This window comes from Caulobacter hibisci (assembly GCF_016135805.1).
GTDB lineage: Bacteria > Pseudomonadota > Alphaproteobacteria > Caulobacterales > Caulobacteraceae > Caulobacter > Caulobacter hibisci.
In genome coordinates, this window is sequence record NZ_JADWOX010000019.1 from 1 (window position 1) to 108,248 (window position 108,248).

Sequence of the window (108,248 nt, forward strand, 5' to 3'; positions counted from 1 at the left end):
GGCTATTGTGGATGCTACCCACGCGATGACCGCTTGCGCTGCCGAAGCGATTTTTTGAGCAATGACTTCCCACTTTGCGAGACTGACCGTGGATAGACCTATCAGCGCCACGGCAGCAGCTTTTCCGACCGTCTTCGATGCTTCATCGGCCGCTAGGTTCACCTTCTTGCCTAGCCAGTTGCTTGCGATATGTAGTTTTTGACCGGCCTTTGCGATTGTGATCGTGTCCGGGGTGGGCATGGAGAGTTCATTTTTGATGGAAGATACGGCGATCTGACTTTGTCTAATTTGCTTTACGAATTCGCTATATTCTTCTTCTACTGAATCTGGTGGGTGGTTGTGGCCCAAAGGCGGAGGGCTTATATCTGCCAGCAATTTCTCAAGTTCTAGGATATTACTTTCAAGTTCGTCCTTCAGATTTTTTGATCCGACTGACGTCTCGGCATTCTTGTTCTCTATATTTTTAATAATTTTATTTAATGTGTCGCTGTCGAGCGCGAAGTGTGAGGAGTTTATTTCCTCTTCCTGCTTAAGGGCTTGCATGACATTTGGATTTTTCTTCGCGAGATCGATAATTAATCCTATGAGATTTTCTCGAGATTCGAGCGATAGGCTGTCGCGAATTTGATTTATGCGAGATTGTAGCTCTCGAAATGCTGTGGCATCGAGATTGTTAACGGCGGCGACTACTGCCGCCTGATGCTTGCAAGCGCCGAACTTCTCGAAGCCGGGGCATGTGCAACTTCCCTCGCCGGCCGGGGCGCGCAGCTCGACGACATAGAGGTCGCCGGCGCTGCCGGTGACGTGGGCGGTCACCGCCTCGTCCTCGATCGAAACCAGATCGACGTCGCCCTTGTCGGCGATGGCCACGCCGCTTTCGAACCAGCGCTCGTCCATGCGCTCGCGCCAAATGTCGGCGTCGAAAAGGCTCATGCTTCGTCCTCGATGCGGTGGATGTCGTCGTCCGACAGCCCGAAATGGTGGCCGATCTCGTGGACCAGCACGTGCTCGACCAGCTCGCCCAGGGTCACGTCGCCGCGTTCGCACCATTCGTCCAGGATCGGTCGGCGATAGAGGAAGACCATCGAGGGCTGGGTCCCGCCGACGTCCAGCACCGAGCGGCGCGACAGGTCCACGCCCTGGTAGAGGCCGGTCAGCTCGAACGGATCCTCGATGCCCAGGCTACCCAGCACCTCGTCGGTAGCGAAGTCGTCGATGCGGAAGACGACGTCGCCGGTCAGGCGGCGGAAGTCCTCGGGCAGGGCGTCGAAGGCGGCCTTGGCCAGGGCGGCGAAGTCGTCCAGCGATGGGGCCAGCGAGGGCGCGAGGCGATCGGTCCAGGTCATCTTTCCCAAATAGCGTCATTCGCCTCGCGGGGAAGGGGCTGATCGCGCTTGTGACGCCGCCGGTCTAAGCTGCCAAATCTGATTCGACCTTTCCGCCTTGTTGGGGCCTAGCGACACGCCGGATGACATCGCTTGATCTGATCCTGGCCGCGACGGCCGGCGCGGTCTGCCTGGCGATCTGCGCCACCCTGTGGGCCCTGGCCCAGCGCCGCGCCTTCGACGCGCGGATCGCGGCCGTGCTGGCCCGACTGCACGAACTCGAGAATGGCTCCCTGGCGACCCAGGCCTCGTCGGAAGCCTTCGACAACGCCCTGGTCGCGGTCGAGGACGGCGCCGCGCGCCTGGTCTCCGGCGAGGACGCCCTGGCCGCCTGCGCCCAGGTGCTGGGCGTCGCCGCCAGCCCCGACGCGGTGGTGACGGCCCTGGTCGCTGGCGATCCCGACCACGCCGCCCGCCTGAAGGACCTGTTCGAGCGCGGCGAGGCCTGCGCCTTCGAGGCCGGCGGTCCCGGCGGCCGGGTCATCGTCGAGGGCCGCGCGGCCGGCGCCCTGGCCTGGCTGCGCCTGGCCGCCCAGACCGGCGACGCGGGCCTGCCCAGCGCCGCCCGCTTCGCCGCCTTCGTCGACGGCCTGTCCGAACCGGCCTGGATCGCCGCCGCCGACGGCGTGCCGACCTGGGCCAATTCCGCCTATCTGCGCGCCGTCGGCGTCGAGACCGCGCTTCAGGCCGGCGGCAAGACCTTCGACCGCGCCGTCGACGCCCTGGCGATCGAGACCGCCGCCAAGGGCGAGCGTCGCGAGACCGTGCGCTGGACGCCGATCGACGGCCGCCGCCGGGCCTTCCGCTTCACCGTCAAGCCGCTGGAAGGCGGCGGGGCGGGCGTGTTCAGCGCCGACGTCACCGAGGTGGAAGACGTTCGCGAGACGCTGAAGAACCACGTCGCCGCCCACGACGAGACCCTGAACCACATCGCCGACGGCGTGGCGATCTTCAGCGCCAGCCGCCGCCTGTCGTTCCACAACACCGCCTTCGCCGACCTCTGGGGCCTGGAGCCGGCCTGGCTGGCCGAACGCCCGACCCACGGCGAGGTGCTCGACCGCCTGCGCCAGCGTCGCCGCCTGCCCGAGACGGTGGACTACGCCAAGTGGAAGGCCGCGGAACTGGCCCGCTACGAGGACCTGGGTCCGCAGGCCGACGAGCTGTGGGACCTGCCCGACGGGCGGACTCTCAAAGTCGTGCGCCAGCCCCACCCGCTGGGCGGCATGCTGCTGCTCTATTCCGACATCACCGGCGAGCTGCGCCTGAAGGCCCAGTACAACGCCCTGATCCAGGTGCAGCAGGCCACCCTCGACAAGCTCAACGACGCCGTCGCCGTGTTCGGTTCTGACGGTCGCCTGCGGCTGCACAACGAGGCCTTCGAGACCTTCTGGAACGTCACGCCCCTGGCCCTTCAGGCGGCCGGCGACTTCGAGGGCGTGGTCGAGCTGTGCGTGCGCCGCCTGCATGACCTTTCGTTCTGGCGTGAGCTGAAGGGCCGGGTCGCCGATCCGGATCCGCAGATGCGCGCGCCGACCTCGGGCGAGGTGCGCACCTCCGACAACCGCATCGTGGTCTATCAGAGCCGGCCGCTGCCCGACGGCGCGACCCTGATCGCCTTCGCCGACGTCACCGACACCCGCCACCTGGAAAGCGCCCTGGCCGACCGTTCGGCGGCCCTGGCCGAGGCCGAGCGGCTGAAGCGCGACTTCGTCGGCAACGTCTCCTACGAGCTACGCACGCCGCTGACGACGATCATCGGCTATTCGGAACTGCTGGAACGGGCCGAGGGTCTGCACGAGCGCGGCAAGGGTCACGTGGCCGCCGTGCGCGCCGCCGCCACCCAGCTGGCCCGCTCGATCGACGACGTGCTCGACATGGCCCAGATCGACGCCGGCGAGATGGCGCTGGAGATCGAGGACATCCGCGTCGGCGACCTGTTGCAGGGCGCGTATCAGCGCGGCGGCAAGGACGCCGAGATCGGCGGCGTCACCCTGGAAGTGATCTGCGAGGAAGAGGTCGGCCTGATCCGCGGCGACGCCAAGCGCCTCAACCAGACCGTCGACCACCTGGTCGAGAACGCCCTGCGCCAGACCCCGCCGGGCGGCAAGGTGACGATCTCGGCGACGCGGGCGCTGGGCGAGGTCAAGCTGCACGTCACCGATACCGGCCGGGGCGTGCCCTTCCACGTCCAGGCCCACATCTTCGACCGCTTCGTCGGCCGCGATCGCGGTGGTCCCGGCCTGGGCCTGGCCCTGGTCAAGGCGCTGGTCGAACTGCACGGCGGCTGGGTGGCCCTGGAAAGCGAGCCGGGCGCCGGCTCGACCTTCACCTGCCACCTGCCCGAAACCCAGCACCCGGGCGCGGCCCAGCCGGAATTCGGGTTCTAGTCGGGCGCTGAAGGACAGCTCCAACTCATCGTCATCCCGGCCGCACGCCCGCGAAGGCGGGCGGAAGAGCAGGGACCCGGGGGGCTGGACGCCGCGATCAGGTTCGCCGCCCGTAAGGCCGCCGACGCTTTACGGCGGCCCCGGGATGACGATTTGGGGGGCGCCCCTAGCCCGGAACCGTCCAGCGCATCGGCAACACCAGCTCCGGATCGGGATCCTCATCGACGAAGCCGGCCTTGCGGTAGAGCGCCCGGGCCGGCGTATTGTCGATCGCCACGTCCAAGGTGATCGAGGCGGCGTTCTCGGCGATGGCCATCCGCTGGATCCAGCCGAGCAGCGCCCCGCCCAGTCCGGAGCCTCGCGCGTCGGGGGCCACCAGCAGGTCGACCAGCCGCCAGTCGGGCTGGGTACGGTCGATGTGGATCTGCCCGATCGGCGTTTCGGCCTGCGCCGCCAGCCAGTGATCGGCGTCGGGATAGACCCGGGCGTAGTGCAACTGCTGCAGGCGGAACTGGTCGGCCAGCATTGGGGCCAGCTGCGCCTCGTTCCATCCCGGGAAGCTCGCCGCCCGAAAGGCCGCGTGCCATCGCGCCAGCAGCGGCGCGTCGTCGTCTGTGATCGGACGGAGGGCGACGCCCTGAGCCAGAAGCGTTTCCGGCAGGACGGGGATGGCGTCCGAGCTTGGCGATTTCATCGCGACGACTCGCGGGTAAATGCTCTAGATCGACCCATAGGTTGCGCTCTCCGGCTTGCAAGTTCGCCGACGCGCGGCACGATAAGAGACGACAGAGGAGGGGCCATGCTGCTGCTGAAGCCGGAAGATTTCGAAGCCTGGGTGGGGCGCGACGTGCGCGTGTCGACCGTGCCGCACCCGATCGAGGTCACCCTGGCGGCCGTCCAGCGCTCGCCCTTTCCCAACGACATCCGCGAACCCTTCTCGCTGATCTTCGAGTCCAGGCTGGACATCAGCCTGATCGACGGCGTCTACGAGTTCGATTGCGGCAAGGGCGGCCCGCACGCCATTTTCGTCACCCAGCTGAAGCCGCAGCCGGACCGCAGGCTCTACCAGGCCGTCTTCAACTGACGGATCCAGGGGGAAGGCCTTCCCCACAACGGAAAACGCCGGCTCGCGCGGGGGCGCGGACCGGCGTCGTCGTGTCCGCCGACTAGTTGCGCGACGGGAAGATGCCCGCGGTGCAGATCAGCGATTGCAGGCCGAGATACGGCTGCATGTTGTCGAACGGCTGGGTGTTGCCGGCGAAGCCGACGGTCACGGTGCCGGAGACGCCCGAGACCGCGCCGCCCGCCAGGTTCACCGCCGTGCCGGCGGTGCCCGTCGGGGCGTAGATGCCCGGCGACGAAAGGCTCTCGGTGTCGTGGGTGTTGCACAGCTGCGCGCCGGCGGTCGGCGCGCCCGACTGCTGGCCGTTGGCGACGCCGCTGAGGGCGGTCAGGCTGACGCTGGGCGAGCCCGACGGCGCGAACACTGCGGTGTGGTTGTGCTGGGGCATGTTGAGGATGCTCAGGGTCGTGGTCGGCGCGCCGGCCACCTCGCCCTGGACGTAGGTCGGCAGGCCCGGGCCCTGGCCGGGACCGATCGCCGCGCGGCCCCGCAGGTCCGGCAGGCAGAAGGTCGTCTGGCCGTTGCCGCCGAAGGTCGTTCCCAGCAGTGAGAACAGGGCGGTGTTCTGCGTGATCCCGATTATCTGGCCGTTGCAGTACGCGAAGTTGCGCGGGGCGAAGTTCCCCCCGAACTGCACGATCATCGCCATATAGAAATCCATGGTGTCAGGCCCTCCCTCAATGTTGGGTTGTTAGCTATACATTGACGCCTTATGCGCGCAAGACGGCAGTTTCTCGCGCATGAACCGGGGCTCGAAACGCCCCTGCCTCCCCAATGCTGACCACTTTAATCTCGCGTGTAGCGAGCGATGTGACAATCCACACGGGAAACACCTTTGGATTGTGCGCAATTTAAGGTTACATCTATTGGTAGGATAATGCGCGCGTAGAGTGAGCCTGGGGGCTGGTCTCGCGTCGATAAGTGCTGTGGGGGAAGTAATGCTTCAGGGTTGGCTGGCCCGGGTCCTGCGGGATTCCACGCGTACCGGTTTCGTGCGTAGGGGAATGAGCGTCGCGACCCGCCTGCGGGCGCTGGCCGTCGTCGTCATGGTCGCGCTCGCGGCCCTGGCGCCCGCCGCGGCCCTGGCCTCCGACATGTGCGACCTGGTCAACGCGGGCGTACTCGACCAGACCTCGGTCTTTTCCGGCGGCGCGATCATCAGCTCCGACGCCCGCCAATCTTCGAGCGGCGTCAACTCTTACCAAGGTATCGGTCTGACGACTTCCGCGGCGACCTTCACCGACGCGCGTTTCTATAACGGCGGCGCGAAATACGCCCATGATGGCACTGAGGTGTTCAGGGTCACCGCCACGATCAACCTCACGTCCGGCACGCTGCGGGCCGCCTTGCAACGCGCGTCAAACAACAACTCGCCCAACCCGTCTGCACTGGCGGGCAGCACGACCAGCAGCGGAACTTTCACCTACGATCTGTCGGCCCTGACGCAATACGCCATGGGCACCCAATTGGGCTCGCCTGACAATCTCGGCACCGGCACCGTTTCGGTCGCCGTCGCCTGCTATCTCCCGCCGACGATCACTTCGGTGTCGCCCACCAGCGGTCCTCAGGCCGGCACGAACTCGGTCACCATCAACGGCACGTACCTGTCGGGCGCGACGCTGACGGTCGACGGCGCCAGCGTGACGCCGACCTCGACCACCGCCGGCACGGTGGTCTTCACCGCCCCCGCGCACGCGCCGGGCCTTGTGTCGCTGGTCGTCACCACCCCCGCCGGCACGGCGTCGTCCAGCTACACCTATATCGCGGCGCCGACGATCTCGTCGCTGTCGCCCAGCTCCGGCCCGACGGCCGGCACGAACTCGGTCACGATCAACGGCACGAACCTGGCGGGCGCGACCCTCACGGTCGCCGGCGGCGCCGTGACTCCGACCTCGACGAACGCCACTTCCGTCGTCTTCACCGCCCCCGCCCACGCGGCCGGACCGGTGACCGTGGCCGTGACCACCAGCGGCGGTACGGCTTCGAGCACCTACACCTATGTCGCCGCGCCGACGATCTCGTCGGTGTCGCCCAGTTCGGGGCCGCTGGCCGGCACGAACTCGGTCACGATCAACGGCTCCAATCTTTCGGGCGCGACGCTCACGGTCGACGGCGGCAGCGTGACGCCCACCTCGACGAGCGCCAGCACCGTCGTCTTCACCGCCCCCGCCAACGCGGCCGGTTCGGTCGCCTTGGTCGTGACCACCGGCGGCGGTTCGGCGTCGTCCAGCTATGAGTATGTCACCGCGCCGACGATCTCGTCGCTGTCGCCGAGTTCCGGGCCCACAGGGGGCGGGGACGTCGTGACGATCAGCGGCTCGAACCTGTCGAACGCGACGCTGACGGTGGACGGCGTCGGCGTGACGCCGACCTCGGCGAGCGCCAGCTCGATCGTCTTCAACACGCCCGCCCACGTGGCCGGTTCGATCGCCGTGGTCGTGACGACCGCCGGCGGCTCGGCCTCGTCCGGCTACACCTTTCTCGCCGCGCCGACGATTTCGTCGGTGTCGCCGTCGTCCGGCTCGACGGCGGGCGGGACGACCGTGACGATCAACGGCTCCAACCTGTCGGGCGCGACGCTCACGGTCGATGGCGGCGGCGTGACGCCGACCTCGACGACCGCAACCACGGTCGTCTTCACCTCGCCCGCCCATGCGGCCGGCGCGATCGCCCTGGTGGTGACGACCGGCGGCGGTTCGGCCTCGACGACCTACACATATGTCGCGCCGCCGACGGCCAGCAGCTTCACCTACGGCTCGATCATTGCCTACAACACCGGCGCCAACGCGACGACCAGCATCGACGTCGCCACCGGCGGCAGCGTCACCAACAGCCCCACCGGCTATGCGGTCGGTTCGGCGACGACGGCCCAGGGCGGCAGCGTCAGCATCGACAGCAGCGGGAGCGCGACCTACACGCCGCCCGTCGGCTATCGCAACGCCAATGACAGCTTCACCTATACGGCGACCAACGGGGCTGGAACGTCGTCGCCCGCGACCGTCACCGTCACGATCGGCAATCCCACCCTCACGGTGACCCTGCCGGCGAGCACGGCCACGGTAGGCACGGTCTACAACGCCGGCGCCGCGTTGGTGACGCCCGCGGGCGGCCGGTCGACCTACACCATCAACAGCATCAGCCTGCCTTCGGGCCTGACCGACGCCGGCGGCGGCGTCATCAGCGGAACGCCCACGGCCGACGGGGTCTTCACCGTCACCGTCAACATCACCGACAGCTCGACGGGCGCGGGGCCCTACACCGCCAACGCCACGGCGACCCTGACGGTGTCGCTGCCGCCGGCGCCGACGGCCTCGTCGTTCACGGCCTCGGCGGTCGCCTACAACAGCGGTTCGGCCTCGGCCGCGACCTTCAGCGTGACCGGCCATGTCGCCAACAGCCCGACCAGCTATGCGGTCGGCTCAGCCACGACCACGGGCGGAGGCTCGGTCAGCATCGACAGCGCGGGCCTGGTTTCCTACACGCCGGCCGTCGGTTTCCGCGGCAATGACAGCTTCACCTACACCGCGACCAACGCCGGAGGAACGTCGAGCCTGGCCACGGTCACCGTTCCGGTGAGCAACCCGGTGCTGTCGGTCACTCTGCCTGCGGCGACCGGCACGGTGGGCGCGGCCTACAACAGCGGCGGCGCGCCCGTGATCCTCAGCGGCGGCGTCGCCCCTTATTCGAACATCTCGGCCACGGGCCTTCCGACCGGCCTGACGATCAGCAGCTCGGGTGTCATCAGCGGCACGCCGACCACGGCGACCACCGCCACGGTGATCGTCACCGCCACCGACAGTTCGACGGGCGCCGGCGCCTACACCAGCACCGCCTCGGCCACCCTGAACATCGCCGCGCCGACCATCACCCTGTCGCCCGCAGCCGGCGCCCTGCCGGGCGTCGACGCGGGAACCGCATACAACCAGACCTTCACCAGCACCGGCGGCGTGGCGCCCCGCACCTATGGCTGGACAGGGACCCTGCCTCCGGGGCTGACACTCTCGACGAGCGGCGGGCTGTCCGGCACGCCGACCACCACCGGGAGCTTCAGCTTCACGGTCACGGTCACCGACAGCAGCGGCAACAGCTACAACGCCTCCAACGCCTACAGCATCACCGTGAGCGCTCCGAGCCTGGTGGTCTCGACCTCCAGCCTGCCGGGGGCGACCGAGAACGCGGCCTACAGCCAGACCATCTCCGTCAGCGGAGGCATCGCGCCCTACAGCTTCAACCTGGCCACGGGCTCGGGTCCCCTGCCTCCGGGATTGACCCTGAATCCGACGACGGGCGCGATCTCTGGCACGCCGACCACCATCGGCAGCTACAGCTTCATCATCCGCATCCAGGACTCGACCAGCGGTTCGGCCGGCCAGGTCGATCAGAGCTACACCCTGACGGTCAGCCCGGACGTTCCGCCGACAGCGGGGGCGGTCACGACGACCGTCGCGGCCAACAGCAGCGCCAACACGGTGGCGCCCGCGCTTAGCGGCGCGCCCGCCGCCAGCGTCGCCGTCGCCACGCCTCCGACCCACGGCACGGCGACTGTCAGCGGCCTCAACTTCCTCTATACCCCGACCGCCGGCTATTCGGGCGCCGACAGCTTCACCTACACCGCCAGCAACAACGGCGGCAGCTCCGGCACGGCGACCGTCACCATCACCGTCACCGCTCCGACCCTCGTGGTCACCGGAACGCCTCCGGGCGGCACGGTGGCGATCGCCTACGCCGGGGCGACCTTCACCGCCTCCACCGGCACGGCGCCCTATGCCTTCACGGGCGCGTCGCTGCCGACCGGCCTGACGCTGAGCACGGCCGGCCTTCTCTCCGGCGCGCCGACGGCGGCGGGAACCTTCAACGCGGTGATCACGGCCACCGACGCCCATGGCGCGACTGGTTCGACCACCTTCCCGATCGTGATCGCCGCGCCGGCGGTGACGATCACCAGCCCGACGGCCGGCGCCTTGCCGACCGCCACGGCCTTCGTCGCCTACAACCAGGCCTTCACGGCTTCGGGCGGCGCGGCGCCCCGCACCTTTGGGGTCACCGCCGGCGCCCTGCCGGCCGGCCTGACCCTGAGCCCGGCGGGCGTGCTCTCCGGCTCGGCCACGGTCACCGGAACCTTCAACTTCACCATCACGCCCAGCGACGGTTCGGCCGCGCCGGGTCCCTATGTCGGCACGCCATCGGCCTACAGCCTGGTGGTCGGCGCGCCGTCCATGACCCTGTCGCCGGCCACTGTGCCGAACGGCACGGCCACGGTGCCCTACACCGCCACCTTCACGGCGGCGGGCGGCGCCTCGCCCTACAGCTACGCGGTCACCGGCGGCGCCCTGCCGAGCGGCCTGACCCTCAGCACGGCCGGGGTGATCTCCGGCTCAGCCGCCCAGTCGGCCACCGGAAACTTCAACTTCACGGTGACGGCCACCGACGCCAACGGCTTCACGGTCGCCGGCGCCTACGGCCTGTCGATCGCCCAGGTCACCCTGGTCACCAGCTCGCCGCCCAGCGGTGTCGCCGGCCAGGCCTACAGCCAGGTGCTGTCGACCAGCGGCGGCACGGGTCCCTACACCTACGCCCTGACCACCGGCGCGCTGCCGGCCGGTCTGACCCTCGGCGGCTCGGGCGCGATCTCGGGCACGCCGACGGCCGCGGGGACCTTCGGCTTCACCGTCACCACCACCGACAGCTTCGGCGCGGTGGGAACCGACACCCTGTCGCTGACCATCGCCGCCCCGACCCTGACCCTGACGCCGGCCTCCGCGCCGGCGGCGGACTGGGGCGTGGCCTACAGCCTGAGCTTCCAGACCAGCGGCGGCGTGGCTCCGTACCACTACGTCCTGAGCGGCAGCCTGCCGACCGGCCTGTCCTTCAACAGCTCGACCGGCGTGCTCTCCGGGACGCCGACCGACGAAGGCGCGTTCCCGCTCAACGTGACCGTCACCGACTCCGCCACGGGTTCGGGACCGTTCACGGCCAGCGTCAGCCCGACCCTGACGGTGAACGCCGCGCCGCCGCCGGTGGTGGAGCCGACCAACACCACGACGCCGGCCGGTTCGCCGACGGTCATCGACGTCTCCAACCTGATCGACGGCTTCTACGACAGCGTCGTCATTGTCGACCCGCCGCAACACGGCACGGCGGTGGTGACCGGCGGCGCCTCGCGGATGCGTTCGCAAGGCGGCTCGGGCTCGGTGCAGATCCTCTACACCCCCAACCCCGGCTACTACGGTTCCGACAGCTTCACCTACGCCGCCACCGGTCCGGGGGGCACCTCGGCGCCCGCCGCGATCGGCGTGGCCGTCGCCGCTCCGGCCCCGGTGGTGGTCGACGACGCCGCCTCGGTGGCCGCCAACGGCACGGTCGCCATCGCGGTGACCGCCAACGACACCGGCCCGATCGCCACCATCGCCATCGCCTCGGCCCCGAGCCACGGTACGGCGACGGTGTCGGGCCTCAGCGTCAACTACGTCCCGGCCGCCAACTTCTTCGGCACGGACACCTTCACCTACACGGCCACGGGCGAAGGCGGCACGGGCGGTCCGGCGACGGTCACCGTCACGGTCTCCCCGCTGTCGGTCCCGACCCAGACGGCCCAGGTACTTACCGTCCTGGCCGGCCAGGCGGCCACCCTGGCGGCGACCCAAGGCGCGACGGGCAGCCCGTTCACCAGCGTGACCATCGCCACCGCCCCCACCAAGGGCACGGCGACTATCAACGGCCTGTCGGTGGTCTACACGCCGGCTGCGGGCTTCTCGGGCGCCGACGCCTTCACCTACCGGATCAACAACCCCTTCGGGGCGTCGAACCCGGTGCCGGTGACGGTGACGGTCAATCCCGCGCCGCTCACCGCGCCGCCGATCACCGTCGAGATCCTCGCCGGCCAGAAGGCGGTGGTGAACCTCGTGGCCGGCGCCAGCGGCGGACCGTTCACCGGCGCTGCGGTGGCGACGATCACCCCGACCAACTCGGGGACGGCGGCGGTCACCAATCCGTCGGCCGGCGCCTACACCCTGACCTTCACCCCCGACAACGCCTTCGCGGGCACGGCGGTGGTGACCTACACCCTGAGCAACGCCTTCGCGACCTCGGCCCCCGGCCGGATCAACGTGATCGTGACCGCCCGTCCCGATCCGTCCCAGGATCCGGAAGTGAAGGGCCTGGTCGCGGCGCAGGACGCGGCGGCCGTCCGCTTCGCCGACGCCCAGATCAGCAACTTCAACCGTCGCCTCGAGCAACTGCACAACGGCGGCGGCGCGGGTCGCGGGTTCGGGGTCAGCGTTCGCGGCGGCAAGACCGAGCGGGAGGACGGCCTGGAAGCGCGCGAGCGGTTCCGCAAGTACGCCAGCCTCGGCATGAACGACGCCGCCGATCCGTCTTCGCCGCTGCTGCCGGCCGCCTCGGCCTCCGATGCGGCGGACTACGCGGCCCGCAAGGACGACGATGAAGGCCAGGCCGGTCCCAAGCGCTGGGGCGTCTGGGCGGCCGGCTCGGCGGACTTCGGGATGCGCGACACGGTCGGCTCGCAAAGCGGCTTCCGCTTCACGACCGACGGCCTGACCGGCGGTGTCGACTACCGGGTCAACGACCGGTTCGCCTTCGGCCTGGGTCTCGGCTACGGCCGCGACTCCAGCAAGATCGGCAAGAACGGCACCAAGAGCCGGGCCGAAAGCTACAGCGCCGGCCTCTACGCCAGCCTGCAGCCGGGCGAGAAGACCTTCATCGACGGGGTCATCGGCCTGGGCTCGCTCGACTTCGACACCCGCCGCTACGTCACCACGACGGGCGAGCTGGTGAACGGCGAGCGTGACGGCGACCAGCTGTTCGCGGCCCTGACCTTCGGGGTGGAACGCCGGACCCAGACCAGCCTGCTGTCGCCCTACGGACGGGTGGCCTACAGCCGGTCGGTGCTCGACGCCTTCTCGGAAAACGGCGGCGGGCCCTATGGCCTGACCTACCACGAGCAGACCGTGCGCAGCCTGACCGGCACGCTGGGCCTGCGCGGGGCGTTCGCCCGCAAGACCGCCGCCGGCCTGCTGTCGCCGCGCTTCCGGGTCGAGTACTCGCACGACTTCGAGAAGGCCAACGACGCCCTGCTCAGCTACACCGACTGGGTGGGCGGGCCGACCTACCGCCTGGCGGTGGACCCGATCGACCGAGACCAGCTGCGGCTGGAACTCGGCGCCGATCTCACCGTCAAGAGCGGTTGGACGATCGGGCTGGACTTCGACAACATGGTCTCGAAGGACAGCGACAGCCAGGGCCTGAGGCTGACCGTCCAGTCGCCCTTCTGATCCGAAACCCTGATCCCTCTCCCCTTGCGGGAGAGGGTGGCCCCCGCGAAGGCGGGGGTCGGGGTCTCTCATACGCCGAACGCCGCGACAGCTGATCAGCCGTCGCGGCGTTTTTCGTTGGTGCGACCCTCATCCGTCGACTATCGCCGACACCTTCTCCCGCAAGGGGAGAAGGAACACGAAAACGCCCGGCGGAGTGACCCGCCGGGCGTTTCTGTCTTCAGCGAACCGCCGAAATCAGCGGTCGAAATTGCGGGCCAGCAGGAAGCCGAACACCGCGCCGGCGACGAAGGTCCCCAGGGCCAGGGCCAGGGGATGATCCTCGGCGGCCTTGTGGGCGGCTTCGGCCTTGGGCTTGGACCAGGCGACGGCGGCGTCAGTCTTGTCGTGCACGTAGTCGCGAGCGACCTGGGTCTTCTCGACGGCGGTCTCGGCGACGGTGGTGGCGGCCTTCTTCACTGCCGCGGTCGCCTTGGCGGCGGTCTTCCGGGCGGTGGTCTTGGCCTTGGCCGGCGTGGCGGCGGCGGTTCCGTAATCGGTCTTGATGGTGGCGTCGGTCATCGGCGTCTCCCGGTGTTGGACGTGTCGGAGGAGCGGGGCGCACGGCGCGCCGCCAAGCATCTGGAGACTAACACTTGGCGAGCCGGTTTGGTTCGGACAAGGGCGGTGAAACCGTCAGTTGTCCGCCCTTTGTCGCCGGCTCACCTTTGTCGTCGGCTCAGTTGTCCCGGACCACCTTCAGCACCGCCTCGCCGTAGCGGTCGAGCTTGCCCTGGCCAACGCCGCCGGACTTGCCCAGGGCGGGCAGGGTCGTGGGGCGGGCGGCAGCGATCTCGGCCAGGGTGGCGTCGTGGAAGATGACGTAGGGCGGCACATGCTGCAGCTGGGCCTGGTCCTTGCGCCAGGCGCGCAGGGCCTCGAACAGCGCCTGGTCGCCCGGCGGCACGGTCAGGGCCTGGCGTCGGCGCAGGCTCTTGCCGGCCCCGCCACCGCTCTTGCCGCCGGCGTCGCCGCCTGGGGCCTGGCGCAGGGCCACCTGCCGCTCGCCGCGATAGACCGCTCGTACGCCCTCGCCGTCGCCGAGGCCGATCAGCGGCCGGCCGTCATTGGGGTCCTCGCGCAGCAGGCCCTCGAACACCAGGGTGTCGAGCAGGTCGCGCCAGCCTTGCGGGCTGAACTCCTTGCCGATGCCGAAGGTCGACATCTGGGCCTCCTGCTGGGAGACGTCCTTGGTCTTGCCCAGCAGGTGGTCGATCAATCGGCCGCGCCCGAAACGTCCGCCCAGGCGATGGGCGGCCGACAGGGCCTTCTGGGCGGCCTGGCTGGCGTCGACGCCGCTCGGGGGCGAGACGCAGATGTCGCAGGTTCCGCAGCGCTCGACGCCCTCCTCGCCGAAATAGCGGCGGACGGCGGCGGCGCGGCAGGTCATGCCTTCCAGCATGGCGTAGAACTGCCGCAGCTTGCGGCTCTGCACCTGCTTGACCTCGTCGGGGGCCTCGCGCTGGTCGATGCGGCGGCCGGCCCAGGCGAGGTCCGCGCTGCTGTAGAGGGTGATGCCCTCGGCCGGCTGGCCGTCGCGACCGGCGCGGCCGATCTCCTGCCAATAGGCCTCGATGGCGGCCGGTGGATCGGCGTGGATCACGAAGCGGACGTCGGGCTTGTCGACGCCCATGCCGAAGGCGATGGTCGCCACCATCACCGCCTCGTCGGCCTCGAGGAACTGCTCCAGGCGCCGGGCGCGGACGTTCTTGTCGAGGCCGGCGTGATAGGCCAGGGCCGGCACGCCGTTGTCGATCAGCGCCTGGGCCAGCTTCTCGGTGGAGTCCCGGCTGCCGGCATAGACCACGCCCGCGCGGCCCGGCCGCTCTGTGACCAGCTCGATGACCCGGTCGTGGCCCTTGCCGCGCTTGCGCTCGGCGTTCAGCGCCAGTTCGGGGCGGGCGAAGCTGTCGACGAACTCGGCCGCGCCCTGCAGGCGCAGTTCGGCGCGGATGTCGTCGCGGGTGCGGGCGTCGGCGGTGGCGGTCACCGCCAGACGCGGGGCGTTGGGGAACACCTCGGCGATGCGGCCCAGCATCCGGTATTCGGGTCTGAAATCGTGGCCCCACTGGCTGACGCAGTGGGCTTCGTCGACGGCCACCAGCGACAGCGGCAGGCGCGACAGCCGCTCCAGCATCCAGCCCTGCATCAGGCCTTCGGGCGACAGATAGAGCAGGTCGAGCTGGCCGGCCTCGATGCGTCGCCAGATCTCGGCGCGCTCCTCGGGCAGGGTGTTGCTGTCCAGGCGCTCGGCGGCGACGCCGGCCTGCTGGAGGCCCGCCACCTGGTCGGCCATCAGGGCGATCAGCGGCGAGACCACCAGGCCGAGACCCGGCCGCACCAGGGCCGGGATCTGGTAGCAGAGACTTTTCCCGCCGCCGGTCGGCAGCACCGCCAGGGCGCTGCGCCCCTCCAGCAGCTCGCCGACCACCTGGGCCTGCAGCCCGCGGAAATCCTGGTGGCCGAAGGTGCGGCGCAGGACGTCGCGCGCGGTATCGAGCGTGGGCGGGGAGGCGAGGGCGGTGGACACGTGGCTCTTCTGGCAGGGGCGGCCGCCCGCGCCAAGGCCGGAAACAGCGGATTTTCAGATATCGGGTCCTTCTCCCCTTGCGGGAGAAGGTGGCGGCCGAAGGCCGTCGGATGAGGGGTCTCTCAGAACCGTCCGCCGCGCTTGGTCTATCCGCTGATCGAGGCGGACAGGTCCGTCGACCCCTCACCGACCCGCTTCGCGGGCCACCCTCTCCCGCAAGGGGAGAGGGGTTCTTGACTCTTAGCCATCTCACTAATTAGTCTCTTGCCTCATGAACGAGGTGTTCAAGGCCCTGTCGCATCCCGCCCGCCGCCGCATGGTCGCCATGCTGCGCGACGGGCCGATGGCGTCGGGCGAGATCGCCTCGCGGTTCGACATGGCCTGGCCGACGGTCACCGCCCACCTGGCGGCGCTGAAGGCGGCCGGCCTGGTCGAGGCCGAGAAGGACGGGGCCTCGGTCCGCTACCGCCTGGTGATCTCGGCGGTCGAGGAGGCGGTGGCCTTCATGATGGCGCTGATGGGCGCGGGCGAGACCGCGGACGCGCCGCTGGCGGACAAAGATTTGAGAGGGGAGAACAAGGCATGAGCAGCGAGCATCCGCGCGGGCTGACGTCGCTGGACGGCGTCTCGATCCTGGTCACGGCGGCGATCGGCGCAGCGGCCCTGGCCGTCTGGCGGCTGGGGCCGTCCGGTCCGCTGCCGATGCATTTCAACCTGGCCGGCGAGGTCGATCGCTGGGGCGACCGGGTGGAGATGGCCCTGGCCATCGGCTTCATCGCTCTGGTGGCCGGCGGCGTCGCGGTGTTCTGCGCCGTGCTGGAGCGGCAGGCCAAGGATCCGCTGGGCGAGCGCTTCACCTACCGGCTGGGCCGGATCGTCGGCCTGGCCGTGCCGGCCTTCGTCGCGGCGCTGATGACCAGCGTGGCCTTCGACCTCCTGCCCCGCGTGGGCGGCCAGGACCTGTTCCTGCGGCTGATGATGGGCGGCATGGCCACGCTGTTCCTCGGGCTCGGCGCCTTCGTGGGCCGGGTCAAGCCCAACCCCGTGGTCGGGGTGCGCACCTATTGGGCCCTGCGCAGCCGCCTGGCCTGGGACAAGTCCAACCGGCTGGCCGGCCGGCTGCTGAGCCTGACGGGCCTGCTGGGCCTGGTCGCCGCCCCGGTCGCGCCCCAGCCGATCGGTTTCCACGTCATGATGATCGGCATCGTCGCCTCGGGCCTGGCCGCCGGCTTCGAGAGCTGGAGGGTCTGGCGCACCGATCCCGACCGCGCCTGAGGACCCGGCGCGGCCTTCCGTAGCCCCCGCGTTAAACCGCGTTCATCTCTCGTCAATCTTGTCGCGTGTTTGGTCGCTGTGAGCTATGACGTCGCCCACGCGGGCGGGGTTGATCGGAACCTAGGGTTACAGATGGCAAACGGCGCCTTCGGCGGAAACAAGCCGGCGAAGACTTCTCGCACGCCGCTCCAGGCGGCGCTCTATTGGGCGACGGTGCTGGGGGTCTGGGGGCTGATCTTCGTGGTCACCTTCTTTGCGGTGTTCGCGCGCGACCTGCCCGACACCTCGAAGCTTTACGACGTCACCCGCCAGCCCTCGATCAACTATCTCGACCGCTCGGGCGCCCTGCTGGCCGTGCGCGGCAGCCAGTATGCGCCGCCGGTCGACATCGACGCCCTGCCCGAATACGTGCCGGCCGCCTTCGTCGCCATCGAGGACCGCCAGTTCTACCACCACTTCGGGTTCAACCCCTGGGGCATCGCCCGCTCGCTGATCTGGAACGTCACCCATGACGGCGGCCCCCAGCGCGGCGGCTCCACCATCACCCAGCAGCTGGCCCGCAACCTGTTCCTCAGCCCGGCCCAGAACTACAAGCGCAAGGCCCAGGAGCTGATCCTGGCCGTCTGGCTGGAGCTGAAGTTCAGCAAGAAGCAGATCCTGGCCCTCTACATGAACCGGGTCTATTTCGGCGCCGGCGCCTACGGCATCGAGGCCGCCTCGCAGCGCTATTTCAACAAGCCCGCCTCGCAGCTGACGATCGGCGAGAGCGCCCTGCTGGCCGGCATGATGAAGGGCCCGGCCCGCTATTCGCCGGTCAGCGCCAGCGAGCGCGCCGCCCGCCGCGCCACCGTCGTGCTCGACGAGATGGTGCGCATCAAGGCCATCACCGCCGAACAGCGCGACGAGGCCTTCAAGACCCCCGTGCAGGTGTCGGCCACCCTGGCCAACCAGCGCGCCCAGTATTTCACCGACTATGTCGACGCCCAGGTCCGCTCGCTGGTCGGCGAGCCCACCGAGGACCTGGTGGTCGAGACCACGCTGGACCTGCCGATCCAGGTCGCGGCCGAGCGCGCCGTGCAGCTGGGCGTCGAGGGCCACCTGAAGCAGGGCGTGCAGCAGGCCGCCCTGGTGGCCATCGACGGCGAGGGCCGCATCCGCGCCTATGTCGGCGGCGAAGACTACGGCGAAAGCCAGTTCGACCGCGCCACCAGCGCCCGCCGCCAGGCCGGCTCCGCCTTCAAGCCGTTCGTCTACCTCACCGCCATGGACCAGGGCCGCAACCCGTCGGTCATGGTGGTCGACGAGCCGGTGAAGATCGGCAACTGGGAGCCGAAGAACTACACCAACACCTTCCTGGGCCCCATGACCCTGCAGACGGCCCTGGCCCAGTCGATCAACACGGTCGCCGCGCGCCTGGCCAACGAGGTCGGCACCAGCAACGTCGCCGCCACGGCCCGGCGCCTGGGCATCACCAGCAAGATCCAGCTGGACCCGTCGATGGCCCTGGGCGCCGTCGAGGTCAGCCCGCTGGAAATGGCCCAGGCCTACGCCCCGTTCTCCAACGGCGGCTTCCTGGCCAAGGGCTACGGCATCCAGCGCATCCGCACCGCCAGCGGCCGGGTGCTCTACGACCACAATGTCGACAAGCAGCCGCGTCCGTCGGTGATCGGCTCGCCGTCGCTGCAATACATGAACCAGATGATGCGCCAGGTGGTGAACGGCGGCACGGGCGGTCGCGCCAAGGTCGCCGGCTACGACATCGCCGGCAAGACCGGCACCACCAGCGACTACAAGGACGCCTGGTTCGTCGGCTACACCGGCGGCTTCGTCGCCGCGGTGTGGACCGGCAAGGACGACAACACCGCCATGAAGCGGGTCAGCGGCGGTGGTCCCCCGGCCGAGATCTGGAAGGTGTTCATGAGCTCGGCCCTGCCGCGCCTGAAGGCCACCCCGATCCCCGGCGGCTTCGCCGAGGCTCCGGCTCCGACCGAAGACCCGATCGGCGACATCCTCGGCGGCGGCGAGACCCCGACCGCCGAGCCGGGCGCGACCCCGCCGCCGGCGGCGGGTCAGCCGGCCCAGCAGACGGCGCCGGAACTGCCCTACTAGCCGTGTACGGAACCTCGAAGCGCCCCGGGAGCTAAGCCTCCGCTGGAGCTGAGCCTCCGCTTCAGGGGAGCTTCGATGACCGGCGCAACGATCAAGCGCGACCTTCGCACGGGCCGCTCGCTGTGGGCGGACAGTCGGGGCCTCGGCGTGCCGACGCGGCCGCTGGCCAAGGCGATCAGCGTCGATGTGGCCATCGTGGGGGCCGGGATCAGCGGCGCCTTCATGGCCCATGAACTATCGCGGGATCACGCCGTGGCGGTGCTGGACCGCCGCCCCCCGCTGACCGGCTCGACCATCGCCTCGACCGCCCTGCTGCAATGGGAGATCGATCTGCCGCTGACGGCCCTGGCGGAGAAGATCGGCCAGGCCAGGGCCCGGCGGGCCTATCTGCGCTCGCGGTCCGCCGTCGACGCCCTCAAGCGGATCGTCGCCGACGAGCGGATCCCCTGCGGCCTGAAGGCCAAGTCCTCGCTCTATCTGGCGGGCGACGACTACGGCCATCGGGCTCTGGAAGCGGAAGCCGAGGCGCGGGCGGCGATCAGCCTGGACAGCCGCTATCTCGGAGCCGCCCAGCTGCGCGAGCGGTTCGGGATCGAACGCACCGGCGCCATCGTCTCCAGCGGCTCGGCCAGCGGCGACCCGGCCCGGCTGGCCGCCGGCCTGCTGCGGCGGGCGGCGGCGCGGGGCGCCAGGATCTGGTCGCCGGTCGAGGTGCTGCAAGCCGTCAGCGATCCGGACGGGGTGACCCTGCTGACCGACGCCGGCCAGGCCCTGCGGGCCAGGGCGGTGGTGTTCTGCTGCGGCTACGAATTTCCCAAGGGCGTGCCGACGCCGGGCGCGAGCGTGATCTCGACCTGGGCGATGGCCTCGAAACCGCGCAGTCGTTGCCCGGCCTGGCTGCGGGACATGCTGGTGTGGGAGGCGTCCGATCCGTACCTCTATGTCCGCATGGGCGGCGATGGCCGGCTGATCGCCGGCGGCGAGGACGAGGCCTCGCCCGACGCCCACCAGGATCCGGCCAAGCTGAAGCGCAAGTGCGAGGCCGTGGCGAGAAAGCTGAAGGCCCTGCTGCCCGAGGCGGACTTCGAGATCGACTACGGCTGGGCCGGGGCGTTCGGCTCCAGCGCCACGGGCCTGCCCAGCATCGGGCCGGTCGAGGGCATGGAACACACCTGGGCGGTGATGGGCTTCGGCGGCAACGGCATCACCTATTCGGTCATCGCCTCGCAGATCGTGGCGGCCCAGGTCCGGGGCGGCGACGATCCGGACGCGGATCTTTATCGCGCCTGACCCTCCGGTCGCGGCGGCGGGAACGGAGGGCGGAGCGCTTCGTTGCTCCGGCCGAGCGCACGAGAAGGCGGGACGAGAAGGCGGCATGGCCCACGCATCGGTCTGGAAACTCAAGCACTGGCCGCCGAAGGTCCTTCGCGGGCTCGACCTGCGCACGGCGCTCGAATGGGCCTCGCGGCTGGGCTACGCGGCGCGAGGCGCGGTCTATGTGGGTCTCGGGGGCCTCGCCCTGCTGGCGGCGACCGATCTCGCGCCCCGGGCGCGCGGGGCCAAGGCCATGCTGGCGGCCTGGGCCCAGTGGCCGCCGGGCCTGGTGCTGATCGCCCTGGTGGCGGCGGGGCTGGCGGGGTTCGCGGTCTGGCGTGGTTTGCAGGCGGGGTTCGACGCCGACCGCCACGGGACCTCGCCCAAGGCCTGGGCGGTCCGCGCCGGCCAGGCGGTCAGCGGCCTGGTCTACGGCTCGCTGGCCTGGTCGGCGCTTGAGCTGCTCGACGAGTTCGAGGATGTCGGCGAGGCCGACGAGGAGCAGACCGCCGACGCCACGGCCGCCTCGATCCTGGCCCTGCCGCACGGCGACCTCCTGCTGTTGCTGGCGGGGCTGGTCCTGCTGGGCGTTGGCATCGGCGGCGTCGTCCAGGGCCTGGCCCAGGACTTCGCCAAGCGGCTGGACTGCGGCGAGGCCGCCTGCCGCCGGCTCGTGCCCCTGGCCCGGTTCGGCTATGCGGCGCGGGGCTTGGCGACCCTGTCGGTCGGGCTGTTCGTGGTCGGCGCCGGCTGGCACGCCCGTAGCAGCGAGGCCCGCAGCTGGGCCGGCGCCTTGCAGGCCCTGGAGCGCCAGCCGTTCGGCTCGTGGCTGTTGGCCGGGGTGGCCCTGGGGCTGGTGGCGTTCGGCGTGTTCGGCTTCGGCGAGGCGGTGTGGCGCAAGATCCGGCCGCCGGCGGAGATCGGTTAGAGGCTCCTCACAAGGTTCCCCCACCAGATGTCATCGCCCGCTTCATGCGGGCGACCCAAGCTGAGCCAGCAACGTCCGGACAAGCCGCTTGGGTCGTCCGGACAAGCCGGGCGATGATTTTTGAAAATATAGAGCTAGGTCTCGAACGCCGCGATGATCGGGCAGGGGCCTTCGTCGCCGGCGCTGCAGGTATGCAGCAGCTTCGACAGCCCCGTCCGCGCGGCCTTCAGCTCCGCGATCTTGCGATCGAGGTCAGCGATGCGCTCGCGGGCCAGTTCGCGGGCCCGAGGGCGGTCCTGGCCGGCGTCGAGGGCCAGCAGCTCGCCGATCTGCTCCAGGGTGAAGCCGGCGCCCTGGGCCGAGCGGATGAACCGCAGCCGCCGCACGGCCTCGTCGCCATAGCGCCGCATCCCTTCGCCCCGCTCGGGCGTCTCCAGCAGGCCCCGGCGCTGGTAGTAGCGGACCGTTTCCACGCCCACCCCGCCGGCCCGCGCCAGTCCCGCGATCGAATTGGCCGCCATGCCTTGACTCCGTACCCTGGTACGGAACCCATATGAGGCGGGTCCCGTACGCGTACAAGGAGACCCGCCGTGAGTTCAGCCGCCCAAACTGGTCCCAAGACCGCCGTCCTCTACCGCATGGTGATGGACAGGCACGTCTGCCCCTACGGCCTGAAGGCGCGCCACCTGCTGCGTTCCAAGGGCTATGCGGTCGAGGACCATCCCCTGACGACGCGGGAGGAAACCGACGCCTTCAAGGCGCAGCATGGCGTCAAGACCACGCCGCAGGTGTTCATCGGCGGCGAGCGGATCGGCGGCTTCGACGACCTGCGGCGCTGGTTCGGGATCAAGCCCCGCGATCCCAAGGCCAAGACCTATCGGCCGGTGATCACTCTCTTCGCCATGACCGCTCTCTTGGCCCTGGCGGCGACCTATGTCGTCGACGGCGCGTTGCTCACCCTGCGGGCGGCCGAGTGGTTCATCAGCTTTTCCATGGTCGTGCTGGCCATCCAGAAGCTACGCGACGTCGAGAGCTTCTCGTCGATGTTCCTGGGCTACGACCTGCTGGCCAAGCGCTGGGTTCCGTACGGCTACATCTATCCGTTCGCGGAGGGTCTGGCCGGTGTGCTGATGACGGCCGGCGTGCTGACCTGGTTCTCCGCGCCGCTCGCTTTGGTGATCGGCGGGATCGGCGCGGTCTCGGTGTTCAAGGCCGTCTATCTCGACAAGCGCGACCTGAAATGCGCCTGCGTCGGCGGCGACAGCAACGTGCCGCTGGGCGGGGTGTCGCTGCTGGAGAACGTGATGATGGTGGCGATGGCGGTGTGGATGTTGGTTCGCGGCCACTGACGGGAAGGCCAACCACCAACAAAAAAGAAGTCATCGCCCGGCTTGTCCGGGCGACCCAAGCGGCCTGTCAGGATCGGCGAGTTCAGCTTGGGTCGCCCGCATGAAGCGGGCGATGACTTCCTATTTTTGGGACCTGCTTTTCTGGGTCCTAGTGAACCCCCAGGGCCTCCGGCGTCACCGCCACCAGGTCCGCGTCGCCCAGGGTGACGGCGGCCAGTTGGCCCGGCACTTGCGCCAGCACGCTCTCGGCATAAATCCGCAGCAGTTGGCCGCGCAGGGCTTCGGCCCCCGGGGCCAGGGCGCCCTTGGCGAGCATCCAGCCGCCGACCGTGTCGCCCAGCAGCTTGAGGTAGGCCGTCGCGCCGCTGAGGGCGTCGGGCATGGCGCGGGCGCGGCGGTCGACCAGCCAGGCGGTGGCCGAGGCGGCCGCGTCGAGGGCGGCTTCCAGGCGGCCGGCGACCGGCGTCAGCGAGGCGTCGGCGGCCTTGAGCGCTTCGATGGTGTCGCGGATGTCGTCCATCAGGTCGGCCACGGCCTGACCGTCGGCCAGACCCAGTTTGCGGCCGATCAGGTCGATGGCCTGGATGCCGTTGGTGCCCTCGTAGATCGGGGTGATGCGGGCGTCGCGATAGTGCTGGGCAGCGCCCGTTTCCTCGATGAAACCCATGCCGCCGTGGATCTGCACGCCCAGCGAGGCGACCTCGACGCCGACGTCGGTCGACCAGGCCTTGGCGATCGGGGTCAGCAGCTCCTCGCGCAGCTTGGCGGTGGCGCGCACGGCCGGGTCGCTGGCGGCGTGGGCCAGGTCGGCGGCGACGGCGGTCGACAGGCAGATGCCGCGCGCGGCCTCGATCTTGGCCTTCATCAGCAGCAGGGTGCGGCGCACGTCCGGGTGATCGAACAGGCGGGTCGGATAGGCGCCGGTCCAGGCCGAACGGCCCTGCACGCGCTCCAGGCTGAAGTTCAGGGCCTGCTGGTAGGCGCGCTCGGCGATGGCGGTGCCTTGCGCTCCGACCTGAAGGCGGGCGGCGTTCATCATCGTGAACATGTGGGCCACGCCCTGGTGCAGCGTGCCGACCAGCTCGGCCTTGGCGCCCTCGAACAGCATGACGCAGGTGGGCGAGCCGTGGATGCCCAGCTTGTGCTCCAGCCCGCCGACGCGCACGTCGTTGACCACGCCCGGCTTGCCGCTCTCGTCGATCAGCACCTTGGAGGCCAGGAACAGCGACACGCCCTTCACGCCGGCCGGGGCGTCGGGGGTGCGGGCCAGCACCAGGTGGACGATGTTGTCGGTGGCGTCGTGGTCGCCCCAGGTGATGAAGATCTTCTGGCCGCTGATCGTCCAGCCGCCCTGGCCGTCCGGCGTGGCCATGGTGGTGATGGCGGCCAGGTCCGAGCCGGCCTGGGGCTCGGTCAGGTTCATGGTGCCGGTCCATTCGCCGGAGACCAGCTTGGGCAGGAACAGGGCCTTGTGGCGCTCGGTGCCGTGCAGGGCCAGGGCCTCGATGGCCCCCAGGCTCAGCATCGGGCACAGGCCGAAGGCCATGTTGGCCGCCTGCACCATCTCCAACGTGGCGATCTCCAGCGCCTTGGGCAGGCCCTGGCCGCCGTGCTCGGGCGCGGCCGCCAGGCTGGTCCAGCCGGCCTCGGCGAAGGCCTTGTAGGCCTCGGCGAAGCCGGGGGCGCTGCGCACCACGCCGTTCTCCAGCTTGGCGCCGACCAGGTCGCCGGCCCGGTTGATCGGGGCCAGCACCTCGGCGGCGAACACGCCGGCGGCCTCCAGCACGGCGTCGACGGTGTCGGAATCGGCCTCGGGATAGGCGTCGGCGAGCTGGTCGAAGCCGGCCACGTGGCGCAGCGAGAAGGCAAGGTCGCGGACGGGGGCGCGGAAGGTCATGCAGGGGCCGTTCTGTTCAAGCGTCGGGGCGCAGTTATGTGATCCCTGTTTAGATCGCTCGACCCGCCACGCCAAGGACCGCCAGGCGATCACGGCTTCGTGAGAAGACGCCCCTTCAACTGAGCGGCGAAGTTCTTAAGTCGGGGAAATCGTAACCGTCACTATGACAGTTTGGAGAATTCGAACCATGGCTCGCCCCTTCGCCTACGCCATCCTGGCCGGCGCCCTTCTCGCCGCTCCCTTCGCGGCCCCGGCCGTCGCCCTGGCGCAACCGGCGACGGATCCCGCCGCCGCCCCCAAGGGCGACTGGGCCCTGGACAAGCGCCACGCCAGCCTGACCCTGCGCGTCAAGCACTTCGGCACCTCGAACTACACCTTCCGCCTGTCGGGCCTCGATGGCGCCTACAGCTTCGATCCGGCCAAGCCGCTCGACACCAAGGTCAGCATCGCCGTCGACCCGAAGTCGGTCGACACCGGCCTGCCGAACTTCAACAAGGAAATCTCGGACGATCCGAAGTTCTTCGACTCGACCAAGTATCCGACCATCACCTTCGTCTCGACCAAGCTGGACCAGACCGCGCCCGGCAAGGGCAAGCTGACCGGCGACCTGACCTTCCGCGGCGTGACCAAGCCGGTGACCCTGGACGTCACCTACAACGGTTTCGCCAAGACCCCGTTCGGCAGCCAGATCATGGGCTTCTCGGCCACCGGCAAGATCAAGCGCTCGGAGTTCGGCTTCACCCACCTGGTGCCGCTGGTCTCGGACGACGTCGACCTGGCGATCGAAGCCGAATTCAATCCGAAGAAGTAAGATCCTGAACTAAGGGACGGCCCAATGACCGCCGAGACGCACGCAAACCCCGCCTCGGCGGCGGGTCCTGTCCGCTACACGACGGTGGCGATCATCCTGCACTGGCTGATCGCCGCCGCTCTGATCTTCCAGGTGATCCTGGGCTGGCGGGCCGACGACGGCCCCAAGGGGGCGGAGACCTTCGCCCTCTTCCAGCTGCACAAGTCGATCGGCATCACCATCCTGGTGCTGAGCCTGGCGCGCCTGGCCTGGAAGCTGACCCACAAGTCGCCGCCGGCCCCGGCCGGCCAGCCGACCTGGGAAAAGCTCGCCGCCCACGCCGTGCATGTCGGTTTCTACGTGATCATGATCGGCCTGCCGCTGACCGGCTGGATCATCGTCTCGACCAGCCGCATCAACATCCCGACGATCCTGTTCGGCGCCATCCCCTGGCCGCACCTGCCGGGCCTGGGCCATCTGGCCGACGGCGCCAAGGAGGCCTGGAACAACATCGGCCACCTGGGCCACGGCCTGCTGGTCAAGTTCACCTACCTGCTGCTGGCCCTGCACCTGGGCGCGGTGGCCAAGCACCAGATCCTCGATCGCGACGAGGTGTTCGGCCACATGGCCGCCGGCGCCAAGCCGGGGATCAAGGAGCCGCGCCTGTGGCTGGCCGCCGCCGGCTTCGCCGCGGTGGTCGCCGCCGCCTATCTCTACACGCCGGCCAAGGCCAAGGCGCCCGCGCCGGCCCCGGCCGAAAGCGCCGCCGACGAGCTGGCCCTGCCGGAAGAGACGCCTGCGCCGGTCGCCGCGCCCGCCGCCGGCGCTGCGCCTGCCGCTCCGGCGGAGGCCGCCGAAGCCGCCCCGCCAGCCGACAGCGCCCTGAAGGATCCCGTCGCCTGGACGGTGCAGAAGGGCTCGCACCTCGACTTCAACCTCGCCTGGGCCGACACCCCCATCCAGGGCCGGTTCAGCCGCTGGACCGCCGACATCCTGTTCTCGCCGGAAGCGCTGGATCGCTCCAAGCTGACCGTCAGCATCGACCTGGCCTCGGCCGCCTCGGGCGACAGCCAGCGCGACGAGAGCCTGCAAGGCCCCGACTTCTTCAACACCTCGGCCAATCCCAAGGCGACCTTCACGGCGACCAAGTTCCGCAAGACCGCCGAGGGCCGCTTCGTGGCCGACGGCACGCTGGACCTGCGCGGGACCAAAAAGCCGCTCAGCCTGCCGTTCAGCCTGAAGATCGACGGCGACACGGCCACGGCGCGCGGTGTAACCAGCCTCGACCGGACCGCGTTCGGGGTTGGACAGGGCGAATGGGCGTCGACGGATCAGATACCGGCCAAGATCAAGGTGAGCTTCGCCCTGACCGCCAAGAAGAAGTAGGTCGCGCAGCGGACGCGCTCGCCGCTGGCGGGCTCGTCCTGCTGCCCACCGAAACCGTCTACGGCCTGGGGGCGGACGCCGCCGACCCCGCGGCCGTGGCGGCGATCTTCGAGGCCAAGGGCCGTCCGCGCTTCAACCCGCTGATCGCCCACGTCGCCGACGCCGCCATCGCCGCCCGCATCGCCGCCTTCGACGACCGGGCGAGCGCCCTGGCCGCAGCCTTCTGGCCCGGCCCCCTGACCATCGTCGCCCCGATCGCCGACCCTTCCGCCGTCTGCGATCTGGCTCGCGCGGGGCTGGAGACCGTGGCCATCCGCGTGCCCGGCCACCCGCTGGCCCGGGCCGTGCTGGCGGCCTTCGGCGGCGCGGTGGTGGCGCCCTCGGCCAACCGCTCGGGCCGGCCCAGCCCGACCACCTATGCAGACGCCTTCGCCGAGACCGGTGACAAGTGCGCCGCCGCCCTCGACGGCGGCCCCTGCGCCGTGGGCCTGGAATCCACCGTCGTCGCCGTGCTCGACGGCCCCGTGCGCCTGCTGCGCCCCGGCGCCGTCACCCGCGCCCAGCTGGAAGCGGTGGTCGGGCCGCTGGCCGAAGCCGACGACGACGCCAGGCGCTCCCCGGGTCGCCTGGCCCTGCACTACGCCCCCGACGCTCCGGTGCGCATCGACGCCGCGGGTCCGAAGGACGGCGAGGCGTTTCTGGCCTTCGGCGCCTGGCCGGAAGGGGAGGGGGTGCTGAACCTCAGCCCCTCGGGCGACCTGGCTGAAGCCGCCGCCAATCTCTTCGCCTACCTGCGCGCCGCCGACCGCCTGAAGCCGACGGCCATCGCCGTGGCGAAGATCCCCGACGAGGGCCTGGGCGAGGCGATCAACGACCGCCTGCGCCGCGCGGCGGGGTTCGTGGGGTAGGCAGGCCCACGCCGAAAGCGCTAGGGTCGCGGCCAGTCTAGCGTGAAGGTTGATCGGGGCGCGCATGGGGGCGAACAAGCTGGCCGTCGAGGTCGTGGAGGCCGTGGAGCGAGCGGCCGCGCCGGAGCCGGCGTTCTGGGGCCTGTGGCGGCGCCTGAAGGACGACTTCCCGGCCTGGAGCCTGCTGCCGTCCAGCCTCTATACGCCCGGCGCCTGGGGCTATCTGGGCGTCGATTTCGTCAGCGGCTTTCGCCAGAACCCTTCGACCCGCCGGTCCTTCGCGCTGCTGGACGGCGTCGACGAGGCGACCTTCGACGCCGTGGCCGCCCTGGCCGCGCTCAACGCCCGCCGGCAGGAGCAGATGCTGCGGGCGGTGATCATCACCTACCTGACCGTGCCGATCTCGGTGACCGCCCTGGTGGCCGAGGTCATGGGCGACAGCATCGGCGCCCTGGTGCGCCAGAACGCCTCCCTGGTGGCCGGCATCGCCGTGACCCTGGCGGTCGGCCCGATCTCCTACCTGCTGAGCAACTGGCGCGCCCGCCAGATCGTCGGGGTGCTGGACCTGATCAGGATCGAGCGCGGCGTGCGGGGCTGATCGCGAGGATCTCGTCCTCCGCCGCATAGTCGAACAGGTCGTACGGATAGCCGGCGAGGATCGGGAAGGCCTCGCGCCAGTCCCGCCCGGCCGCCCTTTGGGCGAGGTCGTCGCAGATCTCGCCTGTGGTCGCGCCGTAGTCGGCGACGGGCGCATAGCCCAGGGCTTCGGCGGCGCGGGTGTCCAGCACGAAGGGGCGCGGCACCGACCAGGGCGTGCGCCCCGCCGGGGCCGGGAAGCGATCGTCGTCCAGCCCGACGAGGGCGCCTTCGAACCGCATGCGCCGGGCGATGGTCGTGCCGATCTCGCCGACGCTCAGGGCCTGTGGATCGGCGATGTTGAGGATCCGCGTCCCGGGGCGGTCGAGACAGACGGCGACCAGCTCGGCGATGTTCAGCACCGACGAGGTGTGGAAGCGGCTGCGCCCTCGATAGGCGAGCGGGATCGCGGGACGGCCGTCCAGCATGCGCTTGACGAACCACCACTCGCGCGGATGGGTCGACCCCGGCCCGTGGATCGCCGCCGGCCGCAGCACGCTGACCGGACAGCTCGCCCCGTCGAGCACGACCCGTTCCAGGGCGACCTTGCGGGTCGAATAGGTGGCGTCGCCGGGTTCGACGACGGCCTGGCTTTCGGGGATCGGATCCGGCAGCGCGGGAAAGCCGGTCTGGCGGGCCTCGTCGAGGGTTCGCCCCTCGGCGTCGCGATAGACGCTGGACGAGGAGACCACCAGCAGGGCGCCGATGTCGCGTTGCAGCTCCAGCAACTGCCTACCGTCCTCGGCGTCATAGGCGGTGACGTCGATCAGCGCGTCGGCGCCGGCGCCGACCGCGCGCCGCAGCGCGTCCGGCGCCGTCCGATCAGCCGTCATGAAGGTCGCGCCGCGTTCGATCAGCGCGGCGGGAAGCGGGCGCCGGCCTCGGCCGACGACCTTCACCGCCCAGCCGGCGTCGAGCAGGCGGCGGGTCACCGCGCGCCCGATCTGTCCGCCGCCGCCCAGCACGATCGCCGATCGGCCCATCGCCATCTCCATGGTTCCTGATAGCGTCCGACCCGGTCTGGCCGAGACCCGGGCGGGATCATCGGACGCCCACTCTCCGTATACGCCGCAGAAAAACTCACCCCTAGCGGAGCCATTCTCTATTTCACCGATAGGAATAGGTAACTATCACCCTCCTCAATCGCCGAATGGCGTTATCCAAAAACGAGGGGGATCTCGTGACCATCGGACTTTTCGGCGGACTGTCGGCCAAGGGCCTCACGCGCGCCGCCCTGCTGAGCGCGCTTCTTTCGACCACGGCCGGCGCCGTCTACGCCGCCGACCTGGCGCCCGCCGCTGACGCCGCCGTCGCGCCCGCCGCCGATCCTGTCGCCGACGACGCCTCTCTGGTCGGCCAGGTGTTCGTCACCGCCCGCCGCCGCGAAGAAAGCGCCCAGGAGGTGCCGATCGCCCTGACCGTGACCTCGGCCGAGACCCTGACCCAGACCGGCGTCAACAGCATCGTCGCCCTGACCCAGCTGGTCCCGACGCTGCAGGTGCTGTCGCCCAACCCGCGCAACACCGCCCTGACCATCCGCGGCCTGGGCGCCTCGTACGGCCTGGCCAATGACGGCCTGGAGCAGGGCGTCGGCATCTATGTGGACCAGGTCTACAATTCGCGCCCCGGGGCGGCGACGCTCGACTTCATCGACATCCAGCAGATCGAGGTGCTGCGCGGCCCGCAGGGCACGCTGTTTGGCAAGAACACCACCGCCGGCGCCCTGAACATCACCACCCGCGACCCGGGCCAGGAATTCGAGGCCGACCTCGAGGCCAGCTACGGCAGCCTGAACTTCCGCCAGTTCAAGGCCACGGTGGCCGGTCCGCTGATCAAGGACCTGGTGTCGGGCCGCCTGTCGTTCGTCGGCACCTGGCGCGACGGCGACCTCTACAATCCCAAGAGCAACACCTGGCAGAACGCCCGCTCGAGCACGGGCTACCGCGGCCAGTTGAAGTTCACCCCGAACGACAAGCTGACGGTCAAGCTCTACGGCGACTACGCCGTCCAGCAGCCCGAGTGCTGCACCCAGGTCTATGTGACGGTCGGGACCACCAAGAAGCCGGTCGAGCAGCAGTACGCCTATCTGGCCGCCAACCGGAACTACAAGGTCGCCAGCACCAACCCCTATGACCGCATCTCCGACATCGACGATCCGATCCAGGCCGACCAGTGGGTCAACGGCCTGTCGGCGGTCGCCGACTACGACTTCGGCCCGGTCACCCTGACCTCGGTCACCGCCCACCGCGAATGGGACTGGGAGCCGCGCAACGACCGCGACTACACCGCGCTGGACGTCACCCGCCGCTCCAACAACCCCTCGCACCAGAAGCAGTTCAGCCAGGAGTTCCGCCTGTCCAACAACGGCGGCGAAGCCTTCGACTGGACCGTCGGCCTCTATTATTTCGACCAGAACGTCACGACCCACGGCGTCACCGAATACGGCTCGGACGCCTCCTACTGGCTGTTGCCGGGCACCGGCACGCCGGACGCGATCCTCGCCGGCTACACGGTTTTCAACGACAGCACGATCGACACCACCAGCTACGCCGCCTTCGGCCAGCTGACCTGGAAGGTCTCCGACCGCCTGAGCATCACGCCCGGCGTGCGCTACACCCAGGAAAAGAAGGACGGCGCCTACGTCCAGACCACGACCGGCGGCGGCGCGACCACCGACACCGCGCTGATCAACCGCCGCCTGGGCATCGCCCGTCCGCAGAGCTTCACGGCCAGCACCGACGACGGCGCCTGGTCGGGCCAGATCGCCGTGGTCTACGGCCTGACCAAGGACATCAACGCCTACGCGACGATCTCCAGCGGCAACAAGTCGGGCGGCATCAACATGACCGCCCTGCCGCTGACGACCGCGAACACGCCGTCGCTGCAGGCCGCCGTGGTCCGTCCGGAAAAGGTGACGACGATCGACATCGGCTTGAAGACCCAGTGGTTCGATCGCTTGCTGACCGCCAACGTCGCGGCCTTCGCCACCGACGTCGAGGACTTCCAGGCCAATATCGTCGATCGCGGTCCGGGCGCTCTGCGCGGCTACCTGGCCAACGTCAAGAAGGTCGAGGTGCGCGGCGTCGAGCTGGACGCCACCACCCGCTCGATCGGCGGCTTCAAGTTCTACGGCAACCTGGCCTGGACCGAGGGCAAGTACGCCGACTTCACCAACGGGCCGTGCCCGCTGGAGCTGGTCAGCGCCTCGACGGCCGCCTGCGACCTGTCGGGCCGTCCGCTGCCGGGCCTGTCGAAGTGGGCCGGTTCGGCCGGCGCCGAGTACCGCCGCGACGTGGTCCTGGGGCGCCTGGCCGGCGAGGTCTATGCCGGCGCCGACGCCAGCTTCCGCTCCAGCTACTACGCCGACAGCACGGACTCGCGGTACACGATCATCAAGAACTACGAGATCGTCAATCTGCGCGCCGGCTTCAAGTCGGAAGCGGGCTGGGAAGCGTTCGTGTCAGTGCGCAACGCCTTCGACGCCGAGTACCTGCAGAACATCACCGTGGTCTCGGGCAATTCGGGCCTCGTGGTCGGCACCCCCGGCGACGCGCGGGCCTTCGCCTTCACGCTGAAGGCCAGCTACTAAGCGCTAAAATCCTTCTCTCTGAGAGAGAGGGAGGGGCCCGCCGCGAAGCGGTGGGAGGGTGAGAGGTTTCACCGTTCGTCGGTGGATCTCGAGCCCTTCCGCTAGCCTTGGCGGCGGGCCGCGCCTTGTTCGGAGAGGGTATAACCTCTCACCCTCCCAGGCGAAGCCTGGGCCCTTCCCTCTCTCAAAGAGAGAGGGGTGAAGGGCGGCCTACTGCTTCAGCCGATACCCGGTCTTGAAGATCCAGCCCACGACCGCCAGGCACAGCACCAGCACCCCCAGCGTCGCCGCCAGGCTGATCCCGACGCCCACGTCGGACGTGCCGAAGAAGCTCCAGCGGAAGCCGCTGATCAGGTAGACGACCGGATTGAACAGCGAGGCCGTCCGGAAGGCCGGCGGCAGCATGTCGATCGAATAGAAGCTGCCGCCCAGGAAGGTCAGCGGCGTGATCACCAGCAGCGGCACGATCTGCAGCTTCTCGAAGCTGTCGGCCCAGATGCCGATGATGAAGCCGAACAGGCTGAAGGTCACCGCCGTCAGGACCAGGAAGGCGGCCATGAACAGCGGGTGCTCGATCTCGAACGGCACGAACAGCCGCGCCGTGGCCAGGATGATGACGCCCAGCATCAGCGATTTGGACGCCGCCGCGCCGACATAGCCCAGCACGATCTCGAACGGCGACACGGGGGCCGACAGCACCTCGTAGATCGTGCCCGACCACTTGGGCATGTAGATGCCGAACGAGGCGTTCGACAGGCTCTCGGTCAGGATCGACAGCATGATCAGGCCCGGCACGATGAAGGCGCCGTAGGGCACCCCGTCGACCGAGGTCATGCGCGAGCCGATAGCCGCGCCGAACACCACGAAATAGAGCGAGGTCGACAGCACCGGCGCGGCGATGCTCTGGGCCAGGGTGCGGAAGGTCCGGGCCATCTCGAAGCGATAGATGGCGGCGATGGCGTGGGGGTTCATGGCCGGTCCTTCACCAGGCTGACGAAGATCTCTTCGAGAGAGCTCTGGCGGGTGTTGAGGTCGGTGAAGTCGACGCCCTCGGCGTGCAGGCGGCGCAGCAGCGGGGCGATGCCGGTGGCCTCGGCCTGGGCGTCGAAGCTGTAGACCAGCTCGCGGCCCTCGTCGGCCAGGGCCAGGTCGTACTCGTCCAGGCCCGCCGGCACGGCGTCCAGCGGGGCCTGCAGGTGAAGGGTCAGCTGCTTCTTGCCGAGCTGGCGCATCAGCACCTTCTTGTCCTCGACCAGGATGATTTCGCCCTTGCGGATCACCCCTACCCGGTCGGCCATCTCCTCGGCCTCCTCGATATAGTGGGTGGTCAGGATGATGGTGACGCCGGTCTCGCGCAGCTTGCGGACCATCTCCCACATGTCGCGGCGCAGCTCGACGTCGACGCCGGCGCTGGGCTCGTCGAGGAACAGTATCGAGGGCTCGTGGCTCAGGGCTTTCGCGATCATCACCCGCCGCTTCATGCCCCCCGACAGGGTCATGATCTTGGCGTCCTTCTTGTCCCACAGCGACAGGTCGCGAAGGATCTTCTCGATCAGGGCCGGGTTGGCCGGCTTGCCGAACAGGCCGCGGCTGAAGGTGACGGTGGCCCAGACGGTCTCGAAGGCGTCGGTGGTCAGCTCCTGCGGCACCAGGCCGATCTTGGTGCGGGCCGGACGGTACTCGCGGGCGATGTCGTGGCCGTCGGCGACGACGGTCCCGGTCGAGGGCCGCACGATGCCGCAGATGATGCTGATCAGCGTGGTCTTGCCCGCGCCGTTGGGGCCCAGCAGGGCGAAGATCTCGCCGCGCTTGATCTCCAGGTCGACGGTCTTCAGGGCCTGATGGCCCGAGGCGTAGGTCTTGGTCAGGCCCGAGACCTTGATGATGGGGTCCACCCGGTCGTTCCCTTCGATGCGTGCGGTCCCGCGCCAGATGGGGGCGAGCGGCCGAAAGCGCCAGGGTTCTTTACGTCACCCTCGTAAAAGGGGCGAGACGCGCGGCGCGGCCCCTAGGCCGCCAATCGCGTCGCGCGGCCGTAGGCGGCGAGCGCGGCGCCCAGGCCGGCGGCGTTCGACGGCTCGGCCGCGGCGCTGGCGGCGACCGCTTTCGCGGGCGCGGTCTCCTCAACGGCCTCGGCTTGCACGCGGGCCTTCTGCAGGTCGTCAAACCAGGCGTCGGCCTTGGCGTCCCAGTCAGCAGGGAAGGTCGGTCCGCCCCAGTCGGCGATGTCCTTGGAGACGCCATGGAACCAGTTGGCGTCGATCTCCTGGCCGATCGATCGGGCGTATCGCAGGCGGATGTACAGCTCATCGATCGGACCGCGCTCGTCCTGAGGCGGCGGGTTGCCCTCGTCGTCGACGATCATGTCGCCCGTGCCGGCGACGAAGAGATTATAGCCGGTAACCTTGCGGAACATCGCCTTGTCGTCGTCGGTGATCTTGGCCAGCTCCATCGCGTTGGCGCTGTCGCTCGCGGTCCAGGCCGCCTGGGTCCCGGACATCGCCATCAGGGTGGCCATGCTTTCTTGGGTGGTGTTGACCTGCACGCCCTTCTTCATGACCGGCACGCCAAGGTCGCCGTGCATGACCTTGCCGTCGGCGTCCAGCTGGAAGAGGGTCGCCAGGGTCTGCGGCGAGGTCAGCTGCTCCGCCCCGGTGAACTTCCCGTCCTTGAAGAGGACGCCGGTCGAAATCTGCGACGGAATGCGGGCCGCCAGGTTGGAGGCCTCATTGAACTTCTGTGCGGCGAAGACAGCGTCTGACGCCGGCGCCGCGTAGGGCCTGGCTCTGCTGGTCGCGGAATTGACAAGCATTGATGGATCTCGGCTCTTCTCTGCAACCTTTTGGTGCAGTTTTCGTGCCGGGATTTTGTTCAATGAAAACAGGCGGCGAAGGCCGGGCTTCCGTCCGCGATTAACCATGGGTCGGTTCGAAACTGCCCAGGCCGTCGCACTTTGCCGGGTCTCACCGCACCGTCAGCACCGCCCCGTGCACGCCCACCACCGACACCCGCGTCCCGGTCGCCGGCACGGCGTCGCCCTCGGCCTCGTCCTCGACCCGGGCGGCCCATTCCTTGCCGTCGACGAACACCCGGCCGCGGCCGTTCTCGAAGGCGGCGACCACCTCGGCCGGGCGGCCGAGCAGGCGCAGGGTGGGGTCGTTGAGGTCGGGGTCGGGACCGGCCAGGGCCGGCCGCAGGAAGCGGCGGGCCAGGTAGGTCGAGACGATGGTCAGCACCGCGAAGAGGGCGATCTCCACCGGCAGGTCGGTGGGCGCCAGCAGGGCGACGACGCCTACGGCGGCCGCCGCGGCCGCCGGCCACAGCAGCCAGCCGGTGCCCGAACCGACCTCCACGGCCAGGAACGCGGCCGCGATCGACAGCCACAGCCAGAACGGATGGGCGACGTAGAAATCGATCAGGCCGGTCATGGCCTCAGGCTCCCTTGCGTGAGGTCGGCGGCACGGCGCTGGCCCGCGAGGGGACGGGCGCCGCCGGCGTGGGCCTGGGGGCGTCCGGACCGGCCAGCGAGCGGATCAGCTCGCTCACCCCGGCCACCGTGCCGGTCAGGCCGGCGAAGTCGGCCGGCACGATCACGGTCTTGGCGTTGGGCGAGCGGGCCAGCTCGCCGAACGCCTCGACATATTTCTGGGCGACGAAGTAGTTGATGGCGTTGACGTCGCCGCGGGCGATGGCCTCGGAGACGAAGGCGGTGGCCTTGGCTTCGGCCTCGGCTTCCCGCTCGCGGGCCTCGGCGTCGCGATAGGCCGCCTCGCGCCGGCCCTCGGCCTGCAGGATGGCCGACTGCTTGGCGCCCTCGGCGCGGGCGATCTGGGCCTGCTTCTCGCCCTCGGCCTCGGTGATCACGGCGCGGCGCTCGCGCTCGGCCTTCATCTGCCGGGCCATGGCGTTGGTGATGTCGGCCGGCGGGGTCAGGTCCTTGATCTCGATGCGGGCCATCTTGACGCCCCAGGGGCTGGTGGCCTCGTCGATCGTCGCCAGCAGGCGCGAGTTGATGTGGTCGCGCTGGCTCAGCACCTCGTCCAGCTCCATGGAGCCGACCACGGTGCGCAGGTTGGTCTGGGCCAGCTGGGTGATGGCGTAGATCAGGTTGTCGACGCGGTAGGCCGCGGCCGAGGCGTCCATCACCTGGATGAAGACGATGGCGTCGACGGTCACCGAGACGTTGTCCTTGGTGATGACCTCCTGCTTGGGAACGTCGAGCACCTGCTCCATCATGTTCACCCGCCGGCCCACCGCCTCGACGAAGGGGGTCAGGATGCTGATGCCGGGCTTGAGGGTGCGGGTGTAGCGGCCGAACCGCTCGACGGTGAACTCGCGGCCCTGCGGCACGATCTTGATGACGTTGACGACCAGCACGATCGCCAGGACCAGAAGCACCAGGGGGACCAGAAAAGCGGTCACGAACGCCTCCCGAAGCGCGGCCCGGCGACCTTGCCGCCAGTCGCCTTGCGCCCATGGGTGGAACTTAGCGCGCCCCTCGCTCGTCCGCCATGGAATCCGGCGCCGCTTGCTCGTTGATCCGCACGGTCTGGGACAGCTTGATGGCCAGGGCCCGGCCGCGCTGGGCGGCCTGGCGCTCGGCCCGGCGGCTCTCAGGGCCACATTCGGGATAGGCGGCCTGGGCCGCGGCGTAGCCGCCGTTGAAGCGGTCGCGCAACTGGCCGTCGAAGGCCTGGTCGGCCTGCTCCACCTCGGTCAGCCGCACCATGCGCGCCCGCCAGAACTGGTCGCCGATCCCTTCGCAGGCCTGGCGCAGGGCGTGGCTCTGGCCGATGGCGTAGGCCAGGTCCAGCAGTCGCTGGCGCTCGGCCGGTCCGCGGTCCTGGGCGGTCGCAAGCCCGGGCGCAAGCGATGGCGCGACCGCCAGCAGGGCGGCGAAAAGCAAGGCGGCGGGGCGGGCGGCGGGCATGACGCCACTATCGCCCGAAGCCCCGCGCCTGTCATCGCCGCGCCCGCGTCGAGCGAACACAACCCAGGGACTATCCACAGCCGCGCTTGCCTCTTTGGAGTCGAAACTTAGACTCTTCAGGGCCTTGCTATCGACAAGGATCGGGATCAGGCTTGTGGATAAGTCAGGGGCGGCGAGAAACGACCACTCCGACAGAGAAAGGGAGGACGTGTCATGGCCGAAGTGCATTACGGCGTCGTCCAGGTGGGCGACCGGTGGACCATCATCGGCGACCAGCTCCGGTTCGGGGCCTATCGCAGCCGCCGGGAAGCCGAACAGGCCGCCGTGCGCCTGGCCGAACAGGCCACAGGCGTCGGCATACCGGTGCGCATGCACCTGCAGGACGAGACGGGCCAGCTTCACAGGCCCACCCTGCTCAGTTGACGCCTATCCGGTTGAAGGCGCGCGAGGGACCGCACGCAACGAAAGGTCCTCTCCGCGCGCTTTAACGGTGAGCAAGCGCCGCCGTTGGATGCCGTCATGGCCGATTCCGCAGAACTGACCGATCGCGACCCCCGCGCCGAGCGGGTGCATCACGCCTATGCCGGCAACCGGCTGTTGCTGGCCATGCCTGAAGAGGCCCGCGCGGCGCTGAAACCGGCCATGTCGCTGACCGCCCTGTCGCGCGGCACGGTGCTGTTCGACGTCGGCGAGGACGTGCGCAGCACCTATCTGCCCTGCCGGCCGACCATGGTCTCGCTGCTGGTCGTCACGCCCGACGGCCGCGAGGTCGAGGCCGCCACCGTCGGCTGGGAGGGCGCCCTGGGCGGCGTCGTCAGCGGCGGGCTGAAGCCCGCCTACGGCCGGGCGGTGGTCCAGGCCCCCGGGCCGGCCTTCGTCGTGCCCACAGCGCGGCTGGACGAGATGCGCCAGCGCTTTCCGGCCCTGGGCGACCTCTTCACCCGCTACGCCGACTCCATGATCGCCCAGATGATGCAATCGGTGGCCTGCAACGCCCTGCACACCATCGAGCAGCGCTGCTGCCGCTGGCTGCTGGCCGCCCACGACCGGGCCGGCGAGGACATCGTGCGTCTGACCCAGGAGGCCCTGGCCGACATGATGGGCGTGCAGCGCACCACCGTCACCGCCGCGGCCAAGGTGCTGCAGGCCGACGGGATCATCCAGACCCGCCGCGGTCGAGTCGAGATCCTCGACCGCCGCAAGCTGGAGCGCCGGGCCTGCGAATGCCACGGCCAGGTCGAGGCCCATTTCAGGAAGCTGCTGCCGGAGGTGGCGGCCAGCGCCGGCTGAGGCCTCAGCTCGGGTATCCGAAGTTCGAGGCGATGATCATCTCGACGGGACTGGCCATGCCGAGCGTGGTCTGGAAACTACGCTCCTCGTAGTCGAACAGGCACCAGCCCAAGGACGACGGGCGGTTGGAGTCGATATAGGCTACCACCTTGTCCTGGATGTAGACGCCCAGCAGCGCCAGCTGGGTGGCGCTGGCGAAATCGATCAGCAGGCCGTCGGCCGGCTTGAAGGCCTGGGCCTGGACGAACAGGCCGAACTTCTCGACCTCGGCATTGCCGATCGGCAGATCCTTGTACTGGTCCTGGACGTACAGCGGGAAGGGACGCTTGGGCGGTTTGGGCGGCAGGCCGGCGCCCGGCGTGTTGTCGGGCATGGCCAGCGGGATGCCGAAGTCGTCGTTCTCGATCTGCGTGACGATGGGCTGGGCCAGCTGCGGCTGGCGCTGCGGATCGATCAGGTCGGGGATGATCCGGTCGATCAGGTAGACCTTGCCGCGCACGTTGGCCAGCGACCGCATCTGGCCGGACAAGGGCGCGATGCCGTAGCTGCCCAGCAAGCCCAGCAGCGTGTCGAGGACGCTCGGCAGGTCGGTGTCGGCGACGCCGTTCTGATCGTCGATCTTCAGCGACATGGCGACGACTTCCGACGGGTTGCGGCTCAGGAAGTCGCTGCAGGTCGCCAACAGCTCGGCCAGCGGCTCGTAGACGTGGAAGTCGAAGCCGAGCCCGTGGTCGCCGTGGCAGGTGTTGAAGCTGTAGGTGTCGCCGCCCGTCGGCGAGACCGTGGGCACGATCTGCAGTCGCACGTCCAGCAGGCGCACGCCGCCCTCCAGCTGGTCGCTGATCGTCCGGTCGTGGCAGGAATAGAAGGTGGTCCAGGTCTCGTTGATGGCGGCGCTGTCGTGGGTGCCGGGAATGTTGATGGCGCTCAGCAGCGTCTCGCCGGGAATGTGCTTCATCCAGGCGGCGGGCTCGATCAGCTCGAAGGTCAGGATGTCGGTCGCGCTGTCGTCGGCCGACCAGTAGAGGTAGCCGTCACTGTCGGGACCCCGCAGGTGGCGGTCGGGTGCGCTCTTCAGCGAGATCGACTTGTCGTCGTTGTAGAGCACCGGTGCGTACCAGGTCGAGCCCAGGCCCCAGCCGGCGTAGTTGTTGCGGCCTTCTCCCAGCCAGCGGTCGTTCTCTTCCTTGGCCAGGTAGAGGTCGTGGTCGCGATAGGTCCACTTGACGGCCGAAGCCTCGCTCGTCGACTGGAACAGGTAGAGGGTATTTTCGTAGCTGCCCAGATAGCCGGCGAAGGCGCCGGTGGCGCGGGTGTAGCACTTGACGGTGCGGTAGTTCATGGCGAGCCCCTGAGCCTGGCGCCCCATGGCCAAGCCGTCGGACCCTAGTCGCAACCCCTGCGCGCCCTGTGTGAAAATCGTCACTTCAGGCTGCATTTTGCGAAGTTCGCCTCAGGCGAGCAGCTTCGCTGTGCGCCGAATGGCGGTTTCTGCCTCCGCCACCAGGCTGGCCACGATCTCGCCGGCCGGGCGCACGTCGCTGATGCCGCCGGCGCTCTGGCCCATGGCCAGGCACGAGCGGTCGGGGTCCAGGCCCTCGGTCTGGCCGCCGATGCCGCCCAGCACCCCGGCCTGGACGCTGGCCATGGCCTGCAAGGGGAACGGCTGGATCTCGCCCGGCCGGCCTTCCCAGTCCTCGACGTATGGGTTGGCCTTCACCCGCATGGGCTTGCCGGAGTAGCAGCGGGTGCGGACGGTGTCCTCGTCGCGGGCGGCCAGGATGGCCTCCTGGTAGACCGCGCCGGCATGGGCCTCGGCGCTGGCGATGAAGCGGGTGCCCATCCACACACCTTGCGCGCCTAGGGCCAGGGCGGCCGCCAGACCGCGCCCGTCGTGCAGGCCGCCGGCGGCGATCACCGGGATGTCCACCGCCTCCACCGCCTGGGCGACCAGCGGCAGGGTTCCGACGAGGCCCGTGTGGCCGCCGCCTTCGCCGCCCTGGCAGATCACCGTGTCGCAGCCGGCGTCCCGGGCCTTCTGGGCGTGGCGCACCGTGCCGCAGACCACCATCACCTTCAGCCCCGCATCGTGCAGCCGCGCCAGGATCGGCGAGGGCACGCCCAGGCCGGCGATGAAGGCGCTGGCCCCCTCCTCGATGATCACCTCGACGCTGGCGGTCAGGGCGTCGGGCGTGGCGGCCAGCAGGTCGACGCCGAACGGCCGGTCGGTCAGGGCCTTCACCTGCCGCATCTGCGTCCGGATGAAGTCGGGCGAGGTTCCGGCCATGCCCAGCACGCCATAGCCGCCGGCGTTGGAGACGGCCGCCGCCAGCGGCGCGTAGGACACCCCGCCCATGCCGGCCAGCAGGATGGGGTGGTCGATCCCCAGCAGGTCGCAGATCGGCGTGCGCAGGGCCATGGCGGCGTCTCCCTTGGTCGGCCCTCTGGTCTGGTGGACGGGGCCCTTGGGATCAGAGTGCGCCCCTCCGCAGGGGCGGCAAGCGTGCCGCGAGGGCATGATGCAAGTGTTTACTCACTTACGTTGAGCGTGTATGGAATTCGAGTGCGCTTTTGCGGCGACTGGGAGGCCGGCATGAACGGGGCGCCTGGACGGATCGGACGAGGCGCGGCCTTGGCCGCGCTTGCCACCACCCTGCTCGCGGCGAGCGCGGCCCAGGCGCTGGCGGGGGAGGCGACGATCGGCGAGCTGGTCGGCCTGACCCCGGCCCAGGTGCGCGCCCGGCTGACCGGCGCGCCGGCCGACACGCCGATGGAGCGCGGTTTCGAGGTCGCAGAGGACGGCGGAACGACCGCCTATCTCACCCTCGACCAGCTGCTGTCCGACCCCCGGCAGGCCCGCCAGCGGGCGGTCTGGCGCACCTATGGCGAGGCCCCGCGCGATCCCGAGACCCCGGTCTGCCGTTCCCGCCTGGCCTCCGGCCCGGCGACCCTGACCGTGGGCGATCCGGTGCTGGCCTTCCGCGACGGCCGGCTGGCCGGGGCGCTGCGGCCGGCCAGGCGCGCCGCCAAGCCGCCGGCCCCGTCCCTGGACGACCGCGAAGCCTATTTCCGCTGGACCCGCCAGGCGACGCCCAGCCCGTTCGTCGCCGCCTTCGGCCAGTTGCCGCTCGAGGACGGCGAGGCCTTCCTCGGGCGCTGGTCGCGGGGCCGTCTCGACCCTGCCGAGCGGCTGTCGGTCGACTGCGCCCCGTTGCCCCGGCCGGTGATCGCCGCGCCGGCCAAGGACCGGGTGCGAGGCCTGACCCACAGCGACATGCAGGGCCTGGCCCTGCTGCCCTTCGCGGTGAAGCTGCCGGGCATGAACCGCGACCGGGCGCGGGCCCGCGAGCGCGGCGCGGCCACACTGGCCGGCCTGGCGGTCGGCATGCGCCTGCCCCAGGGTCCGGCCGCCTTCGCGCGCGGCCAGGACGGCCTGCGCTGGCAGGCCTCGGCGCGGCCGGGCTATGGCGTGCTGACCATCGACCTGGGCGGCTGGCCGACCCGCAACCTGTCCGACAAGCGCGACGCGGCCCTGGTCGGGGTGCACGATGGCGTGGTGGAGTGGATCTCGACGCCGGACAGCCCTGGCCCGCCGGCCAACCTGCTGTGCATCGACGCCCAAGGCCAGGCTGGCGAGCCGCGTCGCGGCTGCCACGGCTGGGGGATTTATCGGCCTTAGGCGGGCCTCAGCGGTCCTCGTCGAGGATCCGCTCGGGGTCCAGTTCCGGCGTCCAGAAGCAGGCGGCCATGCTGGCCAGCATGACGGCCAGCATCGCCAGGAAACCGCGCGGTGGGGCCAGGCCGACGATGTCTTGCGGGGTCATCTCTCTCGTTTCCTCGTGAGCCGATGTCCCGATCTGACGTCAGGACTGCCGGTCACGGAAGAAGCGTCTCACTGAAGCCAGGGTTCGACAAGTCCTCATTTTTCAAAGGGTTATTCTGGACTTGCGGGTCCAGGATTGGGCGCGCCGGCTTTCGCCCTGCTGCCGCTCTTGGCGCTGGGATGGTGAGCCAGCAGTCCGGCGCCGAGCGTCATGGCGACGAAGCCCAGGACGAAGGCGGCCAGCAGCGAGAGGCGCATCTGGTTGACGGACCGCGGCGTCCAGACCTGTTCCGGATCGTAGAGGGCGTCCCGCAGCAGATCGAGATTGGTGACATGTTCAGCTTCGGCCCTCAGCTCGGGTCGAAGCTCGCTGCCGACGATGGCCCGGACGACTTCACTCCGACCGCCGAGCTCGATCGAGTCCTGCACGACGAACTGGCTGTAGAGCCAGAGGTATCCGGCCACGCCGCACGAGCCGAGCACCAGCAAGGCCACGCCCGCCAAGCCGCGCCGACGGCGATCGGGCCGATCGGTCGACGCATTCGCAAAGAACGTCGTCAGGATCGCGACCGCGCAGAAGAGCGTGGCGACCTTGCCGGCCGACGTGGGCCAGGGAGGCTCGAGATCGGCCGCCCACAGACCGAGCGGGCCGGCTCCGGCCGCTATGGCGGCCGCCGCCCAGATCGATTTGAACGAGCTTAGATAGTCTGTGAGCTTCACGGGTTGGGCGCCTGCATTGGCGTCAGCCGCTTGCGGGTGGGATCCGAGATCACCAGCACGAACTCCTCGTACCCAGGCGCGCCGGCCCGTGCGGGGTTCACCCTGAACACATAGCGGCCGATGCGCATGCGCTCGCCGTCGCTGTAGGACGACCACTCCGTCGAACGCTGCCTGTGCTTCTGAGCGCTCATGTAGTGCAGCGTCGCGTCCGTCACGGAGGTCGAGATGGACGTCGTCACGGCGATGCTGCTCGGGGCCCGGGAGCTCAGCACGGTCTTGGCTGCACGGGCGTCGGCGTCCGCTCTGGCGACGGCGTCGGGGTCAAGGGCGCCTGCGGACGTCTTGCGGGCCACCGCCAGGGCCAGGTCGAGCTCGGAAAGGGCGTCGTCCCGAGCGTCGACGGCGATGCCGAGCATCTCGGCCTTCACCTCGGCCGCCGCCGGGTCGCGCTCGGCCTTCTGCTTGCGCATCTTCGCGATCTGCTGGTCGAGGGCCTGGATATCCTGGGCCAGCTGGGTCGCATGAGGGTCGGCGAACGGCCCGGTCGTGCTGATCTCGACCGTGTCTCCCGTCCCGCCCTTCAGCACGATGGTGTCGGCAGGCGGCTTGGCGCTCAGGGGCGAGGCCACGCCCAACAGTGCGCAGACGGCGATCGGGAAGACCAGGGGCTTGCCTCGCTTGGCGCCCCATCCTCGGCTGCCGATGTTCACGTTCCGGGTCCTCCAACGATGAACAAGGGCCTTGCGGCGTCCGCGTCCGTCGCCACCATGGAGACTTGTTGGGTCCGGCCAAGGCGCTGCATTTCAGGGATCTGCGACAGGTAGTCGTCGGCCATCGTCTTGGTGGCCTCGAACCAGTCCTGCACCGAAATGACCTGTCGCCCGCCGACCTGGGCCTTCAGCGCCTTCGCCCGCGCGGCCACGGCGCATTGGTTCGCAAGCGGCAGCACGCTCATGGTCGAGGCCAATTCCCGATGAATGTCGCCGCGCGCCTCGGGCGGGGGGAGGCCAAGGCCGAGCCTGGTCTCCTTTACGACCTCGACGTGCTGGTCGGCAGTCGCGCTCGCCGTCCAATGCCATGCATACTGTCCAGGCGCGGCGGACTGCACCAGGACCAGGCCGGGAGTCGCGGCGAACCTCGCCGGCGCGGATGGCGCCGCGCCGCGGGTGTTCTGGCAGGTGTCGAAGATGAGGAGCGCGCTGTGCGTCGCCTCGCCAGGCGCGTTCCCGGCCAGAAACGCCTTAACGGCGTCGACGACGTCGCCATAGGCTATCCACGTGGACGGCGCGTCGACCGAGGCGTCGCCCGGCAGGAAGCTGGGTCTCCCGTCCGCGCCAAGAAGTCCGTGCGCGGCGACGTAGATCACGAGGCGTACGCGGCCTTGGGTCTGCCGCATCTTCTCCGCGTCCGCGATCGCGGTCGCCAGCGCGCCGAGGATGGCCGCGCGCCGGATAAGGGCGTCGGAGCCGCCGCTTCCGTAGCCCATCACCCTCACGACATTGGAGGGATCGGCGCTGGTCTTCGGCAGCCGGCTGGTGGGAATGATGTCCGTGAGGCGCGCGTCGGCGTAGGCGCTTGGGCCTGTCAGTTCGCCGGCCCGCGAGAAGATGCCGGCAAAGAGGCTCGCGCCGATGAAATGGGCCGGTGTCGAGATGACCCCCGCGCCCGGCTGGTAGTTGCTGATCCCTATGAACAGGCCGACCGTGGGTTCCGCGAGCGCGACATCCTTGACCGGGCAGTCGGGGACATTGCTCCGGATATAGATCGGCGAGCCGACGGTCGTGGTCTCGCCGTAATAGGCCGTGCAGGACGAGAGCAGGGGCAGAACGCCGCCGGACGCGAGCAGGGCAAGGCATCGACGCCGCAGCACGGGGTTGCTCCCAACACCAATTGGCGAAGTCTAGCAGTCTCTGGCGCGATCCTGAACCATAAGTTGACAGGGCGGCCGGTGGCGTCTCTGGCGTGTTGCAAGCGCCTCTGTACGGCTTGGGCGCATCCGCCCCACCTATCGCCCAAACAGCGCGTAGGTCTGCTCGATGACCTGCCGCGTCAGGTCCCACTCCACCGCCGCCATCGCCTCCTCGCGGGTGAAGAACCGGGCGTCGGCGGCGTCGTCGCCGGGCACGGGCTCGCCGCCGGTCCATTCGGCGGCGTAGTCGAACATCACGAAGTGGCGGGTGGTCTCGCCGGTCTCGCGCGAGGTGAAGACGCCGTCGACGACATCAATGAGGCCCAGCAGCCGGGCCTCGACGCCCGTCTCCTCGCGCAGTTCGCGCAGGGCCGCCTGCTCCGCCGTCTCGCCGAACTCGATGCGCCCGCCCGGCAGGCTCCATTGGCCCAGGCGGGGCGGGGTGCCGCGCTTGATCAGCAGCACCTCACGCCCCCGCAGGCAGATGACGCCGGCGGTGGGAGAGGGGGTCGGGGCGGGGGTGTTCATGCGAAACCAGACTTCAGATCTACCGTCGAGCGCTCCCCGACCTGGGGGAGGCACTCGCCGAGCCAGTCTTCCGCCGCCTTGCGCCCACGGGCCTTGAGGTCGGTCAGAAAGCTCCACTCGGTATTGAACTTGGACGCCAGCGACAGGTCGGCCAGCGGCTGGTCGGCCTTGATGGCGTGCAGCAGCATCCGCCGATAGCGTCCCCGGGCGTTGTCTTTCAAGAGGCCTTCGTCGAGCAGCTTCTGCACGAAGCCGATGGCGCGCAGCTCTGAGGACAACGCGGCGTTGAAGGTGATCTCGTTCAGCCGGTCCATGATCTCGCCCGGGGTCTTGGGCGTCTCGTCGCGGACGAAGGGGTTGAGGCTGACCAGCAGGATGTCGTCGGGGGTCTTGTCGTAGAACAGCGGCCACAGCGGCGGATTGGCCAGGAAACCGCCGTCCCAATAGGGCTCGCCGTCGATCTCCACCGCCTGGAACACCTGCGGCAGGCAGGCGCTGGCCAGCACGTGGCGGGCGGTCAGCTCGGTCTCGCGAAACACCTTGGCCTTGCTGGTGCGCACGGCGGTGGCGGCGATGTACAGCTTGACCGGCGAGCGCTCGCGCAACGCCTTGAAGTCGATCGCCTCGTCGAGGATGTCGTTCAGCGGATTGAGGTTGAACGGGTTGAACTCGTAGGGGCTGAACGACAGGGCCAGGGTCTCGGCCATTCGCCAGCCCGGGGTGTTCTTGATCCAGTCGGTCGCGCCCCCGAAGGCGCCCCCGAACGCGCTCGTCCAGATGCTGGTGTCGCCGAAGACGTTGCGGCCGCCGTTGCGGTTGACCTGCTTCCAGAAGTTGTCGAGCGAGGCCTTGGCCCCCTCGCGTCCGCCGGCGATTAGGCCCGAGGTGTAGGCCACCGCGTTCATCGCCCCGGCCGAGGCGGCGGTGATGGCCTGGATCTCCAGGCCGTCTTCCTCCAGCAGCCGGTCGATGACCCCCCACTCGAAGGCCCCGTGCGAGCCTCCCCCTTGCAGCGCCAGGCTGATGGGATGGGGCCCCTTGGGCTTCTTCCTCAGCGGCGGGATGGGCATGTCGGCGACCTCGGTGCTTGGTCCTCGTCCGGAGTTTATCCTCGGGCCGACCTACGGTCGGACCCGGGGGACAAGCTCAGGATGAGGACCAGTTACAGGCCCATCCAACGGGCCGGGCGATAGAAAAACCTCATCCTGAGCCTGTCGAAGGACGAGGTTTTCGTCTCAGAAGGTCGCCCCCAATCCCTGAAGGGCGCTACTGCGCCGTCCAGCCGCCGTCGATGGCGAAGGAGGCGCCGTTGGCCGAGGCCCCCAGGTCGCTGACCAGATACAGCAGCTGGCCGGCCAGCTGTTCGAAGGTGACGAACTGCTTGGTCGGCTGGGCGGCCAGGATCACGTCCTTCATCACCGCCTCCTCGCTGATGCCGCGGGCCTTGGCCTGGTCGGCGATCTGGGCCTCGACCAGCGGGGTCTTCACGAAGCCGGGGCAGATGGCGTTGCAGGTGATGCCCTGCTGGGCCGTCTCCAGGGCGATGGTCTTGGTCAGGCCGAGAATGCCGTGCTTTGCGGCGACATAGGCCGACTTGTAGGGCGAGGCGACCAGTCCGTGCGCCGAAGCGATGTTGACGATCCGGCCGCGGCCCTGCTCGCGCATGATCGGGATCGCCGCCTTGCTGGCATGGAAGGCCGACGACAGGTTGATGGCGATGATCAGGTCCCACTTGTCGTCGGGGAATTCCTCGACGGGGGCCACGTGCTGCACGCCGGCGTTGTTCACGAGAATGTCCAGCTCGCCGAACTCGGCCTTGGCGGCCTTGACCATGTCGGCGATCTCGACCGGCTTGGTCATGTCGGCGCCGTGATACAGCACCTCGACGCCGTGCTTTTCGGCCAGTTCCGAGCGGGTGCGCTCGATGGCGTTCATCTCGCCCAGGCCGTTGAGCACGATGTTGACGCCTTGACCGGCCAGGGCGTCGGCCAGGGCGTGGCCGATGCCGCTGGTCGAGCCGGTGACGATCGCGACCTGCCCCTGCAACCCGAAATCAACCGCCATGACGCGCTCCTGCCAGGCGGCCTCGCCGCCCCTTATTTGTTGCAACGCAACATATAGCCCGCCGTTGCGAAAGAACGAGAGGCTATGAATTCATCACTAGATGAATTCAGGGGTGCGGGCGAGCGAAAACCCAGTCGGCCTCGGTCGAGAGGTCGGGCCGGAAGCGGTAGCCGTCGCGGTCGAAGCCCTTCAGGTCCTCGGCCTTGTCGATGCGGCCGTCGATGATGTGGCGGGCCATGCGGCCGCGCGCCTTCTTGGCGTAGAAGCCCAGCACCTTGTAGGCGCCGGCCGTCTCTTCCTTGAAGTGGCAGGTGACCACCGGCAGCTTCAGGGCCTTGGCGTCGACGGCCCCGAAATATTCCTGGCTGGCCAGGTTCACCAGGGTCGGATCGGTATGGCCGGCTGCGGCCTCGTTCAGGGTCTTGGCGATCGTCTCGCCCCAGAAGTCGTAGAGGTTGGCGCCGCGCTTGGTCTTCAGGCGGGTGCCCATCTCCAGGCGATAGGGCTGCAGGGCGTCCAGCGGCCGCAGCACGCCGTAGAGGCCCGACAGGATCCGCAGGTGGTCCTGGGCCCATTCCAGCGCCGGACGGTCCAGCTCGCGCGCCGCCAGGCCCGCATAGACGTCGCCGTTGAAGGCGATCACGGCCTGGAGGCCCTCTTCGACCTGCGGGTCGAAGTGCTGGAAGCGCTCGCGGTTCAGGTCGGCCAGCTTCTCGGAGATGTGCATCAGCCGGCGCAGGTCGGCGGCCGTCAGCTTGCGGGTGACCTTGGCCAGCTCGGCGATCTGGGTTTTCAGGGCCGGCGTCGTCAGCGGCAGCACCGCGCTGGGCGCGGTGAAGTCGAGCGACTTGGCGGGAGAGATGACCATCAGCATGGCCGTGCAGATAGAGCCTTTGCCGCCGCTTCGCCAGCGCTGGCGGCGCTTCTCGCGCCCGTAAGGGGCTCACACCAGCGTCAGCACCAGCGGTCCGTTCCGCGTCGCCACCAGGGTGTGCTCGTACTGCACCGTGGGCTGGCCCTTGGGCGGACGCAGGGTCCAGCCGTCGTCCAGCTCGTCGACCCAGTCGGCGCCCAGCGACAGGAACGGCTCGATGGTGAAGACCAGGCCCTCGGCGATCGTGCGGCGGTCGCGCGGCTCGTTCCAGGTGGGGATCTCGCGCGGCTCGTCGTGCAGCGAGCGGCCGACCCCGTGGCTGGCGAGGTTGCGCACCAGGCTGTAGCCGTTCTTCGCCGCGAAGGCCTCGATCGAGCGGCCGACCTCGTTCAGCCGCCCGCCGGGCTTGACCGCCCGGATGCCGGCCCACATCGCCCGCCGGCCGTCGCGGCACAGGCGCTCGATGCGCCTAGGTGTAGGCGGCACGGCAAAGCTGGCCCCGGTGTCGCCGAAATAGCCGTCCAGCTCGGCCGAGACGTCGATATTGATCAGGTCGCCGGCCTTGACCACCGTGTCGCCCGGAATGCCGTGGGCGCAGTCGGGACCCACCGAGATGCAGGTCGCGCCGGGGAAGTTGTAGGTCAGCTCCGGCGCCGAGCGCGCGCCCTCGGCCTCCAGCAGGGCGCGGCCGATGTCGTCCAGCTCCCTGGTGGTCATGCCCGGCTCCAGCGCCGCCCCCATGGCCGCCAGGGTGCGGGCCACCAGATTGCCGATGACGCGCAGCTTCTCCAGCTGGTCCTCGTGCTCGATGGTCATGGGACGGGCGCCACGAGGTCGGGCGCATCGACGCCGGCCTCCCGCAGCTCCCGCGCCACCAGCTCCTGGAAGGTCAGGCCCGGATTGAGCTCGCTGAGCATGCCGATCCTGATCCAGAACGCCGCCTGGCCGTTGATCGACCGATACGACGCCTTGCTGGCCCGCCGCAGCTGCTCGTGCAGCTCGTCCTCGATGTTGACGATGCCCATCCGGATGCCTCGATCATATACGTTTCGTATATGCCTTATGTGGTCACGGGTGGTGGGGCAAGGGAAAGCGCCGTGATCCCTCTCTCTTTGAGAGAGGGAGGGGCCCGCGCCGAAGGCGTGGGAGGGTGAGAGGTAACAAACTATCCGAGAGAAGCTCGGCGAAGGGTGTCCGACGAAGGGTGATCCCCTCGGTTCGCTCGATAAGCGCTGAAAGGATGGAGGTTTCCCCGCCGACGGTGAAACCTCTCACCCTCCCATGGCTTCGCCATGGGCCCCTCCCTCTCTCTCAGAGAGAGGGATCAGAAATCCATCACCCCTTCGACGCCTCGTAGACCACCCGGCATTCGCCATCGATCGTCGTGTAGCGGTTGTTCGCCGCGTCGACGAACGAGACGCGGCCGTCGTCATGCTCGACCTTGCCGGTCGAGCGGCCCTTGAAGGTTTCGGTTCCGTAGGACCAGCAAGTGATGTCGGCCGAGCGGTCGCTCCAGGTGGCGTCGTTGCGGGCGCGCTTGCTGTCGGTGCAGCCGGAAGCGGCCAGGGCGGCGGCCACGAGGGCGAGGGTGAGGGCGGTTTTCATGCCCTCAGCCTTCCATGCTCCGGTTGAGATCGAAAGCGCAACTTTCGCGGTCCGCGCAAAAGCCGCCTAGCTTGCCGCCGGAGCCGGGGTGGGCGGCGCCGCCGCCGCCTGTCCCTTGGCCGCCGCGGTCAGTTGCTTGGCGTGAGTCTGCACCTGGCGCAGGGTGGCGCGGGTCATGACCTGGGTGGTCTCGTTCAGGGCGGCGTCGACCCCGAAATAGGTCGGATAGGCCGCCAGGTGGTTGGCGACGATCAGGCCGAAATAGCCCTGCAGGCTCGTATAGTCGACGTCGGGCGGGCTGGCGGCGAAGGTCTGGTGGACGATCGGCTGGTAGTCGTTGAAGCCGATCAGCCCGTGCGCCAGGCCGTCGATCGCCGTCAGCAGCACGTCCATCTCCAGCTTGAAGGCCAGGTCCCCGGTGTTGGTGAAGAAGCCTTGCAGGCGAACGTCGTTCCAGGCGGTGGGCACGATGTCGTGCTGGTTGACGATGTCGGTGTTGAACGGGATCGTCGCGCCGTCGGTCGGCTGCGGGAAGAAGTGCGTGTAGAGGGCGGCGAAGTCGGGGTTGCCCGGCGTGGGGCCGGCGCTGGGCAGGGTCAGGTGGGTGATGTCGGCGAACGGGCCGCCGTTCAGGCCGATCGCCGCCGTCGCCAGGCTGGGCGACAGCGCCCCGCCCAGGCTGTGGCCGGTGAAGATGATCGTGCCGCCCGGATTGGCCTTGGCCCACGCGGTCACGAAGGCCTGGATGCCGCCGGCTTTCGGGTCGCTCATGGCCAGCAGGTCGGCGACCCCGGTGGCCGTGGCGTGCGAGATCTTCGGCGCCGCCGCCCCGTCGAAGCCGCCATTGCCGTAGGGCCAGTCGATCTGGCGGATGATCGCGAAGTCCTCGGCCAGCCAGTCATAGGCGTCGTCCTCGTTGGTGCCGGCCATGGCCACCACCAGGTGCGGCGCGCCGTCGACCGAGGCGCTGGCCGCGTAGAGCAGGTTGTCGGCGTAGTAGAGGGCGGTCGGATCGTCGCCCTCGTGGCTGGAGGCGACCGGCCCCCAGGCGATCGTCCAGTCGGCGACGCCGCCGGCGTTGTCCGAGACGAAGGTTGTCACCGACTGGGCCACATGGGCCGCCAGCCGCGCCAGGGTGTCGACCTTGTCTCCCGAGGCGTTCGACAGCCACGACAGGCAGAAGGCCTGCTGCTGCAGGGTCAGGGTCGTGGTCATCGTCGCCTCCAGGCCCGTCTGGGCGTCGATGGGACCGTATCACGGCTTCAACTTCAAGATGTGATCGCCCGCACACCCGGCAGCGTGGATTGCATCAACTTTCCAACATGGAAAGTTTTCACTTGCCGATATGGAAAGTCGAGTCTAGCTTTCCATCATGGAAAGCAAGGAACCGCCCATGAGCCCCGCCCAACCGCCCGCCGTCGATCCGGCCGAGGCCGCCCGCATGCTGGCCGAGGTCCAGGCGGCCAACGCCGACCTCGCCCGCCGCGCCAAGGCGCCGACCTGGTATCACCCGGCCCTCGGCCTGCTGATGGGCGGCCTGGTGGCGGTGCAGGGCCAGCCGATCGTGCTGATGCTCGGCTACTACCTGGTGTTCCTGGTCGGGCTGATGCTGCTGGTTGGGGTCTACAAGCGTCACACGGGCCTGTGGATCAACGGCTATCGCGCCGGCCGCACGCGCTGGGTGGCTGTCGGCCTGGCGGTGGCGGCCGGGCTGTCCCTGCTGCTGTCGGCCTGGCTGGTGCGAGACCAGGGCCTGGTCGCCGCGCCGTTCGTCATCGGCGCCGTCGTCGCGGTGGTCGTGACCATCGGCGGCTTCGTCTGGGAGGCCGCGTTCCGCCGCGACCTGCGCGACGGCGGCGACCTGTGAGCGCGAGCCTGGATCCGGTCATCCACGCCCCCAACCGCCTGCAGATCTGCTGCATGCTGGCCGGCGTCGACACCATCGACTTCGCCACCCTGCGCGAGGCGCTGGACGTCTCGGAATCGGTGCTGTCCAAGCACATCAAGACCCTGGAGGAGGCCGGCTACCTGAAGGTCAGCAAGACCCCGTCCGACGGCCGGGTGCGCACCTGGGCGGCCCTCACCGGCGCCGGCCGCAAGGCGCTGAAGGGTCACCTGGCGGCCCTGAAGGCGATGATGGCCGGCGTACCCGAGGCTTGAGCTTGCGGCGGCGGTCGCTAGAGAGGGGGTCATGAACCAGACCCTCGCCCTGATCGCCGCCCTGGCCTGGCCGCTGCCGATGCTCGTGGCGCTGTATTTCGTCGCCCGCACCAAGGCGCTGAAGCTGCGGGTGATCTGGGCGGTGCTGTGCTTCGTCGGCGTCGGGGCCTTCTGGATGCAGCCCTCGACCGGCCTGTGGGGCTTCGTGCCCTTCGCGGTCAACATCCTGGGCCCGGGCGCGGCCAACGGCTTCCTGAAGGCCACCTTCCCGGCCGGCGCGGTGCTGTCGCTGATCGCGGTCTATTTCGCCCGGCGCAAGGCCAAGGCGGCTACACCCAGTCCCACTCGAACGCCCGACGCAGCGTAGGCCGGTCCTCCGCCAGCGCCAGGGCAAGGCTGGCCAGTACGGTCTCGAGGATCTCGGCCGCCTCGCCGCGCGACCAGCACCAGACGTCGAAGCGGCCCAGCGCCCGCAGGTCGTCGTTCGGCGCGAAATGCAGCGTCGCGTGCAAGTGGCTCAGGGTCCCGTCTTCGTCGTGCGAGAACTGCCGCGTCAGGTCCAGCTCGAACGTCTCGCCCTGGCCCCAGTCGTAGCAGCCGTACTGGAACAGCAGCATGTCGCCGGGCGGATCGTCCGGCAGACCGATGGGCGAAACCTCGCGGTAGAAGGCGACCATGCCGGACAGCACCGCCCGGGGCGAGGCGGTCTGCGGATCGCCGACGCTCGCGGCGAGGAAGGCCGTCAGGGCCTCGGCGGACCGCTCCGGCGCCACCCTAGAACAGCACGCGCGGGTTCATGATCCGCTGCGGGTCGAGCGCGGCGCGGATGGCGCGCAGGGCGGCCACTTCCACCGGATCCTTGTAGGCCAGGGCCTCGGCGGTCTTCATCGCCCCCAGGCCGTGCTCGGCGCTGATCGAGCCGGTGAAGCTGGCGGCGATGTCGTGGACGATGCGGGCGCCGTCCTCGCGCAGGGCGTCATGGGCGTCGTCGTCGCCGCCAGGGGCCTTCAGCACGTCGTAGTGGACATTGCCGTCGCCCACATGGCCGAAGGCGACGATGCGGGTTCCGGGGAAGGCCTTGTCGATCGCCGCATTGGCCTGGCCGATGAACAGCGGGATCTTCGAGACAGGCACCGACACGTCGTGCTTCCAGACCGCGCCCTCCGGCTTCTGGCCGGCCGAGTGGCCCTCGCGGATATGCCAGAAGGCCTTGATCTGGGTGTCGGTCTGGGCGACCGCCGCGTCGGCGATCAGGCCGCGCTCGAAGGCCCCGGCCAGCAGGCGCTCCAGCGCCGCCTCGGCCGCGCCCGGCTCGCCGCTGGCGATCTCGATCAACACGTACCAGGGATGGATCGTGTCCAGCGGATCGCGCAGGCCCGGCACGTTGCGCACCGTCAGCTCGAAGCCGAGGCGGCCCATCAGCTCGAAGGCCTCGACCGCGCCGCCAGTCTCGTCCTTGGCGCGGGCCAGCAGCTGGATGGCGTCTTCCGGCGAGGCCAGGCCCACGATCGCCACGGCCCGCGAGGCCAGGGGCGCGTGTAGCTTCAGGGCCGCGGCGGTGACCACGCCCAGCGTGCCCTCGGCCCCGATCAGCAGCTGCTTGAGGTCGTAGCCGGTGTTGTCCTTGCGCAGCCGCTTGAGGCCCTTCCAGATCTCGCCGTTGGGCAACACCGCCTCGATCCCCAGCACCTGCTCGCGCATCATGCCGTAGCGCAGCACGGCGGTGCCGCCGGCGTTGGTCGAGATCAACCCGCCGATGGTGCACGAGCCCTCCGAGGCCACGCCCACCGTGAACCGCCGCCCGACGCCCGCCGCCTGCTGGTGGGCCTCGTACAGGGTGACGCCGGCCTCCAGCACCATGACGTCGTCCAGGGCGTCGACGTCGCGCACGGCGCGCAGCTTCTCGGTCGACAGCAGGATCTCGCCCTGCGGGATCTGGCCCGCGACCAGGCCGGTATTGCCGCCCTGAGGCGTGATCGCCACGCCCTCGGCCGCGCAGATCCCGACCACGGCGGCCACCTCTGCGGTGGTGCGTGGCGTCACCAGCAGCGGCGTCTCGCCCTTCCAGCGTCCGCGCCATTCCACCAGCTTCGGCGCCAGCCGCTCGGGATCCTGGCTCCACCCGCCCTCGCCCAGCACGGACTTCAGGCGCGAGACGACATCTGCGGGAACGGGCTTGGTCATGGGCGGGAGAATAGGGCGGAACGGGCAGGGGGTGAAGGTGAAGGACGCTTCAGGCCCATGCAGTTTTCGTGTATGTTGGACGAAATCGGAATTTGTCCAACGAGGTATTGCGATGGTGAAGAGGAAAATCGCTCAGTCGCAAGCTGCGGCTACCGGCGCATGGGCTGTTCGGGATGAGCGGTCGGGTCGCTTTATGGAAACCCGCGTCGAAGCCGTAATGACCAGCGCCAAGCGGTCTGGTCTTTTGACTGAAAAGGACGGTCGTATCGGTGGCCGTCTAAGCGCCACCATCATCGCACGGGCCAAGGCCAATACCGGCATCTCCACCGACACCGAACTGCTGGAGTTCGCCCTTGCCAGCCTGGCCCTGGAAGACGGGTTCGCCGAGGCCTTTGAGGCGGTCGGGGGCACAGTGGATCCGGACCTGAAGCTCGGCTTCTGAGGTGGCGAGCTTCGACTTCGACGCCGCCCGCCGCTGGGCGCGCTTCGATCCGGGCCGCACCCTGGCCCGCCGCGCGGACGCCGACCTGCCGTTCGCCGATCCGGGCGAATTGGCGGGTTCGCCGCTGCTGCTCGACACCTGCGTCTATATCGACCGCATGCAGGGCCGCGCGCCCGACCTCGTCCGTGCTCTGGTGACGACCCGACAGGTCAACCACTCGACCGTCGCCGTGCAGGAACTGATGCACACGGTGGGGGTTCTGCGGCCCGACGATCCGCGCACGGCCGCCGCGATCGGGGCGATCGAGCGCCAGATCAAGGCCATGCCCGACCATCGCCTGTTCGAGCCCGACGCCGAGGTGCTGGGCCGCGCCGCCCTGCTGGCCGGCATGCTGTGCCGGCTGCAAGGCTATCGCGACGACGCGCGGCTGAAGGCGCTGCAGGATTGCGTGCTGTTCCTGCAGGCCCTGAAGCTGGGCCTCACCGTGCTGACGGCCAATGTGCGGGAGTTCGACCTCCTGCTGCAGCTCGTGCCGACGGGCAGGGTGCTGTTTTACAGGAGGGCTTGAAGGGGGCGAAAAGTAGAAGGCCTGTCCAGGTCCCCTCTCCCCTTGCGGGAGAGGGTGGCCTCCGAAGGAGGTCGGGTGAGGGGTCGCACGAACGCAAAACGCCGCGACGGCCGTTCAGCTGTCGCGGCGTCTGAAGTCTGAGAGACCCCTCATCCGTCGGCTACGCCGACACCTTCTCCCGCAAGGGGAGAAGGGGCGCCCTACTTGCCGTCCCGGAACGGATCCGCCGGATACACGCCCAGGATCTCGAACTTCTCGGAGAAGAACTTCAGCTCGTCGAAGGCCAGGGCCAGGCTGCGGTCCTCGGGGCGGCCGTCGACCTCGGCGTAGAAGAAGGTGGCCGTGAAGGCGCCGTTCTCCATGTAGCTCTCGAGCTTGGTCATGTTGACGCCGTTGGTGGCGAAGCCGCCCATCGCCTTGAACAGGGCGGCCGGGAGGTTCCGCACCCGGAACACGAAGCTGGTCACGCAGCGGTGGGTGAAAGACGGGGCCGGCGGGGCCGGGTCGGCGGTCATCACCAGGAAGCGGGTGGTGTTGTGGCGCTCGTCCTCGATGTCGCGGGCCAGGATGTCGAGATCGTAGATCTCGGCGGCCAGGGCGGGGGCGACGGCGGCGCGGGTCGGGTCGGGCTTGGCGGCCAGGGCCTTGGCCGCGCCGGCGGTGTCGCCCGCGCCTTCCTTGGCCAGGCCCAGGCGCTTGAGGCTATGCCGACACTGGCTGAGCGCGATCGGCATCGAGACGGCGGTGGTCACGGTGTCCAGCGTCACGCCCTTGTTGGCCATCAGCTGGAAGCGGATCGGCTTGAAGCGCTCGCCGATGATCTTCAGGCCCGACGCGGGCAAGAGGTGGTGGACGTCGGCCACGCGGCCGGCGATCGAGTTCTCGATCGGGATCATGCCCAGCTCGGCGGCTCCCGACTTGATGGCTTCGAACGCCTCCTCGAAGGTGGCGCAGGGCAGCACCTCGTAGTCGGGGAAGTAGGTGCGGCACGCCTCGTGGCTGTTGGCGCCGGGCTCGCCCTGGAAGGCGATCTTCTTGAGGGTGCTCATCGGGCTCTTCAGTTCTTGGCGGCGTGGTCGCGCGCCGCCTGCAGGTCGGACGGATTGTCGACGGAGATCGGGGCCTCGGCGGCCACCGCCGCGCGGATGGTCAGGCCCAGCTCCATGGCCCGCAGCTGTTCCAGCTTCTCGCGCTTTTCGAGCGGGGAGGGGGCGGCGGCGTTGAAGGCCTCCAGGGCGGCGCGGCGATAGCCGTAGATGCCGATGTGGCGCCAGACGGTGGCGTCGCCATAGAGGGTCGAGCGGGTGAAATAGAGGGCGCGGCCGCTGTCGCCGCCAGCATCCATGGCCAGCACGGCCTTGACCACGTCGGGATTGGACCGGTCCTCGGCCGAGGCTTCCGGCGCGACGACGGTGGCGATGTCGGCGTCGGCATGGGCGGCCAGCTGGCCGGCGCAGGCGCTCAGCACCGCCGGATCGACGAACGGCATGTCGCCCTGCAGGTTGATGATCACGTCGTGCACGCCGTCCGGATCGAGCACCGCCAGGGCCGCCAGGATGCGGTCCGAGCCCGAGGGCAGGGCCGGGTCGGTCAGCACGGCGCGGCCGCCGGCCGCTTCCACCGCCGCCACGATCTCCGGATCGCCGGCCGCCACGGCCACCGGACCGATGTTGGCCGCTTGCGCCTGGCGCAGCACGCGCACGATCATCGGCAGGCCGCCGATCTCGGCCAGCGGCTTGTTCGGAAGGCGGGTCGCCGCCATGCGGGCGGGGATGAGGACGATCGGGTTCATGGCGTACCGGAGTTGGGCGAAACGCGGTTCGCCCGGGTTGCGCACGGGGCGGTAGCGTGTCAGAGACCGAAGCGCAACATCGCGCGTGGGAAGACCATGGGGGGACCCGCGTTCATAAATCAGCATCGCCTGTAAAAGGCGGGCTAAAAGAGGCTGACAAGGCTGAGATGAGCGACCTGACGTTCAACAAGATTTTCGGCGGCGTGCTGCTGACGGGCCTGGTCATTTTCGGCCTGCGCGAAGCCTCCGACATCGTCTTCAAGAAGCACGAAGTCGAGAAGGCCGGCTACGAGATCGCCGTCCAGGAAGACGTCGGCGGCGAAGGCGCCCCGGCCGCCGAGGTCCCGCCCGACTGGGGTTCGGTGCTGCTGCTGCCGGCCAATATCGAGGCCGGCAAGGCCGTCTCGGCCAAGTGCGCCTCGTGCCACAACTTCGATTCCGGCGGCCCGAACGGCACCGGTCCCAACCTCTACGGCACTCTGGGCAAGCACCCTGGCACGCACGCGGGCTTCGCCTATTCGTCGGCCATGACCGACTTCGGCTCGAAGAACCCGCAGTGGGACTACGATCATGTCGACCAGTTCCTGAAGGCTCCGGGCAAGTACATCTCGGGCACCAAGATGACCTTTGCGGGCCTGAAGAAGCAGGAAGACCGCATCGCCATCATCGCCTACCTGCACAGCCTGGGTTCGACCCTGCCGGTGCCGGCGGCCAAGCCGGCCGGCGCGGCTCCGGCCCCGGCCGCGGAAGGCGCCGCCGCTCCCGCCGCTGAAGGCGCGGCTGCTCCGGCCGCCGCCGGCGCCCCGGCCTCGGCCGCCGCGACCGCTCCGGCCCCGGCGACCGCCGACAAGCCCGCCGCGGCGCCGGCCAAGCCGTAAGGCTTCCGGTTTCAGGCAAGACGACAAAGGCCGCGGGGGCTCACGCTCCGCGGCCTTTTCTTCGCCCCGATGGGCTGTAGGTTTGCGGCCCTCGTCTCTGGGGGATCCACCATGCGCCGCCGACTGTTCCTGGCCTCGACCGCCGCCGTCCTCGTCGCCGGCCCGGCCCTGGCCCGCCAGCAGGAGGCCGACCGGACCGCCGACCTCGGCGTGGCCAGGCCCGCCTTCGCCCAGGGCCAGGGGCCGCGCCTGGCCATCGACGGCGGCCACAACAACTTTCATACGGTCGACGGCCGCTACGCGCCGTTCGCCGCCGTGGCCCGCGCCGACGGCTACCGGGTGGCGGGCCTGACCGCGCCATTGTCGGCGGCCAGCCTGGAGGCGGTCGACCTGCTGGTGGTGGCCAATCCGCTGGCGCCCCGCAACGTCGGTGAATGGACCCTGCCGACGCCCGGCGCCTATACGCCTGAAGAGGCGTCGGCCTTGAAGGCCTGGGTCGAGGCCGGCGGACGCCTGCTGCTGATCGCCGACCACATGCCGTTCCCGGGCGGCGCCCAGCCCCTGGCCGAGGCCTTCGGCTTTTCCTTCGACAACGGCTTCGCCAAGAAGACCGGCGGCGGGCCGGAATTCTTCCAGCGTCAGGACGGCTCGCTGCTCGACCACCCGATCACGGCGGGGATCGACCGGGTGCAGAGCTTCACCGGCTCGTCGTTCCGCGCCCCGCCGGCGGCCAAGCCCCTGCTGGTGCTGCGCGGCGGGTGGACCATCCTCATGCCGGCCAAGGCCTGGGCGTTCGACAAGGACACCCCGCGCCACGACGGCGACGGCCTGCTGCGCGGCGCGACCCTGGAGGTCGGCAAGGGCCGGGTCGTGGTGATGGGCGAGGCGGCGATGTTCACCGCCCAACTGGCCGGCGCCCAGGGGCGCAAGATGGGCTTCAACGCCCCGACCGCCCCGCAGAACAAGGCGTTCCTGCTGAACGTGCTGCGGTGGTTGTCGGCCGGGTAAGCCTGGAACCTCCCCCCGTGGGGGAGGTGATCGCGTAGCGATCGGTGGGGGGAGTGTCGCCAAAGCCGGCCGTATCAGCGGCAGCTGAAAACGTCCCCCCACCGGCCTTCGGCCGCCTCCCCCACGGGGGAGGTTTCGTCTGTTCAGACCGTTTCCACCGACAGCGCCCACAGCCGCTCGGCCGCTTCCGCGTCCAGCGCATGCGGCATGACCCCGGCCCAGGGCTTGTCCTTGGTCCACGCCACGGCCTGCTTGCAATCTTCCAGATAGAGCCCGCCGACGCCGTCGAGCTCGGGACCGACCGCCGCCCAGACGCTGGTGGCGGCGCCCTGCTCGGGGCTCTTGAAGCCGTCGCGGGGCTTGCCGTCCTCGCCGATCCAGCCCAGGGCGATCTGCTCCTCGATCGGCAGGTGGCGCTGCAGCGGGGTCATGATGCCGCCGGGCATGACGGCGTTGGCCCGCACGCCGCGATCCTTGAACCGGGCGTCGAAGCCGACCGCGAACAGGCTGTTGGCGGTCTTGGCCTGGCCGTAGGCTTCCCACTTGTCGTAGGGCCGATGGCGGAAGTGCGGGTCCTCGAAGTCCACGCCCGAGCGGCGGTGGCCGATCGACGACAGCGACACCAGCCGCGAGGGAACGCCGGCGGCCTGCGCGCCCTCGACCAGGCGTTCCGCCAGCAGCGTCGACAGCAGGAAATGGCCGAAGTGGTTGGTGCCGATCTGCATCTCCAGCCCGTCGGCCGTGTAGTCCAGCGGGCAGGCCATGACGCCGGCGTTGTTGATCAAGAGGTTCAACGGCGCGTCGCCCCAGGCGCCGGCGAACGCGCGCACCGAGGCCAGGCTGGAGAGGTCGAGCATGGCGAACCGGGCCTTGCCGGCCCCGGCCGTGCGCTCGATCTCGGCGACCGCTTGCGCGCCCAGCTCCGGCTTGCGGGCGGCGATCACCACGTCGGCGCCGGCCTCGGCCAAGGCGCGGGCGGTCTCGATGCCGATGCCGGTGGCCGCGCCGGTGACGATGGCGGCGCGCCCCGTGAGGTCATGGCCGGCGATCACCTCGCGGGCGGTGCTGCGGGCCCCGAAGGGCGAGACGATGCGGTCGGCCATGGCGAGGATCCTTGTCGGCTATGAGGAACCTCCCCCTGTGGGGGAGGCGATCGCGTAGCGATCGGTGGGGGGAGTTTTGCGAACCCGGCCTGCGCCTCGGAAGCTGAAAACGGCCCCCCTCCGTCGCCTTTGGCGACACCTCCCCCAGAGGGGGAGGATCTTCCAACCTTACCCCACCTTGCTGAAGTCGGGCGCGCGGCGTTCGGAGAAGGCCAGGAACGCCTCGCGGGCCTCGGCGGTCTGCAGGCGCTCGGCGAACAGGGCGCCTTCCTTGTCCATCAGGGCGGCGATGGCCTCGGCGTCGCGCATCAGGGTCTTGGTGACGGTCAGGGCGCCCAGCGGACGCTTGGCCAGCTGGTCGGCGGCGGCGCGGGCTTTGGCGCGAAGCTCTTCGACCGGGACCACGGCGTTGGCCAAGCCCCAGGCCGCGGCGGTGGTCCCGTCCACGGCCTCGCCCAGGGCGAACATGGCGTAGGCGCGGGCGTGGCCGATGCGGGCCGGCAGCAGCCAGCTCGAGGCGGCCTCGGGAGCCAGGGCCAGGTTGACGAACGGCACGGTCAGGCGCGCGTCCGGGGCGACGAACACCAGGTCGCAGTGCAGCAGCATGGTCGTGCCCACGCCGACGGCCTGGCCGTGGACGGCGGCGACCAGCGGCCGGGTGGCGTTGGCCAGGGCCTTCAGGAACCGCCACACGTGGCGCTCCTCGGTGAAGGCGCCGGTGGCCTGGGCCACGAAGTCGCCCAGGTCGTTGCCGGCGCTGAAGCTGTCGCCGTCGCCCTGGAACACCACGACCCGGATCTCCGGATCGGCCTCGGCGCCTTCCAGGGCGTCGGCCAGGGCGCCGTACATGGCGTTGCTCAGGGCGTTCTTCTTGTCCGGCCGGGCCAGGGTGATGGTCAGGACGCCCGCCTCGCGGTCGATCTTCACGTGCTCGGTCATTGGGAGGCGTCTCCTTTGGGGAACTTGGTCTGCAGGCTCGAAAGCCAGCGGGCGACCACGGCGATCTCGTCGTCCGTGAAGCCCTGGGTCAGGTGCTGGTTGAGGTGGGCGAGGCCGGCCTTGGCCTCCTCGCGGGCGGCGCGGCCATGGTCGGTCAGGTGCAGGCGCAGGGCGCGGCCGTCCTTGGGATCGGGCCGGCGCTCGACCAGGCCGGCGCGGGTCATGCGGTCGACGAGGCCGGTCATGGCCGAGGGGGCCAGGTCCAGGGCCTCGGCCGCCTCGCCGATCAGCGCCCCGTCGGCGCCGCCCAGATAGAATAGCACGCCCGACTGGGCGGCGGTCAGGCCGTCCATGTCGGCGGCCAGCTTGTTCTCGACCCAGCGCTGCACCCGCCGATGGCCGGCGGCGAGCAGGAAGAACAGGCGCTTGTCTGCGGGTGGGGCGGGCGAGGTGGACATGGCGGCGCGACTATATGCTTCGCGCGCGAAATATCAAACGGGTGTTTTGGCGGCGATGCGCCGGGATCCCGTATCCGATCGCCTTTGTCGCCGCGGCATGTGATCCTCGCCAGGTTGCAACGGAGAGCGATATGCGCGGCCTTATCCCGCTGGCGATGCTTCTGTCCCTCTCGCCGGTCCTGGCGCACGCGGCCGGACCGGAGGCGCTTCCCGATCGGTTCATCGCCGCCTGGAACGCTCATGACCCGAAGGCCTTCGAACAGCTCTACCAGGTGGACGCGGTCTGGGTGCCGATCGCCGAGGAGCGCACCGAGGGGCGCGAAGCCATCGTGTCCGAATTCGCCAAGGTGCATGTCGGCGGCTGGGCGGCCAAGACGACCATCACCAAGAAGGACGCGCCCGAGGTTCACCTCCTGCGCCCCGACGTGGCGACGATCTTCTTCCACATGGACTTCCTGAAGGACGGCGCGCCGGTGCCGGGCCTGCAGCGCGCCCTGATCCTGGTCGCTACCGCCAAGGACGGCGACTGGAAGATCGCCGCCGGCCAGCTGACCAAGGAATCGCCGGCGCGTTGAGGTCGCTCTAGGTCGTCCGATACCAGCCCACCCCCGCCTCATCCGTCTCCCGCACCGCCTCGCCACGCCCGATCAGGCAGTTGAGGTGGGCCAGGGCCTCGCCGGTGGCCATGCCCAAAAGGTCGGGGCCGATGGGCCGGGCGAACAGGGCGCCGAAGGTGTCCACCGCGCGGCGCGGCTCTTCCAGCTTGCCCTTCAGCCGGGCGAGCCCCCGCTCGTGGCCGTTGATCAGCTGGTCGATGCGGGCGTGCAGCCCCCGGAACGGGGCGTTGTGGGCCGGCAGCACCAGCACGCTGTCGGGCACGGCCGCCTTCACCTTGGCCAGCGACACCAGCCAGTCGGTCAGCGGGTCGGCGTCGGGTTCGGTGGGAAACACCGAGACGTTGGACGAGATCTTCGGCAGCACCTGGTCGCCCGAGATCAGCAGGTCCAGCTCGGCGCACCACAGGCAGGCGTGGTCGGGCGAGTGGCCCTGACCGGTCACCACCGTCCAGTCGTGCTCGCCGATGCGGAAGGTCTCGCCGTCCTCGATCCGCCGATAGCTGTCGGGCAGGGCGTGGATCATGCGGCCAAAGCCGCCGAAGCGGGCCTTGTAGTTGTCGATGGCCGCCTCGTCCCAGCCGGCGGCGCGGAAGAAGGCCACGCCGTCCTCTGGCGCCTCGCGGCCGGTGTCGGCGACCAGCATCCGGCACTGGAAGTATTCCAGCCGGGTCATCCACAGCCGGCAGTCGAAGCGGCGGGTCAGCCAGCCGGCCAGGCCCACATGGTCGGGATGCAGGTGGGTGACGATCACCCGGGTCACGTGCCGCCCTTCGAGGGAGCCGGCGAAGGCGGCCTTCCAGGCGGCGCTGGTCTCCTTGGTGGCCATGCCGGTGTCGATGATCGTCCAGCCCTCGCCATCGGCCAGGGCCCAGACATTGATGAAGCCCAGCGAGCCGCCCAGCGGCTGGCGCAGCCACAGCACGCCCGGCGCGACCTCGACCGCCTGGCCCGAACCGGGCTCCGGCTCGACCTCGAACGGATAGGCCAGGCGCGGCCGGCGCGGTGATTCCGCGTCGCCGGCGGCCTCCTCGAACCCGTCGCTCATCGCCGTTCCACTCCCCTGTAGCCCATTTTTTATGGCCAAGCCGCGCCATGATTGCGCCCCTGTCGGACGACATCTTGACCCTAGATGCAAGCGGGCGCTTAAGTCCGCCGCGAGGAATTCACCCCCAGGAGACTACCAACATGAGGCCATTCGCGATCGGCCTGACGGCCGCCCTCGCGGTCGCCGTGCTCGTTCCGGCCGCCGTCCTCTCGGCGCCGAAGGATGCCAAGCCCGCCGCCGCAGCAGCCGCCGTCGACGCCAAGTCGCGTGAAGCCGGAATGAAGGATGCGCCGCCGCTGGTCACCGCCGCCGGCGTGGCCTGCCAGGTGTCGGACGCCCGCCTGATCGGCGCCGACAAGAAGACCAACACCTCCTACTACGAAGTCGCCTGCCAGGAAGGCATGGGCTACGCCGTCGTGGCCAAGAAGGACGCGGCCCCGCAGGCCTACAACTGCCTGGAGACCGCCGCGGTCGGCGCCGACGGCAAGGACAGCGGCCTGAAGTGCCTGCTGCCGGCCAACGCCGATCCCAAGCAGGGCCTGAAGCCCTACCTGGCCAAGGCCGGCGCCGCCTGCGACCTGCAGAACGCTCGCGCCATCGGCACCGGCAACAACAACTCGTTCTTCGAAGTCGCCTGCAAGGGCGCGGCCGGCTACATCGTCCAGATCCCGGTGCCGATGAAGCTCGAGGGCACGCTGGCCAACAGCTGCCTGCTGTATGACGAGACCGGCAACATCTCGTGCAAGCTGACCGATCGCGCCACCCAGCTGCAGATCGCCGACACCCTGAGCGCCGCCGCCAACAACGGCTGCGCGGTGAAGGACAAGCGCTACATCCTCAGCACCAAGACCGACAACTACTTCGAGGTCTCGTGCCAGGACGGCAAGGGCTACGTGCTGCAGCAGACCGCCGCGACCGGCGCCCTGGCCCGCGCCATCGACTGCGCCAACGCCCCGGGCGGCGCCGAATGCACCCTGACCGACAGCCGCGCGGCCAAGACCGAGCAGGCCGGCCTCTACACCAGCCTGGCCAAGAAGGCCGGCTTCGACTGCAAGGTCGAGAAGTACGGCCTGCTGCCCAGCGACGACCCCAAGAAGGAAGTCGTCGAACTGAAGTGCTCGAACCGTCCGGACGGCGGCATCGGCGTGTTCGCCCCGACCGAGAACCGCGTCTATGACTGCGTCACCTCGGAGCTCAACGGCTATCGCTGCAGCTTCACCAAGCCGGACGCTTCGTTCCCGCGCCTGTGGGCCGACCTGAAGGCCTACAACAAGGCCAGCTGCGAGGTTTCGGCCGCCCGCATCATCGGCCGCACCGACACCAGCGGCTTCGTCGAAGTCGCCTGCGCCGACGGCCTGCCGGGCTGGGTGCTGTCCTACCCGCTGGGCCAGGCCTCGCCCAAGCCGAACGAACTCCTGTCCTGCCTGCAGGCCAAGGGCGTCGGCGGCGGCTGCAAGCTGCCGACCAACGTGAAGAAGTAAGGGCTTTTTAGAGCTCTGAAGAAGCCCGTCGGGAGCGATCCCGGCGGGTTTTTTCGTGGGTGAAGACCCCCTCAGTCGCTCCGCGACAGCTCCCCCAGAGGGGGAGCATCTCCTTGGCGCGGCGCCCTTAGATCCTCCCCCTTGGGGGAGGTGGCCCGGAGGGCCGGGGGGGGGGGGCGAGCGCAGCGGAACCTCCCCCTGTGGGGGAGGCGGCCGAAGGCCGGTGGGGGGCCGTTTTCAGCTTCCGCTGACTGGGCCGATTTCGCAGACACTCCCCCCACCGATCGCTTCGCGATCACCTCCCCCACGGGGGGAGGTTCCTTGTGAGGGGGCATCCCTAAAGCGCCGCCTCGATCAGCCGCGGCCCCGTCCCCGCCATCGCCCGCGCGAACGCCGCGTCGAAGGCTTCGGCCGTCTCGACCCGCTCGGCCGGCACGCCAAGCCCCTGCGAGACCGCCACCCAGTCGATGCGCGGGTCGCCGATGTCGAGCAGCTTGCTGGCCGCCGGTCCCGCCGCGCCGGCGCCCGTTCGTCCCAGCTCGATGCCGAGGATGCGATAGACGTGGTTGGCGAAGACCACGACCACGACGTCGAGCCGCTCGCGGGCGATCGTCCACAGGCCTTGCACCGTGTACATGCCCGCCCCGTCGCCGGTCAGGGCCAGGACCTTGGCGTCCGGCCGGGCCGCAGCCGCGCCGATGGCCAGCGGGATGCCTTGCCCGATCGCGCCGCCGGTCAGCGACAGCCAGTCGTGGGCGCGGGCGGCGCGGGTCTGGGTGAAGATCGGCAGGCCGGCGGTCACCGCGTCGTCGGAGATCACGGCGCCCGCTGGCATGTGGCGGGCGATGGACGCGCCGATGGCCCAGGCGTCCAGCTTGCCGGCCGGGGCGGCGGGCGGGGCGTAGGCCTCGACCGGCCCCGTCGCCGGGGCCTCCAGGGCGTCGGCCAGGGCGTGCAGGGCGGCGGCCGCGTCGGCCCCGCGCCCGCACAGGGTCTCCAGCCCGCAATGTTCGGGAACCAGCACGCTGGGCCGGTCGGGATAGGCGAAGAAGGCCACCGGCCGCTCGGTGGCGACCAGCACCATCAGGTCGGCGCCGTCGAGGTCCTTCAGGGCCTGCTCGCCGAAATAGGGCAGCTTGTCGGGGCGAAAGCGACCTTCGCCGCGCGCCTGGCGGGCGGTGAAGGTGTCGGTCAGCACCCGGATCCCCAGGGCGGCCAGGCGCCCGGCGGCGGCGAGCCCGGCCTCGCGGCAGGCCTCCGAACCCAGCAGCAGCACCGGCGCCTTGGCCGCCTTCACCGCATGGGCGAGCGCCGTCACGACCTCGGCGTCGGGGGCGGTGGGCGAGGGGATCGCCGCCACGCCGCCGTGCACCGTGGCTGCGTTCCAGGCCGCGTCGGCCGGCAGGATCAGGCAGGCGTTGCCGGCCGGGGTTCCGTAGCTGGCGGTGATCGCCTCGGCGGCCAGCGGCCCGACGCTGTCGGCGGTCTCGGCCGACTTGACCCACAGCGAGTTGGGCGCGGCCAGGGCGGCGATGTCGCTGTTGAGGGGGGCGTCGAACCCCCGGTGATAGGTGGCGTGGTCGCCCACGACGTTGACGATCGGGGTGAAGGCCCGCCGGGCGTTGTGCAGGTTGGCCGCGCCGTTGGCGTAGCCCGGCCCCAGGTGCAGCAGGGTGCAGGCCGGCTTGCCCGCGATCCGGCCGTAGCCGTCGGCCGCCCCGGTCGCCACGCCCTCGAACAGGCACAGGATCGAGCGCATCCGCGGCTCGCGGTCCAGGGCCGAGACGAACTGCATCTCGCTGGTGCCCGGATTGGCGAAGCACGCGGTGACGCCATTGTCGGCCAGGGTGGTGATCAGGGCGTCGGCGCCGTTCATTCTCGTTTCCTTCCAACCTTCAGATGCTCCACCTCTGGGGGAGCTGTCGCGGAGCGACTGTGGGGGACCGCCAACGGCGGTGCAGACCCCCTCCGGCCCTCTGGGCCACCTCCCCCAGAGGGGGAGGATCGCCTTGCCCTACCCAAACACCATCACGTCTTCATCCGGCGCCGCCGCGAACAACCGCTCGATCTCGACCGGACGCCGCTCGCGGGCCAGGGCCTGGTTGATATAGCCCTTGTCGGTCAGCTCGCCGCTGGCCGCGTCGGGGGCGCCGGGCAGGATCAGGGCGCGGGCGACCTTGCCCGTGCCGCCCTTGCCGCCGGCGTTGAAACGTTCGAGGCCCGCGCGCACGGCCGCCTTCGCCGCCGCGTCGCCGCCCAGGGCCTCGCAGGTGCGCGGCTCCAGGAACAGCATCAGCCCGACCCCGTCGCGACCCTCGCCGCAGACCACGGCGTCGCTGGCCGCCCCGCCGATCGCCGAGATCGCCGCCACCCGCAGGGCCCCGGCCGCCACGAAGGCCCCGCTGGCCAGCTTGAAGTTCTCCACCAGCCGTCCGTCGAAGACGAGACCGGCGGAAGGATCCTGCGGATCGGCTAGCCGCGCCGCGTCGCCCAGGCGGTAGAAGCCGTCCTCGTCGAAGGCCTCGAGGGTGGCTTCGGGCTGGTCGAGATAGCCGGGCGAGACCTGCGGGCCCTTGACCCGGATCTCCAGCTTTTCGCCGGCCGGCACGAGCTTCACCGCCGTGCCCGGCGTGGGCAGGCCGACCATGCCTGAGCGGGCGTTCAGCCAGTGGATGTTGCAGGCCGTCGGCCCGGTCTCGGTGGCCCCGTAGCCGGCCGCGAAGGTGATCCGCTCGCCGGTCGTCGCCAGGGCTACGGCCTGCACCCGGTCGAGGATCGACTGGGCCATGGCCGCCCCGCCGTACTGCAGCACCCGCACGCGCTTGAAGAAGGTCTCGGCCAGTTGCCGGTCGCGCTCCAGCTCGCCGACCAGCAGGCCCCAGCCGGCCGGGACCATGTTGTGATAGGTCGGCGAGACCTCGCGCAGGTTTCGCAGCGTTTCGGCGAAACGCCCCGGCACGGGCTGGCCGGTGTCGATGTACAGCGTCCCGCCCCGGTGCAGCACCATGTGCAATATGGCGTTGGCCCCCAGGCTGTGGCTCCAGGGCGCGCTGTTGACCAGCACCGGCGGGTCGGGATCGGCGTAGCAGGCCTCGATCTGGGCGGCGTTCAGGGCGATGTTGGCGTGGGTGCAGATCACCGCCTTGGGCCGGCCGGTCGAGCCAGAGGTCAGCAGCAGCTTGGCGACGTCCTCGCCCGTCGCGACGTCGGGCGCAGGCGGGCTGGCCAGCAGCGCCTCGAACGGCTGGTCGCCGGGGCGCGGATTGCGGCTGGCGATGACCGGCAGGCTGTCGATGGCGGGATGGTCCAGCGCTCCGGCGAAGGCGGCCGCGTCGTCGACATAGACCGCCGCCGGCTTGATCCGCTCCACCGCCTGGGCCAGGCGCGACAGGTCGGCGCCGAGCAGGCCGTACTGCGGCGACACCGGCGCGGCCGGGGCGCCCAGGCGCATGGCGGCATAGGCGATCAGGGCGTGGTCGATCCCGTTGCGGGCCAGGATCAGCAGCGGCTTGCCGCGCGACAGGCCCAGGGCGGAAAGCCCGCCGGCCAGGGCGGCGATACGCGGCGCGGCCTCGCCGTAGGTGATCGTCCGCCAGCCGTCCTGGCCGGGGATCCGCTCGGCCAGCCAGACGCGGTCGGGCGCCTGAGCCGCCCAGCGCGCCAGCGGGGCGGTGACGGTCTTCACCGCATCCGAATAGGGCATGGGGTTGCGCAGGATCAGCGCTTGCCCGCGATGTTCGACCTCCAGCGCGCGCGGCGCGTAGCGGGCGTCACGGAACGGGGCGCTGACGAGGGTGTCCATGCCCGCAGTTATGGAGCGCGTCGAACGGCCGTTCAACCTCGTCGAGCGGCGTTCGATGATCCTTCTCCCCTTGCGGGAGAAGGTGTCGCCGAAAGGCGACGGATGAGGGGTCTCTCAAACGGCAAACGCCGCGACTGGCCTTTCGACTATCGCGGCTTTCGAGGCGGTGCGACCCCTCACCCGACCCCACTGCGTGGGGCCACCCTCTCCCGCAAGGGGAGAGGGATGCTATTTGGCCAGGGTTTCCAGGAACCGCACCGGCTCGCCACGCCCCTCGGCGACGATCTCGTCGTCGCGCATGACCACGATCCCGCGGACGATGGTGGCCACCGGCCAGGCCTTGGCCTCGAAGCCGTCGAAGGGGGTCCAGCCGGCGCGGTTGGCCATCTGCTCGTGGGTGATGGTCTTGCGGGCCTTCATGTCGACGATGGTGAAGTCGGCGTCGAAGCCCTCGGCCAGGCGGCCCTTGTCGGCCAGGCCGAACACGCGGTTCACCCCGTGGCTGGTCAGGTCGACGAAGCGCTCGAGCGACAGCTTGCCGTCCACCACATGCGTCAGCATGACGGGAACGAGCGTCTGCACGCCCGGCATGCCCGACGGCGAGGCGGGATAGGGGCGGGCTTTTTCCTCGCGGGTGTGGGGCGCGTGGTCGGAGCCCAGCACGTCGGCGATGCCGGCCTCGATGCCGCGCCAGACGCCGGCCACGTGATAGGCGTCGCGGATCGGCGGGTTCATCTGGGCAAAGCCCTTCAGCCGCTCATAGGCCTCGGGCGCGACCAGGGTCAGGTGCTGGGGCGTGACCTCGACCGAGGCGACGTCCTTGTTCTGGGCCAGGAAGTCGATCTCTTCCTTGGTGGTGACGTGCAGCACGTGGATGCGCTTGCCCAGGCTCTTGGCGATGCGCACCAGGCGGTGGGTCGACTGCAGGGCGGCCTGGGCGTCGCGCACCTCGGGGTGGCTGGTCCAGTCGCCCGGACGGGCCAGGTGGCGACGGTCGGCCAGGCGGTATTCGTCCTCCGAGTGGAAGGCCGCGCGGCGGTTCACATGCCGCAGCACGTTCTCGACGCCCTCGTCGTCCTGCACCAGCAGGCTGCCGGTCGAGGCGCCCATGAACACCTTGATGCCGCAGCAGCCCGGCAGGCGTTCCAGCTCGCCCAGGAAGTTGGCGTTCTCGTGGGTGCCGCCGACATAGAAGGCGTGGTCGGTGTGCATCCGGTTCCTGGCGCGGGCCAGCTTGTCGGCCAGGGCGTCCGGATCGGTGGTGGTCGGCTCGGTGTTGGGCATCTCGAACACGGCGACCACGCCGCCCAGGGCCGCGCCGCGCGAGCCGCTCTCGAGATCTTCCTTCCACTCCAGGCCCGGCTCGCGGAAGTGCACCTGGCTGTCGATCACGCCCGGCAGCACGGTCAGGCCCGTGGCGTCGAACACCTCGCCGGCCGAGGCCTGGCTCAGGTCGCCGATGGCGACGATCTTGCCGCCCCGCACGCCGACGTCGGTGATCCCGCGCCCGGCATGGTTCACCACCTCGCCCCCACGGACGATCAGGTCGAAGGTCTGGGACATGGCGCGCTCCTGGAGGGTTTTCCGGGGTCTAGGTCCGCACGGAGGCCTAGGCAATACGTTTCGTGTCGCCGACCCTCGCCCCCAACCCCGAGCATCCCCGCGAAGGCGGGGATCCAAGCGGGATTGGAGGCTTCACCGGGCTTGGGGGGGGAACTGCCAGCGCGAACCTCGACGCGGCTTGGGCCCCCGCCTTCGCGGGGGTGAGCGGAGAAGGGGATGCGCAGCACTGCGGGCAGGCTGGAACCTCAGCAATTCAGCGTCTCGTACAGATCCAGCCAGCCTGGGTTCGTCGCCTCGATCAGCCGGATCTTCCAGGCGCGGTTCCATTTCTTGATCTGCCGTTCGCGGATGAGCACGCCCTCGCGGCTGTCGCCGTTTTCGTACCAGACCAGCCGATGGACGCCGTAGCGCCGGGTGAAGCCCCGGAAGTGCTCTTCCTTATGTTGCCAGATGCGACGGGCGAGATAGTCGGTATGGCCGCAGTAGAGCGTGCCGTAGGGCGCGCTGGCGAGGATGTAGACCGTGAACAAGAGGTCCATGGGCTGGCTCCCGGTTGATCCTGAAATGGAACATAAAGGGAACAATCTGGACGTGCAACAGGCTTGTTCAGCCCTCCAGCCGAGTATCCCCGCGAAGGCGGGGATCCAAGCTGAGATCAGTTTTTCGCATGGATCTGCCGGCGTGGCGCGACGGCCGACTCGGCTTGGATCCCCGCCTTCGCGGGGATGCTCGGAGTTAAATGCGGAGGGACATGGGGAGAGGGCGGGCGCCCCTAAGCCGGCGGCGCGGCTTCGCCGCTGGCGCGTTTGCGGCGGCGGGGGGAGACTTTGAGCTTGGGTTCGGCTTCGGCCGGCGGGGTCTCGATCTCGGCGGACGTTTCCACCGGCGCCTCGACAGCGGCTTCCGGCGCAGCCTCGACCGCCTCTTCCACCACCGGCTCGGCCTCGACGACCTTCCCGGCTCGCGCCTGGTCCAGCAGTTCCGTCGCCGCGCGGACCACCTTGGCCACCGGCAGGTCGCTCATGTGGCGGATGGCCTGGGACAGGTCGGGGTCGATGGCCTTGAACTGGTCGAAGTCGCGCGGGCCGCGGACGGCGCGGGTCAGCGGGCCCCAGGGGCCGTAGCGGCGCTCGTCCGAGGGGCCGAACAGGCCGACGGTCGGCGTGCCGGCGGCGGCGGCGATGTGCATCAGGCCGCTGTCGTTGCCGATGAACAGGTCGGCGCGCTTGAGGCAGGCATAGGCGGTCAGCAGGTCGACCTTGCCGGTCAGGTCGATGCATCTGCCTCTGGCGGAAGCCATGCGCAGCTCCTCGACCATGCGCCCGTCTTCCGGACCGCCGAGGATCAGCAGGCGCCCGCCCTCCAGCTTGCCGCCGGGGCCGAGCAGCTGGGCCGCCGTCTGGGTGAAGCGCTCGATCGGCCAGACCTTGCCGATCCAGTTGGCGGCCGGACCCATGGCCAGGATCGGGCCGGCCTGCTCGCTGCCGCGCGGGGCCAGCATCTGGTCGGCCAGGGCCTGGACGTCGGGGGTGATGTAGAGGTGCGGGGCGGGCGGCGCCTCGTCGATCTTCAGCACCCGGGCGGTCTCGACCACCTTGTGGGCGATCTCGCCGGGGGTCTTCTTCCAGATCGCCCGCTTCTCGCGGCGCAGGAAGAGAGCGGTGGCGCTGCCGCGCAGGTCGACCACCAGGCCCCACTTCTTGTGGCGCACCTGGTTCCACAGCTTGAACCAGTGGCCCTTGCCCTTGCCCTTCTCCATGACGATCACCCGGTCGAGGCCGGGGACGTGGGCGAACAGGGGGGCGGCCAGCGGGCCGGCGACGATGGTGAAGCGGGCGTTGGGGATCTCGTCGGCCAGCATTTTGATCAGGCCGGACGACAGCACGGCGTCGCCGATACGCGTGGCGGTGATGAAGAGAATCGGGAAGGCCCGCTGTGTCATCGGTCCATCTATAGGGTGAACCGCCTGTCAACGCATCCCGTTATGGCGCTTAAGCTTTCTTGAGGGGCAAGACTGGCGCGAGCGTCGCTCCGGCGCCACATGTTGCGCCATGACCAGCCCGCGTATCGCCAGCCTTCCGTCCCGCGCCGTCATCGCCGTCGCCGGCCCCGACTGGAGGAGCTTTCTTCAAGGCCTGCTGACCCAGGACGTCGAGACCATCGCGCCGGGCGAGCTGCGCTTTTCGGGCCTGCTGACCCCGCAGGGGCGGCTGCTCTACGACCTGTTCGTGGCCGGCCTGCCGGACGGCGCCCTGCTCGACGTCGCCGCCGCCCATCGCGACGCCATCGTCACGCGGCTGTCGATGTACCGCCTGCGGGCCAAGGTCGAGATCGGGCCGATCGACCTGGTGGTCGCCGCCGTGTTCTCGCCCGACGGCGCGCCGGTTTCGGGCGAAGGCCTTTACGCCGATCCCCGCCTGCCGGCCCTGGGCGCGCGGGTCTATGGCCCGACGGCCGAGCCCGACGCCAGCGAGGCCGACTACGACGCCCATCGCCTTTCGCTCGGGGTGCCCGGGCCCGCCGACTGGCTGTCGGACAAGGCCTATCCGATCGAGGCCGATTTCGACCTGCTCTCGGGGATCGACTTCAAGAAGGGCTGCTTCGTCGGCCAGGAGACCACCAGCCGCATGAAGCGGCGCGGCACGATCAAGAACCGCATGCTGCCGATCGTCTTCGACGGCCCGGCTCCGGCCTTCGGCGCCGAGGTGCTGGCCGGCGAGTTGCGGGCGGGCGAGGTGCTGAGCGGCGCCGACGGCCGGGCCATGGCCCTGCTGAGGCTCGACCGCATCGAGGGCGTGGAGCTCACCGTCGATGGCCGCCCGGTGCGGGTCGAGCGGCCGGACTGGGTTCCGCCGACCCCGCCCGCGCCGCCTTCAGTCTAGCCCGCCAGCCAGGGCACGCGCGGCAGGCGGTCGTCGCGGTCCAGCCGGCAGGCCGAGCGCGGCGAGGCCGGCCCCACCTCGGCCAGGATCTGTTCGATCTGCTTGCGATAGCCGCGCCGGGCGGCGCCGTTGAAGCCGTTGGTCGCCGGCAGGGCGGCGAGCGGCTGGGCCAGGTCGCGTCGCCCCATCCGCAGCAGCGCCAGCATCGACGCCTCGATGACGTCGCCGCGAGAGTCGCTACGGGGGATCGCCGCGACCCGGTCGGCGACGCCCGCCGCCGCTGGTCCCGCCCGGCACAGGCCCAGCAGGGCGTCGGTGCGGCCCGGCACGCCCCGGCCGGCCTCGACCCTGGTCGCCAGCGGCAAGGCGGCCGGCGCGCCGACATCGCCCAGGCGCACGGCCAGCCAATCGGCCCCGGCCAAAGCCTCGTCCGCGCCGCCCAGCGGCGCCAGGCGCGGGCCGATGCGGGCGAAGGCCTGCGCCGGCAGGGCCGCGGCGACCGCGCCGAAGGTGCGCTGGGCGTCGGAACGGGACGGATCGCCATGGGCGCGCCGGATCGCCGCCAGCAGGGCTTCGGCGTCGACCTGGTCGGCGTTGCTGACCACGATCCAGCGGTCGAAGGCCTCGTCCGGGGCCAGGTCCTCGCCGGCCATCAGCCGCGAGAAGCGGTCGAGGCTTCCAGCGACGGCCCGGCGTCCATAGGCGCGGGCCTCGGCCACGGCGGGCTCCGACCCCGTGGCCAGGGCGCGGGTCTGGGCCTCGTCGAGCGCCAGGATCAGCTTGCCGTCGGTCCTGATCCGGTTGACGGGGCGCGGCGCCAGGCCCAGGGCCGCGGCGATCATCGCCGGATGGCCGCCCGCGCCGCCGCCGACCACCGGCTTCAGGCGATAGAACCCGGCGGTGCACTCGTGGCGGGTCCAGGTGAAGCAGCCGACCAGCGGGAACGGGATCGGTGAGGGGACGGCGGCGATCCCGTAGGCCAGGGCGACGGTGCGGCCGTCCGGCGCGGTCAGGGTCAGCCGCCGCAATCCCGGCTCCAGATCCCCGGGCCCTTCGCCGGTGTCCACCCGCAGGGCCGGCCCCGGCGGCGCGCCGGGCAGGGTCAGCAGGCAGGCGTTGGACACAAGGGCGCGGCCGACGCTCAGCCGCTGCGTCGTCATCCGCAGGTCGGGGGACTTGGGAATGGTCTCGCAGGTCGCCCGCGGCAGCACCCGCAGCGCGGCCGGCTGGCCGCTGCCGTAGACATCGGGAGACCGGTAGACGACCGGCAGGGCGTAGCGCTCGACCAGGGTCTGGGCCAGCTGTCCGGGCGCCAGCAGCGCGGTTCGGGCCGGATCGAAGGCCAGGCGCTGGGCGGCGTTCTCGCGCCGCAGCCGGGCGTCCAGCGCGCGATAGTCCAGATAGCCGGCGGCGCTCCAGACCAGGTTGCCGCCATAGACCAGAACCGGGACGGCGACGATCCAGCGGGGCGCGGCGCCGCGCCAGGCGTCGACCACCATGGCCACCAGGGCGCCGTTGAACAGCAGGCCGATCCACAGCGGCGACAGGGCGAACAGCAGGACCAAGTCGACCAGCGGGATCTGCTGCAGCAGATAGGCCGGGATCATGGCCAGCACGAAGCGCGGCCAGGCCGGCCAGGACCGGGCGACGGGGGCGCTCAGGCGCGGGCCCGTGGGGCGCGCATCGGGTCTTCGCCGTCCGAACGTCTCGCTCATGCCGGCCGTCTCCGTCGCCAGGCGCGTATCCTCAGCTCGCCCATAAATTGATTACTGATTATTCATCGCGCGGGCGATTGCGGCGAACGGCTTTCGGGAACAACTCTTGCCGGCGAGCTTCGCCACGCGACCCGCGCTCGCCTGCGCTCTGGGGGAAAAGCCATGAACCGTCGTCAACTGCTGGGCGCGGGCGCCCTGCTGGCCGCCGTCGCCGCCTCGGGTCCGGTCCTCGCGGCCGGCGACATCGACCGCTTCTCGGTGGTGGTGCGCGGCAAGGGCCCGGACGTGATCCTGATCCCGGGCCTGTCGTCGTCGCGCGCGGTGTGGGAGCCCACCGCCAAGGCGCTGGAGGGCCGTTATCGCGTTCACCTGGTGCAGGTGGCGGGCTTCGCCGGCGATCCGGCCGGGGCCAATGCTGAGGGCAAGGTCGCGGCCCGCGTCGCCGAGGGCCTGGCCGCCTACATCCAGGCCAAGGGGCTGAAGGCGCCGGCGGTCATCGGCCACTCGATGGGCGGCACGATCGGCCTGATGCTGGCCGCCCGCCATCCAGGCCTGGTCGGCAAGCTGATGGTGGTCGACATGTTCCCCAACCTCGCGGTCGCCTATTTCGGCCCGGCCGCCACCCCCGAGGCCGTCGCCAAGAGCGCCGCCGAGTTCCGCCAGCAGATCGAGACCGCGCCCCAGGAGCAGTTCGTCGCCCGCCAGAACCAGACCGCGGCGATGATGGTGCTGACCGAGAGCGCCCGCAAGGCGGTGGTCGACGACTCCCTGGCCAGCGATCGCAAGGTCTCCGGCCGGGCGATGGAAGAGCTGCTGACCACCAACCTGACGCCCGAACTGCCGAAGATCACCGCCCCGACCACCGTGGTCTGGGCCTGGAACAAGGCCAGCTTCGCCCCGGCCGAGGCCTTCGGCGGCTGGTACAAGGCGGCCTATGCGCCGCTGGCGGGCGCGAAGATCGTCCGCATCGACGAGTCCGCCCACTTCGTGATGATCGACCAGCCGGCGGCGTTCCAGGCCGAGGTCGAGAACTTCCTGAAGGGGTAGGGCGCCTGCGCGCGCGTTCCCCAAAAGTTCTGGTTTCCGCCATCGGTTCTGCTAGCGTCGCCGCATGACTGAGATCCATCGCTGCACCTGGCGGGGCATGAACGGCGACCCGCTGTACGAGGCCTATCACGACACCGAGTGGGGCGTGCCCGAGTACGACAGCCGCGCCCTGTGGGAGAAGCTGGTGCTCGACGGCTTCCAGGCCGGCTTGTCGTGGATCACCATCCTCAAGAAGCGCGAGGCCTTCCGCGCCGCTTTCGCCGATTTCGACCCCGAGGTCGTCGCCCGCTTCGGCGCCGAGGATCGCGCCCGGCTGATGGCCGACGCCGGCATCATCCGCTCCAACGCCAAGATCGACGCGGCCATCAACGGCGCGCGGATCTATCTCGACATGCGTGATCGCGGCGAGGATTTCTCGCAGTTCCTATGGGGCGTCGTCGGCGGCGCGCCGATCCAGAACACCTGGACCGGCATGGGCGATGTCCCGGCCCAGACGCCCCTGGCCGTCGAGATGGCCAAGGCCCTGAAGGCCAAGGGCTTCAAGTTCTGCGGCCCGGTGATCGTCTACGCCTTCATGCAGGCCGTCGGCATGGTCAACGACCACTTCGTGACGTGCTTCCGGCACGACGAGTGCGGGGCGTTGGGTCGGGAGGCGCTGAGCGGGAAGGCGGGGTAGGGGCAATTACGCCGTCGTCCCGGCCGAAGGGCCGCGCAGCGGACCGCAGAGCCGGAACCCGGGAGCCGCCGCGTTGCGCTGGGTCCTGGAGTCCCGGATAGCCTGTTTGAGGCTTCCAAGATGGCGACCCAGTTGCAGGTCCAACGAAGGTCTCTGGCCTCCGTCCTGCCGCCTACCGCGCCGCCGCGACCTTGGCGGGGCCGGGCGTCGTGGCGAAGCGCGCCGGGTTGCAGTCGGCCAGCTGGGCGTCGGACAGTGTCACGCCGCGATAGCTGAAGCCCGTCACCGGCCCCAGCTCGCGCGCCAGGCGCCGGCAGCTGCGCAGGGGCGGCAGCGACTTGACCTGGATCGAGCGGCAGACCTGGCCCTCGCAGCGCCAGGCCGCGCCGTCGAAGACGACGTAGTCGCGGGGCGCGGGGGCGCTGAGTGTCAGCCAGGCGTTCTGGGCCTGGGGTTCGGCCATGGCGGGGCCGCCCGTCGCGGCCATGGCCGCGACGGCGAAAAGAAAGCTACGCATGTGAAAAGCTCCGGGGAGGAGGTTGGGGAGGGTACGCCTACTGGAGCCCGTCGGCGCCCCGCCTAGGCGGCCGCCTTGAAGAGCGTGAATTCCTCGCCCAGCGCCCGCGCCACCGAGGGGCGGACTTGCAGGCGGTCGCGATAGGCGGAGAGGGCGGGATAGGGCGCGGAGTCCATCTCCAGGTAACGAGCCCAGACCAGCATCACGAACAGATAGGCGTCGGCGACGCCGAAACGGTCCTGCAGGAATTCGCGTCCGGCCAAATGCGCCTCCAGCACCGCGAAGCGCTCGGCGACCGAGGCGCGGGCCAGGGCCTTGGCGTCCTCCGGCGCGCTCGCGGCCAGCAGCACGCCGAAGGTCCGGGCGTGCAGCTCGGAGGCGACGAAGCCCAGCCAGGCCTGGGCGCGGCGACGCTCGGGGCCGTCGGGGGCGATCAGGCTGGCGGCCGGGAACCGGTCGGCCACATATTGCAGGATGACCGGGTTCTCATAGATCAGCTCGCCGTCCTCGGCGCGCAACACGGGCACCTGGCCCATCGGATTGATCGCCAGGAACGGCGCGCCGTCCTGGGTGCGCTTGGGCCGGGCCTTGGTGTCGACCCGGATGAATGTCATCGGCGCGCCGGCCTCGTAGGCGGCGATCCGCGTCGCCATCGAGCAGGCCATCGGGGAGAAGTAGAGGTCCATCGTCGGCTCCGTTTGCACTTTCATACTGTTTCGCATAAAAATAACCGAGGTCAAGGAATAAGCTGCGAAACGGTACAAAATAGCAGCCGGCCGGAGAGAGTCAGATGTCGGAACAACCCGCCAAGCGCCGAGGCCGCCCTCGCGCCTATGATCCCCAGGTCGCTCTGGCCAAGGCCACCGAGACCTTCTGGGCCCAGGGCTATGCCGGCGCCTCGCTGGACGACCTCAGCGCCGCCACCGGCATGAACCGCCCCAGCCTGTACGGAGCGTTCGGCGACAAGCAGGCGCTCTTTTCCGCCGCCATCGACGCCTACATGGACGCCTCACGCGCGGCGATGGTTCGGGCCTTCACGGCCGGCGGCACGCTGCGCCTGGCGCTGGAGCGGGTCTATCGCGCGGCGCTGGACCTCTATCTGTCGGGCGAGGATGGCGGGCGCGGCTGCTTCATGGTCAGCGCGGGCCTGGGCCAGGCGGTGGTCGACCCCGTCGTGCGCGACAAGGTGGCGGCCGGTCTGCACGAGCTGGACCGGGGCTTCGAGCGTCTTGTGGCCCGCGCCGAAGCCGCCGGCGAACTGCCTCCCGGCGCCGATCCTGCGGTCCTGGCCCGGGTGGCCGGCGGCATGCTCAACGCCTTGTCGGTCCGCGCCCGCGCCGGCGAGACCCGCGAGCAGCTGGAAGCCACGATCCAGGCGACGGTGGATCTGGTGTGCGGGGCCGCGCGAGACCCCGCTCTCTGAGAGAGAGGCGCCCGCGCCGAAGGCGGTGACCCCTCTCCCACCGCTTCGCGGCGGCCCCCCTCTCCCTATGGAAGGGGGGCTTGGAGTTGCTTCACCGGAACCCGCGTGACCTGCACATCCTCCTTATTGGCGGCATAGCCGGCATAGAGCCAGCCGTTCCAGACCACGCTCTTGGGGTAGTGATAGCTGGGGCGCTTGTACTGGCCCTCGAACCGCAGCGGCTGCAGGTCGGCCTGGCCGCGCAGGCGCCAACTGCGGTCGAAGAGCCGGCCGTCGGGACTGGTCGTCACCGCCAGCGGCAGGCGCGGGCGGTCGGTGTTGGGGGCGTTGACCAGATAGGCCGTCCCGTCCGGCAGGTTGCCGGCGCTCTGCTTGGCGCGGGCGTCGGGCATGGCGGTCAGGGCCGGCGTGGTCCAGGTCACGCCCCGGTCGCAGCTTTGCGACGCCAGCTGGCGGAAGCTGAGATCCTCGTCGCGAAACACCATCACCGCGCAGCCGTCGGCGCGGCGGAACAGGCTGGGCTCGATCTCGCGGCTGAGGCGCTTCTCGTGCGGGGCGGCGGCGGCGGACGTGTCGCGCGGCAGGCTTTCCATCCTGCCCTGGATCCAGCCCGAGACGCCCAGCGGATCGTCGGTGAAGAACGGCTTGGCGATCATGCCCGGCCGCAGGTGGAAGGCGGTCATCACCCGGCCGTCGACAAGGTGCGGGTCCTGCTCGATCACCCCCTCGACCGGCCGTCCGTCGGTCCCCGTCACCCGGCGCGGCGGGCTCCAGGTCCGCCCGTCGCGGCTGGTGCGGTATTCAGCATGGCCGCCGGCGCCCGACTGGAAGCCCCCGGGCCAGACATTGGCGTAGGCGACCAGCGTCTTGCCGTCGGTCTGCCAGCCGCCGCTGGAGCGCATCAGCCCGCCGGTCCCGGCCGGCGCCAGCGTCCGGGGCGGGCTCCAGGTCCGGCCGTCGTCGCTGGCGCTGTAGGCGACCCAGGTGTCGGCGGAATCCTCGTCGCGGGCCGAGCTCTGCCACTGGGCATAGAGCCGGTGCTTGAAGGCGATCAGCGCCACGCCGTTGCTGAACTTGTCGCTCGCCTCGGTCGGGGCGAAGACGGTGAAGGTCTCCGCGCCGGGAGCCGGCGACAGGCCAAGATCAGGCTGGCCTGGTTGGAACAAGCCCGGCGCGACGGCGTACGGCGGGGCTTGGGCTTGGGCTTGGGCCTGGGCGGGCGGCGCGGCGGCCGCCGTCAGCAGCAGGACCGCGGCGAGGCTGGCCGGCCGGATCGCCATGCGTCTACGGCTTCCCGGCCGGCGCGCCGATGTCCAGTTCCGACAGCATCCACGACCCGCGCTCGAGCACCAGCTGGCCCGAGATCGGCGCGGTGACGGGGCCGGTCTCGCCCTCGGCGACCAGCTGGCCCCGGAACGTCAGGCCATGGGTCTCATGCGAGGCGACGCCAAAGCCGCCGGTCGGGTTGATCGTGCGGTCGTAGCCGTCGGTCTCGGCATATTCGAGGGCCTCCACCCGCACGGGACGGAAGCCCGGGCGCGGCGCCAGGCTGGTGCGTGGATCGGCGGCCCAGCGGGCGACCAGGGCGTCGGACGCGGTGCGCAGCTCGGCCCGGCCGATCTTCGCGGTGGTGGCCTGCCGGAACGCGGCGGCGAGATCGGGTCCGGCCGGATCGATCCCGGCGACCTTGGCCATGTGGCAGCCCAGGACACCGCGGATCATGGGCGGCATGCCGAACTTCACACCGCCGCCGCACTGGGCTTCGGCGACGCCGACCGGCTTGTAGACCGGCGCCGGGGCGGCTTGCGGGGCGGCCATCAGGGCCAGGGCGAGGAACAGGGCTTGGATCATGTCCTCGCTCGTATCGCGATTGTGCGGCCCCCGCTACCGCCTGCGCGCGACCAGCGCCCAGAGCGTCGCCGCCACCGCCGCGCCCAGGGCCGCGGCCCCGATCCCGTCCCAGGCGCCGTCGCCCAGCAGGGCGACGACCAGGCCGAACAGGCTGAGCACCGCGACCGCCAGCGGGATGCGGAACACCTGCCACAGCGAAAGGTGGGCGCGGCTCATGTCAGCGTCCCCCGCTTGACCAGCCACAGATAGATTCCCGAGCCCAGGATGACGATCGTGGCCAGGTCGAGCAGCGCCCACAGGATCTTCAGCGGCAGGCCGCCATAGTCGCCGAAGTGCAGCGGCTGCGACAGCGACAGGGCCGCCACGTACCATGGCGTCGGGGCCACGGCCGACAGGGCGCCGGTGCGGGCGTCGATCAGGGCCGGGGTGGTCAGGTGGGCGGTCAGCGGCGTGTCGCCGTGGAAGAAGACGGCGTAGTGGTGGTCGGTCGAATAGGCGCTGCCGGGGAAGGCCACGAACTGCAGCTGCTTGCCGGGCAGGGCCAGCCTGGCGCGCTCGACCGCCGCCTGCAACGAGCTGCGCTCTCCCATCGGCGCGGGCTTGTCATAGGCGGTGGTCAACTCCTTCAGCGCCGTGTCCTTCCAATAGGCCAGGATCGGCGTGGCCAGGGTGTTGACGACCCCGGTCAGGCCCACGACCAGCAGCCAGGCCGCCGTCACCGCGCCCAGCAGGTTGTGATAGTCGAGCCAGCGGGTGCGCGCGGCCTTGCTGGCCCGCACCGCGCCGAACGGCAGCCGGCGCATGAACGGCGCATAGAGCACCACGCCCGAGACCAGGGCGACGACCAGCAGCAGCCCCATCGCTCCCAGGAACAGCATGCCGGGCAGGCCCAGGAACATGTCGGTGTGCAGTTGCAGCAGGAACTCCATCACCGGATGGCCGGCGACGGAGGGGGCCGGATCGCCGCTGGTCTGGTCGATCGGCTGGAAGCCGTAGCCCGACTTGCCCGGGGTCACGGTGGTGACGTTCACCACCGGCCGGTCCTCGTCGAAGCTCATGAAGGCGGCGACCTCGCCCGGCTTGCGGGCCAGGGCCGTGGCCAGCACCTGGTCGAGCGACAGCCTGGGCCCGTCCGGATGGGCGGGCGTCCAGAGCTGGTGCATCGCCGCCTCCTCGATCTCGTGGGTGAAGACCAGCGGCAGGCCGGTGACGCACAGCATCAGCAGGAACAGGGTCGAGACCAGGCTCGACCACTTGTGCACCCACGACCAGGCCCGCAGCGTCGAGGCCTTCATCGGGCGAAGGACGGGCAGGCGGCAGGGGCGGGCACGGCGAGATCTCCAGCGCTGAGAACGAGTCGCGATAGAGAAAAAGCCGAGGCCTGACAATCAGATCATGGGCGGGTCGCTTCAGGAGCCCTTGGCCGGAGCTTTCTCGCGATACATCGCCAGCAGGCTGTCGGCGAATTCGGCCTGGGCGATGGCGTTGAAGTGAATGAACGCCTGGGACGCCGCCGAACGGTCGGCCAGATCGATCCCGGCGGCCTTGACCAGCGCGGCGATGACCTTGGGGTTGGGACAGGTCTGGCCCTGCAGCAGCGCTTCGGCATGCGGGCCATAGACCCGCGCGGCGTTGACGCGGAAGCACGCCCTGGCGGCCGGATCGGCTGCGGTCCATGCCGCGCGCAGGCTCTGGGCGGTGACGGCCAGGCCCTCGGCGACGATCTTCTGCAGGCTGACGTCGCGGATCATCGCCGAGGCGGCGGCGAACTGGATCCACAGGGTCGGCGCGCCGTCGCGGCCGATGCAGGCGGGGGCGGCGGCCTTGACCTCGGCGTCGTGGCGACCGAGCGCGGTGGTCGCCGCCGGCATGCCCTGACCGTAGGCGTCCCGCACCTCGGCGCGGGCGTCGGCGGGCAGGGCGCTCCACAGGCAGTCGCTGGCGGGACCCTGGACCGGGCCCGTGGCGTCCTGGGCCTGGGCGGCGCCGCAGGCCAGCAGGCTCGCGGCCGCGGCGATCATGATCGTGCGCATGTCGTTTCTTCCCCCAGGTTCCCGACGGCCAAGATAAGTCGCCTTGAGATTGCGTCCAGCAAAACACCGCCCCATGGCGAGATCGTGACAGGGCGTCCGCGACCCCGTTCCCTTCGCCGCCGAACCCGCCTAAACACCGGCCCATGCCGAGCGGTCCCGACATGATGCTGGAAGCCGCCTGCGGACCGGGACCGGTCTGCGGGGTGGACGAGGCCGGCCGCGGGCCGTGGGCCGGCCCGGTCAGCGCCGCCGCCGTGATCCTCGATCCGGCCCGCGTGCCCAAGGGCCTCAACGACTCCAAGAAGCTCACCGCCAAGGCCCGCGCGGCTCTGGAGGCCGAGATCAAGGAGATGGCGATCGCCTGGTGCGTGGGCATGGCCAGCGTCGAGGAGATCGGCGAGCTCAACATCCTGCACGCTGCGGGCCTGGCCATGAAGCGCGCCGTCGAGGGCCTGTCGGTGACGCCGGCCTTCGCCCTGGTCGACGGCAACTACCGCTTCAAGCTGCCGTGCGAGGTCAAGACCGTGGTCAAGGGCGACAGCCTGTCGTGCTCTATCGCGGCGGCCTCGATCCTGGCCAAGGAAGCCCGCGACCGGATCATGGTCGAGATGGACACGGTCTATCCCGGCTACGGCTTCGCCGGCCACAAGGGCTACCACGCCCCCATCCACCTCGAAGGCCTGCGCAAGCTCGGCCCCTCGCCGATCCACCGCCTGGGCTGGGCCCCGGTGAAGCTGGCCCTGGCGGGCGAGCTGGATCTGGGAGAGTAGGGCGTAGGAGGAGTAGGGACACGCCACCTCAACCTCAACCGATCCCCTCTCTCTAAGAGAGAGGGGTCTTTAAATCCGCCGCCACCCCGTCGGCAGCCCCACCCCCGCCGCGTCGATCCGCGCCACGGCTTCGGCCAGGGGCTCGACGGCCACGGCCATGTGGTGGGCGTTGGCGTGGACGATGGTGTCGGGGTCGAGGAGGATCGCCACGTGGCCCTTCCAGAACACCAGATCGCCGCGCCGGCGGTCGGCCTCGTCGATCGGCTGGAAGGCGTTGAACTGCATGTCGGTGTCGCGCGGGGCGGCCTTGCCGGCGGCGGCCAGAGCCTGCTGGACCAGGCCCGAGCAGTCCAGGCCCAGCGACTCCCGCCCGCCCCACTGATAGGGCGCGCCCAGGAACGACAGCGCCACGGCGGCCGGATCGACGGTCGTGGCCAGGCCGATCGGCGCGAGATGCGCCTCGACGAACCAGCCCGCCCCGGCGGCCTTGGCGAAGCGGCCGTCGCGGGCCTCCACCGTCACCAGGGCGCCCAGGGAATAGAGCCCCGTCGGCCGCGACTTGATGTCGGGCGCGCCGAAGGCGTAGGTCCGCAGCACCGCCACCTGGTGGGTGGCCAGCGCGCCCAGCGGGCCGAGATCGGCTTCGGCGACCCAGCCCACATAGCCGTCGCGCGCTGCTTGGCCCCAGGCGAAGCCGTCCTGCACGTCGAGCACGGCGAAGCGCTCGCCGAACAGCAGCTGGTTCCACTGCTCGGCGTCGGCGGCCGGGGCCTTGCGCAGGGCGGCGGCCGGCGAGATCACCTGCCGGGCCTTGGGGGCGTCGTAGCGCTCGGCGGCGACGATCCCTTCCAGGGCGAGGTCGGCGAGGTCGGGGCGGGCGAGGGTCAGGCGCGGGTCGGGCATCAGGTCGGGCATCATGCGAACCGGCTCTTCAGCATGGCGTAGAGGCCGCGAATGACCTGCGCCTCGGCGCCGCTGGGACGGCCGGGGGCGCCCTTGGGGTTCCAGGCGAAGATGTCGAAGTGGACCCACGATCCGGTGGTCGGGGCGAAGCGCTGCAGGAACAGGGCGGCGGTCACCGAGCCGGCCTGGGCCCAGCCGTCGGGATCGTTCTTCAGGTCGGCGACGTCGCTTTCCAGCGCCTCGCGATAGCCGTCCCACAGCGGCATGCGCCAGACGGGGTCGGCGGCGGCGCGGGCCCCGGCCTCGATCTGGCCGGCGAGGGCGTCGTCGGGGGTGTAGAACGGGATCACCTGCGGACCCAGGGCCACGCGCGCCGCGCCGGTCAGGGTGGCGAGATCGATGGTCAGCACCGGCGACAGCTCGGCCGCCCGGGTCAGGGCGTCGGCCAGGATCAGTCGGCCTTCGGCGTCGGTGTTGCCGACCTCCACCGTCAGGCCCGCGCGGGTGTCGAGCACGTCGCCCGGCCGCATGGCGTCGCCGGCGATGGCGTTCTCGACCACCGGCACCAGCACCGACAGCCGCACCTTCAGCCCGGCGGCCATGACCATGCGCGCCAGGGCCAGGGCGTGGGCGGCGCCGCCCATGTCCTTCTTCATCAGCCGCATGCCGGCCGAGGGCTTGATGTCCAGGCCCCCGGTGTCGAACACCACGCCCTTGCCGATCAGGGCCAGGCGCGGATGGGCCTCGTCGCCCCAGCTGATCTCCAGCATGCGTGGCGCACGCTCGAGCACGGCGGCGCGGCCCACGGCATGGACGGCGGGGTAGCCTTCGGTCAGCAGATCATCGCCCGTGACCACCGACAGCGTCCCGCCGAACTGCTCGGCGATCTCGCGGGCGATGGTCTCGATCTGGCGCGGGCCCATGGCGTTGGCCGGGCTGTTGACCATGTCGCGGGCCAGGGCGCAGGCGTGGGCGATCGCCTGCACCTCGGAAAGATCCACGCCCTCGGCCGCGACAAGGCGTCGCGCGCCCTCGGCCCCCCGGGCCTTGAAGCGGTCGAAGCGATAGGTGCCCAGGGCGAAGGCCAGGGCGATCTGGGCCGCGTCCAGCCCCTCGGGCGTGGCGTGCAGGCGATAGTCGCCGGCCGGCAGCTTGGCCGGCAGGGCGCGGAAGGCCATGGCGTCGGCCCGTCCGCCCTTCGCAACCCGTTGTCCCAGGCCGAACAGCACGCGGTCGAGAGCGCCTTCCGGGGTCGGGGCGACCACCACCTGGCCGGCCTTGCCCGAGAAGTCCGACAGCTTGGCGAAGCCGCGTACGAAGCTGGGCCGCGCCTCGAGGAACGCCGCCACCTCGTCTTCATAGAGGGCGTGCACCGGGATCACGGGGCCGTCGGCGGCGCCGCGCGAGGAGGCTGCGATCAGGGGTTCGGTCATGGGCCGGGCTTTCGCGGATTTATGCTTAACGATTCCTTGAGGGGGCCGGGCGATGCTCGCACCGACCTCTCCGGAGAACATGCCTTCCATGTGTCGCAAGCCCGCCCTGCTCGCAACCGTTCTCGCACCCGCTCTGCTGCTGGCCGCCGTTCCGGCCTTCGCCGGCGCCAAGGCCGACAAGGCCGCGACCCCGGCGACGACCGAGGCGAGCCCGGCCGCGCCCGCGCCCCGCAAGGCCAGCCCGGCCGAGCGCCTCGAGGCCCGCCGCCTGGATCCCCTGGCCCGCGCCGCCTTCTGGAACGCCGAGGTCGAGGCCGATCCGCGCGACGCCGAGGCGGGCACGGCCCTCTCCCAGGCCCTGCGCGCCCTGGGCCGCTACGACGAGGCGGCCGAGGCGTCCAGCCGCGTGCTGGTGGCCCATCCCAACGACCTCGAGGCCCTGCTGGAATCCGCCCGCGTGCAGCTGGCCCGCGGCGACGGCTTCTTCGCCATCGAGCCGGCCAGGATGGCCGCCGCCGCCGCGCCGAAGGACTGGCGTCCGCAGAGCCTGCTGGGCGTGGCCCTGGAGCAGTCCAAGCGCGACGACGAGGCCCTGGTCGCCCACCGCCAGGCCGTCGCCCTGGCTCCCAACGAAGCCGCCCCCAGCGCCAACCTGGCCATGTACCTGGCCGGCCATGGCGACCTGCCGGGCGCCGAGGTCCTGCTGCGCCGCGCCGCGACCCTGCCGTCCTCGACCATCCAGATCCGCCAGAACCTGGCCCTCGTCGTCGGTCTGCAAGGCCGCGTCGACGAGGCCGAGAAGCTGGCCCGCCAGGACCTGCCGCCGCAGGTGGTCGACAACAACCTGGCCTGGCTGCGCGCCGCGCTGGGTCGAGGGACGGGCACACGCACTTGGGACGCGGTCAAGGCCGGCGGCTAACCGAGTATTCAGTTCCTCATCCCGGGCGAAGGGCCGCGAAGCGGTCCGCAGACCCGGGACCCAGGGGCAGCCGCAACGCTATGGCCGCCGGCGGGCGCTTGATGCCGTCACTGAGCCCAGTCCCCTGGGTCCCGGCTCTCCGCTGCGCTGCGGCCAGGATGACGGCGGATTTGAGCGAATACAAAAGGGCGCCGCGCTTCGCAGCGGGCGCCCTTTCGCTTTTGAGGACCGCCGTCAGAGGTCGAGACGGTCGGCGTTCATAACCTTGGTCCAGGCCGCCACGAAGTCCGTGACGAACTTGTCCTGGGCGTCGGCGCTGCCATAGACCTCGGCATAGGCCCGAAGCTCGGCGTGGGAGCCGAAGATCAGGTCGACGCGCGTGGCTTCCCAGCGCGGCTGGCTGTCCTTGCGGCCGTGGCCGGCGAAGGCGTTGACCGCCGTCGGGCTCCAGGTCGTGCCCATGTCGAGCAGGTTGACGAAGAAGTCGTTGGTCAGGGCGCCCGGATGGTCGGTGAACACCCCGGCCTTCGAGCCGCCGCTGTTGGCGCCCAGCACCCGCAGCCCGCCGACCAGCACCGTCAGCTCCGGACCCGACAGCCGCAGCAGCTGGGCCCGGTCGACCAGCGCCTCTTCCGGGGCCATGAACTGCTCGCCGGCCTTGCGATAGTTGCGGAAGCCGTCCGACAGCGGCTCCAGCGGGGCGAAGGAGTCGGCGTCGGTCTGCTCGGCCGAGGCGTCGGCCCGGCCCGGCTTGAAGGGCACGACCACGCGGCTGCCGCCGGCCTTGGCGCCTTCCTCGACCCCCGCCGCGCCGGCCAGCACGATCAGGTCGGCCAGCGAGATCTTCTTCCCACCTTCGGCCGCGCCGTCGAACTGCGCCTTGATGCCTTCCAGCACGCCCAGCACCTTGGCCAGGGTCGGCGGGTCATTGACCTCCCAGTCCTTCTGCGGCGCCAGGCGGATGCGGGCGCCGTTGGCCCCGCCGCGCTTGTCCGAGCCCCGCCAGGTCGAGGCCGAGGCCCAGGCGGTGGAGACCAGCTCCCCCACCGACAGGCCCGAGGCCAGGATCTGGCGTTTCAGCTCGGCGATGTCGGCGCCGTCGACCAGCGGGTGGTCCACCGCCGGGATCGGGTCCTGCCAGATCAGGGTCTCTTCGGGCACCAGCGGGCCGAGATAGCGGCCCTTGGGGCCCATGTCGCGGTGGGTCAGCTTGAACCAGGCCCGGGCGAAGGCGTCGGCGAACTGGTCGGGGTTATCGAGGAACCGGCGCGAGATCTTCTCGTATTCGGGATCGAACCGCAGGGCCAGGTCCGTGGTCAGCATCCGCGGCACGTGGGTCTTGGACCCGTCATAGGCGTCGGGGATGTCGGCCGGGGCGTCCTTGGCCCGCCACTGCTTGGCGCCGGCCGGGCTTTCGTGCAGCTCCCACTCGAACTTGAAGAGGTTCTCGAAGAACAGGTTGCTCCACTTCGTGGGGGTCTGGGTCCAGATCACTTCGGGGCCGCCGGTGATGGCGTCGGCGCCGATGCCGGTGCCGTGCTTGCTGCGCCAGCCCAGGCCCTGGTCCTCGATCTCGCCGCCCTCGGGCTCGACCCCGACGAAGGACGGATCGCCCGCCCCGTGGGTCTTGCCGAAGCTGTGGCCGCCGGCGATCAGGGCGACGGTCTCCTCGTCGTTCATCGCCATGCGGGCGAAGGTGGCGCGGATGTCGTGCGCGGCCGCCTTTGGATCGGGATTGCCGTTGGGGCCTTCGGGATTGACGTAGATCAGCCCCATCTGCACCGCGCCCAGGGCCGAGTGCAGCTGGCGCTCGCCGCTGTAGCGCTCGTCGCCCAGCCACGAGCCCTCGGGACCCCAGAACAGCTCCTCGGGCTCCCACTGGTCGGCGCGGCCGCCGCCGAAGCCGAAGGTCTTGAAGCCCATCGACTCCAGCGCGACGTTGCCGACCAGCACATAGAGGTCGGCCCACGACAGGCTGGCGCCGTACTTCTGCTTGATCGGCCACAGCAGGCGCCGGGCCTTGTCGAGATTGGCGTTGTCGGGCCAGCTGTTGAGCGGCGCGAACCGCTGCTGGCCGCCGCCGGCCCCGCCACGGCCGTCGGTGACGCGATAGGTGCCGGCGCTATGCCAGGCCAGGCGGATGAACAGGCCGCCGTAGTGGCCGAAGTCGGCCGGCCACCAGTCCTGGCTGTCGGTCATCAGCGCGTGCAGGTCGGCGACGACGGCGTTGAGGTCGAGGTGGTTGAAGGCCTCGGCGTAGTTGAAGCTGTCCCCCAGGGGATTGGAACGCGGCGAATGCTGGTTCAGGCCCTCCAGCCGAAGGCTCTGGGGCCACCAGTCGCGGTTGGCGTGGCCTCGGCCGTGTCCGACGGGGCATTGGCCCTTCGCGCCGGTGTCGACATTCCCATCCATCGTCGTCTTCCTCCCTGGCTTGTGTCCGCCTGCTTGTCCCCCGACCCGCCTAGTCAACGCGCATCCGACGATAGGTAAAATTGATTGTTCCTATCATCGCGATAGACGTCGCCAACCGGCGCAAGGTCGAGTTCGGGAAGTTATTGCGAATAGATCGCAAGTGCATTTGATCGCGCGGGCGGGATTACGCCGGGGGCGGAGGGAAATGCTGTGGCGGATCTAGCCCGCCTCGGCCTCGCGGCGCGCGCGAACAGCCTCCACGCCCACGCTCACCTCGACGACGAAGCGGCTGCCCAGGCCCGGCGTGCTGACGACGTCGATCTCGCCGCCCATGGTCTCGAGGATCTGGCGGGTGATGCTGAGGCCCAGGCCCGTGCCGCCGGCGTGGCGCGAGGTCTCGCCGACCTGCTCGAACGGCCTGAACACGGCGTCCAGCTGGTCCGGCGCGATGCCGACGCCGGTGTCCTCGACCGCGAACCGCAGGCGCGCGGTCTCGCCGACCGGGGCGTCCACCAGCGTGACGGCCAGCGACACCGCGCCCCTGTCGGTGAACTTCACGGCGTTGCCCAGCAGGTTGATCAGCACCTGACGCAGGCGCTTGGGGTCGGCGACGATAGTGCGGGGGGCCTCGGCCGACAGCTCGACGGCGAAGGCCAGGCCCTTCTCCTCGGCTCGCAGGCGGAACATCTGGTCCAGCTCGGCCAGGCAGGCGGCCAGGTCGAAGGGCGTCGGCTGCAGGTCCAGCCGCCCGGCCTCGATCTTGGCGATGTCGAGGATGTCGGTGATCACCGACAGCAGGTGCTCGCCGCTGGAGCGGATGGCGTCTACGGCCGTGCGCTGCTTGGCGTCCAGGCCCGTGCGGCTGAGCCAGTAGCTGTAGCCGATCACCCCGTTCAGCGGCGTGCGCAGCTCGTGGCTCATGTGGCTGAGGAACTGCGACTTGGCGGCGTTGGCGGCCTCGGCGGCGGCGCGGGCCTCCGACAGCACCCGGGCCTCCTCGGCCTGCCGCCGCTGGCGGTCCTCGAACTCGCGGCGCATGCCCAGCAGGCGCGTCACCAGAAAGACGCCGGTCAGCACCAGCCAGGCCCCCAGGATGATCAGGTAGTACTGCTCGTTGGACAGGTAGGTCCCCTCGAAGGCGATCGAGGAGACCGAGACCGTCATCGGGCCGGGCGTGGCGTCGGCGGTGGCGATCTGCACCGCGCGCACGTCGTCGAAGGCGGGGACGACGTCCTGGGCCGACAGGCCGTGGCTGGCTACCCACCACTGCTCGGGCGCCAGCTGGGCCATGGGCAGCTGAATGAGGTTGTCGCCCTTGTGGACGGGGAACTCCACGGCCAGCGGCATGTCCTGGTCGCCCGTTCGCATGCCGATGGCGGCCGGCGGGGCGGTCTTGACCAGCAGCTTCAGCCGCTCGCCCGCGCCCTGGTAGGTCAGGCGCAGGGTCAGGGTCTGGTAGTGCGAGAAGTCCAGGCCCCGCTTCCCCTGGCCGGCGGTCATCTGCAAGCCGTAGCCGCAATAGGGATAGGCCACGCCCGGGCGGATCTCGCACGACCACGACAGCGGCCCGTTCGGGTCGGCGGCGACGCTGGAGCGGCCGCCGCTCTGGGCGTCCGAGAAGGCGTAGCTGATCAGCTGGCCCGACTGCGGTGTCAGGGTCAGGGCCTGGCGGGTGAGGGCGCTCTTGCCCAGCATGGCGGCGAAGGTCACCGCGATCAGCAGGAAGATCGCCGCCTCGACCTTGAGGTTCCGATAGCGCAGCCAGCCGCCCAGGGTCGCATTCGACACGCTAAGACGATCGGGACGCTGAGGCACTGCGCGCTCCTGCGGGGCCTGACGGGGCCGTTGAAGAAAAGGGGCGGAAAAGGGAACGGGCGGACCTTAGCGTGGCCATGTTTTCCCGCCGCTTAACGAGGCGGCGGAATTCTTCGATTTGTCGCGGTGCACGCGCGCCGCCGTGTTTCGCGGAACATTCACGCGAATGACCGGTCACGGGTATTGCGCCGCCGGTTTCAACCGTCGATGGTTGGCGCCAAGGCGGCGCTTGCGCGTGCGCGGCCGGCGTTTTTCCACGCCTTTCAGCACGAGGAAGCCCATGGTCCTTCGCCACCGGTTGGTCGTCGCCGCCACCCTCTCCGCCCTGGTCGTGGCCGGTCCGGCCGCCGCCCAGATCCCGGCCAACCTGCGCGACCTGGTCGGGGCCCGGGCGGCCGGCGGCGAAAGCGAGCTGCAGCGGCGCGGCTATGAGTTCGACCACGTGGACGAGGGCGGCTCGGCCAAGTTCGGCTACTGGCGGCGCGGCGACGACTGCGTGCAGGTCACCACCCGGGACGGCCGCTACCTGACCATCGTCGAGGCCCGCAACCTGTGCCGCAAGAAGGGCGGGGACTCGAAGGCCGCCGCGGTTGTCGCCGGCGTCGCCATCATCGGCCTCGCCGCCGCCCTGGCCGCCCACAAGGCCAAGCACGGCGACTCTGACCGCGACCACGACGACGAGTACGAGCGCGGCTACCAGGCGGCCCTCTACGGCTCCGACTACGACGACCGCCACGAGACCGAGGGCTATCACGAGGGCTTCCTGGCCGGGCAGTCCGAGCGCGACAACCGCCGCTACGCCAACACCCGCTATGTCCGCCAGGCGCCGCGCGCGGCCCAGGACGCCTGCTCGCGCCGGGCCGACGAGTTCCAGAACCGGCCCTACGGCAGCAGCGTGCCGATCAGCGTCCGCGACCTGGGCCGCGGCGACTGGGAGCTGACCATGGCCACCGGCTCCTACCGCTCGCGCTGCACGGCCTCGTCGGAGGGACGGGTCCGCTCGATCGAGCCTTACTGAGGCCCGAGGCCGAGGCTGGCGTTCAGGCCAAGGCCAGCGGAATCAAGATCAGCAGCATGTAGAGCAGGGCGCGGGCCAGGGCCGCCACGGCGGTCACGGCCGCGCGGGCCGGCGGGATCGACAGATGCCGCGACAGCCAGCGGGTCTGGGCCACGATCAGCCAGACGGTCGAAGCCAGGATCACCGCCGCGCCGCCGGCGACCAGGGCCGGGGTCCCGCGCTGCATGGCCATCAGGCCCAGCGAGACGCACAGCGCCACCGGCGAGGCCAGGTAGCACTGGGCGTAGAACGGGCGCCGCAGGGTTCGGCGCGAAATCGTCACGCCCTGCTTGCGCAGCCGGGTCAGGGTCACGACCAGCGGCATGAGGCCAAACAGCAGGCAGCGGAACATCAGCAGGTTCTGCTGGGAATCGTAGAGCGCCTTGGCCAGCGGCGGGGCGTTGACCGGCTGGGGAACGTGAACCGCCCAGCCGATGGCGTTGGCGATCACCAGGGTGATGATCAGCAGCACCGGCGGGCTCAGGGCGTCGTCGTAGCGCAGGTCCTCGGGCTGGCCTTCCTCGCGGTCGGAATAGGCCATGGCCGTCATCGGCCGGTTGACGATCCGCAGCATGGTGCGCGGGTAGAAGTAGAGCCAGGTCATGGCTTCGAAGAGCAGTTCCTCGAAGCTTCTCAGGATCTTCAGCAGGTCCACGAACCAGGCTCCCGTTACGCCGATCGGTCGGTGATAGCAGCAGCGGGCCGCAATTTCTGCCCGTCCATCGGAAGGCGAGGGGCGAGCGCTATACAGCCGTGGCGAAGCGTCGCCATAGTCGCCCGCGCAGTGGAGCTTCGATCATGGCAGGGCCAGCCCCGCGAGACTTTCCATACATCCGCGCCACGCCCGAAGGCCTGTCGACCGGGCGGTGGGCCATGGTGCTGGGAAGCTGCGTCGCCGGTTTCGCGGCGCTGATGCTGCTGGCTCGCGCGCACGGCGGTCCGATGGCGCTGGTCGGGCCGGTGCTGTTCGTCGTCATGCCGCTGCTGGCGCTGAGGGCGGCCGCGGGACGCGGATGGACGGCGCTGTTCCCGCGCCCGACGCTGGCCGACGTGCTGGCCGGCCTGCTGGCCGTTCCCCTCGCCCTGCTGCTGTCGGGCGCGGTCGCCCTGGTCTTCACCACGGCCGGCACGGTCGCCGTCAATCCGGTCGCGGGCCTGCTCGTGCGGCTGGACGGCTGGGAGCGCGTGCTCTTCATCGCCGGCACGGCGCCGCAGTTGCTGGGTGAGGAGCTGATCACCATCCTGCCGTTCCTGGCCCTGCTGGCCCTGTTCCATCGCCGGTTCGGCCTCGCGCTGCGCCCGTCTGTCGTGGCCGCCTGGATCCTGTCGGCCGCCGTCTTCGGCTTGCTGCACCTGTCGACCTACTGCTGGAACCTGGCCCAAGTGCTGCTGGTCATCGCCGTCTCGCGGCTGGCGCTGACGATTCCCTATCTGTTGACCCGAAGTGTCTGGTCCTCGTTCATCGCCCACATCACGCTGGACTGGTCGATCTTCGCCCTGGTGCTGCTGGGCGCGGCGAGAGGGTAGGGACCCAACCCCTTGCGCGGACTCAGCTTCCGCCGCTTTGCGCGGTTGACATCGACGGTCCCGTCGCTTATCCACCGCCCCTCACTCGCGGGACCGCAAGGTTTTCGCGCCCACGTTATTGTAATTCGGAGCCACGTCGTGAAGCGGACATTCCAGCCGTCGAAGCTCGTGCGAGCCCGCCGTCACGGCTACCGCACGCGTATGGCCACCAAGAACGGCCAAAAGATCGTCGCGCGTCGTCGCGCCAAGGGCCGTAAGCGCCTGACGGCCTAAGAGCGGGTCTCCCGCTCTTCTTTCCTGCTTCGGCGGGATCGTACGACATGACAAAAGCCGCCCCTTCCCAGAACCAGGCCTCAAGCCTGCGCCGGAAAGGGCGGCTTTTTTCATGACCGAATCCCAGGTGACCGCCGCCAAGGGTCCGAAGATCGAGCGCATCAAGGTGCGCGCCGACTTCCTGAAGGCCGCCAAGGCCCCCTCGCTGTCGCGCGGCGCCGTCTTCATGCAGCTGCGCCCGCGAGGCGACGACGACGCCCTGATCCGGGTCGGCTTCACCGCCTCCAAGAAGGTCGGCGGCTCGGTGGAGCGCAATCGCGCGAAAAGACGCCTGCGCGAGGCCGCGCGGCTGCTTCTCCCCCTTCATGGACGGCCCGGTTGCGACTATGTGTTCATCGCCCGCGGCGGTACGCGCTCGCGGCCCTGGGGGCGTTTGCTTGACGATGTAAAAGCCGCGCTGATAAGCCTCGCGGCCGATATAGACCGCGGGGGGAAACGTCCCGCGCCCGCCTCACCCAATTCGAACGCGCCTGCGTCCGAACCCTCCGATCCCGGTTAAGTCATCCATGCAGAACGACAACAAGAACACGCTGGTCTTCATCGTCAGCGCGTTCGCGATCCTGATCGGCTACCAGTTCTTCGTCCTGGGCCCGAACCAGAAGAAGCAGGAACAGGCCGCTCGCCAGAAGAAGGCCGCCGAGGCCCAGGTCGCCGCCGCCAACCCCGGCATGACCATTGGTCCGGACGGCAAGCCGGCGCCGATCAAGCTGTCGCGCGAGGCCGCCAAGGCCGCCAGCCCGCGGATCGCCGTCGACACCCCGGCCCTGGCCGGCTCGATCGCCCTGAAGGGCGCGCGGATCGACGACCTGTGGCTCAAGCGCTACGGCCAGACCACCAAGAAGAACGCCCCGCCCGTCGAGCTGCTGCGCCCGACCGGCGCCGAGAACGCCTTCTTCGCCGAATTCGGCTGGGCCGGCGCCAACCTGCCGGGCCTGCCCAACGCCAACACCGTCTGGACCGCCCCGGCCGGCGCGACCCTGCGCCCCGGCTCGCCGGTGGTGCTGACCTATGACAACGGCGCGGGCCTGATCTTCACCCGCACCCTGTCGGTCGACGCCGACGCGATGTTCACCATCGCCGACGCCGTCAAGAACCAGGGCGGCCAGACCCTGTCGCTGGCCCCCTACGCCTCGGTGCAGCGCTGGGGCATTCCGGCCGACCTGGGCAAGAACCACATCGTCCACGAGGGCGGCGTCGGCATCCTGGGCGACAAGGACCTGGAGCTGAAGCAGGCCAAGTACCAGAAGTGGAAGAAGGACAAGCCGATCCAGACCTTCAGCTCGAAGGGCGGCTGGACCGGCATCACCGACAAGTACTGGCTGGCGGCCCTGATCCCGAGCCAGGACGAGACCATCACCGCGCAATACAAGGTCACCCCGGTCGGCGGCGTCGACGTCTACGAGGCCAACTACCTGGCCGCGCCGCGCAACCTGGCCCCGGGCCAGACCCTGACCGAGACCACCCGCCTGTTCGCCGGCGCCAAGACCGTGCCGCTGCTGCGCAACTACGAATACAACGGCAACCCGCCCAGCGGCTGGGCCTTCTGGGACCGCCGCAAGGCCGACATCCCGCGCTTCGACGACGCCGTGGACTGGGGCATGTTCGCCCTGATCACCCGTCCGATCTTCAACGTGCTGGAGATCTTCTACAAGCTGGTCGGCAACTTCGGCATCGCCATCATGCTGCTGACCGTGACCCTGAAGCTCCTGCTCTATCCGCTGGCGGACAAGAGCTACGAGTCCATGGCCAAGATGAAGAAGATCGCCCCCGAGGTCGAGAAGCTGAAGGCCAAGAACAAGGAAGACCCTGCCAAGCTGCAGCAGGAAACCATGGCCCTGTACGCCAAGGAGAAGATCAACCCGTTCATGGGCTGCGTGCCGATGCTGATCCAGATCCCGGTGTTCTACTCGCTGTACAAGGTGCTGACGGTCACCATCGAGATGCGGCACGCGCCGTTCTTCGGCTGGATCCAGGACCTGTCGGCGCCGGATCCGACCACGATCTTCAACCTGTTCGGCCTGATCCCGTGGGATCCGGGCATGCTGCCCTTCGTCGGCGCGATGATCGCTCACCTGGGCGTCTGGCCGCTGCTCTACGGCTTCACCATGTGGCTGACCACGGCGATGAACCCGCCGGCCGGCGATCCGATGCAGCAGAAGATCTTCCAGCTGTTCCCGATCATCTTCACCTTCACCCTGTCGGGCTTCGCCGTGGGCCTGGTGATCTACTGGTGCTGGTCGAACGTCCTGACCATCATCCAGCAGTACATCATCATGCGCCGCTACAAGGTCGAGAACCCGATCGACAAGATCATCGCCCGCCTCAGCGGCAAGAAGACCGCGACGGCGACCTGATGACCGATCCCATCGACCCTATCGATCCGATCTTCAGCGAGGACGAGATCGAGGCGGCGCGCGTCCTGTTCGCCCAGCCGGTCTCGTTCATGATGGGGGCCGTCCGCATGGACGGCCTGCCGCCCTCCGACCTGCCGGAAGTGGCCTTCGCCGGCCGCTCCAACGTCGGCAAGTCGAGCCTGATCAACGGTCTGGTCGGTCAGAAGTACCTGGCCCGCGCCTCCAACGAGCCGGGCCGCACGCGGGAGATCAACTTCTTCCTGCTGGCCGAGAAGCTGCGCCTGGTCGACCTGCCCGGTTACGGCTTCGCCCGGGTCTCGCGCACGACGGCCAGCAAGTTCCAGGACCTGGGCCGCCAGTTCCTGCGCGGCCGGCCCAACCTCAAGCGCGTCTACCTGCTGATCGACGCCCGGCACGGCCTGAAGAAGGTCGACGCCGAGGCGCTCGACGCCCTCGACATCTCGGCGGTCTCCTACCAGATCGTCCTGACCAAGGCCGACAAGATCAAGCCGGCCGAGGTCGAGAAGGTCGTCGAGGAAACCAGCAAGGCCATCGCCAAGCGCCCCGCCGCCTTCCCGCGCGTGCTGGCTACCTCGTCCGAAAAGGGCCTGGGCCTGCCCGAACTGCGGGCGGAGATCCAGCGGACGTGTCTGGGCTAGCGTCCTTCTCCCCTTGCGGGAGAAGGTGTCGCCGAAAGGCGACGGATGAGGGGTCTCTCAAAAATCAGACGCCGCGACAGCTGATCGGCTGCCGCGGCGTTTCTGTTGGTGCGACCCCTCACCCGACCCCACTTCGTGCGGCCACCCTCTCCCGCAAGGGGAGAGGGATTATATGTTCCGAGCACGGATCATCCGCGCTCCTACATAAATCCGCAATAAAACTGTCGCCGAAACTTCTCTGGTCCCGGAGTTGTGGCGAAACTATGCCCAGCCCCGACAAAAACACGCGCGTCACCCGGTGTCATGCCCGGCCGCGACGTGGGGGATGTTTCGATGAAGAAGACCGCTCTGCTGGCGCTGTGCGCCCTCGCGCCCCTGGCCATGGCTGCTTCGGCGGCCGCCGCCGATCTCGCCGACGCCCCGATCGCCACCGCCGAAGAGCCGGTCACGGCCTCGGAAGTCGTCGTCCAGGCCCACATCGCCTACCGCAACCGCAGCGAGGAGACCGCGCCGGTCCTCCAGTACGACCTCGACTACTTCCAGCGCTTCGAGCCCCTGACCGCCGGCGACGCCCTCAAGCGCGTGCCCTCGGTGGCCTTCCTGTCGGACGTGCTGGAATCGGACGGCGTGCGCCTGCGCGGCCTCGATCCGGCCTACACCCAGATCCTGATCAACGGCGAGAAGGTGCCCGGCGCGGGCTCGGGCTCGGGCGCTTTCGGCGCCGGCGCCGACGGCGCGTTCTTCGTCGACCGCATCCCGGCCGAACTGATCGAGCGCATCGAGATCGTCCGCAGCGCCAGCGCCAACCGCAGCGGCGACGCGGTGGCCGGCGCCATCAACATCGTGCTGCGCGACGCCTACGCCCTGGACGGCGGCTTCATCCGCGCCGGCGCCCTGCGCTTCGACGACAGCAAGGTCCGCGGTACGCTGGGCGGCGTCTGGGGCGGCCAGGTTGGCCCCGGCCGCCTGCTGGTCGGCGCCAACGTCCAGGGCCGCCGCAATCCCAAGCAGAAGCTGTCGCTGCGCTACGACGAGCCGAACGGCGAGCTCGACAACAGCGAAGTCCAGACCGACACCCGCAACGGCACCGACTATTCGTTCAACGCCAGCTACCAGGTCCCCGTGGCCGGCGGCGACCTGGACCTGTCGGGCTTCTTCGTCCGCACCGACCGCTACCAGGACGAGGACTCTATCGAGTACGCCGAGGACATCCGCAACGCCGCCAACCTGCAGACGATCAACGACAACGACGTCAAGATCGACCAGGACAGCTGGTCGCTGGCGGGCAAGTACAAGCACGACATGTGGGGCGGCCGCACCACGGTGAAGCTGGGCTACGCCGGCTTCAAGGGCAAGGAAGCCGAATTCGAGGACGAGACCGAGTACCTGCGCGACGCCGCCCCGTATCCGGACGGCGACCGCATCACCCGCGACAAGTCCCGCTCGGAGATCGACGACACCGAGATCTCGGCCAAGCTGGCGCACGAGCGCGACCTGGGCGCGGCCAAGCTCGAGTTCGGCGTCCAGTACGAGAAGAAGGAGCGCGACGCGCTGCTGACCGAGGTCGATCGCAACCGCTACAGCCTGCCCAACGCCAGCCCGCCCGCCTTTAGCGCCTACAAGGTGATCGACGGCGGCGATACCGGCTTCGAGCAGACCCGTATCGACCCCTACGTGATGCTGTCGGGCAAGTCGGGCGCCCTGAAGTGGGAAGCCGGCCTGCGCTACGAGACCACCGACGTCAGCATCGAGGCCCGCAAGGAAGGCGAGACCTACGACAACGACTACGCCGTCCTGCTGCCCTCGGCCTCGCTGCGCTACAACCTTACCGACGACGACCAGGTTTACGGCGCGCTCTCGCGCACGGTCCGCCGCGCCGGCTTCGAGTATCTGTCGCCGGCCAAGCTGGAAGGCGAGATGGGCGACAACGACTTCCAGGGCGACCCGAACCTGAAGCCGGAAAAGGCCTGGGGCCTCGACGTGGGCTACGAGCGCCGCCTGGGCCGTTCGGGTGTGGCGGGCGTCAACGTCTTCTACCGCAAGATCTCGGACCTGATCGAACTCTACAACACCGGCGCCTATTCGCAGGCCGCGCAGGACGCCTATGAGGAGGCCATCGACGACGGCGTCACCCCGGCCGAGGCGGCCGAGGAGCTGACTTCGTTCCTGCTGGGCGCCCGCAACACCGGCGACGGCGAGGTCTGGGGGATCGAGTTCGACCTCTCGACGCCGCTGACCGTCATCGGCCTGGAAAACACCGGCGTGTTCCTGAACTACTCCTGGCTCGACAGCAGCGTCGACGACGAGTTCGGCTCGCGCAAGTTCAACAGCCAGTCGGACTACGTGCTCAACGTCGGCTTCATCCAGGACCTGCCGACCTGGGGCGCTTCGTTCGGCGTCACCTATCGCAAGCAGGGCGCGGCCTACAGCCGCGTGATCGGCGAGGAGGTGACCACCACCTACGGCGGCGACCTGGAGGCCTTCGTCGAGAAGCGCATCGGCAAGAATCTGACCATCCGCCTGACCGGTTCGAACCTGCTGGACGGCGAAAAGAAGGAAGCCTTCAACAAGTTCAACACCATCGGCGACCAGGTCGACCGCGACTTCGACGAATACGAACTCGAGCGCGAGCAGGCCGGCCCGGTGTTCCAGCTGATCGCCCGCATGGCGTTCTGATCAGGACCCTGATCCCTCTCCCCTTGCGGGAGAGGGTGGCCTGCGAAGCAGGTCGGGTGAGGGGTCGCCCATACGACAAACGCCGCGACAGCCGTTCAGCTGTCGCGGCGTTTTGCTTTTGAGAGACCCCTCATCCGTCGGCTTACGCCGACACCTTCTCCCGCAAGGGGAGAAGGGGAATTTTAAGCCGCCCGGCCGTTGCTGTCGTCGGTCATGAAGCCCATCAGCGTGTCGATGCGCTTGACAAGTTCGGCGCGCGACAGGGTTCCCGTCAGCTCGACCTGCATGCTGCTGGCCAGGGCCGCGGCGGCCTCGATCAGGCGCGGTTCCTTCACCGCTTCGCCGACGGCGCGCAGCTCGGCCGCCTGGGCGGCCAGGGCGCGGCGGGCCTGGGCCGGATCGCTGTCGAGCGCCTGGGCGGCCGACTTGACGATGCGCAGGGCCTGGGAGAGACGGGCGGCGGGCGTGCCGGCCGCGTCGGCCTTGCGCTTGCGCGGGCCCTTGTATTCGGCCGAGTTGAAGCGGCGGCGGTCGGGGCCGACATACTGGACGGCCTCCACCCAGTCGCGCGGCTTCAGGGTCACGGCCTCGAGGCGGCGTTCCAGATCCTTGATCGTGAACGGCTTGCGCATGAATTCGTGGATGCCGGCGTCGCGGGCCCCGAAGATGGCTTCGGCGGTGGCTTCGGCCGTGCACATGATGATCGGGTTCTGGCGGCAGGCCAGGTCGCTGCGGCGGATCTTGCGGGCCAGGGCCTGGCCGTCGAGGCCGGCGCTGGCGTGCTCGACGAAGATCATCTGCGGGTCGACCGTGCGCACCATGCCCCAGCCCTGCTCGATGGTCGGGGCCGCGAACACCTGCACATTGCCCACGTGCCGCAGCTGGTCGCCCAGCAGGCGGGTGGCGGCCGTACTCGGATCGACGACCAGCACGCGCTGCATTTTCGCGGCGATGCGCTGCAGGATGCGGGGGTTGTCGTCGAACACGGCGGACGGGCTCCTTGGTGCGCCAGGAAGATCGGATGCCGACTCTTAAGGGACGAGGGTAAAAATCCGCTTGACGATAAAGGTTCGCCCCTGCGTCAGATCGTCAACCCTGGATGGAGGCGCTCGCGCCTAGATCGAGAGGCTGGCCGAAAGGCCGGAGTCGAAGTCCTGCAGGATGTCGACCGCCTCTTCCACGTCGACGATGGCCGGCTGGCCGTCGGGGAAGCGATAGCGCCAGAAGCTGGCGATGTGGGCGATGACGCCGACCTTCTCGCCCAGGGACAGGAACATCTCCGGGGCGCGCAGCAGGAATTCGCGGAAGGCCTGCGGCTTGCCGTTGTCGATCAGGTCCTCGAAGGCGTCGTCATAGACCTTGATGGTGCGCAGGATCGAGGCGCGCTCGACCATCACCCCGTGCTGCAGGCGCTTGCGGGCGTCGTCGACATAGCGGGCGACGCCGGGCTCCTTGTTGCCGGTGATGACCATCTGGCCGATCTCGCTGGCCGTGGCGGTCAGCTGCGGCCACAGGCGAGTCAGGGTCCATTTGTAGTAGAGGAAGCCCTTCCAGCTGAAGACGCCTTCCTTGAAGCTCTCGCCTTCCAGCACCAGGGTCTGGCGCAGGGGCTCCAGCCGCTCGTCGACGTCGGTCGACAGCAGGGCCTCGACCAGGCGGGCGGCGGCCGCGCCGTTGACCCGGCCCTTGTCGCGGTAGGCCAGGTCGATCAGCCGCGAGATTTCGACGGTGACGAAACCCTGCATCTGCTCCAGGTCGCCGGGCGACAAGGCGAAGTAGCAGGGGGCCACGATCATGCCGTGGCGGCGCAGGTGCTCGCGCAGCAGGAACGGGTCCAGCGACGGCAGCATGTCGATCATGCGCAGCGTCGCAAGGTCGCGCGTCATGTCGGACGGGTCGTTGCAGGCCTCGCGCAGCAGGTCGATCCAGCCGCGCTGGCCGATGAAGAACGACTGGCCGCCCAGCGACAGGTCGCTGCGCTCGAACGGGATGATGATCTTGGTCGCGGTGGGGCGCGCCTCGTCGAACAGGAACAGGTCGTCGGCCCGCAGGCGGTGCTTGACGATCAGGGCGTTGTTCAGCGTGCGGTTGCGAAACAGCGGGTACTGCGAATATTCCGGCCGCTGGTGGCTGTCGGCGGCGATGGCCAGCAGGTTGAGGACGCGGCTCGTCGAGGCCGTGCGCTCCAGGGCGCGCAGGCTGCGCGTCAGGCGATCCGGCTTGCGGACCGGTGAGAGCTTTCGGCGCGCGGACAAGTTCAGGCGACCCCCTTGGTGATCCGGCGTTTGTACGACGCCCGACCTAAGCAATCGCTAACCGTCACCATAGGTAGTCCCCGGAATGGGGATTAGCGGGAGGCGGGAGTTCTTGCCGCAAAGGAACCTCCCCCTGTGGGGGAGGTGACCGCGAAGCGGTCGGTGGGGGGAGTGATTGCGATGGCGGCCAAGCGCGGTGGGGGCTGAAACCGTCCCCCCACCGGCCTTCGGCCGCCTCCCCCACGGGGGGAGGTTCATATTTCGCGACAGCTCCCCTTCAGAGGGATCAGATCGTCACCCCGCGAACGGATCGCGCATCAGGATGGTGTCGTCGCGCTCGGGGCTGGTGGACAGCAGGGCCACCGGGGCGCCGATCAGTTCCTCGACGCGGCGCACATACTTGATGGCGTTGGCGTTGAGATCCTTGAACGAGCGGGCGCCGGCGGTGCTTTCGCTCCAGCCTTCGATTTCCTCGTAGACCGGCTCGGCGGCCGCCTGGTCGCGCATGCCGGCCGGCAGGTAGTCGAGCACCCGGTCGCCGATCTTGTAGCCGACGCAGATCTTCAGGGTCTTCAGCCCGTCCAGCACGTCCAGCTTGGTCAGGGCGATGCCGTCGATGCCGTTGATGGCCACCGACTGGCGCACCAGCACCGCGTCGAACCAGCCGCAGCGGCGCGGACGGCCGGTATTGACCCCGACCTCGCGGCCGACGGTCGACAGGTGGGTCCCGACCTCGTCATTGAGCTCGCAGGCGAACGGGCCTTCGCCGACGCGGGTGGTGTAGGCCTTGACGATGCCCAGCACGTAGCCCGGACCCTTGGGGCCCATGCCCGAGCCGGCGGCGGCCTGGCCGGCGACGGTGTTGGACGAGGTGACGAACGGATAGGTGCCGTGGTCGACGTCGAGCAGCGAGCCCTGGGCGCCTTCGAACAGGATGCGCTTGCCGGCCTTGTGGGCCTGGTCCAGCACGCGCCAGGCGGGCTGGGCGTAGGCCAGGATCTTCGGCGCGATCTCCATCAGCTGGTCGAACAGCTCGGTGGCGTCGGCGTCCGGCAGGCCCAGGCCCCGGCGCAGGGCGCCGTGGTGGCTGAGCAGGCGCTCGATCTTCGGCTTCAGGGCGTCCGGATCGGCCAGGTCGGCGACGCGGATGGCGCGACGGCCGACCTTGTCCTCGTAGGCCGGGCCGATGCCGCGGCCGGTGGTGCCGATCTTCTGGCTGGAGGCGGCCTCGCGGGCCTGGTCCAGGTCGCGGTGCAGCGGCAGGATCAGGCAGGCGTTGTCGGCCAGGATCAGCACGTCCGGCGTGATGGCCACGCCCTGGTCGGCGATCTTGGCGATCTCGCCCAGCAGGTGCCACGGGTCGACGACGACGCCGTTGCCGATGACCGAGGTCTTGCCCTGCACGACGCCCGAGGGCAGCAGGGCCAGCTTGTAGACCTTGCCGTCCACCACCAGCGTATGGCCGGCGTTGTGGCCGCCCTGGAAGCGCACGACGACGTCGGCCCGGTTGGAGAGCCAGTCGACGATCTTGCCCTTGCCCTCGTCGCCCCATTGGGCGCCCACGACGGTCACGTTGGCCATGATAGAGATATGCCTTGTCACCTGCCCGGTAGCGCCCGCGGCCCTTCGACAGGACTCGGCGGCGGACGTTCTTCAGATTGTAAGGCGACAAACGGGGGCGGCCCCCCGCGAAGTCAGAAGGCGTAAAGCAGCCGCACGCCCAGATCGTCAAGCCCCTGGTTCTTGCCCTGGTGGAAGATCTGGCCGTTCGACAGGTGCACATAGGACAGCTCGGCCGCCCATTTGTCGTTGAAACGGTAGCCCAGCGACAGTTCCGGCTGGAACAGCACCTTCGAGCCGAAATCGATGCGGGTGTAGTAGAGCTTGATGCGGCGGGCGCGCTCTTCGTCGCTGATGCCGGCGGCGTTGGCCGGCGGCAGGCCGGTCTCGCCGTCGGTATAGGCCAGGCCCATGCCCGGGCGGAAATAGAAGCCGCCCTTGTCGCCCAGCTCGATCGGCCAGCTGAAGCCGGCGGCGACGAAGTTGGAGGTGTCCTCGCTGTTGAGCGACACGAAGGCGTGGACCTGCGGCTTGCCCAGCCAGGTCAGGTTTTCCAGTCGGTCGGTGCGGTAGCCGAGGTGCAGGTCGACCCCGTCCTCGCGGCCGGCCGCGCCCAGGCCGACGGCCTCGCCGATGAAGGTGACGTCGTGCTTGTAGGCGCCGACAAGCAGTTCGCCGGCGCTGGCCGAACCGGCGGCGAGCGTCAGGACGGCGCAGGCCGCGGCGGCCAGCATTGCGGATTTCATGTGTCTGACCCCTCAGCAGTCTCAAGCTCCCTTATGGCGCGAAGTTTCGGGGGGAGCTAGTAGCGGTGCGGTCGATTGTCGCGGTCCGCGGGCCGCAGCTTCAACGGATGCAGTCATGACCGTCTCGCTCGCCGACATCCAGGCCGCCGCCGATCGCCTCAAAGGCCAGGCCGTGGTCACGCCGCTGCTTGAGAGCGCGGCCCTGTCCGAGCGCCTGGGCGGGCGCATCTTCGTCAAGCCCGAGACCCTGCAACTGGCCGGGGCCTTTAAGTTCCGCGGCGCCTACAACCGCCTCTCGCAGCTGTCGGCCGAAGAGAAGGGCAGGGGCGTCGTCGCCTTCTCGTCGGGCAACCACGCCCAGGGCGTGGCGCTGGCCGCCCGCAAGCTCGGCATGCCGGCCCTGATCGTCATGCCGCTGGATGCGCCCAGCGTGAAGGTCGAGGCCACGCGGGGTTTCGGCGCCGAGATCCGCTTCTTCGACCGCTTCAAGGAAGACCGCGAGGCCATCGCCGCCGAAATCGCCGACCAGCGCGGGATGATCGTCGTGCCGTCCTACGACGACCCGCACATCATCGCCGGCCAGGGCACGGTGGGGCTGGAGATCATCGCCCAGGCCGAGGCCGCCGGCGCGACCCTCGACCGCGTGCTGTCGCCGGTCGGCGGCGGCGGCCTGATCGCCGGGACCTCGACCGCCGTCAAAGCCCTGTCGCCCTCCACCCAGGTCTGGGGCGCCGAGCCGGCCGGCTTCGACGACACCCGCCGCTCCCTGGCCAGCGGCGCCCGGGAAGTGGTCGATCCCGAGGCCCGCTCGTTCTGCGACGCCCTTCTGGCCCCCACCCCCGGCGCCCTGACCTGGCCGATCAACAGCCGCACGCTCACGGGGATAGCCGCCGTCACCGACGAGGAAGTGGCGGCCGCCATGCGCTGGGCGTTCATGAACCTGAAGCTGGTGGTCGAGCCCGGCGGCTGCGTGGCCCTGGCGGCGGCGCTGAGCGGCAAGATCGACCTGGCGGGGACGACGGCGGCGATCGTGCTGTCGGGCGGGAACGTGGATCCGGCGGTGTTTGCCTCGGTGTTGGCGGGCTGACAGGATCCTTCTCCCCTTGCGGGGGAAGGTGGCGGCCGAAGGCCGTCGGATGAGGGGTCTCTCAAAACTCAAAACCGCGAACGAGAGTCACCCCTCCCACCGCAACTTGAAATTGTTCCCTTTTCGTTCCATGTTCGCGACATGGCCGCCCTCGCCCAAGCCCGCCATATGCGCCGCGCGCCCGTCGCCACGGAACGCCTGTTGTGGACCCTCCTGCGCGACCGCCAACTCGACGGCCTGAAGTTTCGGCGACAGGTTCCGCTGGGTCGCTACATCGCTGACTTCGTCTGCTTCCGGCATCGCCTGATCATCGAAGCCGACGGGCCGCACCATGACGAGCGCGACCGGGATTTGATCCGCGATTCCTGGATGCGAGAGCAGGGTTTCCGGGTGATGCGTTTCCCCAACCACGTGGTTCACGGTGATCGGGAAGCCGTCCTCGCGGCCATATTGGCAGCCTGCGGTCGGTAGTTCGCGCCGTGCGCGGCGGCGCCGGCTTTCGACCCCTCATCCGACGTCCTTCGGACGTCACCTTCTCCCGCAAGGGGAGAAGGATCCTCTTTTTCTCAGCCCCCTAGCGGCGGGCAAAACCTCCCGCTAGGGTCCGCGACCTCGAAACGAACCGCTCGAAAAGAGTAGCGACGATGAAACGCCTTCTCCTCGCCACGGCCCTGATCGCCGCGCCCATGCTCGCCCATGCCGCCGATGCGCCCAAGATCGACCCGGCCCGCCTGTCGCAGCACATCAAGGTGCTCTCCTCCGACGAATTCGAAGGGCGCGGCCCGGCCACCGAGGGCGAGAAGAAGACCGTTGCCTACATCACCCAGCAGATGAAGGAGATCGGCCTGGAGCCGGCCGGCGACCTGCAAAAGGACGGCAAGCGCGCCTGGGCCCAGGACGTGCCGCTGGGCAAGTTCGAGATCAAGGGCCCGGTCGCGGCGGCCTTTTTCCGCAACGGCGGCCCGGCCGAGGGCGGCGAGGACACGCCGCTGACCCAGGGCGAGCAGATCGCCATCCGCGCCGCCATGACCAATGTCGACAAGGTGTCGATCAAGGGCGCCCCGGTGGTCTTCGCCGGCTATGGCGTCACCGCCCCCGAGCGCAACTGGGACGATTTCAAGGGCCTGGACGTCAAGGGCAAGATCGTCGTCGTGCTGATCAACGACCCGGACTTCGAGACCGGGAAGGGTGATTTCGGCGGCAAGGCCATGACCTATTACGGCCGCTGGACCTACAAGTACGAGGAAGCCGCCCGTCGCGGCGCCGCCGGCCTGCTGATCGTGCACGAGACCGCCCCGGCCTCCTACGGCTGGAACACAGTCAAGAACTCCAACACCAACACGATGTTCGACATCGTCCGCAAGGATCCGACCAAGTCGCACCCGGCCCTTGAGGGCTGGATCCAGCGCGACGTCGCCGTCGATCTCTTCAAGCAGGCGGGCCTCGACTTCGACGCCCTGAAGGCGCAGGCCCAGACCCGCGACTTCAAGCCGGTGGCCCTGAAGGGGATCACCTTCTCGGCCGACTACGCCGTCAAGCACGAGGTCATCGTCTCCAAGAACATCGCCGGCCGGGTGAAGGGCGTGAAGTTCCCCGACGAAAACATCATCTACAGCGGCCACTGGGACCACCTGGGCGTCGGTCTGCTGGACGCCAAGGGCGACAAGATCTACAATGGCGCGGTCGACAACGCGGATGGTATCGCGGCTTTGCTGGAACTGGCCCGGGCCTTCAAGAGCCAGCCGGCGCCGCAGCGCTCGGTGCTGTTCCTGGCCGTGACGGCGGAAGAAAAGGGCCTGCTGGGCTCGGAATACTACGCCGCCAACCCGCTGTTCCCGCTGGCCAAGACGGTCGCCGACCTCAACATCGACGCCCTGTCGGCCGCCGGCCCGGCCAAGGACGTCACCACCTCGGGCGACGGCAAGGTCGACCTGCAGGACCTGCTGGTCGCCAAGGCCAAGGAAGAGGGCCGCTACTTCACGCCCGATCCCACGCCGCAGGCCGGCCACTTCTACCGCTCGGACCACTTCCCCTTCGCCAAGCGCGGCGTGCCGGCCATCTCGGTGGGCTCGGGGAACGACCTCTACAAGGGCGGCAAGGAAGCCGGCGAGAAGGCCGAGGAAGACTACACCGCCAACCGCTACCACCAGCCGGCCGACGAATGGTCGCCCGACTGGGACCTGTCGGGCCAGGCCCTGGACATCGGCCTGTTCTACAAGGTCGGCGCTGATCTCGCCAATTCGCGCGTGTGGCCGGAGTGGCAGGCGGGGTCCGAGTTCAAGGACCTGCGCGACAAGACCAAGGCCGAACGGAAGTAAGAGCAATTAGCCCGATCACCCCCGCGAAGGCGGGGGCCCAAGCCGAGTCGACCGCGCGCCGTGGCCAGCTCAGCTTGGGTCCCCGCCTTCGCGGGGAAGAACGGTGAAGAATAAAAATGACCGCCTCCGTCTTCGACCTCTTCAAGCTGGGCGTCGGCCCTTCCAGCAGCCACACCATGGGGCCGATGACGGCGGGGGTGATGTTCGTCGAGCGGCTGCGCGCCGCCGGCAAGCTGCCCTCCACGGCCCGGGTCGAGACCCGGCTCTATGCGTCGCTCGCCCTGACCGGCAAGGGCCACGCCACCGACCGCGCCGTGATCCTGGGCCTGATGGGCTTTGCCCCCGCCGACCTCGATCCCGACGCCGGCGAGGCGGCCCTGGCCGAGACCAAGGCCAGCCAATGGCTGCTGCTCGGCGGCGAGGTCGGCATCGGCTTCGACGAGGCCCGCGACATCGTCTTCGCCGGCCACGAGCGCTTGCCCCAGCACCCCAATGCGCTGACCTTCACCGCCTATGACGCGGCCGGCGAGGTGCTGGCCGAGCGCACCTACTTCTCGATCGGCGGCGGCTTCGTGCGCGACGAGAGCGAGATGGGCCGCAACGCGCCGCCCGAGGCGGGGCCGGCCATCCCGTTCCCGTTCGAAAGCTCGGCCGACCTGCTGGAACGCGCCGACCAGGCCGGCCTGACCATCGCCGGGGTCATGGCCGCAAACGAGCTGGCCCGGATGAGCGAAGGCGAGATGAACGCCGGCCTCGACCGCATCTTCGGGGCCATGGAGGCCTGCATCGACCGGGGCATGCGCGAGGACGGCATCCTGCCCGGCGGCCTGTCGGTCAAGCGTCGCGCCCGCCAAATCCACCAGACCATCCTCGGCCGTATGGAGCGCCAGATGAGCGATCCCCTGGCGGCCATGGACTTCGTCAACCTGTGGGCCATGGCGGTCAACGAGGAGAACGCCGCCGGCGGCCGCGTCGTCACCGCCCCGACCAACGGCGCGGCCGGTCTGGTCCCGGCCGTGCTGCGGTTCTTCATGCGCTTCCACAAGGGCTCGCCGGAACAGGCGCGGGTGTTCCTGCTGACGGCGGCGGCGATCGGCGCGCTCTACAAGCGCAACGCCTCGATCTCGGGGGCCGAGGTCGGCTGCCAGGGCGAGGTGGGCGTCGCCTGCTCGATGGCGGCCGGCGGGCTGTGCGCCGCGCTGGGCGGCACCAACGCCCAGATCGAGAACGCCGCAGAGATCGGCATGGAGCACAACCTCGGCCTCACCTGCGACCCGATCGGCGGCCTCGTCCAGATCCCCTGCATCGAGCGCAACGCCATGGGCGCCATCAAGGCCATCGACGCCGCGCGTCTCGCCCTGCTGGGCGACGGCCAGCATTCGGTGTCGCTCGACAAGGTCATCGCCACGATGAAGCGCACCGGCGAGGACATGAACGAGATCTACAAGGAGACGTCCCTGGGCGGGCTGGCCGTGGGGCTGTCGGTGAACCGGGTTGAGTGCTGACGGCATCGCTGGCGACAGCTCCCGCCGATCAAGATCCTCCCCCTCTGGGGGAGGTG

The 108,248-nt window shown here is 69.8% G+C and carries 101 protein-coding genes and 1 pseudogene; 43 read left to right on the forward strand and 59 right to left on the reverse strand.

Annotated elements, in window-relative coordinates; translation table 11 throughout:
- Nucleotides 1–933: SWIM zinc finger family protein (locus I4Q42_RS26515; RefSeq protein WP_198578023.1), on the reverse strand; the 933-nt coding region annotated here is incomplete at its 3' end.
- Nucleotides 930–1,346 carry a metallopeptidase family protein gene (locus I4Q42_RS20885; protein ID WP_198578024.1) on the reverse strand — a complete coding sequence of 139 codons (417 nt, stop codon included), beginning with the start codon at nt 1,344–1,346 and terminating at the stop codon, nt 930–932. The genes I4Q42_RS26515 and I4Q42_RS20885, both read right to left, overlap by 4 nt.
- 122 nt (nt 1,347–1,468) lie before the next feature.
- On the opposite strand from I4Q42_RS20885, the gene divL reads away from it, so the two are divergent.
- Nucleotides 1,469–3,772: a cell cycle protein kinase DivL gene (divL, locus tag I4Q42_RS20890; RefSeq protein WP_198578025.1), complete on the forward strand. Its 2,304-nt coding sequence runs from the start codon at nt 1,469–1,471 to the stop codon at nt 3,770–3,772.
- A 166-nt stretch (nt 3,773–3,938) separates the two neighbouring features.
- On the opposite strand, the gene I4Q42_RS20895 is transcribed toward divL, so the two are convergent.
- Nucleotides 3,939–4,466 carry a GNAT family N-acetyltransferase gene (locus tag I4Q42_RS20895; RefSeq protein ID WP_198578026.1) on the reverse strand — a complete coding sequence of 176 codons (528 nt, stop codon included), beginning with the start codon at nt 4,464–4,466 and terminating at the stop codon, nt 3,939–3,941.
- 105 nt (nt 4,467–4,571) lie between these two features.
- Here I4Q42_RS20895 and I4Q42_RS20900 point away from each other — a divergent pair, with 105 nt between their 5' ends.
- Entirely contained in the window at nt 4,572–4,856 is a 285-nt protein-coding gene (locus I4Q42_RS20900) for a DUF6916 family protein (protein WP_198578027.1), read from the forward strand.
- An 82-nt stretch (nt 4,857–4,938) separates the two neighbouring features.
- On the opposite strand, the gene I4Q42_RS20905 is transcribed toward I4Q42_RS20900, so the two are convergent.
- Nucleotides 4,939–5,556: a phage tail protein gene (locus I4Q42_RS20905; RefSeq protein WP_198578028.1), complete on the reverse strand. Its 618-nt coding sequence runs from the start codon at nt 5,554–5,556 to the stop codon at nt 4,939–4,941.
- Between the two features lie 343 nt (nt 5,557–5,899).
- On the opposite strand from I4Q42_RS20905, the gene I4Q42_RS20910 reads away from it, so the two are divergent.
- Nucleotides 5,900–13,186: a putative Ig domain-containing protein gene (locus tag I4Q42_RS20910; RefSeq protein WP_198578029.1), complete on the forward strand. Its 7,287-nt coding sequence runs from the start codon at nt 5,900–5,902 to the stop codon at nt 13,184–13,186.
- Between the two features lie 237 nt (nt 13,187–13,423).
- Here the strand turns inward: I4Q42_RS20910 and I4Q42_RS20915 are convergent, their stop codons facing one another.
- Nucleotides 13,424–13,747, reverse strand: coding sequence for a hypothetical protein (locus tag I4Q42_RS20915; protein WP_198578030.1), 324 nt, complete (start codon nt 13,745–13,747; stop codon nt 13,424–13,426).
- Between the two features lie 157 nt (nt 13,748–13,904).
- On the reverse strand, nt 13,905–15,755 hold the full coding sequence (gene recQ / locus I4Q42_RS20920; RefSeq protein WP_198578031.1) for a DNA helicase RecQ: 1,851 nt from the start codon (nt 15,753–15,755) through the stop codon (nt 13,905–13,907).
- 271 nt (nt 15,756–16,026) lie between these two features.
- Here recQ and I4Q42_RS20925 point away from each other — a divergent pair, with 271 nt between their 5' ends.
- From I4Q42_RS20925 to I4Q42_RS20945, 5 genes are all read left to right on the forward strand, one after another.
- The gene (locus I4Q42_RS20925; protein WP_198578032.1) at nt 16,027–16,341 is read left to right on the forward strand and encodes a metalloregulator ArsR/SmtB family transcription factor; all 315 of its coding nucleotides are present in this window, start codon (nt 16,027–16,029) and stop codon (nt 16,339–16,341) included.
- On the forward strand, nt 16,338–17,030 hold the full coding sequence (locus tag I4Q42_RS20930; protein WP_198578033.1) for an SdpI family protein: 693 nt from the start codon (nt 16,338–16,340) through the stop codon (nt 17,028–17,030). The genes I4Q42_RS20925 and I4Q42_RS20930 overlap by 4 nt, the downstream gene beginning before the upstream one ends.
- A gap of 132 nt (nt 17,031–17,162) precedes the next feature.
- Complete coding sequence (locus I4Q42_RS20935) at nt 17,163–19,139, forward strand: transglycosylase domain-containing protein (RefSeq protein ID WP_198578034.1); 1,977 nt, start codon at nt 17,163–17,165, stop codon at nt 19,137–19,139.
- Between the two features lie 75 nt (nt 19,140–19,214).
- Nucleotides 19,215–20,429, forward strand: a complete 1,215-nt coding sequence (locus I4Q42_RS20940) for an NAD(P)/FAD-dependent oxidoreductase (RefSeq protein ID WP_198578035.1) — start codon at nt 19,215–19,217, stop codon at nt 20,427–20,429.
- 85 nt (nt 20,430–20,514) lie between these two features.
- Complete coding sequence (locus I4Q42_RS20945; protein ID WP_198578036.1) at nt 20,515–21,381, forward strand: DUF1206 domain-containing protein; 867 nt, start codon at nt 20,515–20,517, stop codon at nt 21,379–21,381.
- A 134-nt stretch (nt 21,382–21,515) separates the two neighbouring features.
- Here I4Q42_RS20945 and I4Q42_RS20950 read toward each other — a convergent pair whose 3' ends face one another.
- On the reverse strand, nt 21,516–21,902 hold the full coding sequence (locus I4Q42_RS20950; RefSeq protein ID WP_198578037.1) for a MerR family transcriptional regulator: 387 nt from the start codon (nt 21,900–21,902) through the stop codon (nt 21,516–21,518).
- A gap of 69 nt (nt 21,903–21,971) precedes the next feature.
- On the opposite strand from I4Q42_RS20950, the gene I4Q42_RS20955 reads away from it, so the two are divergent.
- A complete protein-coding gene (locus tag I4Q42_RS20955; RefSeq protein WP_332873126.1) occupies nt 21,972–22,730 on the forward strand; it encodes a MauE/DoxX family redox-associated membrane protein in 759 nt (252 codons plus the stop codon).
- 148 nt (nt 22,731–22,878) lie between these two features.
- Here I4Q42_RS20955 and I4Q42_RS20960 read toward each other — a convergent pair whose 3' ends face one another.
- Nucleotides 22,879–24,627: an acyl-CoA dehydrogenase gene (locus I4Q42_RS20960; protein WP_198578038.1), complete on the reverse strand. Its 1,749-nt coding sequence runs from the start codon at nt 24,625–24,627 to the stop codon at nt 22,879–22,881.
- A gap of 187 nt (nt 24,628–24,814) precedes the next feature.
- Here I4Q42_RS20960 and I4Q42_RS20965 point away from each other — a divergent pair, with 187 nt between their 5' ends.
- The 4 genes from I4Q42_RS20965 to I4Q42_RS20980 all read left to right on the forward strand — a co-directional run bounded on the left by I4Q42_RS20965 (nt 24,815) and on the right by I4Q42_RS20980 (nt 28,309).
- Nucleotides 24,815–25,438 (forward strand): YceI family protein, encoded by a 624-nt coding sequence (locus tag I4Q42_RS20965; RefSeq protein ID WP_198578039.1) that lies wholly within the window; start codon nt 24,815–24,817, stop codon nt 25,436–25,438.
- A gap of 24 nt (nt 25,439–25,462) precedes the next feature.
- On the forward strand, nt 25,463–26,803 hold the full coding sequence (locus tag I4Q42_RS20970) for a YceI family protein (protein ID WP_198578040.1): 1,341 nt from the start codon (nt 25,463–25,465) through the stop codon (nt 26,801–26,803).
- The gene (locus tag I4Q42_RS20975) at nt 26,734–27,711 is read left to right on the forward strand and encodes an L-threonylcarbamoyladenylate synthase (RefSeq protein ID WP_198578041.1); all 978 of its coding nucleotides are present in this window, start codon (nt 26,734–26,736) and stop codon (nt 27,709–27,711) included. The genes I4Q42_RS20970 and I4Q42_RS20975 overlap by 70 nt, the downstream gene beginning before the upstream one ends.
- 64 nt (nt 27,712–27,775) lie before the next feature.
- Nucleotides 27,776–28,309: a hypothetical protein gene (locus I4Q42_RS20980; protein WP_198578042.1), complete on the forward strand. Its 534-nt coding sequence runs from the start codon at nt 27,776–27,778 to the stop codon at nt 28,307–28,309.
- Here the strand turns inward: I4Q42_RS20980 and I4Q42_RS20985 are convergent.
- The gene (locus tag I4Q42_RS20985) at nt 28,281–29,336 is read right to left on the reverse strand and encodes an NAD-dependent epimerase/dehydratase family protein (protein ID WP_198578043.1); all 1,056 of its coding nucleotides are present in this window, start codon (nt 29,334–29,336) and stop codon (nt 28,281–28,283) included. The two genes, I4Q42_RS20980 and I4Q42_RS20985, sit on opposite strands and share 29 nt — an antisense overlap.
- 191 nt (nt 29,337–29,527) lie before the next feature.
- Between I4Q42_RS20985 and I4Q42_RS20990 the strand changes: the two genes are divergently transcribed.
- Nucleotides 29,528–31,936, forward strand: coding sequence for a TonB-dependent receptor (locus I4Q42_RS20990; protein WP_198578044.1), 2,409 nt, complete (start codon nt 29,528–29,530; stop codon nt 31,934–31,936).
- A gap of 210 nt (nt 31,937–32,146) precedes the next feature.
- Here the strand turns inward: I4Q42_RS20990 and I4Q42_RS20995 are convergent, their stop codons facing one another.
- The 6 genes from I4Q42_RS20995 to I4Q42_RS21020 form a co-directional block, all read right to left on the reverse strand.
- On the reverse strand, nt 32,147–32,908 hold the full coding sequence (locus I4Q42_RS20995; RefSeq protein ID WP_198578045.1) for an ABC transporter permease: 762 nt from the start codon (nt 32,906–32,908) through the stop codon (nt 32,147–32,149).
- Complete coding sequence (locus I4Q42_RS21000) at nt 32,905–33,849, reverse strand: ABC transporter ATP-binding protein (RefSeq protein WP_198578119.1); 945 nt, start codon at nt 33,847–33,849, stop codon at nt 32,905–32,907. Before I4Q42_RS21000 ends, I4Q42_RS20995 begins: the two co-directional genes overlap by 4 nt.
- A gap of 95 nt (nt 33,850–33,944) precedes the next feature.
- Nucleotides 33,945–34,748, reverse strand: coding sequence for a hypothetical protein (locus I4Q42_RS21005; RefSeq protein ID WP_198578046.1), 804 nt, complete (start codon nt 34,746–34,748; stop codon nt 33,945–33,947).
- 151 nt (nt 34,749–34,899) lie between these two features.
- Nucleotides 34,900–35,364 carry an NfeD family protein gene (locus tag I4Q42_RS21010; protein WP_198578047.1) on the reverse strand — a complete coding sequence of 155 codons (465 nt, stop codon included), beginning with the start codon at nt 35,362–35,364 and terminating at the stop codon, nt 34,900–34,902.
- Between the two features lie 4 nt (nt 35,365–35,368).
- Nucleotides 35,369–36,346 (reverse strand): SPFH domain-containing protein, encoded by a 978-nt coding sequence (locus I4Q42_RS21015; RefSeq protein WP_198578120.1) that lies wholly within the window; start codon nt 36,344–36,346, stop codon nt 35,369–35,371.
- 76 nt (nt 36,347–36,422) lie between these two features.
- Nucleotides 36,423–36,866 carry a TIGR02301 family protein gene (locus tag I4Q42_RS21020; RefSeq protein ID WP_198578048.1) on the reverse strand — a complete coding sequence of 148 codons (444 nt, stop codon included), beginning with the start codon at nt 36,864–36,866 and terminating at the stop codon, nt 36,423–36,425.
- A gap of 213 nt (nt 36,867–37,079) precedes the next feature.
- Here I4Q42_RS21020 and I4Q42_RS21025 point away from each other — a divergent pair, with 213 nt between their 5' ends.
- A complete protein-coding gene (locus I4Q42_RS21025) occupies nt 37,080–37,289 on the forward strand; it encodes a hypothetical protein (RefSeq protein ID WP_198578049.1) in 210 nt (69 codons plus the stop codon).
- Between the two features lie 96 nt (nt 37,290–37,385).
- Nucleotides 37,386–38,156: a Crp/Fnr family transcriptional regulator gene (locus I4Q42_RS21030; RefSeq protein WP_198578050.1), complete on the forward strand. Its 771-nt coding sequence runs from the start codon at nt 37,386–37,388 to the stop codon at nt 38,154–38,156.
- 4 nt (nt 38,157–38,160) lie between these two features.
- On the opposite strand, the gene I4Q42_RS21035 is transcribed toward I4Q42_RS21030, so the two are convergent.
- Both I4Q42_RS21035 and I4Q42_RS21040 read right to left on the reverse strand, forming a co-directional pair.
- A complete protein-coding gene (locus tag I4Q42_RS21035) occupies nt 38,161–39,498 on the reverse strand; it encodes a PI-PLC domain-containing protein (RefSeq protein WP_198578051.1) in 1,338 nt (445 codons plus the stop codon).
- 111 nt (nt 39,499–39,609) lie between these two features.
- Nucleotides 39,610–40,575 (reverse strand): NAD(P)H-dependent flavin oxidoreductase, encoded by a 966-nt coding sequence (locus I4Q42_RS21040; RefSeq protein ID WP_198578052.1) that lies wholly within the window; start codon nt 40,573–40,575, stop codon nt 39,610–39,612.
- Nucleotides 40,576–40,788: 213 nt separating this feature from the next.
- On the opposite strand from I4Q42_RS21040, the gene I4Q42_RS21045 reads away from it, so the two are divergent.
- The gene (locus I4Q42_RS21045; RefSeq protein WP_198578053.1) at nt 40,789–41,835 is read left to right on the forward strand and encodes a hypothetical protein; all 1,047 of its coding nucleotides are present in this window, start codon (nt 40,789–40,791) and stop codon (nt 41,833–41,835) included.
- A gap of 7 nt (nt 41,836–41,842) precedes the next feature.
- On the opposite strand, the gene I4Q42_RS21050 is transcribed toward I4Q42_RS21045, so the two are convergent.
- The 12 genes from I4Q42_RS21050 to I4Q42_RS21105 form a co-directional block, all read right to left on the reverse strand.
- Entirely contained in the window at nt 41,843–41,980 is a 138-nt protein-coding gene (locus I4Q42_RS21050; protein ID WP_198578054.1) for a hypothetical protein, read from the reverse strand.
- A gap of 110 nt (nt 41,981–42,090) precedes the next feature.
- Nucleotides 42,091–42,699, reverse strand: a complete 609-nt coding sequence (locus I4Q42_RS21055) for a hypothetical protein (protein ID WP_198578055.1) — start codon at nt 42,697–42,699, stop codon at nt 42,091–42,093.
- Nucleotides 42,696–43,409, reverse strand: coding sequence for a hypothetical protein (locus I4Q42_RS21060; RefSeq protein ID WP_198578056.1), 714 nt, complete (start codon nt 43,407–43,409; stop codon nt 42,696–42,698). The genes I4Q42_RS21055 and I4Q42_RS21060 overlap by 4 nt, the downstream gene beginning before the upstream one ends.
- Nucleotides 43,406–44,569 carry a hypothetical protein gene (locus I4Q42_RS21065; RefSeq protein WP_198578057.1) on the reverse strand — a complete coding sequence of 388 codons (1,164 nt, stop codon included), beginning with the start codon at nt 44,567–44,569 and terminating at the stop codon, nt 43,406–43,408. Before I4Q42_RS21065 ends, I4Q42_RS21060 begins: the two co-directional genes overlap by 4 nt.
- Nucleotides 44,570–44,704: 135 nt before the next feature.
- Nucleotides 44,705–45,136 (reverse strand): NUDIX hydrolase, encoded by a 432-nt coding sequence (locus I4Q42_RS21070; RefSeq protein WP_198578058.1) that lies wholly within the window; start codon nt 45,134–45,136, stop codon nt 44,705–44,707.
- Nucleotides 45,133–46,206 (reverse strand): patatin-like phospholipase family protein, encoded by a 1,074-nt coding sequence (locus tag I4Q42_RS21075; RefSeq protein WP_198578059.1) that lies wholly within the window; start codon nt 46,204–46,206, stop codon nt 45,133–45,135. The genes I4Q42_RS21070 and I4Q42_RS21075 overlap by 4 nt, the downstream gene beginning before the upstream one ends.
- Nucleotides 46,207–46,402: 196 nt before the next feature.
- Complete coding sequence (locus tag I4Q42_RS21080; RefSeq protein ID WP_198578060.1) at nt 46,403–47,200, reverse strand: 3-hydroxybutyrate dehydrogenase; 798 nt, start codon at nt 47,198–47,200, stop codon at nt 46,403–46,405.
- Between the two features lie 106 nt (nt 47,201–47,306).
- Nucleotides 47,307–48,074 (reverse strand): peroxide stress protein YaaA, encoded by a 768-nt coding sequence (yaaA, locus tag I4Q42_RS21085; RefSeq protein WP_198578061.1) that lies wholly within the window; start codon nt 48,072–48,074, stop codon nt 47,307–47,309.
- Nucleotides 48,075–48,143: 69 nt separating this feature from the next.
- Complete coding sequence (gene map, locus I4Q42_RS21090) at nt 48,144–48,890, reverse strand: type I methionyl aminopeptidase (RefSeq protein ID WP_198578062.1); 747 nt, start codon at nt 48,888–48,890, stop codon at nt 48,144–48,146.
- Complete coding sequence (locus I4Q42_RS21095; RefSeq protein ID WP_198578063.1) at nt 48,887–49,099, reverse strand: ParD-like family protein; 213 nt, start codon at nt 49,097–49,099, stop codon at nt 48,887–48,889. Before I4Q42_RS21095 ends, map begins: the two co-directional genes overlap by 4 nt.
- 310 nt (nt 49,100–49,409) lie before the next feature.
- Entirely contained in the window at nt 49,410–49,679 is a 270-nt protein-coding gene (locus I4Q42_RS21100) for a hypothetical protein (protein ID WP_198578064.1), read from the reverse strand.
- A gap of 66 nt (nt 49,680–49,745) precedes the next feature.
- Nucleotides 49,746–50,894, reverse strand: a complete 1,149-nt coding sequence (locus tag I4Q42_RS21105) for a lipase family protein (RefSeq protein WP_198578065.1) — start codon at nt 50,892–50,894, stop codon at nt 49,746–49,748.
- 178 nt (nt 50,895–51,072) lie between these two features.
- Here I4Q42_RS21105 and I4Q42_RS21110 point away from each other — a divergent pair, with 178 nt between their 5' ends.
- From I4Q42_RS21110 to I4Q42_RS21120, 3 genes are read left to right on the forward strand one after another with little or no spacing between them, the layout of a single operon-like run.
- A complete protein-coding gene (locus I4Q42_RS21110; protein ID WP_198578066.1) occupies nt 51,073–51,546 on the forward strand; it encodes a hypothetical protein in 474 nt (157 codons plus the stop codon).
- Nucleotides 51,543–51,839 (forward strand): transcriptional regulator, encoded by a 297-nt coding sequence (locus I4Q42_RS21115; protein ID WP_198578067.1) that lies wholly within the window; start codon nt 51,543–51,545, stop codon nt 51,837–51,839. Before I4Q42_RS21110 ends, I4Q42_RS21115 begins: the two co-directional genes overlap by 4 nt.
- Nucleotides 51,840–51,870: 31 nt before the next feature.
- Nucleotides 51,871–52,206, forward strand: a complete 336-nt coding sequence (locus I4Q42_RS21120; RefSeq protein ID WP_198578068.1) for a hypothetical protein — start codon at nt 51,871–51,873, stop codon at nt 52,204–52,206.
- On the opposite strand, the gene I4Q42_RS21125 is transcribed toward I4Q42_RS21120, so the two are convergent.
- Both I4Q42_RS21125 and I4Q42_RS21130 read right to left on the reverse strand, forming a co-directional pair.
- The gene (locus I4Q42_RS21125; RefSeq protein WP_198578069.1) at nt 52,169–52,612 is read right to left on the reverse strand and encodes a hypothetical protein; all 444 of its coding nucleotides are present in this window, start codon (nt 52,610–52,612) and stop codon (nt 52,169–52,171) included. The genes I4Q42_RS21120 and I4Q42_RS21125 overlap by 38 nt on opposite strands.
- Nucleotide 52,613: 1 nt before the next feature.
- A complete protein-coding gene (locus I4Q42_RS21130) occupies nt 52,614–54,023 on the reverse strand; it encodes an FAD-binding oxidoreductase (RefSeq protein WP_198578070.1) in 1,410 nt (469 codons plus the stop codon).
- A 217-nt stretch (nt 54,024–54,240) separates the two neighbouring features.
- On the opposite strand from I4Q42_RS21130, the gene I4Q42_RS21135 reads away from it, so the two are divergent.
- The gene (locus tag I4Q42_RS21135) at nt 54,241–54,465 is read left to right on the forward strand and encodes a hypothetical protein (RefSeq protein WP_198578071.1); all 225 of its coding nucleotides are present in this window, start codon (nt 54,241–54,243) and stop codon (nt 54,463–54,465) included.
- Nucleotide 54,466: 1 nt separating this feature from the next.
- Nucleotides 54,467–55,033 carry a type II toxin-antitoxin system VapC family toxin gene (locus I4Q42_RS21140; protein WP_198578072.1) on the forward strand — a complete coding sequence of 189 codons (567 nt, stop codon included), beginning with the start codon at nt 54,467–54,469 and terminating at the stop codon, nt 55,031–55,033.
- A 200-nt stretch (nt 55,034–55,233) separates the two neighbouring features.
- On the opposite strand, the gene I4Q42_RS21145 is transcribed toward I4Q42_RS21140, so the two are convergent.
- Together I4Q42_RS21145 and I4Q42_RS21150 are read right to left on the reverse strand one after the other, a co-directional pair.
- Nucleotides 55,234–56,082, reverse strand: coding sequence for a prephenate dehydratase (locus I4Q42_RS21145; protein ID WP_198578073.1), 849 nt, complete (start codon nt 56,080–56,082; stop codon nt 55,234–55,236).
- Between the two features lie 8 nt (nt 56,083–56,090).
- Complete coding sequence (locus tag I4Q42_RS21150) at nt 56,091–56,825, reverse strand: 3-deoxy-manno-octulosonate cytidylyltransferase (RefSeq protein ID WP_198578074.1); 735 nt, start codon at nt 56,823–56,825, stop codon at nt 56,091–56,093.
- A 167-nt stretch (nt 56,826–56,992) separates the two neighbouring features.
- On the opposite strand from I4Q42_RS21150, the gene I4Q42_RS21155 reads away from it, so the two are divergent.
- A complete protein-coding gene (locus I4Q42_RS21155) occupies nt 56,993–57,703 on the forward strand; it encodes a c-type cytochrome (RefSeq protein WP_198578075.1) in 711 nt (236 codons plus the stop codon).
- Between the two features lie 111 nt (nt 57,704–57,814).
- On the forward strand, nt 57,815–58,711 hold the full coding sequence (locus I4Q42_RS21160) for a DUF4350 domain-containing protein (RefSeq protein WP_198578076.1): 897 nt from the start codon (nt 57,815–57,817) through the stop codon (nt 58,709–58,711).
- A gap of 143 nt (nt 58,712–58,854) precedes the next feature.
- On the opposite strand, the gene I4Q42_RS21165 is transcribed toward I4Q42_RS21160, so the two are convergent.
- The 3 genes from I4Q42_RS21165 to I4Q42_RS21175 all read right to left on the reverse strand — a co-directional run bounded on the left by I4Q42_RS21165 (nt 58,855) and on the right by I4Q42_RS21175 (nt 61,211).
- Nucleotides 58,855–59,814: an SDR family NAD(P)-dependent oxidoreductase gene (locus I4Q42_RS21165; protein WP_198578077.1), complete on the reverse strand. Its 960-nt coding sequence runs from the start codon at nt 59,812–59,814 to the stop codon at nt 58,855–58,857.
- Between the two features lie 168 nt (nt 59,815–59,982).
- On the reverse strand, nt 59,983–60,753 hold the full coding sequence (locus tag I4Q42_RS21170; protein ID WP_198578078.1) for an enoyl-CoA hydratase: 771 nt from the start codon (nt 60,751–60,753) through the stop codon (nt 59,983–59,985).
- Nucleotides 60,750–61,211: a MarR family winged helix-turn-helix transcriptional regulator gene (locus tag I4Q42_RS21175; RefSeq protein WP_198578079.1), complete on the reverse strand. Its 462-nt coding sequence runs from the start codon at nt 61,209–61,211 to the stop codon at nt 60,750–60,752. Before I4Q42_RS21175 ends, I4Q42_RS21170 begins: the two co-directional genes overlap by 4 nt.
- Before the next feature lie 131 nt (nt 61,212–61,342).
- On the opposite strand from I4Q42_RS21175, the gene I4Q42_RS21180 reads away from it, so the two are divergent.
- Entirely contained in the window at nt 61,343–61,786 is a 444-nt protein-coding gene (locus tag I4Q42_RS21180; protein ID WP_198578080.1) for an SgcJ/EcaC family oxidoreductase, read from the forward strand.
- A 7-nt stretch (nt 61,787–61,793) separates the two neighbouring features.
- On the opposite strand, the gene I4Q42_RS21185 is transcribed toward I4Q42_RS21180, so the two are convergent.
- On the reverse strand, nt 61,794–62,873 hold the full coding sequence (locus I4Q42_RS21185) for an MBL fold metallo-hydrolase (RefSeq protein WP_198578081.1): 1,080 nt from the start codon (nt 62,871–62,873) through the stop codon (nt 61,794–61,796).
- Between the two features lie 140 nt (nt 62,874–63,013).
- Here I4Q42_RS21185 and I4Q42_RS21190 point away from each other — a divergent pair, with 140 nt between their 5' ends.
- Nucleotides 63,014–64,354: a hypothetical protein gene (locus tag I4Q42_RS21190; RefSeq protein WP_198578082.1), complete on the forward strand. Its 1,341-nt coding sequence runs from the start codon at nt 63,014–63,016 to the stop codon at nt 64,352–64,354.
- Nucleotides 64,355–64,691: 337 nt separating this feature from the next.
- Here I4Q42_RS21190 and I4Q42_RS21195 read toward each other — a convergent pair whose 3' ends face one another.
- The 5 genes from I4Q42_RS21195 to I4Q42_RS21215 form a co-directional block, all read right to left on the reverse strand.
- Nucleotides 64,692–66,230: an acetolactate synthase large subunit gene (locus I4Q42_RS21195; RefSeq protein ID WP_198578083.1), complete on the reverse strand. Its 1,539-nt coding sequence runs from the start codon at nt 66,228–66,230 to the stop codon at nt 64,692–64,694.
- 138 nt (nt 66,231–66,368) lie between these two features.
- Nucleotides 66,369–68,156 (reverse strand): feruloyl-CoA synthase, encoded by a 1,788-nt coding sequence (locus I4Q42_RS21200; protein WP_198578084.1) that lies wholly within the window; start codon nt 68,154–68,156, stop codon nt 66,369–66,371.
- 228 nt (nt 68,157–68,384) lie between these two features.
- Nucleotides 68,385–69,719, reverse strand: a complete 1,335-nt coding sequence (locus tag I4Q42_RS21205; protein WP_198578085.1) for a dihydroorotase — start codon at nt 69,717–69,719, stop codon at nt 68,385–68,387.
- A gap of 245 nt (nt 69,720–69,964) precedes the next feature.
- Nucleotides 69,965–70,258 (reverse strand): GIY-YIG nuclease family protein, encoded by a 294-nt coding sequence (locus I4Q42_RS21210; protein WP_198578086.1) that lies wholly within the window; start codon nt 70,256–70,258, stop codon nt 69,965–69,967.
- Nucleotides 70,259–70,491: 233 nt separating this feature from the next.
- Complete coding sequence (locus tag I4Q42_RS21215; RefSeq protein ID WP_198578087.1) at nt 70,492–71,661, reverse strand: glycosyltransferase family 9 protein; 1,170 nt, start codon at nt 71,659–71,661, stop codon at nt 70,492–70,494.
- A gap of 109 nt (nt 71,662–71,770) precedes the next feature.
- Between I4Q42_RS21215 and ygfZ the strand changes: the two genes are divergently transcribed.
- A complete protein-coding gene (ygfZ, locus tag I4Q42_RS21220; protein ID WP_198578088.1) occupies nt 71,771–72,601 on the forward strand; it encodes a CAF17-like 4Fe-4S cluster assembly/insertion protein YgfZ in 831 nt (276 codons plus the stop codon).
- Here ygfZ and I4Q42_RS21225 read toward each other — a convergent pair.
- Nucleotides 72,598–74,316: a serine/threonine-protein kinase gene (locus I4Q42_RS21225; protein WP_198578089.1), complete on the reverse strand. Its 1,719-nt coding sequence runs from the start codon at nt 74,314–74,316 to the stop codon at nt 72,598–72,600. The genes ygfZ and I4Q42_RS21225 overlap by 4 nt on opposite strands.
- 162 nt (nt 74,317–74,478) lie before the next feature.
- On the opposite strand from I4Q42_RS21225, the gene I4Q42_RS21230 reads away from it, so the two are divergent.
- Both I4Q42_RS21230 and I4Q42_RS21235 read left to right on the forward strand, forming a co-directional pair.
- Complete coding sequence (locus I4Q42_RS21230; protein WP_198578090.1) at nt 74,479–75,363, forward strand: alpha/beta fold hydrolase; 885 nt, start codon at nt 74,479–74,481, stop codon at nt 75,361–75,363.
- A gap of 64 nt (nt 75,364–75,427) precedes the next feature.
- On the forward strand, nt 75,428–76,039 hold the full coding sequence (locus I4Q42_RS21235) for a DNA-3-methyladenine glycosylase I (protein ID WP_198578091.1): 612 nt from the start codon (nt 75,428–75,430) through the stop codon (nt 76,037–76,039).
- 172 nt (nt 76,040–76,211) lie between these two features.
- On the opposite strand, the gene I4Q42_RS21240 is transcribed toward I4Q42_RS21235, so the two are convergent.
- Nucleotides 76,212–76,556 carry a CC_3452 family protein gene (locus I4Q42_RS21240; protein WP_198578092.1) on the reverse strand — a complete coding sequence of 115 codons (345 nt, stop codon included), beginning with the start codon at nt 76,554–76,556 and terminating at the stop codon, nt 76,212–76,214.
- Between the two features lie 62 nt (nt 76,557–76,618).
- Complete coding sequence (locus tag I4Q42_RS21245; RefSeq protein WP_232793332.1) at nt 76,619–77,266, reverse strand: glutathione S-transferase C-terminal domain-containing protein; 648 nt, start codon at nt 77,264–77,266, stop codon at nt 76,619–76,621.
- 80 nt (nt 77,267–77,346) lie between these two features.
- Between I4Q42_RS21245 and I4Q42_RS21250 the strand changes: the two genes are divergently transcribed.
- Complete coding sequence (locus tag I4Q42_RS21250; RefSeq protein WP_198578093.1) at nt 77,347–77,979, forward strand: TetR/AcrR family transcriptional regulator; 633 nt, start codon at nt 77,347–77,349, stop codon at nt 77,977–77,979.
- Between the two features lie 65 nt (nt 77,980–78,044).
- Here I4Q42_RS21250 and I4Q42_RS21255 read toward each other — a convergent pair whose 3' ends face one another.
- The 5 genes and pseudogenes from I4Q42_RS21255 to I4Q42_RS21275 form a co-directional block, all read right to left on the reverse strand.
- Nucleotides 78,045–79,259: a sialidase family protein gene (locus tag I4Q42_RS21255; protein ID WP_198578094.1), complete on the reverse strand. Its 1,215-nt coding sequence runs from the start codon at nt 79,257–79,259 to the stop codon at nt 78,045–78,047.
- A gap of 4 nt (nt 79,260–79,263) precedes the next feature.
- Entirely contained in the window at nt 79,264–79,830 is a 567-nt protein-coding gene (locus I4Q42_RS21260; RefSeq protein WP_198578095.1) for a hypothetical protein, read from the reverse strand.
- Between the two features lie 33 nt (nt 79,831–79,863).
- Complete coding sequence (locus I4Q42_RS21265) at nt 79,864–80,046, reverse strand: hypothetical protein (protein ID WP_232793333.1); 183 nt, start codon at nt 80,044–80,046, stop codon at nt 79,864–79,866.
- A pseudogene (locus I4Q42_RS21270) lies at nt 80,043–81,137 on the reverse strand (PepSY-associated TM helix domain-containing protein); the annotation flags it as partial. The pseudogene I4Q42_RS21270 and the gene I4Q42_RS21265, both read right to left, overlap by 4 nt.
- Before the next feature lie 102 nt (nt 81,138–81,239).
- Nucleotides 81,240–81,863, reverse strand: coding sequence for a hypothetical protein (locus I4Q42_RS21275; RefSeq protein WP_198578098.1), 624 nt, complete (start codon nt 81,861–81,863; stop codon nt 81,240–81,242).
- 143 nt (nt 81,864–82,006) lie between these two features.
- Here I4Q42_RS21275 and I4Q42_RS21280 point away from each other — a divergent pair, with 143 nt between their 5' ends.
- Nucleotides 82,007–82,633, forward strand: a complete 627-nt coding sequence (locus tag I4Q42_RS21280; protein ID WP_198578099.1) for a ribonuclease HII — start codon at nt 82,007–82,009, stop codon at nt 82,631–82,633.
- Between the two features lie 69 nt (nt 82,634–82,702).
- Here the strand turns inward: I4Q42_RS21280 and I4Q42_RS21285 are convergent, their stop codons facing one another.
- Together I4Q42_RS21285 and I4Q42_RS21290 are read right to left on the reverse strand one after the other, a co-directional pair.
- Nucleotides 82,703–83,548 carry a C40 family peptidase gene (locus I4Q42_RS21285; RefSeq protein WP_232793338.1) on the reverse strand — a complete coding sequence of 282 codons (846 nt, stop codon included), beginning with the start codon at nt 83,546–83,548 and terminating at the stop codon, nt 82,703–82,705.
- Nucleotides 83,548–84,969, reverse strand: a complete 1,422-nt coding sequence (locus I4Q42_RS21290; RefSeq protein WP_198578100.1) for a leucyl aminopeptidase family protein — start codon at nt 84,967–84,969, stop codon at nt 83,548–83,550. Before I4Q42_RS21290 ends, I4Q42_RS21285 begins: the two co-directional genes overlap by 1 nt.
- An 88-nt stretch (nt 84,970–85,057) precedes the next feature.
- On the opposite strand from I4Q42_RS21290, the gene I4Q42_RS21295 reads away from it, so the two are divergent.
- Nucleotides 85,058–85,888, forward strand: a complete 831-nt coding sequence (locus tag I4Q42_RS21295; RefSeq protein WP_198578101.1) for a tetratricopeptide repeat protein — start codon at nt 85,058–85,060, stop codon at nt 85,886–85,888.
- 234 nt (nt 85,889–86,122) lie between these two features.
- Here I4Q42_RS21295 and katG read toward each other — a convergent pair whose 3' ends face one another.
- Together katG and I4Q42_RS26520 are read right to left on the reverse strand one after the other, a co-directional pair.
- Nucleotides 86,123–88,300, reverse strand: a complete 2,178-nt coding sequence (gene katG / locus I4Q42_RS21300; RefSeq protein WP_198578102.1) for a catalase/peroxidase HPI — start codon at nt 88,298–88,300, stop codon at nt 86,123–86,125.
- 219 nt (nt 88,301–88,519) lie between these two features.
- Nucleotides 88,520–90,088 carry a sensor histidine kinase gene (locus I4Q42_RS26520; protein WP_198578103.1) on the reverse strand — a complete coding sequence of 523 codons (1,569 nt, stop codon included), beginning with the start codon at nt 90,086–90,088 and terminating at the stop codon, nt 88,520–88,522.
- A gap of 307 nt (nt 90,089–90,395) precedes the next feature.
- Here I4Q42_RS26520 and I4Q42_RS21310 point away from each other — a divergent pair, with 307 nt between their 5' ends.
- On the forward strand, nt 90,396–91,133 hold the full coding sequence (locus tag I4Q42_RS21310) for a hypothetical protein (RefSeq protein ID WP_198578104.1): 738 nt from the start codon (nt 90,396–90,398) through the stop codon (nt 91,131–91,133).
- 22 nt (nt 91,134–91,155) lie between these two features.
- On the opposite strand, the gene I4Q42_RS21315 is transcribed toward I4Q42_RS21310, so the two are convergent.
- Nucleotides 91,156–91,827, reverse strand: a complete 672-nt coding sequence (locus tag I4Q42_RS21315; RefSeq protein ID WP_198578105.1) for a hypothetical protein — start codon at nt 91,825–91,827, stop codon at nt 91,156–91,158.
- Nucleotides 91,828–91,970: 143 nt separating this feature from the next.
- Between I4Q42_RS21315 and I4Q42_RS21320 the strand changes: the two genes are divergently transcribed.
- The 6 genes from I4Q42_RS21320 to I4Q42_RS21345 all read left to right on the forward strand — a co-directional run bounded on the left by I4Q42_RS21320 (nt 91,971) and on the right by I4Q42_RS21345 (nt 98,721).
- Nucleotides 91,971–92,699 (forward strand): CPBP family intramembrane glutamic endopeptidase, encoded by a 729-nt coding sequence (locus I4Q42_RS21320; protein WP_198578106.1) that lies wholly within the window; start codon nt 91,971–91,973, stop codon nt 92,697–92,699.
- 138 nt (nt 92,700–92,837) lie between these two features.
- A complete protein-coding gene (gene rpmH / locus I4Q42_RS21325) occupies nt 92,838–92,972 on the forward strand; it encodes a 50S ribosomal protein L34 (RefSeq protein ID WP_110118343.1) in 135 nt (44 codons plus the stop codon).
- 112 nt (nt 92,973–93,084) lie between these two features.
- Nucleotides 93,085–93,531 (forward strand): ribonuclease P protein component, encoded by a 447-nt coding sequence (gene rnpA / locus I4Q42_RS21330; protein ID WP_198578107.1) that lies wholly within the window; start codon nt 93,085–93,087, stop codon nt 93,529–93,531.
- 7 nt (nt 93,532–93,538) lie between these two features.
- Entirely contained in the window at nt 93,539–95,386 is a 1,848-nt protein-coding gene (gene yidC, locus I4Q42_RS21335; RefSeq protein WP_198578108.1) for a membrane protein insertase YidC, read from the forward strand.
- Nucleotides 95,386–96,045, forward strand: a complete 660-nt coding sequence (gene yihA / locus I4Q42_RS21340) for a ribosome biogenesis GTP-binding protein YihA/YsxC (protein WP_198578109.1) — start codon at nt 95,386–95,388, stop codon at nt 96,043–96,045. Before yidC ends, yihA begins: the two co-directional genes overlap by 1 nt.
- A 333-nt stretch (nt 96,046–96,378) precedes the next feature.
- The gene (locus tag I4Q42_RS21345) at nt 96,379–98,721 is read left to right on the forward strand and encodes a TonB-dependent receptor plug domain-containing protein (RefSeq protein ID WP_198578110.1); all 2,343 of its coding nucleotides are present in this window, start codon (nt 96,379–96,381) and stop codon (nt 98,719–98,721) included.
- 182 nt (nt 98,722–98,903) lie between these two features.
- On the opposite strand, the gene I4Q42_RS21350 is transcribed toward I4Q42_RS21345, so the two are convergent.
- The 4 genes from I4Q42_RS21350 to I4Q42_RS21365 all read right to left on the reverse strand — a co-directional run bounded on the left by I4Q42_RS21350 (nt 98,904) and on the right by I4Q42_RS21365 (nt 103,282).
- On the reverse strand, nt 98,904–99,707 hold the full coding sequence (locus tag I4Q42_RS21350; protein ID WP_198578111.1) for a response regulator transcription factor: 804 nt from the start codon (nt 99,705–99,707) through the stop codon (nt 98,904–98,906).
- Nucleotides 99,708–99,836: 129 nt separating this feature from the next.
- Nucleotides 99,837–100,976 carry a hypothetical protein gene (locus tag I4Q42_RS21355; protein WP_408611113.1) on the reverse strand — a complete coding sequence of 380 codons (1,140 nt, stop codon included), beginning with the start codon at nt 100,974–100,976 and terminating at the stop codon, nt 99,837–99,839.
- Nucleotides 100,977–101,270: 294 nt separating this feature from the next.
- On the reverse strand, nt 101,271–102,557 hold the full coding sequence (locus I4Q42_RS21360; protein ID WP_198578112.1) for an adenylosuccinate synthase: 1,287 nt from the start codon (nt 102,555–102,557) through the stop codon (nt 101,271–101,273).
- A 113-nt stretch (nt 102,558–102,670) separates the two neighbouring features.
- Nucleotides 102,671–103,282 (reverse strand): acyloxyacyl hydrolase, encoded by a 612-nt coding sequence (locus I4Q42_RS21365; RefSeq protein ID WP_198578113.1) that lies wholly within the window; start codon nt 103,280–103,282, stop codon nt 102,671–102,673.
- A gap of 115 nt (nt 103,283–103,397) precedes the next feature.
- Here I4Q42_RS21365 and I4Q42_RS21370 point away from each other — a divergent pair, with 115 nt between their 5' ends.
- From I4Q42_RS21370 to I4Q42_RS21385, 4 genes are all read left to right on the forward strand, one after another.
- Complete coding sequence (locus I4Q42_RS21370; RefSeq protein WP_198578114.1) at nt 103,398–104,369, forward strand: threonine ammonia-lyase; 972 nt, start codon at nt 103,398–103,400, stop codon at nt 104,367–104,369.
- Between the two features lie 141 nt (nt 104,370–104,510).
- Complete coding sequence (locus I4Q42_RS21375) at nt 104,511–104,840, forward strand: endonuclease domain-containing protein (RefSeq protein WP_198578115.1); 330 nt, start codon at nt 104,511–104,513, stop codon at nt 104,838–104,840.
- Nucleotides 104,841–105,013: 173 nt separating this feature from the next.
- Nucleotides 105,014–106,687: a M28 family metallopeptidase gene (locus tag I4Q42_RS21380; protein WP_198578116.1), complete on the forward strand. Its 1,674-nt coding sequence runs from the start codon at nt 105,014–105,016 to the stop codon at nt 106,685–106,687.
- Between the two features lie 116 nt (nt 106,688–106,803).
- Nucleotides 106,804–108,192 carry an L-serine ammonia-lyase gene (locus tag I4Q42_RS21385; protein ID WP_198578117.1) on the forward strand — a complete coding sequence of 463 codons (1,389 nt, stop codon included), beginning with the start codon at nt 106,804–106,806 and terminating at the stop codon, nt 108,190–108,192.
- The last annotated feature ends 56 nt before the right edge of the window (nt 108,193–108,248 follow it).

Coding starts and splice junctions, on each gene's coding strand:
- I4Q42_RS20885 (WP_198578024.1), bottom strand. CDS start 1,346: ATGACCTGGACCGATCGCCTCGCGCCCTCGCTGGCCCCATCGCTGGAC.
- divL (WP_198578025.1), top strand. CDS start 1,469: ATGACATCGCTTGATCTGATCCTGGCCGCGACGGCCGGCGCGGTCTGC.
- I4Q42_RS20895 (WP_198578026.1), bottom strand. CDS start 4,466: ATGAAATCGCCAAGCTCGGACGCCATCCCCGTCCTGCCGGAAACGCTT.
- I4Q42_RS20900 (WP_198578027.1), top strand. CDS start 4,572: ATGCTGCTGCTGAAGCCGGAAGATTTCGAAGCCTGGGTGGGGCGCGAC.
- I4Q42_RS20905 (WP_198578028.1), bottom strand. CDS start 5,556: ATGGATTTCTATATGGCGATGATCGTGCAGTTCGGGGGGAACTTCGCC.
- I4Q42_RS20910 (WP_198578029.1), top strand. CDS start 5,900: ATGAGCGTCGCGACCCGCCTGCGGGCGCTGGCCGTCGTCGTCATGGTC.
- I4Q42_RS20915 (WP_198578030.1), bottom strand. CDS start 13,747: ATGACCGACGCCACCATCAAGACCGATTACGGAACCGCCGCCGCCACG.
- I4Q42_RS20925 (WP_198578032.1), top strand. CDS start 16,027: ATGAACGAGGTGTTCAAGGCCCTGTCGCATCCCGCCCGCCGCCGCATG.
- I4Q42_RS20930 (WP_198578033.1), top strand. CDS start 16,338: ATGAGCAGCGAGCATCCGCGCGGGCTGACGTCGCTGGACGGCGTCTCG.
- I4Q42_RS20935 (WP_198578034.1), top strand. CDS start 17,163: ATGGCAAACGGCGCCTTCGGCGGAAACAAGCCGGCGAAGACTTCTCGC.
- I4Q42_RS20940 (WP_198578035.1), top strand. CDS start 19,215: ATGACCGGCGCAACGATCAAGCGCGACCTTCGCACGGGCCGCTCGCTG.
- I4Q42_RS20945 (WP_198578036.1), top strand. CDS start 20,515: ATGGCCCACGCATCGGTCTGGAAACTCAAGCACTGGCCGCCGAAGGTC.
- I4Q42_RS20950 (WP_198578037.1), bottom strand. CDS start 21,902: ATGGCGGCCAATTCGATCGCGGGACTGGCGCGGGCCGGCGGGGTGGGC.
- I4Q42_RS20960 (WP_198578038.1), bottom strand. CDS start 24,627: ATGACCTTCCGCGCCCCCGTCCGCGACCTTGCCTTCTCGCTGCGCCAC.
- I4Q42_RS20965 (WP_198578039.1), top strand. CDS start 24,815: ATGGCTCGCCCCTTCGCCTACGCCATCCTGGCCGGCGCCCTTCTCGCC.
- I4Q42_RS20970 (WP_198578040.1), top strand. CDS start 25,463: ATGACCGCCGAGACGCACGCAAACCCCGCCTCGGCGGCGGGTCCTGTC.
- I4Q42_RS20975 (WP_198578041.1), top strand. CDS start 26,734: ATGGGCGTCGACGGATCAGATACCGGCCAAGATCAAGGTGAGCTTCGC.
- I4Q42_RS20980 (WP_198578042.1), top strand. CDS start 27,776: ATGGGGGCGAACAAGCTGGCCGTCGAGGTCGTGGAGGCCGTGGAGCGA.
- I4Q42_RS20985 (WP_198578043.1), bottom strand. CDS start 29,336: ATGGCGATGGGCCGATCGGCGATCGTGCTGGGCGGCGGCGGACAGATC.
- I4Q42_RS20995 (WP_198578045.1), bottom strand. CDS start 32,908: ATGAACCCCCACGCCATCGCCGCCATCTATCGCTTCGAGATGGCCCGG.
- I4Q42_RS21005 (WP_198578046.1), bottom strand. CDS start 34,748: ATGCTTGTCAATTCCGCGACCAGCAGAGCCAGGCCCTACGCGGCGCCG.
- I4Q42_RS21010 (WP_198578047.1), bottom strand. CDS start 35,364: ATGACCGGCCTGATCGATTTCTACGTCGCCCATCCGTTCTGGCTGTGG.
- I4Q42_RS21020 (WP_198578048.1), bottom strand. CDS start 36,866: ATGCCCGCCGCCCGCCCCGCCGCCTTGCTTTTCGCCGCCCTGCTGGCG.
- I4Q42_RS21025 (WP_198578049.1), top strand. CDS start 37,080: ATGGCCGAAGTGCATTACGGCGTCGTCCAGGTGGGCGACCGGTGGACC.
- I4Q42_RS21030 (WP_198578050.1), top strand. CDS start 37,386: ATGGCCGATTCCGCAGAACTGACCGATCGCGACCCCCGCGCCGAGCGG.
- I4Q42_RS21035 (WP_198578051.1), bottom strand. CDS start 39,498: ATGAACTACCGCACCGTCAAGTGCTACACCCGCGCCACCGGCGCCTTC.
- I4Q42_RS21040 (WP_198578052.1), bottom strand. CDS start 40,575: ATGGCCCTGCGCACGCCGATCTGCGACCTGCTGGGGATCGACCACCCC.
- I4Q42_RS21050 (WP_198578054.1), bottom strand. CDS start 41,980: ATGACCCCGCAAGACATCGTCGGCCTGGCCCCACCGCGCGGTTTCCTG.
- I4Q42_RS21070 (WP_198578058.1), bottom strand. CDS start 45,136: ATGAACACCCCCGCCCCGACCCCCTCTCCCACCGCCGGCGTCATCTGC.
- I4Q42_RS21075 (WP_198578059.1), bottom strand. CDS start 46,206: ATGCCCATCCCGCCGCTGAGGAAGAAGCCCAAGGGGCCCCATCCCATC.
- I4Q42_RS21080 (WP_198578060.1), bottom strand. CDS start 47,200: ATGGCGGTTGATTTCGGGTTGCAGGGGCAGGTCGCGATCGTCACCGGC.
- yaaA (WP_198578061.1), bottom strand. CDS start 48,074: ATGCTGATGGTCATCTCTCCCGCCAAGTCGCTCGACTTCACCGCGCCC.
- map (WP_198578062.1), bottom strand. CDS start 48,890: ATGACCATCGAGCACGAGGACCAGCTGGAGAAGCTGCGCGTCATCGGC.
- I4Q42_RS21095 (WP_198578063.1), bottom strand. CDS start 49,099: ATGGGCATCGTCAACATCGAGGACGAGCTGCACGAGCAGCTGCGGCGG.
- I4Q42_RS21100 (WP_198578064.1), bottom strand. CDS start 49,679: ATGAAAACCGCCCTCACCCTCGCCCTCGTGGCCGCCGCCCTGGCCGCT.
- I4Q42_RS21105 (WP_198578065.1), bottom strand. CDS start 50,894: ATGACCACGACCCTGACCCTGCAGCAGCAGGCCTTCTGCCTGTCGTGG.
- I4Q42_RS21110 (WP_198578066.1), top strand. CDS start 51,073: ATGAGCCCCGCCCAACCGCCCGCCGTCGATCCGGCCGAGGCCGCCCGC.
- I4Q42_RS21120 (WP_198578068.1), top strand. CDS start 51,871: ATGAACCAGACCCTCGCCCTGATCGCCGCCCTGGCCTGGCCGCTGCCG.
- I4Q42_RS21130 (WP_198578070.1), bottom strand. CDS start 54,023: ATGACCAAGCCCGTTCCCGCAGATGTCGTCTCGCGCCTGAAGTCCGTG.
- I4Q42_RS21135 (WP_198578071.1), top strand. CDS start 54,241: ATGACCAGCGCCAAGCGGTCTGGTCTTTTGACTGAAAAGGACGGTCGT.
- I4Q42_RS21145 (WP_198578073.1), bottom strand. CDS start 56,082: ATGAGCACCCTCAAGAAGATCGCCTTCCAGGGCGAGCCCGGCGCCAAC.
- I4Q42_RS21150 (WP_198578074.1), bottom strand. CDS start 56,825: ATGAACCCGATCGTCCTCATCCCCGCCCGCATGGCGGCGACCCGCCTT.
- I4Q42_RS21155 (WP_198578075.1), top strand. CDS start 56,993: ATGAGCGACCTGACGTTCAACAAGATTTTCGGCGGCGTGCTGCTGACG.
- I4Q42_RS21160 (WP_198578076.1), top strand. CDS start 57,815: ATGCGCCGCCGACTGTTCCTGGCCTCGACCGCCGCCGTCCTCGTCGCC.
- I4Q42_RS21165 (WP_198578077.1), bottom strand. CDS start 59,814: ATGGCCGACCGCATCGTCTCGCCCTTCGGGGCCCGCAGCACCGCCCGC.
- I4Q42_RS21170 (WP_198578078.1), bottom strand. CDS start 60,753: ATGACCGAGCACGTGAAGATCGACCGCGAGGCGGGCGTCCTGACCATC.
- I4Q42_RS21175 (WP_198578079.1), bottom strand. CDS start 61,211: ATGTCCACCTCGCCCGCCCCACCCGCAGACAAGCGCCTGTTCTTCCTG.
- I4Q42_RS21180 (WP_198578080.1), top strand. CDS start 61,343: ATGCGCGGCCTTATCCCGCTGGCGATGCTTCTGTCCCTCTCGCCGGTC.
- I4Q42_RS21185 (WP_198578081.1), bottom strand. CDS start 62,873: ATGAGCGACGGGTTCGAGGAGGCCGCCGGCGACGCGGAATCACCGCGC.
- I4Q42_RS21190 (WP_198578082.1), top strand. CDS start 63,014: ATGAGGCCATTCGCGATCGGCCTGACGGCCGCCCTCGCGGTCGCCGTG.
- I4Q42_RS21195 (WP_198578083.1), bottom strand. CDS start 66,230: ATGAACGGCGCCGACGCCCTGATCACCACCCTGGCCGACAATGGCGTC.
- I4Q42_RS21200 (WP_198578084.1), bottom strand. CDS start 68,156: ATGGACACCCTCGTCAGCGCCCCGTTCCGTGACGCCCGCTACGCGCCG.
- I4Q42_RS21205 (WP_198578085.1), bottom strand. CDS start 69,719: ATGTCCCAGACCTTCGACCTGATCGTCCGTGGGGGCGAGGTGGTGAAC.
- I4Q42_RS21210 (WP_198578086.1), bottom strand. CDS start 70,258: ATGGACCTCTTGTTCACGGTCTACATCCTCGCCAGCGCGCCCTACGGC.
- I4Q42_RS21215 (WP_198578087.1), bottom strand. CDS start 71,661: ATGACACAGCGGGCCTTCCCGATTCTCTTCATCACCGCCACGCGTATC.
- ygfZ (WP_198578088.1), top strand. CDS start 71,771: ATGACCAGCCCGCGTATCGCCAGCCTTCCGTCCCGCGCCGTCATCGCC.
- I4Q42_RS21225 (WP_198578089.1), bottom strand. CDS start 74,316: ATGAGCGAGACGTTCGGACGGCGAAGACCCGATGCGCGCCCCACGGGC.
- I4Q42_RS21230 (WP_198578090.1), top strand. CDS start 74,479: ATGAACCGTCGTCAACTGCTGGGCGCGGGCGCCCTGCTGGCCGCCGTC.
- I4Q42_RS21235 (WP_198578091.1), top strand. CDS start 75,428: ATGACTGAGATCCATCGCTGCACCTGGCGGGGCATGAACGGCGACCCG.
- I4Q42_RS21240 (WP_198578092.1), bottom strand. CDS start 76,556: ATGCGTAGCTTTCTTTTCGCCGTCGCGGCCATGGCCGCGACGGGCGGC.
- I4Q42_RS21245 (WP_232793332.1), bottom strand. CDS start 77,266: ATGAAAGTGCAAACGGAGCCGACGATGGACCTCTACTTCTCCCCGATG.
- I4Q42_RS21250 (WP_198578093.1), top strand. CDS start 77,347: ATGTCGGAACAACCCGCCAAGCGCCGAGGCCGCCCTCGCGCCTATGAT.
- I4Q42_RS21255 (WP_198578094.1), bottom strand. CDS start 79,259: ATGGCGATCCGGCCGGCCAGCCTCGCCGCGGTCCTGCTGCTGACGGCG.
- I4Q42_RS21260 (WP_198578095.1), bottom strand. CDS start 79,830: ATGATCCAAGCCCTGTTCCTCGCCCTGGCCCTGATGGCCGCCCCGCAA.
- I4Q42_RS21265 (WP_232793333.1), bottom strand. CDS start 80,046: ATGAGCCGCGCCCACCTTTCGCTGTGGCAGGTGTTCCGCATCCCGCTG.
- I4Q42_RS21275 (WP_198578098.1), bottom strand. CDS start 81,863: ATGCGCACGATCATGATCGCCGCGGCCGCGAGCCTGCTGGCCTGCGGC.
- I4Q42_RS21280 (WP_198578099.1), top strand. CDS start 82,007: ATGCCGAGCGGTCCCGACATGATGCTGGAAGCCGCCTGCGGACCGGGA.
- I4Q42_RS21285 (WP_232793338.1), bottom strand. CDS start 83,548: ATGCCCGACCTGATGCCCGACCCGCGCCTGACCCTCGCCCGCCCCGAC.
- I4Q42_RS21290 (WP_198578100.1), bottom strand. CDS start 84,969: ATGACCGAACCCCTGATCGCAGCCTCCTCGCGCGGCGCCGCCGACGGC.
- I4Q42_RS21295 (WP_198578101.1), top strand. CDS start 85,058: ATGTGTCGCAAGCCCGCCCTGCTCGCAACCGTTCTCGCACCCGCTCTG.
- katG (WP_198578102.1), bottom strand. CDS start 88,300: ATGGATGGGAATGTCGACACCGGCGCGAAGGGCCAATGCCCCGTCGGA.
- I4Q42_RS21310 (WP_198578104.1), top strand. CDS start 90,396: ATGGTCCTTCGCCACCGGTTGGTCGTCGCCGCCACCCTCTCCGCCCTG.
- I4Q42_RS21320 (WP_198578106.1), top strand. CDS start 91,971: ATGGCAGGGCCAGCCCCGCGAGACTTTCCATACATCCGCGCCACGCCC.
- rnpA (WP_198578107.1), top strand. CDS start 93,085: ATGACCGAATCCCAGGTGACCGCCGCCAAGGGTCCGAAGATCGAGCGC.
- yidC (WP_198578108.1), top strand. CDS start 93,539: ATGCAGAACGACAACAAGAACACGCTGGTCTTCATCGTCAGCGCGTTC.
- yihA (WP_198578109.1), top strand. CDS start 95,386: ATGACCGATCCCATCGACCCTATCGATCCGATCTTCAGCGAGGACGAG.
- I4Q42_RS21345 (WP_198578110.1), top strand. CDS start 96,379: ATGAAGAAGACCGCTCTGCTGGCGCTGTGCGCCCTCGCGCCCCTGGCC.
- I4Q42_RS21360 (WP_198578112.1), bottom strand. CDS start 102,557: ATGGCCAACGTGACCGTCGTGGGCGCCCAATGGGGCGACGAGGGCAAG.
- I4Q42_RS21365 (WP_198578113.1), bottom strand. CDS start 103,282: ATGAAATCCGCAATGCTGGCCGCCGCGGCCTGCGCCGTCCTGACGCTC.
- I4Q42_RS21370 (WP_198578114.1), top strand. CDS start 103,398: ATGACCGTCTCGCTCGCCGACATCCAGGCCGCCGCCGATCGCCTCAAA.
- I4Q42_RS21375 (WP_198578115.1), top strand. CDS start 104,511: ATGGCCGCCCTCGCCCAAGCCCGCCATATGCGCCGCGCGCCCGTCGCC.
- I4Q42_RS21380 (WP_198578116.1), top strand. CDS start 105,014: ATGAAACGCCTTCTCCTCGCCACGGCCCTGATCGCCGCGCCCATGCTC.
- I4Q42_RS21385 (WP_198578117.1), top strand. CDS start 106,804: ATGACCGCCTCCGTCTTCGACCTCTTCAAGCTGGGCGTCGGCCCTTCC.